The 115,343-nt window shown below is 45.6% G+C and carries 103 protein-coding genes, 3 pseudogenes and 3 riboswitches (1 of these 109 only partly in view); of the genes and pseudogenes, 25 read left to right on the forward strand and 81 right to left on the reverse strand.

Going from position 1 to position 115,343, the window contains the following annotated elements; genetic code table 11:
* Positions 1 to 31: 31 nt before the first annotated feature.
* The 13 genes from J7E78_RS18455 to J7E78_RS18515 form a co-directional block, all read right to left on the reverse strand.
* On the reverse strand, positions 32 to 550 hold the full coding sequence (locus tag J7E78_RS18455; RefSeq protein ID WP_215077649.1) for a (2Fe-2S)-binding protein: 519 nt from the start codon (positions 548 to 550) through the stop codon (positions 32 to 34).
* Entirely contained in the window at positions 547 to 2,931 is a 2,385-nt protein-coding gene (pucD, locus tag J7E78_RS18460) for a xanthine dehydrogenase subunit D (protein WP_215077650.1), read from the reverse strand. Before pucD ends, J7E78_RS18455 begins: the two co-directional genes overlap by 4 nt.
* 33 nt (positions 2,932 to 2,964) lie before the next feature.
* Positions 2,965 to 3,879, reverse strand: coding sequence for an FAD binding domain-containing protein (locus J7E78_RS18465; RefSeq protein ID WP_215077651.1), 915 nt, complete (start codon positions 3,877 to 3,879; stop codon positions 2,965 to 2,967).
* Positions 3,880 to 4,166: 287 nt separating this feature from the next.
* On the reverse strand, positions 4,167 to 4,817 hold the full coding sequence (locus J7E78_RS18470) for a nucleotidyltransferase family protein (RefSeq protein WP_215077652.1): 651 nt from the start codon (positions 4,815 to 4,817) through the stop codon (positions 4,167 to 4,169).
* Positions 4,783 to 5,979: an XdhC family protein gene (locus J7E78_RS18475; protein WP_215077653.1), complete on the reverse strand. Its 1,197-nt coding sequence runs from the start codon at positions 5,977 to 5,979 to the stop codon at positions 4,783 to 4,785. The genes J7E78_RS18470 and J7E78_RS18475 overlap by 35 nt, the downstream gene beginning before the upstream one ends.
* 42 nt (positions 5,980 to 6,021) lie before the next feature.
* Positions 6,022 to 7,344, reverse strand: coding sequence for a 5'-deoxyadenosine deaminase (locus tag J7E78_RS18480; RefSeq protein WP_215077654.1), 1,323 nt, complete (start codon positions 7,342 to 7,344; stop codon positions 6,022 to 6,024).
* A 136-nt stretch (positions 7,345 to 7,480) separates the two neighbouring features.
* The gene (ggt, locus tag J7E78_RS18485) at positions 7,481 to 9,076 is read right to left on the reverse strand and encodes a gamma-glutamyltransferase (RefSeq protein ID WP_215077655.1); all 1,596 of its coding nucleotides are present in this window, start codon (positions 9,074 to 9,076) and stop codon (positions 7,481 to 7,483) included.
* A complete protein-coding gene (locus J7E78_RS18490) occupies positions 9,070 to 10,311 on the reverse strand; it encodes a pyridoxal-phosphate-dependent aminotransferase family protein (protein ID WP_215077656.1) in 1,242 nt (413 codons plus the stop codon). Before J7E78_RS18490 ends, ggt begins: the two co-directional genes overlap by 7 nt.
* Before the next feature lie 6 nt (positions 10,312 to 10,317).
* Positions 10,318 to 11,625 (reverse strand): Zn-dependent hydrolase, encoded by a 1,308-nt coding sequence (locus J7E78_RS18495; protein WP_215077657.1) that lies wholly within the window; start codon positions 11,623 to 11,625, stop codon positions 10,318 to 10,320.
* On the reverse strand, positions 11,622 to 13,025 hold the full coding sequence (allB, locus tag J7E78_RS18500) for an allantoinase AllB (RefSeq protein WP_215077658.1): 1,404 nt from the start codon (positions 13,023 to 13,025) through the stop codon (positions 11,622 to 11,624). The genes J7E78_RS18495 and allB overlap by 4 nt, the downstream gene beginning before the upstream one ends.
* A 42-nt stretch (positions 13,026 to 13,067) precedes the next feature.
* Positions 13,068 to 13,445 carry a hydroxyisourate hydrolase gene (gene uraH / locus J7E78_RS18505; RefSeq protein ID WP_215077659.1) on the reverse strand — a complete coding sequence of 126 codons (378 nt, stop codon included), beginning with the start codon at positions 13,443 to 13,445 and terminating at the stop codon, positions 13,068 to 13,070.
* On the reverse strand, positions 13,445 to 14,950 hold the full coding sequence (pucL, locus tag J7E78_RS18510) for a factor-independent urate hydroxylase (RefSeq protein WP_215077660.1): 1,506 nt from the start codon (positions 14,948 to 14,950) through the stop codon (positions 13,445 to 13,447). Before pucL ends, uraH begins: the two co-directional genes overlap by 1 nt.
* Before the next feature lie 239 nt (positions 14,951 to 15,189).
* The gene (locus J7E78_RS18515; RefSeq protein ID WP_215077661.1) at positions 15,190 to 16,812 is read right to left on the reverse strand and encodes a PucR family transcriptional regulator; all 1,623 of its coding nucleotides are present in this window, start codon (positions 16,810 to 16,812) and stop codon (positions 15,190 to 15,192) included.
* A 365-nt stretch (positions 16,813 to 17,177) separates the two neighbouring features.
* Here J7E78_RS18515 and J7E78_RS18520 point away from each other — a divergent pair, with 365 nt between their 5' ends.
* The gene (locus tag J7E78_RS18520) at positions 17,178 to 18,017 is read left to right on the forward strand and encodes a manganese catalase (protein WP_215077662.1); all 840 of its coding nucleotides are present in this window, start codon (positions 17,178 to 17,180) and stop codon (positions 18,015 to 18,017) included.
* A gap of 66 nt (positions 18,018 to 18,083) precedes the next feature.
* On the opposite strand, the gene J7E78_RS18525 is transcribed toward J7E78_RS18520, so the two are convergent.
* From J7E78_RS18525 to J7E78_RS18555, 7 genes are all read right to left on the reverse strand, one after another.
* Positions 18,084 to 19,190: a GerAB/ArcD/ProY family transporter gene (locus J7E78_RS18525; protein WP_215077663.1), complete on the reverse strand. Its 1,107-nt coding sequence runs from the start codon at positions 19,188 to 19,190 to the stop codon at positions 18,084 to 18,086.
* A gap of 20 nt (positions 19,191 to 19,210) precedes the next feature.
* Positions 19,211 to 20,431, reverse strand: coding sequence for a Ger(x)C family spore germination protein (locus J7E78_RS18530; RefSeq protein ID WP_215077664.1), 1,221 nt, complete (start codon positions 20,429 to 20,431; stop codon positions 19,211 to 19,213).
* 13 nt (positions 20,432 to 20,444) lie between these two features.
* Positions 20,445 to 22,052 (reverse strand): spore germination protein, encoded by a 1,608-nt coding sequence (locus J7E78_RS18535; protein ID WP_397330594.1) that lies wholly within the window; start codon positions 22,050 to 22,052, stop codon positions 20,445 to 20,447.
* Positions 22,053 to 22,281: 229 nt separating this feature from the next.
* Complete coding sequence (gene fumC, locus J7E78_RS18540; RefSeq protein WP_074095411.1) at positions 22,282 to 23,670, reverse strand: class II fumarate hydratase; 1,389 nt, start codon at positions 23,668 to 23,670, stop codon at positions 22,282 to 22,284.
* Between the two features lie 132 nt (positions 23,671 to 23,802).
* The gene (locus J7E78_RS18545) at positions 23,803 to 24,813 is read right to left on the reverse strand and encodes an aldose 1-epimerase (RefSeq protein ID WP_215077666.1); all 1,011 of its coding nucleotides are present in this window, start codon (positions 24,811 to 24,813) and stop codon (positions 23,803 to 23,805) included.
* A gap of 180 nt (positions 24,814 to 24,993) precedes the next feature.
* Positions 24,994 to 25,803 carry an MBL fold metallo-hydrolase gene (locus J7E78_RS18550; protein WP_215077667.1) on the reverse strand — a complete coding sequence of 270 codons (810 nt, stop codon included), beginning with the start codon at positions 25,801 to 25,803 and terminating at the stop codon, positions 24,994 to 24,996.
* A 180-nt stretch (positions 25,804 to 25,983) separates the two neighbouring features.
* A complete protein-coding gene (locus J7E78_RS18555; protein ID WP_397330595.1) occupies positions 25,984 to 26,256 on the reverse strand; it encodes a hypothetical protein in 273 nt (90 codons plus the stop codon).
* 234 nt (positions 26,257 to 26,490) lie between these two features.
* On the opposite strand from J7E78_RS18555, the gene J7E78_RS18560 reads away from it, so the two are divergent.
* From J7E78_RS18560 to J7E78_RS18575, 4 genes are all read left to right on the forward strand, one after another.
* On the forward strand, positions 26,491 to 27,723 hold the full coding sequence (locus tag J7E78_RS18560) for an aminopeptidase (RefSeq protein WP_215077669.1): 1,233 nt from the start codon (positions 26,491 to 26,493) through the stop codon (positions 27,721 to 27,723).
* 90 nt (positions 27,724 to 27,813) lie between these two features.
* The gene (locus J7E78_RS18565) at positions 27,814 to 29,046 is read left to right on the forward strand and encodes an aminopeptidase (RefSeq protein WP_215077670.1); all 1,233 of its coding nucleotides are present in this window, start codon (positions 27,814 to 27,816) and stop codon (positions 29,044 to 29,046) included.
* A 247-nt stretch (positions 29,047 to 29,293) separates the two neighbouring features.
* Positions 29,294 to 29,884, forward strand: a complete 591-nt coding sequence (locus tag J7E78_RS18570; protein WP_215077671.1) for an RNA polymerase sigma factor — start codon at positions 29,294 to 29,296, stop codon at positions 29,882 to 29,884.
* Positions 29,862 to 30,815 carry a hypothetical protein gene (locus J7E78_RS18575; protein ID WP_215077672.1) on the forward strand — a complete coding sequence of 318 codons (954 nt, stop codon included), beginning with the start codon at positions 29,862 to 29,864 and terminating at the stop codon, positions 30,813 to 30,815. The genes J7E78_RS18570 and J7E78_RS18575 overlap by 23 nt, the downstream gene beginning before the upstream one ends.
* A 2-nt stretch (positions 30,816 to 30,817) precedes the next feature.
* On the opposite strand, the gene J7E78_RS18580 is transcribed toward J7E78_RS18575, so the two are convergent.
* The 16 genes and pseudogenes from J7E78_RS18580 to J7E78_RS18650 form a co-directional block, all read right to left on the reverse strand.
* Complete coding sequence (locus J7E78_RS18580; protein WP_215077673.1) at positions 30,818 to 31,330, reverse strand: hypothetical protein; 513 nt, start codon at positions 31,328 to 31,330, stop codon at positions 30,818 to 30,820.
* A 328-nt stretch (positions 31,331 to 31,658) separates the two neighbouring features.
* On the reverse strand, positions 31,659 to 32,918 hold the full coding sequence (locus tag J7E78_RS18585) for a hemolysin family protein (RefSeq protein WP_251035138.1): 1,260 nt from the start codon (positions 32,916 to 32,918) through the stop codon (positions 31,659 to 31,661).
* 428 nt (positions 32,919 to 33,346) lie between these two features.
* Positions 33,347 to 34,930: a sigma-70 family RNA polymerase sigma factor gene (locus J7E78_RS18590; RefSeq protein ID WP_215077675.1), complete on the reverse strand. Its 1,584-nt coding sequence runs from the start codon at positions 34,928 to 34,930 to the stop codon at positions 33,347 to 33,349.
* A gap of 224 nt (positions 34,931 to 35,154) precedes the next feature.
* Positions 35,155 to 35,613 carry a spore coat protein GerQ gene (gene gerQ / locus J7E78_RS18595; RefSeq protein WP_397330598.1) on the reverse strand — a complete coding sequence of 153 codons (459 nt, stop codon included), beginning with the start codon at positions 35,611 to 35,613 and terminating at the stop codon, positions 35,155 to 35,157.
* Positions 35,614 to 35,688: 75 nt separating this feature from the next.
* Complete coding sequence (locus tag J7E78_RS18600; RefSeq protein WP_076217086.1) at positions 35,689 to 36,111, reverse strand: cell wall hydrolase; 423 nt, start codon at positions 36,109 to 36,111, stop codon at positions 35,689 to 35,691.
* Positions 36,112 to 36,271: 160 nt separating this feature from the next.
* Complete coding sequence (locus tag J7E78_RS18605; protein ID WP_215077677.1) at positions 36,272 to 37,957, reverse strand: hypothetical protein; 1,686 nt, start codon at positions 37,955 to 37,957, stop codon at positions 36,272 to 36,274.
* Positions 37,958 to 38,161: 204 nt separating this feature from the next.
* Positions 38,162 to 38,911: an SDR family NAD(P)-dependent oxidoreductase gene (locus tag J7E78_RS18610; protein WP_215077678.1), complete on the reverse strand. Its 750-nt coding sequence runs from the start codon at positions 38,909 to 38,911 to the stop codon at positions 38,162 to 38,164.
* A 147-nt stretch (positions 38,912 to 39,058) separates the two neighbouring features.
* Complete coding sequence (locus J7E78_RS18615) at positions 39,059 to 39,454, reverse strand: DUF2500 domain-containing protein (RefSeq protein WP_215077679.1); 396 nt, start codon at positions 39,452 to 39,454, stop codon at positions 39,059 to 39,061.
* Between the two features lie 351 nt (positions 39,455 to 39,805).
* Positions 39,806 to 40,900 carry a collagen-like protein gene (locus tag J7E78_RS18620; RefSeq protein ID WP_215077680.1) on the reverse strand — a complete coding sequence of 365 codons (1,095 nt, stop codon included), beginning with the start codon at positions 40,898 to 40,900 and terminating at the stop codon, positions 39,806 to 39,808.
* Between the two features lie 199 nt (positions 40,901 to 41,099).
* Positions 41,100 to 41,693 carry a C39 family peptidase gene (locus J7E78_RS18625; protein WP_215077681.1) on the reverse strand — a complete coding sequence of 198 codons (594 nt, stop codon included), beginning with the start codon at positions 41,691 to 41,693 and terminating at the stop codon, positions 41,100 to 41,102.
* Positions 41,694 to 41,734: 41 nt separating this feature from the next.
* Positions 41,735 to 42,124 (reverse strand): hypothetical protein, encoded by a 390-nt coding sequence (locus J7E78_RS18630; protein WP_251035133.1) that lies wholly within the window; start codon positions 42,122 to 42,124, stop codon positions 41,735 to 41,737.
* A gap of 74 nt (positions 42,125 to 42,198) precedes the next feature.
* Positions 42,199 to 42,405 (reverse strand): annotated as a pseudogene (locus J7E78_RS29450) (class I SAM-dependent methyltransferase); the annotation flags it as partial.
* A 75-nt stretch (positions 42,406 to 42,480) separates the two neighbouring features.
* Positions 42,481 to 42,696, reverse strand: a complete 216-nt coding sequence (locus tag J7E78_RS30060; RefSeq protein ID WP_215077682.1) for a phosphotransferase — start codon at positions 42,694 to 42,696, stop codon at positions 42,481 to 42,483.
* 1 nt (position 42,697) lies between these two features.
* Positions 42,698 to 43,054: a phosphotransferase gene (locus J7E78_RS18640; protein ID WP_215077683.1), complete on the reverse strand. Its 357-nt coding sequence runs from the start codon at positions 43,052 to 43,054 to the stop codon at positions 42,698 to 42,700.
* A 796-nt stretch (positions 43,055 to 43,850) separates the two neighbouring features.
* Positions 43,851 to 44,295: pseudogene (locus tag J7E78_RS18645) on the reverse strand (class I SAM-dependent methyltransferase); the annotation flags it as partial.
* 544 nt (positions 44,296 to 44,839) lie between these two features.
* Entirely contained in the window at positions 44,840 to 45,358 is a 519-nt protein-coding gene (locus J7E78_RS18650) for a DUF3231 family protein (protein ID WP_215077760.1), read from the reverse strand.
* A 146-nt stretch (positions 45,359 to 45,504) separates the two neighbouring features.
* On the opposite strand from J7E78_RS18650, the gene J7E78_RS18655 reads away from it, so the two are divergent.
* Together J7E78_RS18655 and J7E78_RS18660 are read left to right on the forward strand one after the other, a co-directional pair.
* Positions 45,505 to 45,774: a WGxxGxxG family protein gene (locus tag J7E78_RS18655; protein ID WP_215077684.1), complete on the forward strand. Its 270-nt coding sequence runs from the start codon at positions 45,505 to 45,507 to the stop codon at positions 45,772 to 45,774.
* A 242-nt stretch (positions 45,775 to 46,016) separates the two neighbouring features.
* Positions 46,017 to 46,463 (forward strand): annotated as a pseudogene (locus J7E78_RS18660) (MBL fold metallo-hydrolase); the annotation flags it as partial.
* 427 nt (positions 46,464 to 46,890) lie between these two features.
* Here the strand turns inward: J7E78_RS18660 and J7E78_RS18665 are convergent.
* Both J7E78_RS18665 and J7E78_RS18670 read right to left on the reverse strand, forming a co-directional pair.
* A complete protein-coding gene (locus J7E78_RS18665; protein ID WP_215077685.1) occupies positions 46,891 to 47,100 on the reverse strand; it encodes a hypothetical protein in 210 nt (69 codons plus the stop codon).
* Between the two features lie 148 nt (positions 47,101 to 47,248).
* A complete protein-coding gene (locus J7E78_RS18670) occupies positions 47,249 to 48,526 on the reverse strand; it encodes a WD40/YVTN/BNR-like repeat-containing protein (protein ID WP_215077686.1) in 1,278 nt (425 codons plus the stop codon).
* A gap of 288 nt (positions 48,527 to 48,814) precedes the next feature.
* Between J7E78_RS18670 and J7E78_RS18675 the strand changes: the two genes are divergently transcribed.
* Entirely contained in the window at positions 48,815 to 49,744 is a 930-nt protein-coding gene (locus J7E78_RS18675; RefSeq protein ID WP_397330596.1) for an L-lactate dehydrogenase, read from the forward strand.
* A gap of 270 nt (positions 49,745 to 50,014) precedes the next feature.
* On the opposite strand, the gene J7E78_RS18680 is transcribed toward J7E78_RS18675, so the two are convergent.
* The 4 genes from J7E78_RS18680 to J7E78_RS18695 form a co-directional block, all read right to left on the reverse strand.
* Positions 50,015 to 50,935, reverse strand: a complete 921-nt coding sequence (locus tag J7E78_RS18680; RefSeq protein WP_215077688.1) for a tyrosine-type recombinase/integrase — start codon at positions 50,933 to 50,935, stop codon at positions 50,015 to 50,017.
* A gap of 232 nt (positions 50,936 to 51,167) precedes the next feature.
* The gene (locus J7E78_RS18685; protein WP_215077689.1) at positions 51,168 to 52,247 is read right to left on the reverse strand and encodes a hypothetical protein; all 1,080 of its coding nucleotides are present in this window, start codon (positions 52,245 to 52,247) and stop codon (positions 51,168 to 51,170) included.
* An 805-nt stretch (positions 52,248 to 53,052) separates the two neighbouring features.
* Positions 53,053 to 54,423 (reverse strand): amidohydrolase family protein, encoded by a 1,371-nt coding sequence (locus tag J7E78_RS18690; RefSeq protein WP_397330597.1) that lies wholly within the window; start codon positions 54,421 to 54,423, stop codon positions 53,053 to 53,055.
* Positions 54,424 to 54,543: 120 nt separating this feature from the next.
* The gene (locus J7E78_RS18695; RefSeq protein ID WP_215077691.1) at positions 54,544 to 55,095 is read right to left on the reverse strand and encodes a CGNR zinc finger domain-containing protein; all 552 of its coding nucleotides are present in this window, start codon (positions 55,093 to 55,095) and stop codon (positions 54,544 to 54,546) included.
* A gap of 142 nt (positions 55,096 to 55,237) precedes the next feature.
* Between J7E78_RS18695 and J7E78_RS18700 the strand changes: the two genes are divergently transcribed.
* The 6 genes from J7E78_RS18700 (at position 55,238) to J7E78_RS18725 (ending at position 61,271) form a co-directional block, all read left to right on the forward strand.
* Positions 55,238 to 55,738, forward strand: a complete 501-nt coding sequence (locus J7E78_RS18700; protein WP_215077692.1) for a DinB family protein — start codon at positions 55,238 to 55,240, stop codon at positions 55,736 to 55,738.
* 85 nt (positions 55,739 to 55,823) lie between these two features.
* Positions 55,824 to 55,977: riboswitch (FMN riboswitch) on the forward strand.
* 144 nt (positions 55,978 to 56,121) lie between these two features.
* On the forward strand, positions 56,122 to 57,105 hold the full coding sequence (locus J7E78_RS18705; protein ID WP_215077693.1) for a DMT family transporter: 984 nt from the start codon (positions 56,122 to 56,124) through the stop codon (positions 57,103 to 57,105).
* Between the two features lie 316 nt (positions 57,106 to 57,421).
* Positions 57,422 to 58,918, forward strand: a complete 1,497-nt coding sequence (locus J7E78_RS18710; protein WP_215077694.1) for an amidase — start codon at positions 57,422 to 57,424, stop codon at positions 58,916 to 58,918.
* Between the two features lie 147 nt (positions 58,919 to 59,065).
* On the forward strand, positions 59,066 to 59,683 hold the full coding sequence (locus J7E78_RS18715; protein WP_215077695.1) for a DUF1989 domain-containing protein: 618 nt from the start codon (positions 59,066 to 59,068) through the stop codon (positions 59,681 to 59,683).
* Between the two features lie 117 nt (positions 59,684 to 59,800).
* A complete protein-coding gene (locus J7E78_RS18720) occupies positions 59,801 to 60,427 on the forward strand; it encodes a LysE family translocator (RefSeq protein ID WP_215077696.1) in 627 nt (208 codons plus the stop codon).
* Between the two features lie 82 nt (positions 60,428 to 60,509).
* Positions 60,510 to 61,271 carry a YqcI/YcgG family protein gene (locus tag J7E78_RS18725; protein ID WP_215077697.1) on the forward strand — a complete coding sequence of 254 codons (762 nt, stop codon included), beginning with the start codon at positions 60,510 to 60,512 and terminating at the stop codon, positions 61,269 to 61,271.
* Positions 61,272 to 61,283: 12 nt separating this feature from the next.
* Here J7E78_RS18725 and J7E78_RS18730 read toward each other — a convergent pair whose 3' ends face one another.
* The 4 genes from J7E78_RS18730 to J7E78_RS18745 form a co-directional block, all read right to left on the reverse strand.
* Positions 61,284 to 62,630, reverse strand: coding sequence for an amino acid permease (locus tag J7E78_RS18730; RefSeq protein WP_215077698.1), 1,347 nt, complete (start codon positions 62,628 to 62,630; stop codon positions 61,284 to 61,286).
* 535 nt (positions 62,631 to 63,165) lie between these two features.
* Positions 63,166 to 64,059 (reverse strand): aldo/keto reductase, encoded by an 894-nt coding sequence (locus tag J7E78_RS18735; RefSeq protein WP_215077699.1) that lies wholly within the window; start codon positions 64,057 to 64,059, stop codon positions 63,166 to 63,168.
* 134 nt (positions 64,060 to 64,193) lie between these two features.
* Positions 64,194 to 64,967 (reverse strand): SDR family NAD(P)-dependent oxidoreductase, encoded by a 774-nt coding sequence (locus J7E78_RS18740; RefSeq protein ID WP_215077700.1) that lies wholly within the window; start codon positions 64,965 to 64,967, stop codon positions 64,194 to 64,196.
* Positions 64,968 to 65,047: 80 nt separating this feature from the next.
* Entirely contained in the window at positions 65,048 to 65,536 is a 489-nt protein-coding gene (locus tag J7E78_RS18745; RefSeq protein ID WP_215077701.1) for a GNAT family N-acetyltransferase, read from the reverse strand.
* A 178-nt stretch (positions 65,537 to 65,714) separates the two neighbouring features.
* On the opposite strand from J7E78_RS18745, the gene xerS reads away from it, so the two are divergent.
* Positions 65,715 to 66,821, forward strand: coding sequence for a tyrosine recombinase XerS (xerS, locus tag J7E78_RS18750; RefSeq protein WP_076210138.1), 1,107 nt, complete (start codon positions 65,715 to 65,717; stop codon positions 66,819 to 66,821).
* Positions 66,822 to 67,035: 214 nt separating this feature from the next.
* On the opposite strand, the gene mobB is transcribed toward xerS, so the two are convergent.
* Positions 67,036 to 67,596: a molybdopterin-guanine dinucleotide biosynthesis protein B gene (gene mobB, locus J7E78_RS18755; protein WP_215077702.1), complete on the reverse strand. Its 561-nt coding sequence runs from the start codon at positions 67,594 to 67,596 to the stop codon at positions 67,036 to 67,038.
* Between the two features lie 7 nt (positions 67,597 to 67,603).
* Positions 67,604 to 68,893 (reverse strand): molybdopterin molybdotransferase MoeA, encoded by a 1,290-nt coding sequence (locus J7E78_RS18760; RefSeq protein ID WP_215077761.1) that lies wholly within the window; start codon positions 68,891 to 68,893, stop codon positions 67,604 to 67,606.
* A gap of 200 nt (positions 68,894 to 69,093) precedes the next feature.
* Here J7E78_RS18760 and J7E78_RS18765 point away from each other — a divergent pair, with 200 nt between their 5' ends.
* Positions 69,094 to 69,384, forward strand: a complete 291-nt coding sequence (locus J7E78_RS18765; protein WP_215077703.1) for an HNH endonuclease — start codon at positions 69,094 to 69,096, stop codon at positions 69,382 to 69,384.
* Positions 69,385 to 69,497: 113 nt separating this feature from the next.
* Here J7E78_RS18765 and J7E78_RS18770 read toward each other — a convergent pair whose 3' ends face one another.
* The 5 genes from J7E78_RS18770 to lpdD form a co-directional block, all read right to left on the reverse strand.
* Positions 69,498 to 70,235, reverse strand: coding sequence for a DUF4247 domain-containing protein (locus J7E78_RS18770; protein ID WP_215077704.1), 738 nt, complete (start codon positions 70,233 to 70,235; stop codon positions 69,498 to 69,500).
* 12 nt (positions 70,236 to 70,247) lie between these two features.
* A complete protein-coding gene (locus J7E78_RS18775; RefSeq protein ID WP_215077705.1) occupies positions 70,248 to 70,754 on the reverse strand; it encodes a DUF4178 domain-containing protein in 507 nt (168 codons plus the stop codon).
* A gap of 23 nt (positions 70,755 to 70,777) precedes the next feature.
* Positions 70,778 to 71,179 carry a DUF350 domain-containing protein gene (locus J7E78_RS18780; RefSeq protein ID WP_215077706.1) on the reverse strand — a complete coding sequence of 134 codons (402 nt, stop codon included), beginning with the start codon at positions 71,177 to 71,179 and terminating at the stop codon, positions 70,778 to 70,780.
* A 98-nt stretch (positions 71,180 to 71,277) separates the two neighbouring features.
* Positions 71,278 to 71,949: a PspA/IM30 family protein gene (locus J7E78_RS18785; protein WP_215077707.1), complete on the reverse strand. Its 672-nt coding sequence runs from the start codon at positions 71,947 to 71,949 to the stop codon at positions 71,278 to 71,280.
* Positions 71,950 to 72,060: 111 nt separating this feature from the next.
* A complete protein-coding gene (lpdD, locus tag J7E78_RS18790) occupies positions 72,061 to 72,402 on the reverse strand; it encodes a prenylated flavin chaperone LpdD (protein ID WP_215077708.1) in 342 nt (113 codons plus the stop codon).
* Between the two features lie 153 nt (positions 72,403 to 72,555).
* Here lpdD and J7E78_RS18795 point away from each other — a divergent pair, with 153 nt between their 5' ends.
* Positions 72,556 to 73,347 carry a polysaccharide deacetylase family protein gene (locus J7E78_RS18795; protein ID WP_215077709.1) on the forward strand — a complete coding sequence of 264 codons (792 nt, stop codon included), beginning with the start codon at positions 72,556 to 72,558 and terminating at the stop codon, positions 73,345 to 73,347.
* A 106-nt stretch (positions 73,348 to 73,453) separates the two neighbouring features.
* Here the strand turns inward: J7E78_RS18795 and J7E78_RS18800 are convergent, their stop codons facing one another.
* From J7E78_RS18800 to J7E78_RS18810, 3 genes are all read right to left on the reverse strand, one after another.
* Entirely contained in the window at positions 73,454 to 74,128 is a 675-nt protein-coding gene (locus J7E78_RS18800; protein WP_215077710.1) for a 3D domain-containing protein, read from the reverse strand.
* A gap of 2 nt (positions 74,129 to 74,130) precedes the next feature.
* A riboswitch (cyclic di-AMP (ydaO/yuaA leader) is annotated at positions 74,131 to 74,327 on the reverse strand.
* A gap of 217 nt (positions 74,328 to 74,544) precedes the next feature.
* On the reverse strand, positions 74,545 to 75,267 hold the full coding sequence (locus J7E78_RS18805) for an amino acid ABC transporter ATP-binding protein (protein WP_017688094.1): 723 nt from the start codon (positions 75,265 to 75,267) through the stop codon (positions 74,545 to 74,547).
* A complete protein-coding gene (locus tag J7E78_RS18810; RefSeq protein WP_215077711.1) occupies positions 75,254 to 76,711 on the reverse strand; it encodes an ABC transporter substrate-binding protein/permease in 1,458 nt (485 codons plus the stop codon). The genes J7E78_RS18805 and J7E78_RS18810 overlap by 14 nt, the downstream gene beginning before the upstream one ends.
* A 183-nt stretch (positions 76,712 to 76,894) precedes the next feature.
* Here J7E78_RS18810 and J7E78_RS18815 point away from each other — a divergent pair, with 183 nt between their 5' ends.
* Together J7E78_RS18815 and J7E78_RS18820 are read left to right on the forward strand one after the other, a co-directional pair.
* Positions 76,895 to 78,070 carry a M20 family metallopeptidase gene (locus J7E78_RS18815; RefSeq protein WP_215077712.1) on the forward strand — a complete coding sequence of 392 codons (1,176 nt, stop codon included), beginning with the start codon at positions 76,895 to 76,897 and terminating at the stop codon, positions 78,068 to 78,070.
* A 234-nt stretch (positions 78,071 to 78,304) separates the two neighbouring features.
* Entirely contained in the window at positions 78,305 to 80,071 is a 1,767-nt protein-coding gene (locus tag J7E78_RS18820; RefSeq protein ID WP_215077713.1) for an alpha-glycosidase, read from the forward strand.
* Positions 80,072 to 80,214: 143 nt separating this feature from the next.
* On the opposite strand, the gene glgA is transcribed toward J7E78_RS18820, so the two are convergent.
* Positions 80,215 to 81,657: a glycogen synthase GlgA gene (glgA, locus tag J7E78_RS18825; protein ID WP_215077714.1), complete on the reverse strand. Its 1,443-nt coding sequence runs from the start codon at positions 81,655 to 81,657 to the stop codon at positions 80,215 to 80,217.
* Positions 81,654 to 83,660, reverse strand: a complete 2,007-nt coding sequence (gene glgB, locus J7E78_RS18830) for a 1,4-alpha-glucan branching protein GlgB (RefSeq protein WP_215077715.1) — start codon at positions 83,658 to 83,660, stop codon at positions 81,654 to 81,656. The genes glgA and glgB overlap by 4 nt, the downstream gene beginning before the upstream one ends.
* 193 nt (positions 83,661 to 83,853) lie before the next feature.
* On the opposite strand from glgB, the gene J7E78_RS18835 reads away from it, so the two are divergent.
* Positions 83,854 to 85,080: a glucose-1-phosphate adenylyltransferase gene (locus J7E78_RS18835; protein ID WP_215077716.1), complete on the forward strand. Its 1,227-nt coding sequence runs from the start codon at positions 83,854 to 83,856 to the stop codon at positions 85,078 to 85,080.
* 116 nt (positions 85,081 to 85,196) lie between these two features.
* On the opposite strand, the gene J7E78_RS18840 is transcribed toward J7E78_RS18835, so the two are convergent.
* The 5 genes from J7E78_RS18840 to J7E78_RS18860 all read right to left on the reverse strand — a co-directional run bounded on the left by J7E78_RS18840 (position 85,197) and on the right by J7E78_RS18860 (position 90,725).
* Complete coding sequence (locus J7E78_RS18840) at positions 85,197 to 86,696, reverse strand: sensor histidine kinase (protein ID WP_215077717.1); 1,500 nt, start codon at positions 86,694 to 86,696, stop codon at positions 85,197 to 85,199.
* Positions 86,693 to 87,391: a response regulator transcription factor gene (locus J7E78_RS18845; protein ID WP_017688086.1), complete on the reverse strand. Its 699-nt coding sequence runs from the start codon at positions 87,389 to 87,391 to the stop codon at positions 86,693 to 86,695. Before J7E78_RS18845 ends, J7E78_RS18840 begins: the two co-directional genes overlap by 4 nt.
* The gene (locus J7E78_RS18850; protein WP_215077718.1) at positions 87,384 to 88,703 is read right to left on the reverse strand and encodes a hypothetical protein; all 1,320 of its coding nucleotides are present in this window, start codon (positions 88,701 to 88,703) and stop codon (positions 87,384 to 87,386) included. Before J7E78_RS18850 ends, J7E78_RS18845 begins: the two co-directional genes overlap by 8 nt.
* Positions 88,704 to 88,725: 22 nt before the next feature.
* Positions 88,726 to 89,451: a phosphonate ABC transporter ATP-binding protein gene (locus tag J7E78_RS18855; RefSeq protein WP_215077719.1), complete on the reverse strand. Its 726-nt coding sequence runs from the start codon at positions 89,449 to 89,451 to the stop codon at positions 88,726 to 88,728.
* Between the two features lie 83 nt (positions 89,452 to 89,534).
* Complete coding sequence (locus J7E78_RS18860; protein ID WP_215077720.1) at positions 89,535 to 90,725, reverse strand: MFS transporter; 1,191 nt, start codon at positions 90,723 to 90,725, stop codon at positions 89,535 to 89,537.
* A 391-nt stretch (positions 90,726 to 91,116) separates the two neighbouring features.
* Between J7E78_RS18860 and J7E78_RS18865 the strand changes: the two genes are divergently transcribed.
* Both J7E78_RS18865 and J7E78_RS18870 read left to right on the forward strand, forming a co-directional pair.
* Positions 91,117 to 92,037, forward strand: coding sequence for an ArsR/SmtB family transcription factor (locus J7E78_RS18865; protein WP_215077721.1), 921 nt, complete (start codon positions 91,117 to 91,119; stop codon positions 92,035 to 92,037).
* Between the two features lie 50 nt (positions 92,038 to 92,087).
* On the forward strand, positions 92,088 to 92,852 hold the full coding sequence (locus J7E78_RS18870) for an HAD family hydrolase (RefSeq protein ID WP_215077722.1): 765 nt from the start codon (positions 92,088 to 92,090) through the stop codon (positions 92,850 to 92,852).
* Positions 92,853 to 92,880: 28 nt separating this feature from the next.
* Here J7E78_RS18870 and J7E78_RS18875 read toward each other — a convergent pair whose 3' ends face one another.
* The 9 genes from J7E78_RS18875 to pdhA all read right to left on the reverse strand — a co-directional run bounded on the left by J7E78_RS18875 (position 92,881) and on the right by pdhA (position 104,848).
* A complete protein-coding gene (locus J7E78_RS18875) occupies positions 92,881 to 95,220 on the reverse strand; it encodes a type IA DNA topoisomerase (protein WP_215077723.1) in 2,340 nt (779 codons plus the stop codon).
* Between the two features lie 125 nt (positions 95,221 to 95,345).
* Positions 95,346 to 95,837, reverse strand: coding sequence for a ferric iron uptake transcriptional regulator (gene fur / locus J7E78_RS18880; RefSeq protein WP_251035134.1), 492 nt, complete (start codon positions 95,835 to 95,837; stop codon positions 95,346 to 95,348).
* A 231-nt stretch (positions 95,838 to 96,068) separates the two neighbouring features.
* Entirely contained in the window at positions 96,069 to 97,559 is a 1,491-nt protein-coding gene (locus tag J7E78_RS18885; RefSeq protein ID WP_215077724.1) for a glutamate synthase subunit beta, read from the reverse strand.
* A 616-nt stretch (positions 97,560 to 98,175) separates the two neighbouring features.
* Positions 98,176 to 98,664: a dihydrofolate reductase gene (locus J7E78_RS18890; protein WP_215077725.1), complete on the reverse strand. Its 489-nt coding sequence runs from the start codon at positions 98,662 to 98,664 to the stop codon at positions 98,176 to 98,178.
* A 50-nt stretch (positions 98,665 to 98,714) separates the two neighbouring features.
* A complete protein-coding gene (gene thyA, locus J7E78_RS18895; protein ID WP_215077726.1) occupies positions 98,715 to 99,509 on the reverse strand; it encodes a thymidylate synthase in 795 nt (264 codons plus the stop codon).
* A 274-nt stretch (positions 99,510 to 99,783) separates the two neighbouring features.
* Positions 99,784 to 101,199 (reverse strand): dihydrolipoyl dehydrogenase, encoded by a 1,416-nt coding sequence (lpdA, locus tag J7E78_RS18900; protein ID WP_036613658.1) that lies wholly within the window; start codon positions 101,197 to 101,199, stop codon positions 99,784 to 99,786.
* Positions 101,200 to 101,202: 3 nt separating this feature from the next.
* Complete coding sequence (locus tag J7E78_RS18905) at positions 101,203 to 102,525, reverse strand: dihydrolipoamide acetyltransferase family protein (RefSeq protein ID WP_215077727.1); 1,323 nt, start codon at positions 102,523 to 102,525, stop codon at positions 101,203 to 101,205.
* Positions 102,526 to 102,701: 176 nt separating this feature from the next.
* Positions 102,702 to 103,679, reverse strand: a complete 978-nt coding sequence (locus tag J7E78_RS18910) for an alpha-ketoacid dehydrogenase subunit beta (protein WP_215077728.1) — start codon at positions 103,677 to 103,679, stop codon at positions 102,702 to 102,704.
* A 101-nt stretch (positions 103,680 to 103,780) separates the two neighbouring features.
* Complete coding sequence (pdhA, locus tag J7E78_RS18915; RefSeq protein WP_017688072.1) at positions 103,781 to 104,848, reverse strand: pyruvate dehydrogenase (acetyl-transferring) E1 component subunit alpha; 1,068 nt, start codon at positions 104,846 to 104,848, stop codon at positions 103,781 to 103,783.
* Between the two features lie 255 nt (positions 104,849 to 105,103).
* Between pdhA and J7E78_RS18920 the strand changes: the two genes are divergently transcribed.
* Positions 105,104 to 105,838: an alpha/beta hydrolase gene (locus J7E78_RS18920; protein ID WP_036613651.1), complete on the forward strand. Its 735-nt coding sequence runs from the start codon at positions 105,104 to 105,106 to the stop codon at positions 105,836 to 105,838.
* 165 nt (positions 105,839 to 106,003) lie between these two features.
* Here J7E78_RS18920 and J7E78_RS18925 read toward each other — a convergent pair whose 3' ends face one another.
* A complete protein-coding gene (locus tag J7E78_RS18925; protein WP_215077729.1) occupies positions 106,004 to 106,474 on the reverse strand; it encodes a low molecular weight protein-tyrosine-phosphatase in 471 nt (156 codons plus the stop codon).
* 1 nt (position 106,475) lies between these two features.
* Positions 106,476 to 107,177, reverse strand: coding sequence for a trimeric intracellular cation channel family protein (locus J7E78_RS18930; RefSeq protein ID WP_215077730.1), 702 nt, complete (start codon positions 107,175 to 107,177; stop codon positions 106,476 to 106,478).
* 181 nt (positions 107,178 to 107,358) lie between these two features.
* Between J7E78_RS18930 and J7E78_RS18935 the strand changes: the two genes are divergently transcribed.
* Both J7E78_RS18935 and J7E78_RS18940 read left to right on the forward strand, forming a co-directional pair.
* Positions 107,359 to 108,000, forward strand: a complete 642-nt coding sequence (locus tag J7E78_RS18935; protein ID WP_215077731.1) for a thiamine diphosphokinase — start codon at positions 107,359 to 107,361, stop codon at positions 107,998 to 108,000.
* Between the two features lie 296 nt (positions 108,001 to 108,296).
* A complete protein-coding gene (locus J7E78_RS18940; protein WP_091029367.1) occupies positions 108,297 to 108,797 on the forward strand; it encodes a C40 family peptidase in 501 nt (166 codons plus the stop codon).
* Between the two features lie 110 nt (positions 108,798 to 108,907).
* Here J7E78_RS18940 and J7E78_RS18945 read toward each other — a convergent pair whose 3' ends face one another.
* The 7 genes from J7E78_RS18945 to J7E78_RS18975 form a co-directional block, all read right to left on the reverse strand.
* Positions 108,908 to 109,612 (reverse strand): winged helix-turn-helix domain-containing protein, encoded by a 705-nt coding sequence (locus tag J7E78_RS18945; protein WP_215077732.1) that lies wholly within the window; start codon positions 109,610 to 109,612, stop codon positions 108,908 to 108,910.
* A gap of 119 nt (positions 109,613 to 109,731) precedes the next feature.
* On the reverse strand, positions 109,732 to 110,781 hold the full coding sequence (locus tag J7E78_RS18950) for a ThiF family adenylyltransferase (protein ID WP_215077733.1): 1,050 nt from the start codon (positions 110,779 to 110,781) through the stop codon (positions 109,732 to 109,734).
* Complete coding sequence (locus J7E78_RS18955; protein WP_215077763.1) at positions 110,778 to 111,545, reverse strand: thiazole synthase; 768 nt, start codon at positions 111,543 to 111,545, stop codon at positions 110,778 to 110,780. Before J7E78_RS18955 ends, J7E78_RS18950 begins: the two co-directional genes overlap by 4 nt.
* 2 nt (positions 111,546 to 111,547) lie before the next feature.
* Entirely contained in the window at positions 111,548 to 111,751 is a 204-nt protein-coding gene (gene thiS, locus J7E78_RS18960; protein ID WP_062834883.1) for a sulfur carrier protein ThiS, read from the reverse strand.
* Complete coding sequence (thiO, locus tag J7E78_RS18965) at positions 111,748 to 112,920, reverse strand: glycine oxidase ThiO (RefSeq protein ID WP_215077734.1); 1,173 nt, start codon at positions 112,918 to 112,920, stop codon at positions 111,748 to 111,750. The genes thiS and thiO overlap by 4 nt, the downstream gene beginning before the upstream one ends.
* 17 nt (positions 112,921 to 112,937) lie before the next feature.
* Positions 112,938 to 113,600 (reverse strand): thiamine phosphate synthase, encoded by a 663-nt coding sequence (locus J7E78_RS18970; protein ID WP_215077735.1) that lies wholly within the window; start codon positions 113,598 to 113,600, stop codon positions 112,938 to 112,940.
* Positions 113,601 to 113,825: 225 nt separating this feature from the next.
* A riboswitch (TPP riboswitch) is annotated at positions 113,826 to 113,935 on the reverse strand.
* 75 nt (positions 113,936 to 114,010) lie between these two features.
* A protein-coding gene (locus J7E78_RS18975) for an ABC-F family ATP-binding cassette domain-containing protein (RefSeq protein ID WP_215077736.1) crosses the window boundary here: on the reverse strand, positions 114,011 to 115,343 show its 3' portion. The gene runs 218 nt beyond the window's last position; the window shows 1,333 of its 1,551 coding nt (coding positions 219-1,551); its start codon lies off the right edge, out of view; its stop codon occupies positions 114,011 to 114,013.

The following is a 115,343-nucleotide window of genomic DNA, read 5'->3' on the forward strand; positions in this document are numbered from 1 at the left end:
TGTTTTTTTATGCTACGTCCTGCGTCCCGACTCACCTTACGATTTCCTCGGTAGATGTTACCTTTAGTGAACAGCGCTCCCCTGCCTTGCGTACCGCCCGAATAATGCCCCCGTAGCCGGTACAACGACACAGATTCCCGCACAATCCCGTTTCAATCTGTTCTTGAGAAGGTTCAGGATGTGCATCCAGTAATGCCTTGGTGGAGATCACCATGCCCGGAGTACAGTAACCGCACTGGAAACCACCTTCCTCCACAAAAGCCTGTTGAATCGGATGCAGAGTGCCTTTCTCTTCGCCATGCAGACCTTCAATGGTCGTAATGTCACTGCCTTCACATTGATAAGCCATGAGAAGACAGGAATTCACGGGCTCCCCATCGATCAGCACCATACATGCGCCGCACCGACCGACTTCGCAGGATACTTTGGTACCCGTCAGTTGCAAATGAGTCCGAAGTACATCGACAAGTCGGGTCGTTTGGGCGATCTCCAGATGTTTCTGCTCGCCATTCACAACGGCTGTCCAGTAGTTTTCAAGTGGTTTACTCATGATGGACTCACTCCTTCCTGCAAAGGTACATTTAAAGGTCTGACCAGTTGTTCCCTCGGTACAGGAAGACGGTTAATCCATACGCCTGTTGCCTGATGAATTGCGGCTGTAATGGCCGGCGCAAGCGCTACGGAACCAATCTCACCCATGCCTCTCGGGCCAAATGCATCACCTTCGGGCAAATCTTCAATAGCCTCAACCTCCAGACTCGTATGGATATCCCGAATCGTAGGGATCAGATAGGTGTCGAGGTTGGTCGTTACATAGCGGCTGTCCTGCATGACCGCATCTTCGGTCAACGTAAATCCAAGGGCCATGACACTGCCACCTTCAATCTGTCCGATATATCCCATCGGGTTGATAACCGGGCCAGCCGCCACAACATGGCGGGTATCGAGCAACTTGGTTTCGCCGGTCAAGGTGTTCACTTCCACCTCTGCCGCAACCGCCGCGTACGTATACAAATAATGCCCGCCTACCACGTTGTCCGGCGTAGTTGGGTAATCGAACTTTGTATCGAAAATCCATTCATCGGCTTCGCCCTGCATCGCGAGTTCAGCATACGAAACTATAAAACCTGATGAAACTCCCTCTTTCGCCAGGTATTGAGATGCACCTAAATAACTTTCAGCCTTTTCTGGTGTTTCTACTTCTGAAGTTTCGGCAGGAAGCTGGTCTTTGCGCCATACGCCACCGGGTCCTGTTACCAGTTCATCCACCGGAATGCTCGACATTTCAGACGCAACAGTGAGAACACGGGAACGAAATGGAGTCTGCAACCGCTGCAAAGCCATCCAGGCCATCGTTGTTGAACGTGAAGCAGTGCTTGATCCGCTGTGTGGTACACGATCCGTGTCTCCAATGATGATACTGAGATCCGATGTACTGCATAGGAACAGATCACACAACATAATTTCCAACGTTGCAATGAGCCCTTGACCGAATTCCTCGTAGCTGAACGCCACCTCAATCTTGCCTTCGTTATTCAGGGACAGGCGGCCTCCTGCAGGGTCCGGAATGCCGTAACCCAGCCCTGCACCATGCATGGCGATGGCTGCTCCGACTCCGCGCTTGATCCACGGCGGCAGAGTAGGATCTGCCAGGGGATGCTGATGTTTTTGCCACAGTTCGGAGCGATCCAATGCCTCCCATACTTGAAACAGTCCATCCGTGACCAGAATGCGTTGATTCAGCGGTCCGGGATCATTCTTTTCCCTCATATTGCGTCTGCGGAACTCCCAAGGGTCCATGTTCAGGATTGCTGCAAGCCGATCCATCTGGCCTTCCATGGCAAAAATCGCCTGATTCCCGCCAAATCCGCGAAACTCACCTGACAGCCCGTTATTCGTATATACAGATACACCTTCCACATCCACATTTGGAATGGCGTAGGGTCCAAGGCAATGCTCAGTACAGAAGTTCAGCACAGGTGCGCCAAGTGTGGCGTACGCTCCTGTATCTGCTGTTATACGGACACGATGCGCCTGGATAATACCTTCTCGACTCATACCCGTCTGCATTTCAATCTTCATCGGATGCCGCTTCAGCCCTGCACGCACGGATTCTTTACGTGAATTATGCATTTTCACAGGACGTCCGCATCTCAAAGCCAACAATGCACCATAAGGCTGTACGTTTAGTTCATCTTTTCCGCCAAATGAACCACCAATCGGTGAAGACACCACCCGGATATCTTCTTCAGGACAGCCAATGATGCGCGCAAGCTGCATCCGGTCTTTATAACCATGTTGCGTTGCTGCGTATACATTCAGCCTTCCCTCTTCATCCGGGACAAACAAGCCACCTTCTGTCTCCATGTATGCATGCATCTGACGAGGCGTATAATACGTCTCTGTCACGATATGATCACACGTGGCAAAGGCTTGCTCGGCATCTCCACGTTTGATCTCCGTCCGATGCAGCACATTACCGGGACCATGCTCATGCAACTCTGGTGCGCCGGGAGCCAATGCAGCATCTGTACTATCCAGTGGCGTGAGTTCTTCATACACTACCCGGATCGCGTCCAGTGCGAGGGCCGCACGTTCCGGAGAATCCGCAGCAACCGCTGCAATGGCGTCACCGACATAACGCACGATATCCTCACAGAACACAGGCTGGTCCGGGGTCGCAATGCCAAAACGATTCAGACCAGGCACATCTTTGGACGTCAGAACCGCATAGACACCCTCCAACGCCTCAGCTTCCGAAGTATCTATAGACAATAGGCGAGCATGAGGATATTCGCTTCGCAATACTCTGCCATGAATCATGTCAGGTAGCGTCATATCCGTCAGATATTGAAGCTGGCCAGTTACTTTGGGTGCCCCGTCTGGCCGCAGGTGCCAGCGTTTCCCGCTCTGTTGCCGATTCAGCAGCATGATCCCTCTCCCCCTTTGTTTAATCGAAATCTTCTATTCGTGAAGTGCTTTCCATAGCCCGGCGCCAAGCATGTTGCCCGCGGTCTGCTTGCGATAATATTCTGTTGCAAATGCATCCCCATACGTTGTAAATTCACTAGCAACAGCAGCTGCGAGAGTCGCCGCTTGCATGACAGTGGCTTCGCTATTAAAAAGCTGTCGTTCTGAATTCAGCAGTCTCATTGCCATGCCTGAACCCCCGCCTGCAGCAATCGCAATCTTGGTCCAGCGGTTATCCGAATCAATCTCACCGTGTAACGCAACCGTCACCAGCGAAGCACTGAACGTCTCCCGTCGACCCAACTTGCGGTAAAAGGAAACTTCTCGTGCAGCAGATCTGTGCCCACTGTCCACATCAAACAGAGAGGACGGTCTCATCGGGATATGAATCGAGATTAATACACCCCCTGGATTCCGACTTCCATCCCGTCCACCTCGAAGCCAAGATGACACACTGCGGATCTCAATTCCGTTGTCCGTCAACCAGTGCAGCTCCGCATCATATACAAGCAAAGCAGGCAACGTATCCCCTACTCCGGATACAATATTCCCTCCAAGGGTTGCCACATTGCGAATGGAAGGAGCCGCAATTGTATTCACCGCTTCTTGCAGGATCGGCAGTTGATGCAGCAACGCTTGTGAAGCACATTCCTTTAATCGGGTCATTGCGCCAATGACGATCTCATCTCCCTGAATGGATATACCGTTCATTTCAGGAATATGAGCCAGGCTAATCATGTGTTCAGGTGCAGGAACCAAACCGCCCTCCCACTGGGTTCGCAGCAATGTTCCACCTGCCGTGAAACAACATATTCCCTTGAATCTTCTTCTCAACGTTTGCAGTTCTTGCAGATTCTCAGGCTGCCATACCGATGGCATGGCTCCAGAACCGTATGCCGGTGTTACCATCGCTGCATCCCCTTTCTCTCTCTTCCTTGGGCAGGAAATTCAACCGTCTGATCCAAATAATTCTTCAAATCATATGAGAGTTCAGCAACAACGTCAATTACCTTCACATCGTTTTGGATAAATGTATAAAACCTGCGTTCTATTTGTGCTTGATGCATTATGATCTATCAAAAGCTAACATAGACTCTCTTTCACCACACGTTAAAATAAGACAAACAGGCCAACCAGACTGCCTGGCTGACCTGTTCATGTCATTAAATTAAACATAATTATTCATCTTCTCCTATTCATGAGTCTGTCTTATTCGATTCAAATACATGACTCAAAATGCGTTCCAATTCCGGTTCCGTATCCGCATCCCAGAAACTAGTCTCAGACAGTGATACATGTATACCTGAATAGTTGGCACTGTACATAATCTTGCGCGCCCCCTCATCTCCATGCAAAGACAAGAGAGGTCCGAACATATGGGATCGAAAAGCAACGGGCGGCTTTCCTCCCTCACCGTCGGTAGCTGCGACATAGTCACATAGTTTGTGGGTAGCCAGTGCTGTAGTCACCAGATTGATATCCTGTGCTTGTAATAAAGGCTGATCCGCCAGTAACATGAGAATGCCCTCCGGTTTGTACTCCATGGCCGACAATACGCCAGAATGAAGAGAATTCGCCATGCCGCAAGCATAGTCAGCACAGGCCACAATTCGAAGTCTCGCTGTGGGATGATACGCATACGTGGCAGAATCAATCCATTTTACAGGCAGCCATGCCAACGAATCTTCCGGTTTGACTACACAGACCACTTGATCCAGATCCGAATTCAGCGCAGCTTCCAGTGACCATGCAGCCAGTGACCTCCCGTCTGGCATGACAACCGAGAGTTTATCCCGACCAAGGCGACGGCTCCTACCTGCTGCCAGAACTATGCCCGTCATTCGCATGTGCAACGCTTCCCTTCTGCACCAGATCGGAACTCAAAGAAGAGACCTTATGTTTACATGCAATCAATTCCGCTGCAATGCTGATGGCGATCTGTTCGGGACCGTCTGCTCCGATGCTCAAACCAACGGGAGAGTGCACATATTTCAACGGTGGTAAGCCATCCAGCAGACGGGCTGTTCGTGTTTTGGAACCCATGATGCCAAGATACGTGTACTCACAGTCCACTAACATCTCCAACAGTTCACGTTCACGGGGGAAATTGTGACTCATTAAAATCAAATAATCTCCGTAGTTTATGTTTAACAGAGGCATAATCTCACGTGGGAAACCAAGTACAAATTCAGCTTCAGGGAATCGTTCCGAGGTGCATAAGGACTCTCGCCAGTCCGCTATAACAACACGGAATCCTGCCGATCGGGCGAGTCTGGCAACAGGAATAACATCATTCCCGGCTCCGATGATAATCAGGCGTGGTATAGGCGTGTATAGGCTAGTGAGTTGCTGTGGAACATCCCAGGGATTCGTTGAAACTGTGTTGTTTGTCGCTATTCCAGCATCAGACTCAGCATCAGAGATATGTTGTGAATCACCGGACAGATGGGATGAGCGAGATCCGTTTGACGTAGCAGGTACCCTTTCAGGCACAAGCATAAGGCGAGGTAGATCAGGACGATCATGAGAAGGGACGAGCGAAGGACGCAAGACTGGCTGGCGCCGGGTACCCGTTAGTTCAATCCGTTTCCATCCATATTGAATCCTTGTGTAATCATCTTGGAACGTTCGGGTTAACGCTATTGCAGCGCCGGATCGAAAACACTCATACATCTTCTGTAGCGTATCTCGGAGTTCACCACACACAGGTTCAAGCAGCACAACAACGAGTCCGCCGCAGCCAATCGTCTCCCCCCAGGACAGATCATCCTCGGGACGCATGTCGTACTCCGCGAATTCCATCTGCATTGTATCCAGCACATGGCTCACCCGGGCCTGAAGATCACTCTCCAGGCATCCCGGACTGATACTGCCATACATTCTGCCATCCTCGGTCAACAGCATAGAGACTCCCTGCTTACGGTAAGCATGACCGTCTACCTTGATCGCTGTTGCGAGTACACAGCGCGTGTCACGGGCTGCGATTGCACACAGATCATGCATTTCCATAGCGGTCTCCATCCCTTCTGTAATTGCATAAGTTTCCTTCGTTCAGATACGCTTCATTAATCTCGCAATACTCTTATCTGACTCACGCAGCACAATGCCACGATCAATCGTCTGAATCTTGCGATTTTTGAGAACAATGCTGCCATCGATAATAACGGTGTCCACACAGCTACGTGTTGCGGAATAGACCACGCGGGAATAAACATCCGTCTCATAGGAAGGGTACGTATGAAAATCATCGAGATCCAGCAGCAGCATATCTGCCTTTTTGCCCACTTCGAGACTGCCAATTTCCTTCGACAAGCCTAACACCTCTGCACCGCCCATGGTAGCCATGCGTAATACGGTCCGGGCATCCATCACCGTTGGGCCATGAGGAATCTTCTGCATCAGCGCTGTGAGGCGCATCTCCTGAAACATATCCAGATTGTTGTTGCAAGCGGCGCCATCCGCCCCGATCCCAACAGCAATTTGTCGATTCAGCAGATCTGGAATATCCGCTACCCCGGAGGAAAGTTTCATATTTGATCCAGGACAGTGAGTGACTTTGACACCGCGCTTGCGGATGATCTCCTTCTCTTCCTCACTCAGCCATACACAGTGGGCCAGCACCAATCTTGGGGTAGCCAAACCGATATGATCGAGGTATACGATGTTACGCATCCCGCGTTCGTGTTCTACCAATTCGATCTCTCCACGATTCTCGGAGGCATGGGTATGGACTTTGACATGATATTTATTGGACAGGTCGCGCACCTCTACCAGCAATTCCTCGGTACATGATACAACGAAGCGTGGACAGAAAGCATATTGAATGCGACCTCCGCCAAACCCGTTCCATTTCTCCAACAGATCCACACTCTGTTGCAGCGAAGTTGCTGTATCCTCACGCAGGGGTTCCGGAACCTCGTCCCCATGATCCATCATCACTTTGCCCGAAATGACCCGGATGCCGCTCTGTGCCATCGCCTGAAACGCCGAGTCCGTGTGATGTACCGTCTCCATATCCAGAATGGTCGTGGTTCCGCTGGAGATCAATTCGCCCAATCCGAGCATTGCCGAATAATAGACGGACTCCTCATCATGCGCTGCTTCCAGTGGCCAGATTCGTTGACGGAGCCAATCCATCAGTTCCAGATCGTCCGCACGCCCACGGAACAAGGTCTGACACAGATGAATATGCGTCTGGATGAAACCTGGCAAGAGCACTTTACCGCGAGCATCAATGATTTGGTCAGCCTGAACGTCGATGTGCGCTGCTATCTCCTTGATTTTGTTATCCTCGATCAACAGATCTCCGATGAACACTTCCTCTTCTGCATTCATCGTCACAAGCTGTGCGCCTTTCAGCAGGATCGTTCCCATGCCAATCTCCCCTATCTGTGTCTGTCTATATAGTACAACTCATACCTATCTACACTTGCACTCCAATGACATACCAATCTTCCGATCGCTCTTATCGTGTAAGTATCTAGTTGACTTATAAGTGTTCATGTAGCTGTTACCATCCAATAGCCATACCATCGCCTCTGGGGTCTGCTGCGCCGCTAATCATGCCGTCCTCACGAATGACAATGCCTTGCGACTGTCCCATAATACCGTCCCACGGTGTTCTCGCTTCAACGTTATGTCCCCACTGGGCAAGGGTTGCACATACGTCGTCATGATATCGGTTCTCCACACGCATCGTATCGCCTTCTTCGCCCCAGGTACGTCCGTACACCCAACGCGGCAGGCTGATCGCTTCCTGGATGTTGAGCCCGTAATCAAGCACCCCGGTAAGCACCGATAATTGTGTCTGCGGCTGGCCTTCTCCTCCCTGTGTACCTACGAGCATATAAGGTTTGCCATCTCGTGTAACGAGGCCCGGCATGAGGGTGTGGAATGAGCGTTTATTCGGTTCCAGTACGTTGGGATCCCTCGGATCTAAGGAGAAAAAAGACCCTCGGTTCTGCATGATAACCCCCGTATCCCCTGGAACATAGGCTGCACCAAAGTCAAAATACAGGCTTTGAATGAACGAAACGGCATTGCCTTCGCTATCAACAACCGCTGCATACGCCGTGTCCTGACCTATCGTTTTGGACAAAAACGGCTGTGCCACAGGTGGAGCACACTGAATCTCATTCCACAATTGGTCTCCGTAACCCTTGGATAACAGATGTTCTAGCGGAATGTCCCTGAAATCCGGGTCCGTCAGATAACGGTCACGATCCCGAAACGCCTTTTTCACCACTTCCGCCATCAGATGATAGAATTCCGGTGAGGTACGTGCTACAGAGGACAGATCCGTATGCTCCAGCATATTTAACATCATCAGCATCGAGAATCCTTGCGAGTTGGGCGGCATCTGATGAACTTCATAGCCACGATACTCCGTGCTAACGGGTTTCACCCATTCGCCACGATGGCCTGCAAAGTCTGCTGGTGCAAGCATCCCCCCATCCTCACGAATAGCCGAAGTCAGACGATCCGCGAGTTCTCCTGTATAAAAAGTATCTCGCCCTTCCGTCTGAATCAGACGAATGGAGGCAGCAAGATCAGGCTGGATCAGCAGCTCGCCTTCCTGCAAAAGTGTACCCAAAGGCGCAAATACCGCTTGCAGCGGTGTATGACCCAGTATGAAATCTTCATCCCTTTCCATCCACAGGCGGAGATTCCGGGATACAGAGCATCCTTTTTCCGCATACTGCGCGGCAGGTTCAAGCAACTGCTCCCACGGTAACTTGCCGTATCGGGACCAGACTTCCCACCAGGCATCCACCATTCCCGGAACCGTGATGGCACTAAGTACACCGCGCTGAGGGATGGCACTCATACCCATCGCTTTGAACGTATCCGCATGAATGCCTGCGGCTGAGCGTCCACTTCCGTTATAGGCGGTAATCTCACCGCTGGCTCCGTCATGAATCAGGAAGAAGGCATCGCCTCCAAGTCCGGTCATATGCGGATATACCACACCTAGTGCTGCACTGACCGCAACAGCAGCGTCATAAGCATTCCCGCCCTGCTGGAGGATGGAGCTTCCCACTGCACTCGCCAAATAATGAGGAGTAGTAACCATGACTTCTCTGGAGATTGGCATCTGATTTAACATAAGGCACCCTCCTTCCCTGCATACACATCCATCGCTGCCTGCACCGCTTCACCGGCTGGTAATACGTGACGATGACGTAATAGAACAGCTTCCAGCGCTCCGAGCACATGAAGTACGTTCTTGCGCTGGCAGCTGAATCCCATTGTACCGATCCGCCAGATCTGCCCTTTCAACGGTCCAAATGAACTGGCAATCTCAATGCTGAAATCGTTCAGCAACATGCTGCGCACCGATTCACCATCAATCCCCTCCGGAATTGTGATACAAGTGACCACAGGAAGTTTACTGGACATATCCCCGTACAGTTGCAGTCCCATTCCCTGAATTCCAGCGACCAACGCACGTTCATTCACCCGATGTCTCTGGAACCTGGCCTCCAATCCTTCTTGCAGCAGAATACGTAATCCTTCATGAAGACCGTAGAGCATGGAGGTAGCTTCTGTATGGTGGTTCAGCCGGGCCGAACTCCAGTAATCCTGCAATTGGCTCAGGTCAAAATAATTACTGGCAATGGTGCGGCCTTCTGCCCGCGCACTGGTTGCGTCACGGAGTCCGCGTTCAACTGTTTTACGGCTCATCAGCTTCTGTTCCACACGACTGTTGTACGTGAGAGGTGCCATCCCTGAAGGAACGGACAGGCATTTCTGCGTTCCACCCATTACCGCATCCAGATGCCAAGCATCCGTTTCCACCGGAGTCCCACCAATGGTTGCTACAGCATCCACAACGAGTAAAATATCCAGGTCGCGACAGGCTGTGCCAATCTCCGCAAGGGGCTGCATCTGACCGGTGGAAGTCTCACCATGAACCATCGCAACCAGACTCGGTTTATGGGTATGAATCGCCTTGATCACCTCTTCCGGATCAAATACCGTTCCCCATTCCGTTTCAAAAAAGACAACCTCGGCACCACAGCGTTCCGAGATTTCAACCAGCAGATGTCCGAATCGTCCATAGATTGGGACAAGAACTTTGTCACCAGGCTGGATCAGACTGACCAATACAGCTTCAATGCCTGAACGGGATGTACCGTCTACCGGATAACACCACTCGTTGTCTGTCATATATAACTCACGCAGCATTGCCATTGTCTCGTTCATCAAGGATGTGAACTCCGGGTCAAACTGTCCCAGGATCGGAAAGGATAATGCTCTCAGTACACGTGGATCAACTTCAACCGGTCCCGGGGTCATAATGGTCCGCAAGGACGGAGATAACTCTTTATAGGTGGACATCTTCATTCAACTCCCGTAACCATATTTATAGAGTAGCCGGACCAGAACCCGAAAACCGTGCATGAGGTCTGCTTCAGCTGTATATTCAAGTGGATTATGACTAATACCGTCATGACTCGGCACAAAGATCATGGCTGTTGGGCAAGCCGGCTGAAAAATCTGCGAATCATGTCCCGCGCCGCTTGGCATAAGCCCAAAGGACAACTGCTCCTGCTCACAAGTATCCTGAATGTCTGAGATCATCTCGGCATTCATAGGAATGGGCGTCACCGACAGATGTTCTTCCCAGTCCAATCCGAGCTGCTGCGCGGCTGCGATTTGACTAAAAGCCTGAAGCATATCCTGCCAGCAGCGATCAATACTCTCCTGTCGGATATGGCGGATATCCAATGAAAATACCGCCCGGGCTGCAACCACATTCCCAACACCCGGATCAGCTGTGATTCGCCCAACCGTGGCTACCAGTGGTTCTCCAGCTTTCAATGCGATATTCCTTACCGCAGCAATCATCTCGGCCGCTCCTGCAAGTGCGTCCTTGCGCCAGGACATCGGCGTCGTTCCCGCGTGATTCGCTTCACCGCTTACGGTAATACTGAACCGCTTCTGACCTACAATGTCGGATACAACTCCTATCGAATGTCCGAGACGTTCCAGAACCTGACCTTGCTCAATGTGAAGCTCAATAAAGGCACCATAATTTTTTGCGGCGGGTCTATATGCACTATCGGGTCCAAAACCCGCATCGCGGATCGCTTGTGCAAAGGTAATGCCGTCTTGATCCTTCAAATGCTCTACGTCTTCGAGAACTGTCATTCCTGTTATACTGCGCGAACCCCAATACGCAAAAGGGAATCGGCTTCCTTCTTCCTCACATAGGGATACCACTTGAAGTGTGCGCTTCGGTGCTCCAAATTGCTTCTGTAGATACGCCAATGCAAGGACTCCCGCCACCACACCGTAAGCACCATCATATTTGCCTCCATACACCACAGTATCAATATGCGATCCGGTCACAATCGGTAATTCTTCAGCACCAGTCGCTGATTCCTTACCCTCGCTCTTGAGTGTGCCATACAGATTACCGGACTGGTCAAATTCGGGAAACAGCCCTTTCTCCTGCATCTTGGCTGCGAGGGCATGCTGTGCTTCACACCAAGCCGAGTCATACAACAGTCGTGTGACGCCGCCCTGTGCATCCGCACCATATGTCGACAGCCAGTCAAGCATGGCTTGCAGCTCCACCTGTTCCACATCCGGTAGAGGAAGTGGGGCATTATTTGTACCGGATGACCGGTATACTCCAGACTCCGTCATAGCGTCTCCTCCGTTCCCGCTTTGATGGGACTAGAAGAGTAAGCCTTAATGTGTTGCCCGAGAGGCACAGGAGATAATCCGGATTCCGAGTTGTGAACACGCTGCCCACGGCAAAATACGTCTGCAATCTGACAGTTAAATGTACGTCCCACATAAGGACTCTGTTTATGCGTATAATGAAGATCCTCCGTATTTAGGGTTGTGCTTTTCTCCCAGTCAATCAGGACGAGATCGGCATCCTTACCAATTGCAATCTCTCCTTTGCTCTCCAGACCAAGCCTTCTGGCAGGTTGCAGAGAGAGCACTCTTCCGAGCAACGGGAGGTCGATCTTACGCTGAAGATGTCCATCCTCCAGCATGATTAACAATGTGCTTTGCGCACCGGATATACCGCCCCAGATTTCGAAGAAGTTATCCGATTGTTTCATGGATGGCGGACATGGAGAATGGTCTGAGGCAATAACATCAATCAATCCCGAAGTCAGAGCATCCCATAACTGCTCCTGTTCGGAAGAGCTGCGAAGCGGTGGAGCACATTTCGCTACAGCACCCAAACAGACCACATCCTGATCGGTAAGCGTCAGATAATGAGGGCATGTCTCCGAAGTGACATCCTGCCCACGCCGTTTGGCTTCCGCAATCAGATCGAGTGCTTCCCGAGTGCTAATATGTACAAAATGAAGCGCACACCCGGTCTGTTCACCGTATTTCAATGCTCGCGCAACCGCAACGACTTCCGCTTCAACAGGACGGGACCGGACATAGTCCATCGGTTCAATCTTTCCCTCTGCAATGCTTTTCACGCCGAGTTCGGCAACCATGCCTTCGTCCTCTGCATGAAGTGCCAGCACACGGTTTAATGTTGCAATTTCATGCATCCCGTCCAGCAGTGTACGGTCATCAGCTCTCGCAAAAATATCTACCCCTTCTCCACCCGGCTCGGACATAAATGCCTTGAATCCGGCAGCACCCAACCCTGCCAGTGGAGCGAGTTCATCGCGATTGCCGGGAACCAAACCTCCCCAGAACGCATAATCAACATACGATTGGTCTTCCGCTGCTTTCATTTTCATTTCCCATGCTTCCGGTCTTGTGGTTGGTGGTACACCGTTAAGTGGCATATCGACATAGGTCGTGATTCCCCCTGCGGCAAGGGCTGCCGAACCCGATCGGAATCCCTCCCAACTGGCGAGTCCAGGTTCATTAAAGTGTACATGAATGTCTACAACACCCGGCATCACAGTATGCCCCTCAGCTTCTATGATGCGAGTCGCTTCGCCAGCGGTCAGCCGCGTGGATAATTCTGTTATTTTTTCACCAGTAATGCCAATATCCAGTTGCTCTACCCGATCTCTCAGCACCACCCGGCCCCCCCGGATGATGGTATCAAATGTTGTCATGTGGATGACCCTCCCCTGAATCAGAACCAGATGTGTGCATGTTCAGCTTCCCCGGTATGTACTGTAACCTCCTGGAGCAATCAATAATGGAATATGATAATGGCTTGATGCATCGGATACGGCAAAACGAATCGGAACAATCGTCCATAATGCCTGGCCCAGCTCCTCCAACGAACGCTGTGCGTAATAACTCTCGACATGAAATTGAAGCTCATATATGGCTGACTCCAACTTGCCTCCATCCAGCAGCGGTGCATCCAAACGTCCATCCGTATTGGTCACCGACTCAGCCACTTTTATCTTGCTTTCCTGTTCTCCATCCCTCTTCAGGGTATACAGCTCGATCCGAACACCCGCAGCAGGCACGCCTTTGGATGTATCCAGCACATGTGTTGTAATTCGTCCACCAGATATTGACATCAGACACCACCTTCTTTCCCGGAGTCAAGGCCGTCTGTTCCCAGATCATCCCTTGTCATCGAGAAACCCTGGAATCCGTATGGCGGTCTCGGCTCGGTAAACACTTTGCCTTCTCCCTCTTTCACTTCCTCCATCACCGTCTCCCAAGTCCGATTGTTGGATTCAAATGAAACCTCACTCAGCTGTTCAAATCGAATTAGCAATCTTCGTCCAATCTGGTAGATCAGATGTTGAATGGAAGCGGATCGACACTCATGAAATACCGCAGCAGCCAAATCTCTGACCTGTTCCGCCGCTACATACCGTCCACGCTGATCATCCATGCCATCTTTCGGATCCTCATAACGCCAATTGATGTTCAGGAAAATAAATAACGGTCGATCCCATGTCTCTGGAAGAGTGGTATATTCATCCTGCATAAATCCGGCAAATTCACTGCCCTTGACCTTGATCAATCTCAGATCGGCTACACCACTGAAATGGTTGCTTAGTTCAATCGAGTCTCCTGATCGTTCTGCTTCCACGGCAGCTGTCGCACGATCATTCTGCGAATAACGAAATACGAGCGCACTCGGTCGATAACTTCCTTCTAAACCAATAGGTATATCTTCAAAAGGAATTTGGTCCGCTGTCATCTGAACCTTGCTCATCTGCGGATACGTCTCCAGGAAACGCCGACTTACCAGTGCAAGAAATCCTTCCACCGTTGCCCCTGTGTAATCCGCTGCATGTTTGAGAATAAAATTTTTCATCGAATCGGTTGCGACCACGAGCGAATTATCCCCTTCTGCAAAAGAAGGCAAGAATTCATCACCCTGCACAGCGACCTTAATGTTTAATCCAAACAGAATATTGCTGCGTCCCATGAACGGAGATTCCGGAATGGACTGTATACCCGTTAACGGTTTGGCGTAGGAACGGTACATCCACACATCCCCTTTACCATAATACATAGTCCGCTGCTGCACTGCGGCTGGCTTGCTCACGAACTCATGTTCATGACCGATCTGTGCAAGCCACTGCTCCAAACGAATGCCCGCTATCTTGAATACTTCTTTCATTGCAGTCTCGAATTCTTCTTCCTTGCCTCGGCGATGACGTTGCCTCATGGATTCGAGGATGGAGCTTGCGGTATGGCCTTTAACGGCCAATATGAAAGGAAAGCCAAATTGGCTTGTATATGCTTTGTTTAGTTGTTGAAGTTCGTTGTATTGCTCCTGTGAGAGTGAATCAAGCCCTGCACCAGCTTGCTCCTGAACGGAGTTGCTGCTCATGCTGATTCGCGCTCCAAGATCCGGGTGATTTCGAAGCAACTGCAACTTCACCTGGTCATCCGATGCCTGAACCACGTTTTTCATCACTTTCATCATCTGCTCAAATGAATCGAAAGGTCGTAAAAGCCCGGCCCGCTCAGCCACCCATGGTGATTCCTCAAATAAGCCGCCAAACGTATGGACAAACTGCGTGATAGACCAGTTGTTAACAAGTTTAATTAAGTCGCTCATGTTAGAACCTCCGGTCTGTTGTGGATTATTGTTCTTCATTCTAAGTGTCGTTCGATGTCGCGACAACAATATTTACGCAATTTTGTAATATAACATAACATCAGAGTTGTGATTTGTTTGCTGTGCACGGGAAGATCAGCTTTTGCTGTCCTTAAACATGAAAAAACCGCACTCCATCAAGGGAATGCGGTTCTTAGGGATCTCCCCCCGTAGCATTGTCATCTTGCACAATGTCCGGTTTAGAGTTGGACATTGTGCGGTCTTGCAGTTGCTTTGTCCCGTACAAACTTGCGGAAGGTGAATACCAGCTTTAATTTAAGCAGATCATTCGTTTTCTTAAAGTCCATTTGCAGCAAGCTGCCAACTTTCTCCATCCGATAGGTGACCGTGTTGCGGTGCACAAACAGTTGCTTGGCAGCTTCATTAATGAGTCCGTCATTCTCAATAAAGGACTCCAATGTATTCATCAGCACCTGATTGGGATCGCCATCCCTGGCAAGTAACGGTTCAAGTACTTTATTACAGTAGTTCTCCATAATGTTATCCGGTACATGTTGGAACACATAGGCAAATTCCAGCATCTCAAATTGCAGTGCACGATCTTTCATCCCGAACCGACGAGCCAATTGTCGTGTATCCAGGCACTCCTGGTACGCTTCACGTAGCGATTTGGGCTCATGCTTCATTTTGCTGATCCAGAAACGCGGAGCAGGTGCCCCTTTCTCTTCTTGCGCTGCCAGAACATCACCGAACCGGTTCAAGAGAAAACCTGACAGCTCCTCTCCATAATCTCGCCCTGTTGGACAGGTATAGATGGACAGAATGCCATCTTCAATCTGAAAATGCTGTGAGGCTGTGAATTGCATCAGCGGATTGTACTGCAATTCGCGATGAATCTGTTTAAGCAGCTTTCCCTCGGCAAACAGAGTCGGCTCAAGTGTAATCAATACGCACTGATAAGTTCCCTGGAACAGATGTACACCTTTGTTTTCACTCAAAGTGGTCAATTCCTGGATGGTCATTTTGTTATCCAGATACTGTGAAAGCAGTGTACGCATCTCATCTTGCACAGTCGGATTAATATGCTCGCGATAAGTCATATCCATATAAAATGCCAGTACATCGGCAGCCTGCTGGAACAGCTCTTCCTCTGCTCGAAGGGATAAGGCTGAATCGGTAAACACAAGCAACGATCCATATTCTTCATCATTTTGCTTGATGGGTACGCGATGACAACTACCCTGATTCCATTTCACTCGGTGCATGACGGATTTCCAAGGCCAACCCTGTGTTACCGCATCCCCTGCAATGCCTTCACTGCCATAAAGCACATGCCCCCGAGAACCAATGACGGCAAGCGGATAGTTCAGCACCGTGGCAAGTTCGGCAAACACATTCCGATGTGGCTGCTGTTGCAGTGCAAACTGCATTAATTTTTTCTGTTTTTGCACAACCTCATGCAGCAATCGGTTACTACGTTCATGTTCAGCTTTGAATAAGGCATTCATCTGGTCCGAGAAGGTGAATTGAAAAGGAAGTTCAAGCAGCGGCAAACGAAGTCGATCCGCTTCCTCGACAATTCCTTGGGGAATGGACTGCCAGAAACGTCCCAGCTTGATGCCGAGTCCTGCACAGCCGCGTTCATTCAAGCGCCTCATCAAACGCAGTGCATCTGTCTCACTGTCTTTCATAATAAAAGCAGTAGTGAACAGCATTTCACCGGATTTGATCCAATCCGCGATATCAGGAGCGTCCATGACATTAACGGATTTCATCATCCGTGAAGTCCCTTCTCCACCCGCAACCAGTTTTGCCTCTGATAACGGGTATACCTGTAAAGCCTCTTTAACCGTAAGTTGCATGGACACTACCTCCCATATATATAACACAAAAATATGTTATTCTCGTTACTTCAGACTCCAATCTGGATCATATTTCTTAATATTTTATTATTCATACGTTTAACCTTTATTCGTTGTTAAGTATTATAACATCAAAATTCATATTAAAGCTTACACGACAAAAAATAATACCTATGACCTAATTAACGAGCACACCTTACTGTCAATGAGCAGGAATATTCGAATCATCCCATACCGACCGCAACAGGAATAGTTGTTACTAACAAGGTGCATAGAATCATCAGATGGTGGAAAATATACACCTTTAGATAAGTCACCCAATTAAGTAAGGATCAATGAATTAACTATCACAATGGAGGGTTCATATGTTTCGACATCAAAAAGAGTTGCAATATGAGGTAAAGGTAAATCGCCCCGATCCTACGTTTGCACGCCAGGTGCAAGAGGTATTGGGAGGACAGTTTGGAGAAATGACAGTAATGATGCAATATCTCTTCCAGGGCTTCAACTGTCGAGGCGGAGAGAAATACAAAGATATGCTTATGGATATTGGCACGGAAGAGATTGGCCATGTCGAAATGCTCTGTGCATTGATTAGTCAGCTACTGGATGGCGCTACGCCTGCTGAACAGCAAAAAGCAGCTGAGGATCCTGTTACATCTGCCATTATGGGCGGTATTAACCCTCAACACCTGATTGTAAGCGGGCTGGGTGGTCTACCAACCAACTCTAACGGCGTACCTTGGAATGGTTCATACATTGTGGCAAGTGGCAACCTTCTTGCAGATATGCGGTCTAACCTGCATGCCGAAAGTCAGGGGCGACTTCAAGTGGCTAGATTGTATCATATGACGACCGATGAAGGCGTTCGTGCAACTTTCCGTAAAATGCTGGCACGAGACCGGTATCATCAATATCAATGGATGGCAGCCATCCAGGAGCTGGAGGAAAAAAACGGAGTTGTGGTACCGGCTTCCTTCCCGCCAGAAGCAGAGCAGGAAGCTCAGCCTGAAGCCTATCAGTTCTGGAACCTCTCTGAGGGAACTGAGTCAGGTGAAGGTTTATGGGCCACAGGAAGCGCACCCGATGGTACCGGAGACTACGTGTATATATCCAATCCTGTTCCAAAAGGACAGATTTACGAACCCCTCATCCCGGCCACTGAACTTCACCATGATCTGGATGATAAGTCGAGTGATAAATAAGTATGAATCCATCAAAAAACGACTCAGTTTCTGTTTCTGAACTGAGTCGTTTTTTGATGTTTTTTATTATGGATTATTGTTTTTTTTGGCCATTCTTTTCTTCATAAGAATAACTGCGAACAGTAATAGAGGCAGAATTATTTGGAACACTGGCGAAGAATAAACCAAAGCAACGCCTCGCCCTACCTCAATATGTTCCGTAAAAGTGGGAGATATGAAAGACACCCCCAACAGGACGATCCCCACTGGTAAAATCCACTTCCTGTAGCCTATACTCGTTATTCTTTCCAGTCCGATCACTGCCCCGTGAAAAAATGCGGCCATTTTAATCCCCATCCCCAAAAATAAAAGCAGAGTGAACAAAGCATCCATCCGCTCAAATACCTCGGTCATTTCAATCAATTGCACAGTTTGCAAAAGCGGGAGAGTGCTTAACATTGCGACCTGGGGACCCATGACAAAAATGATGAGTTGATTAATACCTGTTAAAGCGATAGCGGTGATGATATAGGTAATGATCACTGCTTTATGTAGGCCCTTCCCATTTCGTGCATAAGGGTAAAAGACCAAAAATAAGACAACCTGTCCGAATGGAAACGAAACAATATTCGGAAATGCAGCCTTGAAGACCGGATCCCAACCATTCTCCAAAACCGGTAAACTTAGATCTGTATGTAATAATCCAGTAGATGGAATTAAAATACAGATCAATGTATAACCCAGAATCATAACAGGGAACAGTATCATGCACATGAGGAACAATACACGATATCCATAACGTACGGTATTGGAAACGACAAGAAGTGTAATTAGACTGGTAATCATGATTGGAGTTTGATTCAATAGTGTCAATTCGGTGACTTCATTCAGATCCCGCAAATTTCGGGAAGCTTCGTAGGTGAAGTAACCTACAAATGAAAGGTTTAAAGTAGTACCCAGAATTTTCCCCATATAGCGCCGAAACAGAAGGAACAGATCTAATTCAGGGTCTTGATCATGAATCGCCAAATGAAGAAGTAATAACAACAGTCCGGCAAGGGCCCCCGCCAGCATGGCTAACCATGCATCCTGCTTGGCCTCCCCGCCCATAAGAAACAGGGTTGTGCTTCCAACTTCAAACAGGGAGAAACAAACAGCCAATTCGGATACACGAAGAGCTTTGCCTGCATTCATAATTATACATCTCCTTGCTGTTAGTGTTCCCCTTCATTTTCCTTATGAAGCAACCGACCAAAAGAGTTCTGAAGCAAGCCTACTCGTTGTATTGTAAAATCGACATTTATGTGGATGTCCATCTGTGCCAACTCCTGTGGCCATGTATTCTCTATTTTTTTCCAGTATTTCGGATCACGTTGATGTATTTTGTTGGCAATTCCCATCGGATCAACTCGGAGCCTCTGGCTTGCGTTCCAACCAGTCAAGATCTGCGATTTGATCACGCGCGCTCCCTCAAGCTGCATTTTCTGGATGTTATGCGTACTTTCGAGATCTTTTTGGGAAGTACTCTCATCCAGCTCAGCGTTTGCTTTTACATTGACTTGAACACTGTAATGCTGACCCGACTTGATTGGCATAACCTTGACGTTTGCTTTTCGGACCAAAAAATTGTTTACCTCACCGTTCTCACCTGTATAACTCAAGCTTGTCCTGTGTACTTGATCCGTTAGCCATGAAACGCCCATACTTTCACTTTGATTCATTATTCCGATTTCCTTGTCTTTATAAAAGATACTTAATCCCTCAAGCTTCAACTTGGCAGGTGTAGATGTCTGCTTATATATGTTAATGGACTCTAGTTTGCCCGTCTCTTTGCCTTTAACCGTGAGGATGGGGATTCCGGCGGTCCCACTATCTGAAGTGATTTTCAAAGCAATTTCATGAAGGTTCATGACAGCATAATAAGATCCTCTCTCATTGCTTCGTTCTAAAATCTCGGATAGGGCCAGACCAGGCTGTTTCTCTGGTGGAACCAGTTTCTTGAGGTAATTTTTGGCCTCTCCATCTGTAATAATAACCTTTACCGTCTCGCGAGCGTTAACATTACGATAAAAATTGTCCATAATTTCTGCAATTCCATATTTTGCAGCTTCATCCCCGATTAAAATCACGTTGGTATGAGCAAAGTATACTTTTTTCGGATTCTCCAAACTGCTTCTCGTTAAAGCTTCTTTAATGGTCTTCCCGTAAGCTGAAAAGATAGTTACAGGCGTCTGGGATCCCCCCATTGCTCCAGTTGCAGTATTTGCCGGAGGCACAATGATCTGATATGAAATGCACCAATTTCCATTCTTTCTGTCAAATCCTGTGGCAGTCGTAACGCCCAAGTCATTCAATTCTGTGCGATTGCCGCTGCACCCTGAAATAGACACCGCTGAAACAAATAGTATCAATAGCACGAAACCACATCGAATCACAGGATCTCCTCCTTTATTCATTAGTATCAGATTCATTGATACGGTCGATCATATTGTTGGACCCTGAAGGATATTGATTGGCAGCTTGCCTTGTTTTGTTTGATCCCGCTTTCTCATTAGGTCTGGTCTTCATTGCCCACCAAGGCACCCTCAAGATCAGATCTTTCATGTTCGACTTGTAAAATGGACTATATGGCATTAAATAATCAACGCCGAATGACTTTAGTGAAACCAGGTGAGCCAACAGAGGGATTGCTCCTGCCAGTATTCCGTATAAACCAAGGGTACCTGCCAGCACCATGAATGGAAAACGTATTAACCGTACTGCGGTGGCCATGCTAAAATATGGAATAACAAAGTTGGATATCGCCGTGAAGGACACCACAATAACCATCGCTCCCGAGATTAGCCCTGCTTCTACCGCTGCTTGACCGATAACCAATGCACCAACAATAGAAATCGCGGGTCCAATTGCTCGTGGCATACGAACACCGGCCTCCCGAATAACCTCAAATGTAAGTTCCATCAGCAAGGCTTCAAGTAACGCAGGTAAAGGGACACCTTCCCGCTGAGCGGCCAGAGTGACCAGTAAGATGGTGGGAATCATTTCTTGTTGGAAGGTAGTTAAAGCGACATAAAGGGACGGCAGCAATAATGAGACAAAAAAAGACATCATTCGAACAACTCTCAATAAAGTTGAGATATCATATCGCTGGTAATAATCTTCTGTAGTTTGAAAAAAATTAAAAAAAGTTACTGGAGCAATGAGAGCAAACGGCGTTCCATCCACTAAAATGGCTACTTGCCCTTCGAGCAGGCTGCCTGACACAGTATCAGGACGCTCTGTGTTAATCATGGTCGGAAAAGGGCTGAGCGGCGCGTCCTGAATGAATTCTTCAATATAGCCACTTTCAAGTATACTGTCTGTACGGATCGCATTCAGTCTCTTCGTAACTTCTTCTACCACCCCTGGCTTGACAATACCTTGAATATAAGCCACTGCTACTGAGGTTTGAGTGTACTCTCCAATCGTGTGCATTTGAAATTTCAGATCTGGTGTCCGTATTCTGCGCCGAATCAAAGTCATATTGGTAGAAATTTCCTCCGTAAATCCTTCCTTTGGCCCCCTGACCACCGTTTGGGATGTAGGCTCCTCCACTGACCTTCTTGCTCCCCCAAACATGGGCACTGCTAATACACTTTGAACACCGTCAATCAATATAACTACATTGCCGTTTAATATCGCTTGATAGACATGCTGTATGGAATCCACATTTTCAATACTTCCTGCAGGTAGTATTTTTCGTACGGATACATCCGCAGGCTGCTCTTTGAATGGTGGAGATGCATTCACATATTGAATGATATTTCCTATAAAATCCGATATCAAGACAGGATCTGTTAAACCTTCCATGTAACAGATGGCTATTGCTGTCCCTTGTGCAGCAGTTTCAGAGAAATCACGAACTACAAAATCAGGACTGTTTTCAAATGCTTCTTTAATAGAATTAAGATTATTTTGAAGGGAATAATCCAACTTTTCAGAATACTTGGTTTGTTTTTGACCAGCTTCTCCCTCCTTCTGAGGTTGAAATGCCTTTTTAATCCACCGGAACATCACGGAGTCACCTCCATTATTTTCTTTTAATATGGATCATAACGAGTGAAAATATGTGAAAAAATAAAACACGGTTAGTAATTCCGGAATTCCCGCTACACTAACGGTGAGTTATCTCGATGTGACCCCTCAAAAGGACGTTTATTCACACAAAAAAAGACCTGCATATGCAATATGCAAGTCGTCTCTTTCTCGATTTAGGCGGTTTCGTATTCGTAATAACTGAATGAGTTCAGGCCTTTGGAGCGATCATTTTGGCTGGATCGACATATTGATCAAATTGCTCTTCGGTCAGCAGGCCCGTTTGTAACGTTGCCTGTTTCAAAGACAAGCCCTCTTTATGTGCAAGCTTTGCAATTTTGGCTGCATTCTCATAACCAATATGCGGGTTGAGCGCTGTAACCAGCATAAGCGAGTTGTTCAGATTATGTTCAATCTGATCCAGATTAGGCTCAATACCTACGGCACACTTGTCATTAAACGCAATAATGGAGTCCGCCAGCAGTTGCACGGATTGCAAAAAGTTATAGATGATAACCGGTTTGAATACATTCAGTTCAAAATTACCCTGACTTGCTGCGAAACCAATCGCTGCATCATTACCCATGACCTGTGTAACCACCATAGTAATGGCCTCGCTCTGAGTTGGGTTGACTTTACCCGGCATAATGGAGCTGCCTGGCTCATTCTCAGGAATACGGATCTCGCCCAATCCACTACGAGGACCACTGGCCAACCAGCGGACATCATTGGCAATTTTCATCAAATCAGCTGCAAGCGCTTTAACCGCACCGTGCGCATACACAACTTCATCATGACTTGTAAGTGCGTGGAATTTGTTTGGTGCAGATACAAAATCTTTCCCCGTATGTTTGCCAATCTCCTTGGCAGTGAAGTCCCCAAAGTCCGGATGTGCATTAATGCCCGTTCCGACAGCTGTACCTCCGATCGCAAGCTCCTTCAGGTACTGTACACTTTCACGGATCATACGCTCACTCTTGCCCAGCATGGCTTCCCAACCACTGATCTCCTGACCAAGCGTAATTGGTGTTGCATCCTGGAGGTGGGTACGTCCAATCTTGATAATATCCTTGAATGCCTCCGACTTGTCAGCAAAAGTGGCTTTTAATACCGCAATGGCCGGCAAGAGTTGATCCTCAACAGCCAGAACACCTGCGACATGCAGAGCCGTTGGGAATGTATCGTTGGAGCTCTGGGACATGTTCACGTCATCATTCGGATGCAGACGCTCTTCCTTGCCCTTTTGCTCCAGCAGTTGGTTCCCCAGATTCGCAATCACTTCGTTCACGTTCATATTGGATTGTGTTCCGCTTCCCGTCTGCCATACGACCAGTGGGAAATGGTCATCAATTCGGCCTGCAATAATCTCGTCTGCTGCATAAGCGATGGCATCGGACTTAGCCGCAGATAATTTACCTAATTTATGGTTACTGGCCGCAGCACTTTTTTTCAAAATGGCAAGGGCACGGATAACTTCCATCGGCATATGTTCACTGCCAATCGGGAAGTTCTCCTTGCTGCGCTGCGTCTGAGCTCCCCACAGCCTGTCGGCTGGTACTTTCATTTCGCCTAACGTATCTCTCTCAATGCGGTATTCCACTTGCTTGTCCTCCTCCAAAAAGATGGTTTGGGTCTCTACAAAGCTTGTGTATCTCGTCATATTATACATGATTTACGAGCAGGTTTTCACCTTTTCGACAAAATTGTAAGCGTAGCGCAAAACGAGCGTGAATTATTTTTGTGGCGCAATTGGATACAATCGGCTGCTCTGTTCGAATAGTTCACCTGGTTCCAGACCGATCAATCCGATTTCTTCCGCCGGGATGCCTTCAACATTCGGGGCATTAACCAGGTTCATCTGTGGTTCAGGACAGAAGAATTCGCCACCCATGTTATTGTTCCAGATCATCCAGTGTTTGTATGATGTACCCACATCATATACCAGTTTGTCTCCAGTACGGTGATCCGTAAGTTCCATATAGTTACGTCCATTCTGAGGCTCTGCGGTGTAATGATTATCCATCGCAGCAAAGAACGGACTAACCCCGTCTTTCTTCAATTGTTCTTCCTCAGGTGTAAGCGGTTGATATTGTCCTGTTGGCAGAGAACGCTCATTCAATTCCCGTCGTTGTCCAATGGTAACTTTGGCCGTGTAATCCGAGGCTTGACTATCCGGTGCAAATGGTACAGCGATCGCGGTGTGGAATGCAAACAGATTAGGCATGTATTCCTTCCCGTTGTTGCGTACGATCAATTGCTGCTGTAATCCCTGGCTACTCAGAGAGTAACGAAGCGTTACTGTGAACGTAAACGGCAGGTACTGATGGAATGTATGTCCTTCTTTCACGTCCTGGCTAAGCAACACATAGCTCTCCAGCGGATCAGAACCGTATCCCTCGACCTTCCACTCGGCATCATGCAAAAATCCATGCAAATGGTTACCGGTAGCCGGTTCGTTCACAGGCAAATGGTAGACTTTACCATTCCAGGGGAAACGTCCATCCTCATAACGGTTTGGTGGTGAAAGAATCGGAATACCATAGACCGCAGGTGCAGCCATAAATTCATCCATCTGATCCTGGTTCGGCTCTCTCAAGTAACGGAAACCCTTTTCTGTATCACGGAAAGCAACGAGGTTGGCACCCACGCTTGGAATAACTGCCGCTTCAAACTGATTAAAACGAAGCCAAATGGCTGGTATCCCTCCAAATTGTTCTTCGAATGCTGCATTTTGCTGTGTCATTGTTATATGTACCTCCTGCATACTAAGGTTATATTATACGGCTCGACTATATCATGCCCGAGCGCAAAATACCAATCTATGATAGAGAACAAATTCATGATTGAGCCACAAAAAAGACAGGAAAAAGACAGCTGCAATCCACTGCGGCTGTCTCTGCTGCCTTTTCTTATCAGGGTTGAATTAATCCACATATTTACCGTGATCCGGCACAGTGCTCTCTTCAAAGTCCAGATCAAGCCGCTTCAAGGATTCACTCAGCATATCTCCGCTCAAGGCATGCCCATGCCCGGTGATCACAAGTTTCGGCTCGAGATGCCTTATATGCTGCACCGATTGATGAGCAGCCTGCCAATCGGTGGTGAAATAGGACGGTGGGCCATGCAACTGTTTGTCCTGAAGCAACACACTCCACAGCGATTCCTGCTTCACCGTGATGATCGCGTCTCCTGCAATCAGCAAACGATCCGCTTCCCGAAACAGCGACACATGTCCAGGGGTGTGACCTGGCGTGTGCACCCAATTCCATCCCGGAACGCCTGGAATGGAATGATCTTTGGGCAGACTGAATATCCGATCATCCAGATTGATTGCCTCATTGGGATAAGCGAATGACAATCTGGACATTAAACCTCCACCTACAGAAGGGTCCGCTGGCGGGTAATCTTTCAACCCCGTTAAATACGGAATTTCAAGCGGGTGTGCATACACTGGCACACCCCAGAATTGTTCCAGCTCAATAACGGTTCCTACATGGTCGAAGTGACCATGCGTCAATATGATCGCAGACGGTGGACCTTGAAAACGTTCTGCTGCAACCTGAACAATATGATCCGTGAACCTCGCCATTCCGGTGTCCACGAGGACCCAGTTCCTGCTTCCTGGCACTCCGATGAACACGACATTAACAAATAGTGTACGTAGACTGAGAATATCGGGCGCGACTTCTTCAAGTCCCGTCAACCCTTCTGTAATCAGATTGTCAGATGCCATTCACGGTTACCTCCCATTAGGCGGATTGTCTCTCTGGTTCCATTCATCTCGTAGACTTCCCTTTTTCTGGATCATCTATTCAACATTCCAATAAAATAGACGGTATACACCCTGTTTTGGGCATACACCGTCTAGTATAGTCATCGACACGACACAATAGAACAAGAACATCTCGGCCAGTTAAGCCGGATATGCCTCCAAAGCAGCATCGAGCAATTGATTGTACAAGTCATCATCATTCTCAAGCAACTCGTCCATACGCAGTAACTCTTCTTCATCACCGGATTGCTCCGTGAAATGCAAGCTATAGTCCCAATCTTTTCCGTTCTTGCTCATGAAGGTAATCTCATATACGGACTTTTCGCCTTCTGTGCGGTAAACGGTATTTCCCACGTATCCTTTTTCACCTTCACGGCGCATTTCAGCACTTATAATTTCAATATTCACAATCATTCTCTCCTTTAATCTTTCATTTACAGTCGGTCTCCAACATTTCTGGTAAACCTAGTTTGGTAATTGTTATTGGTTAATTGTACAATATATAACGTAGCAACGTATACCTTATTCAATGAAGGAACCCTTCTGAGTCCTTACATCGTTGTAATGGGGATTATATTACGTGTTTGAACAACATCTATATTAGCCAACAAGCTACAATATTATGTTCACATTGGAGGAAAAAATAGCATGAATACTTTTGAAACGAATCTTCAGCAATATGCTGAACTGGCTGTACAAGTCGGTGTCAATGTCCATCCTGGGCAGACACTCGTGGTTAACGCTCCAATCTCGGCAGCCCATTTTGTACGACTGATTGTCAAAGCAGCTTATGGTAAAGGTGCGAAATTGGTCAAAGTAAACTGGAGCGATGAAACCGTAACGCGTCTTCATTACGATCTTGCACCTGATGAAGCCTTCACCATTGAACCAAAATGGTTTGCAGCTGAAATGACTGAACTCGTTGAAGAAGGTGCCGCTATTCTGCACGTCATCGCTGAAAATCCGGATCTGCTGAACGGTGTAGCTCAGGAACGGATTGTTACCAGCCAAAAAGTGCGCGGCAAAGCGCTCGAAAAATATCGTTCTTATCAGATGGCTGACAAATTCAGCTGGTCTATCGTGGCCGTTCCTTCTCCGGAATGGGCAGCTAAAGTGTTCCCGGATCTGCCAGAAGCACAACAAGTGGATCGCCTGTGGGACGTCATTTTCAAAACGGTACGGATCGGTGAGCAGGATGCTGTTGCCGAATGGAAAAACCATTTGCAAAACCTGGATTCCCGCGCTGATCTGCTGAACAACAAAAAATACAAAAAGCTTCACTATACAGCTCCAGGCACAGACTTGACCATCGAACTTCCAGAAGGCCATATCTGGGTATCCGGTGGAAGTGTGAATGAGCAAGGACATGTCTTTATTGCCAATATGCCTACGGAAGAAGTATTCACGGCTCCGCTGAAAACGGGTGTTAACGGCACAGTGCGCAGCACGAAACCACTCAGCTACGGCGGCAACCTGATTGACGGATTCTCACTGACATTTGAGAACGGTCGAATTGTAGATTATACCGCTGAACAAGGTCTCGATGCACTCAAAAATCTGATTGAGATGGATGAAGGTGCACACTATCTGGGTGAAGTTGCTCTCGTTCCACATCAGTCACCAATTTCCGATACCAATATTTTGTTCTACAATACTCTATTTGACGAAAATGCCTCCAACCATTTGGCGATCGGTAATGCCTATGCCTTCTGTCTGGAAGGTGGTAAAACGATGTCCAAAGAAGAATTAATTGAACGTGGCATGAACTCCAGCCTCACTCATGTAGACTTCATGATTGGATCCGGAGAAATGAACATCCATGGCGTAACCTCCGAAGGTACGGAAGAGCCGATCTTCCTGCAAGGAAACTGGGCATTTTAATCCCGTTTGATGTGATTTAGGAGAGAGGAGATTACTCCTCTCTTTTCCTGCGTCAACAGGTCAACAATTCAACAATTGGAGGGAACTCATATGTTAAGCTTTGAACAAAAACTGGATCGTTACGCTGAACTTGCTGTAAAAGTAGGTGCTAACGTGCAACCAGGGCAAGTATTTGTCATCTCTGCGATGATTGATACCGCTGAATTCGTACGTTTGCTGGTTCGCAAAGGATACGAAGCTGGCGCCAAGCAGGTGATTGTAAAATACGGGGATGAAACCGTCAATCGATTGCGGTTTGAGATGGCTCCGGAGGAATCCTTCCAAGAGCCGCCGAAATGGCATGCAGCAGAGCTTGAAGAACTGGCGGCCAATAATGCAGCCTTTCTGACCGTATTGTCATCCAGCCCAGACCTGATGAAAGGTATTGACCCTGAGCGGATCTCGACCCATCAGCGTACATTTGGTCAGGCGATGGCCAAGTACCGTCAGTATCAACAGGCGGATAAAATGAGCTGGACGGGTGTGGCTTGTCCTTCCCCCGATTGGGCAGCCAAAGTATTCCCGGATCTCCCGGCAGCCGAGCAGGTTAACCAGCTGTGGGAAGCCATTTTTGCTGCAGTGAGAGCCGATCTGGAGGACCCTGTAGCGGCTTGGGAACAGCATATTGAACGACTGGAGACCAAAGCCGTTGCCCTGAACAACAAGAAGTATCAAGCATTGCATTTCCTCTCACCAGGGACAGATCTTACTGTCGAGCTTCCAGAAGGTCATATCTGGGCCCAGGCAGGTAGCGTGAATGAACAAGGCACCCCTTTTGTTGCCAATATCCCGACAGAGGAAGTATTCACCGCTCCAGCCAAACATGGCGTTAATGGCAAAGTGTCCAGCACCAAACCACTCAGCTATGGCGGCAGTATCATTGATCGTTTTTCACTCACATTTGAGAACGGACGTATCGTTGATTTTCATGCTGAAGAAGGTCAGGATACGCTGGAAAGACTCATTACCATGGACGAAGGATCTCATTACCTCGGCGAAGTAGCTTTGGTCCCCTTCCATTCACCGATCTCTGAGAGTGGTATCCTGTATTACACTACATTGTATGATGAGAATGCGTCGTGCCATCTTGCAATTGGCAGTTCCTATGCATTTAATATCGAAGGTGGCAAAACGATGTCTCCTGAAGAGCTTGCAGCTCGTGGCATGAACATCAGCATCACCCATGTGGACTTCATGATGGGCTCTCCCGAAACGGACATTTACGGTATTACGGCAAACGGCGAACGCGAAGCCATCTTCCTTAAGGGAGACTGGGCATTCTAACTGATTACAGAGAGTTATCTCCCGTAATGTATTTTCTCTGAACAGTCGAAAAGGCTGTCTTGCAACCATGTTCTCATGGTTGGCGAGACGGCCTTTTATTAATTTTCAACAAACTTTCCCGCATGTTATACACACTTCTCTCATCTGGTTTTTCCCGGACCAACCTCCCATTGTATCCTTTCCATAATATGTTGTAAAATGTAATGATACCAATGTTTGTGGATTGTTCACCAGAAAGGAGAACATCATGGCCAATCGGCTCCAGTTACTACTAGCCTCAGATTTCCATAATTTAGGCTCTGCACTTCAGGAAGAAGTGTATTATGAATATTATAATATGGTACATGGTCTTATCGTTTATATCATCAAGGAGCGTGCTGCAGCAGAAGATATTATTCAGGAAGCTTTTATCAAAATCATTAAAAACAAACCCATTTTCGAAGACGAGGTCAAACTGAAAGCCTGGCTCAAGGTCGTCACGCGGAACACAGCTATTAATTATCTGAGAAAAAATAAAAATAACCGTAACCAAGTGGATACGGATAGTGTTTTTATAGATATGGAGACGATGAATCAGACGGCAGCTTCCGTGGAAAGCATGGTAGAAACGCAGATGATGGAAGAGTCTATTGAATATTATCTCGGACAGCTCAAACCGGAATATCGTGTACTGGTGGAGTTACGGTGGAAAAAAGGTCTCTCTTACCGAGAGATGGCCGAACTGCTGGATACCTCCGAAGACATTGTGAAGCAACGCTTGTTCAGAGCCCGTGGCAGTATCAAGAAGAAATTACATAAGGAATGGGGTGGAAGCATTGAGCAAAGGCAAGTCCGATAAGCACGTGGAGCGATTCGATTCAGAGCTGGAAGACGAATATTTCGACGCTGCGTTTGACCTGGCTTTTGATGAAGCTTTCCATCAGGCCGTCTCTGCCCCTTCCGCCTCCCATACCGAATCCATGCAGCAATCCTGGCAGAAGGTACACAGGGAAATTAACAGAATCGGTTTACGTAAAAAAAGAATACGTACCTTGCGACTTTCAGTTGTCGTAGCCGCTTCCGTGACCATTGGGGCCGTTATTTTCAGCCTGCCGTCCGGTACGCAAGCGGTATCCCCATTTGTGCAATCCATCAAGGATTGGGGCAATGGCATGAAATCCATTATCATCGAGGATCGCACGACCCATCTGGGGGCTGATCCGTCAACAGCCAAAACGCCTCCACCACCAGAAACCAGCTTAGACGACATTCTTAAAGTACAAGAAGAAGAAGCTCTTAATACACCTTCGTATGAGTTATCGAGCCATCTGTTTCGTCCAGTACTTGTTACGGAAGAGATCGCACGCGAAGGGTTCATGGGTGACTTTCTGTTATCCAAGGCCATTCCCGAGCGATTCAACAAGGTCAAATTCGAACTCGTGCTCGATACGGAAAACCCTGTGAATCCAGACGATTATTATGAGTCCAACCAAATGAGAGTCCAATATACCAGTGAAGGCAAGAGCATAGAGGATGAGATCATCCAGTTTGATTATGTCTATGTCATGCCCGGGGAGAAAATTGAAGGGGCCATGCTTCGTGATATGAGCACCGTAAAGCTGGCGGATGGCTCGGAAGCACTGATGTATATCGGCCCACCCTATAACTCCTTTCAGTGGATGATGGGTTCCAATAATATGAGTCTGTTTGGCACCCTTTCGGAAGAAGAAATGACTGCGATTGCCAACGATTTTCAAGAGCAGAAGTTTCCCGGTAGCACCCGTCGATAAGATCAGAATAACACGGTGCCAGAGACATGTTTGCTTGTTTCCGTGCTACTTCCATCATACGCTGTATGAATACTGGTAACGCGATAATAATATCCTGGCATAACGGTCCAATCCGATGCGGCATTCAGTAAGTTTGTATTCGTTGCATTGTTGGAATTGGTTTTGAAAGTTACCCATGCTGTTCCTGTCCAGCGCTCAAGTCGATAATCTACGGAAAGTGTCTTCATTGCTGTATATGTCGTGGTCTTGGTATTGACGATAGCCGATAGTCCACCCCCAGGGATGACTGCACCGACCGCTTGATAGATATGTCCACGTTCGGAAGTGGCAGCAAGTGAATGGATGAATGGTTCTGGCGGTGGCGGAGCTGTAAGGGCACCAGAGGACACGTTGATCATCGGGCTTGCAACGGCTGGTTCGGACGTAGGTATAGCCAGGATTGTTGGCACCATTAACAAGGCAACAAGGGTTACTTTTAGTATAGATGCTGCACTCTTCGTTTTTGTTTTCGGCATATTGATCCATCCTCCGCTTCCATACTTGAATTTGTGTAAGGGTATAAACGGACGGATCGGGTGACAGGTTTCAAAAAAAAAAAATTAGACGCTCCGATGTTTCTGTCGGCAGCGTCTTTTGTCTTTGCATGCATCTCCAGCATGGTCTCGCTCCTGGAGAGAATGTTTACGTCACTTATAAGCGAATTTATATCAAAAATAGCTTGGTCACGGAGAACCGTTACGCTGATATTGTCATTCATGCATCCAAAGAATCATGAGCATGCAAAGAAGCTGTACCATGACATTACGTCACCATACAGCTCCATTCGTTACAATTTCGATCCGGCTACGCGCCTTCTTCTTCAACCAACAGTTCCAGCTTAATCACATTTACTCGGGAAATCCGCTTATGCTCTGTCTCTTGAATGACAAACACATAACCCCCATACTCAACCGATTGACCGACCTCAGGTGGAATGGCATCTACTCTGGAGTATAGCCACCCCCCGATGGTATCGTAATCGGCACGATCCATCTCCAGTCCGAATCGTTCACTGACTTCTTCAATCAGCATCATACCATCAATGGAGTATTCCATCTCATCCACTTTTTCAATCGCAGGACGCTCGTGATCGAATTCATCCTGAATCTCGCCCACGATCTCCTCCATAATATCTTCAAGCGTGACAAGCCCGGAGGTTCCCCCGTATTCATCAATCAGAATCGCAATCTGTGTCTTGCTACGTTGCATACGCTTGAGCAGATCACTGATTAATGTTGTATCTGGCACAGCCAGGATGGGCCGGATTACGGAAATGGTATCCGTTAGTTGGGATCTCATCAGATCCTTAATGTGAATAAAGCCGATGATATGATCCTTGTCTCCGTTATATACCGGATACCTTGTTCGCATACTTTCGCTGGCAATCTCCAGATTCTCCAGCATGGACTCATTGGCGTTCAGACAGATCATTTCCGTCCGCGGAATCATAATTTCACGGGCAGTTGTATCCGTAAAATCAAATATATTATCAACAAGTGCTAATTCAGTGTTATCAATTAAACCGCTCTTATTGCTTTCTTTCATCAGAATGCGTATTTCATCTTCGCTATGTGCCGAGTCCATCTCCGAAGCTGGTGCCATTCGGAACAGTCTCAACAAGCCGTTAGCCATACCGTTCAGTGCCCAAATGAATGGATACATCAACTTGTAGAAGAACGTTAGCAAAGCCGCAGACCACAACGTGATCGTCTCAGACTTTCGAATCGCCATCGTTTTGGGAGCAAGTTCTCCCAGTACAATGTGCAAGATCGTAATAATTACAAATGCAATGGCAATAGAGATTCCATGAACGTAGACTGGTCCCAGTCCAAATGCGGTAAACACGGGCTCTAACAGATGTGCAATTGCGGGTTCTCCCAGCCACCCGAGTCCCAGTGAAGCCAAAGTTATACCTAGCTGGCAAGCTGACAGATATGCATCCAGATTACGTACGATATTGGAAGCATAGATGGCATTTTTGTTGCCTGTTTCCACCAAAGCCTCAATCCGACTTCCACGAACCTTCACCATCGCGAATTCCGCCGACACAAAGAAACCATTCATTAATACAAGTAAACCAATGAATACTAAATTTAAAATACTCGGTAAGGGGTCACTCAAATGTTCATCCTATTCGCCGTCATTCTTCGGCAAATAGGTCCACCTCCTTCGAAAATGTAGGATATTTGCCATTCTGCCGTTCATATGCAGTTTCAACTTCCCAATGCTTCCACCTCCACCTTGTTCTGTCGAATAATTAAGATATGCTTCTTTTATTATATAATTCTACACTACACAGTCAATCCGTGTCCTATGACAACGAAATGGCACAAACGCCTTATTTCTTTAACAAAAGTAACGATTACGCTGTTTTTTTAACATTTCACAAACATTAATCTAAACAAACCAAAGAGAGTATCCTAGCTCATGCTTCCGCATGACTGGATGCCCTCTTTTTTCAATACTGTTATTTTCTTAATTCTATCCGCTAATTACGGTGTCGACTCAACCTCCACTACGGTCTCAGAAACGGTGTTCCAGCGCCACCTGGCTTGTTTCCCGCTTGCGTTATGCAATCCACCGATCCAGAATTCATCCTGCTTCAGCAATGCCCAATCGACTTCTCCATTCAACACCTGAATTCCGAGTTCCGTTAGCGACAGGACTCCGTCACGGAATGTTTCATCATGCTGCTTGAAATTAGGGAAAGTGGTTGCACCGCTCATCTGAAGCAGAGCATGAGGTCCTTCTGTCATCCGCCTCAGATGTGCCCAGTATTCAAGATCACCCATCCCGAGAATATGCAGCTTGTCCCCTACCTCGCGAAATAATGGATATGGACGCTCAAAACCTGCTCTAATGGTCTCTAGTGTTGTCTGCTCAATGACCCCCAGACCGTTCGATACAGATGGCAGACGGGACAAATGTGCCTTAAAGGCAGCTTTCGCAAAGGGTAGCGCAGAAGTGTCTGCCTGCAAGTAATCCAGATGATGCCGGAAATCAGTCGACGTATAGGCTTCCCAGAACTGTGCACCGGCTTGTAACTCGTTTTTCTCAATCACATGCCAACTGCCGGACAGACGTTCAATCTGTGTAGAGGTGAGCTGTCCCAGTCCTCTAAAGTGCTCAATCTCTGGATACGAGTCAATACAGAGCAGATTCAGCTTCGTATTCTGGAGCGCTTGTCCTCTGAAATAATGTAACAGATACGATAACATCGTCTGATCATAGAGATCGTATTCGAACCATAAGACAATTTCCTTATATTTTTGAAACGAATGCAACTTGCGTTCAAGCTCCTCGATCTGCAAGTATTCCGTCTGCGGAATGCCCAACTGCCGCTCTAACACGGATGCCCGATTCTTTCGATTCTCTGCACCTTCCATATCTTTGGCTACCGGGCCGAACGTGTACAACTCTCTCCATACGAGGATGTCTCCCTCAATTCCACTCTCTCTTAAACGATTGGCTGCGTGATCCCCATTCATAATGTGTAACAAGCCTTTTCCCCCTTCATACAAGTCACTGAACACAGAGACCAGATCCCTTACTGGCATAGAACGCTTGAGTTTGGATCGGGCATCGAACAGTCTTTTCTTTAATGCAGGTACCTTGACCCCGAGGAAATCCGATATTTCCTTGAGCGAGTATCCTTCCAAATAAAACAGTTCAACAGCAATCCGCATTGATGATGGCAGTATTACAATAGAATCACGCAGTGTACGATGCATTTCGTTTTGCACCGCTTGTTTTTCCGGATTATGCCCCTGATCCTCTTCATGGAATACATGCTCCAACTCCTGAACTGGAATCATGGTATGCTGCTTACGTCGTAGCCAGCGATAACACTGCCTCTCCACGATCACCTTGAACCACCCGGGAAAAGCCTCCGAGTCCTCCAGCTTGGACAGATTGCCAAAGGCTTCAGTAAATGCCTCCTGTACGACATCTTCAGCCCAAAATGTATCTCCTAAACGATTGTAGGCAACAGCAAGAGCCATCCCGCGATATTGAGACATCAGTTGTGCGTAAGCTTCGGTTTCGCCCTTCATCGCTCCTTCAATCCATGAATTCAATGCTATAGACTCCCTTCATATAAGCATGCTGCTTGTTCTATTCATGTATAAGTGCCATGTTATCACCAAAAGGTTACGTATGACTCTAAACCTATAGTAATCTTCGTATATATGTTTATGTAAAAAGCTGTCCTGTCTGCGGATTACCTCCACATTCAGGACAGCGAAGTAAATCAGTATGTGTTAGACATGTCAGTTATCAATCCAAATGATGAGGCGCCAGATCATCTGCTTGGGGCTTGTGGGTAATTGCCTACCACTCCCGGATATTGATACAACAACGGCTCATCAAATGTAGCATAGTCGAAGTTGACCATCAACAGCATGATCCGTCTTCCTGTCTTCGGGTCACTGATGATAATATGGTCACGGCCGGCTGCTTCAATGACACCTTGGAATATGCGAGCGTTCCATTCTTTGTTGCCTTCATATGTCATGTAGAATGTACCGAATTTACCAAGATTCAGACGTAAAATATTCTCAATGTATGACTGCTCAAACTGTGGAGCCGTTGTTGTAATCACTGCACCTGTTGGTGTCATTGGGCTTCCACTGGATACGAGTGGGGGTACACTTGTGGAGCTTGGTGATACCATCCCTGGCGTTGGTGACATGGCAGGCATTCCGTTGCCTATTTTGTAAGACGTACCTTGAACCTGAGAATTGGCTTGTTGACCCAACACGGAATTCGCTTGCTGACCCAGTGTTTGAGTTGTTGGTTGATAAGGCTGATTAATCATTGTGATTCCTCCCAAAATTTAATATACTTCCGGACAGTCTTCGCCTGAAGGACTGAAGAAACAATGCGCTTTGAAACGTCCTGTATTTTGCTGGTCATACCACGTTGCCGGACACTCGGCCACAGGTCGGAAGAACCACAATGAATTGCTGGCAGGCCAGAAGCGCTCTCCATTGATCACCCGTTGTGCGAGACGAATCTCGGACTGTCTTGCCCGTTGGTAAAAGTACCCCTTCTGTGTTGACTCGTAGCCTCCTGGATTCTGGAATACCATACGATTGATATCGCGAATATCCTTAAAATCCAGACAATCCACCAGCACCCGGTTCACACTTACATTGCCCACAAGCAACATACCCTGTTCGCCGTCACCTTCAGCCTCTGCCCTCATGAGTCTAGCCAGCAGCTTGACGTCCTCTGAGTTGGCTTTAATAACAGCCATAGTCTGTTTCCTCCCTTGTTTCAGCTGTTCATCACCGTACATCCTATTGTGCAGGAGCCCATTCGGTGACACGATTCCATCTTTTTTCCATAAAAAAAAGCCCGGAACCTCACCCAAGGTGAAGTCCCGAAGCAACTCGTTTCTTATAATACTCTCCTGTTTAAGGCTTGGCTTCAATCCAATAATCATAGGCATGAACAATGTTGCCTTGGTAAGCCTGATGTTCGGTCAGCAGATCCGGAAGCTTGGCAAGCTGAAGTTCCATCTCCTCTGCCCCTTTTTCATAAAAAGAAATATGAGGGCCTTCGTGGTTCTGCTTCATTTCTACCGAAATCAATATCCTTTTTCCCAAACGATCCGCGATCTCCATCTCCTGACTCACAACAGCAGCAATCCCATTGGAACCTTCGGCGTTGTTACGGAAAGCCATCAGCGATACATGATCGAGTGTACGGATCATAAATTCAGTCACAGATGTATCCTTTCCTGGCAACGCGAAGCTATCCAGCCATACAGCAAGGTCTGCGCTTGTTTCGAGATCACTGTCCTTCTTCGTTTCTTCCTGGAAAAATGTAATGTTGGCAGCCCATTCCGTCAACAGGGTGTCCCGATTATTCTCCCATTCTGGCAATGTGTAAGGCTCAATATCCAGATGGATGCCTTCAAATCGTTCATCCGGCTCGGATTCAGCATTATAGTTTTTCACATAATCAATCAAACGCTTAATGCGTGGACGATTCTCCTTCTTGCCCCAGATCGGGTGTCCACCCATTGCATGGATCTCAATGCCCTGCGCTTGTGCGCGTTTCACAAAACTGCGGTAACTGGAATAGGGTTGATCCAGATCTAACCGAACATACAACCAGTTAATATTCTGCTCTCTAGCAAACGCTAGTATGTGCTCTCCCCCATCATTCGTCACCTGAGAGGCCTCCCAGATATACGTTCCCCGAATCTCTTGCGGATTGGATGGAATCTCCGGTGATGGCAGTTCTGACGGCTCCAGTTGTCCCCAGTATACAATGTCATGTACAGCAGAACCGGCGTAAGAAGTATGTTCACTGAATGCGGAGGCAACTTCTTCAATAACGCTTTCCAGTTGGGTTGCACCTTTACCAGCAAATGTTGTGAATTCCTCGCCAGGCATTGGTTTGGTGTTCAGCCCAACGGTGACACTCACATTGCTGGCGTCAGCCCAGTTCATTTCCTGTTCAATTAAACGTATAATACCATTGTTCCCTTGCGCGTTATCACGGTAAGCGAGTAAAGTGACATGCTCCACTCGTTCAATGAACCAACGTGACAATGGTTCGTTATCTGCATCCTCCGAAACTCTATTCCCTGTGATGGTATAGGAATCCAGCCAAAATGGCAGGTCAATATTCACGGCAACCGCGCCATCCTGTCTCACTTGCTCAAATAACAGGTTCATATTGGCCACCCAGGATTGTACCAGTGGCTTGGCATCTTCTTGCCAAGCTGGTAACACATAGGGCTTGATATCCAGATGTATGGCATCAAATTGCTCGTTGGGCTCAGCAGCTCGATTGTAGTCACTTACCCACGACGCTAATCTGATCATGGGACCTTCACGGCCACTGAGTGCCCAGTATGGATCGCCTCCCAGCGCTTCAACCGCAATACCCGCACGGCTTGCTTTGGCTATAAACGTCTGGTATACCTCCTTGGACAGCGTTATGTCTACATTCACGTACAGCCTGTTTATCTTATGTTTAGCTGCATTGGCCAACAGCTCATCTCCGTTGCTAACAGACTGTGCCTGCCATACCCAGGCCGCCCGTATATCTGCGCCGTCAGCTTCAGCAGGTGACTCGTTCCCTATCATTATCATCCCTCCGATCAGCAGTAACAGCCAAAATACCTTCCGGGATTGTTTCCCGAACATATACTCCCTCCATTCCTCTACTGTTGTAAAATCACATTTATTATAGCAACCGAGTTATTAAAAACAAATAAGCCCAAGTGCTTAACTTGGGCTTATTACTCTTAAGTTGGGACAGCTTAGGGCTCGCCCGGCTCGATCCCGGTTCTAGTCCTCATATATCATTTTTCGGGTCATGCCTCCATCAATAACGAGGTTGGTCCCTGTGACAAAGGTATTGCTTGGGTCAGATAAATATAGACAAGCACGGGAGATATCCGAAGGAACACCCACACGACCGGAGGGATGCTGTTCATGATCCTCCTTTTTCAATTTATCCACGTCACCCGTCTCAATCCATCCCGGACTGATACAATTGACCCGAATTTGGTCTTTGCCCAGTGAGACTGCCAGCGCATGCGTCAGAGCCACAATTGCCCCTTTGGAGGCAGCATAGGCTTCGGTATCCGGCTCAGACATTAGTGCACGGGTAGAAGCCATGTTGATAATGGCACCCCCGTGTTCATTGCCTTTCATATGTTTGGCTGCTTCACGACTCGCCAAAAAGCAACTTCTTACGTTGGTATTGAGTACATCGTCCCATTCTTCCAGTGTTAACTCATAGGGTGATTTCCATTTGGTGAGTCCTGCATTATTCACCAAAACATCAATTTGCTTGAATTCTTCCACGGTTGTAAGAAAAAGATTCGTAATATCCTGCTCGCTCCGAACATCACATTGAACAAAGATGGCTTCTCCTCCTTCATTACGAATGGAAGCTGCGGCTGCGGCACCCTCGGCTTCCTTATGGTCAGCAAGTACAACTTTGGCTCCAGCGACTGCATAAGCCTCAGCCACACTTCGTCCTATTCCCTGAGCCGCGCCGGTTACAACAACGACCTGATCTGTAAATGACATATTCATTGCCTCCTCTATTGTAATGATCCTTCGATCATAATCTCATTAAGCCTCTTCTTATATAAAAACACGTTAGCCCCATTAAGAAACGCTTGTCCAGCAAATAATCAAAAAAAGCTCACGCCATCCTGGCGCAAGCTGCTCAGTTTAACCACGCAGGCGTTCAGAATATACGCGATTATATCGCTCGAAGCCTACATAACGTGTTCCTTTGAAAGAGAGCCGTCCTTCATCTCCCTCAGCGCACAAACCATACTCTTCGCCATTGACTTTGAATTCAAGCCGATCTCCACTTTCTACTTCAAAGGTGACGTAGTATAACGTTCGTGCTGTACTGCCCGGTTCAGCAGATTGCGACTGACTCATCTTCATCCGTCTGCTGGTGATTCGTGAAGGCACGGTCAATAGTGGCTCCGAGTTGTTGCGTCCCCACCTCCATACCTCTTTTCCCATCGACAGAAGGACTATACCTATAATCAGAACAAATACAACCGGAAAGACGGTTCCAAACAAATCAAACATCCAGGATGATTCAATGCCCATGTCTCTCCCTCCGTTCATACAACTTAGGACAGCCGGAGTCTTGACCCGTCTCCTGTAATGTATATGCGGACGGACACGGAACTTGTTAATTCAATTAAATAATTGAGCAATAAAATCAAAGAATTAGTAAATGAATACGGCAAGCTTCATTGAATGACGCTTGTCCGCTATCGAAACATTGCTGATAATATTTCTGTCATCATATATAACCAAACTATGTACAACATCAGCTCCAACTGAGATAACAGCCCTGAGTAAAGGACTGCTACCTCAGTTCAAGCAAACCCATGTTACCGTTGTGGATGCATATTTAATAAAGCTGAGGAAAATTAGCCTAGCCTGTTAACGGATTCATGCTAATTGTGTGATCACAAGATGTGCCGATACAGGTCTAGTTCCGCCTGCAAGTGGCGTAATTGTTAATGCAGCAGCATTACCAGCCGGGTTCCGTACGGTCAAGATCGAATTAATCACAGTTGTCTGTACCAAAGCTATACCTACAATCTGCGACGTTCCTGTTGCTCGCCCAGCTACTGTGGGAGCCAGATCTGCCCCATTGAGAGTTAGGATTAATTGACCCGCTTCATCGATGCTCACTTGGAACAAAATCTGATACGTACCAATGGCTGCCAGATTGAAGGAACTAGGCCCCGTGCGTGCGATAGTTGTTCCACTTGTTGGCCCATCCTGAGGAAAGCTTACATCTGTACCGGGAGCAACCGTTGCAGCATTATCAGGTGGCATCAGTGCGAAAAAGTCAGCAAATCCCAGTACGCCTCCTGTTGCTCCTGTTGCACCTGTAGTTCCCGTGGCTCCAGCAGGACCAGCTACTCCTGTCGCACCTGTCGGGCCTACTGCTCCAGCAGTGCCTGCCGCTCCTGTTGCACCGGCTGGGCCTGCTGGACCTACTGCTCCAGCGGGGCCTACCGCTCCTGCTTCACCGGCTGGGCCTGCTGGACCTGCCGCTCCAGCTGCTCCTGTCGCACCCGTTGGCCCAACAGCTCCAGCGGGGCCAGGAAAACCTTGAGGTCCAATCGCTCCAGCAGGTCCGGGATTACCCTGAGGGCCTTGTGGCCCTACAGCCCCTGCTTCTCCCGGAATCCCCTGTGCTCCCATGGGTCCAGCAGGTCCGACCGGACCTTGAGCGCCTACCGCTCCAGCAGGACCAGGCTGTCCCTGAGGTCCTTGTGGTCCAGGTGGCCCCCCTGCTGGTCCTTGAGCTCCTGGTGGTCCTTCAACCCCTTGTTTACCTTGAATACCTTGTAAACCTTGTGGTCCTCTTGGGCCAACAACAGTAGGGGTAGATATATTCACTTCTGGAGGCGGACATTTTACTTGAACGAACTTTTTAACCACTTTCACTCGGCGTTCTTTTCTTTTAACTTTACATGGATGTAATGTTGCCTTTTTTCTCTTCATACACTTCTTCACTTCTGAATGACTCACAGTATGAACACCTCCCTATAGACATAGTTTAACGTACGTATGTAGATGAATAGATGCGTGGACGAACAACCATTTTAGTAAAAAACTCAGCTTATCTCCAGGAAAAACAATAAAATTGATATCATACCGCCCATATGGTTGATCTAAATTGTTCATAACCATTAATTGAGTATATTTTGTCCTTTGAAAGAGAGCCGTCTTAAATCTGCATCGGATGGACGACGATATATGAGTTTTGACAAAAGGGCAACCATGACCTCCATAACGAGTTCAGTTCACTTATGCTTATTTTTCGATTGTAATATTCTTCATCGCAATTAATCTTGTGATCTAGCGATTCAGCCAAGTAAAAATGTGTTTCATCATAGCCAACGACAGGAACAAAATGCAAATAACGTTGTTTGGGATGTACTCTAATAAATAAAATAACAGGCACACCCTTGCTGATCTGTTTCTTCAACGTATTCACATTACCACGTAAGTACATTGCCCGATATCCTAGCTTCCTGAAAAAAACAACAACCGCTTTCGGATATACGGTTCCATCCAGTAATTTGCGAGGATAGGTTTCATAAAGCTTTGTTCCGTTGGACTCCAAACCGAAGTGTCTTAAGACAAACGCACTGGAAAATGCAGCGCATTCGTAGTTTTTCTGAATATCCAACCGATTTGAAGATTGAATGTAATATGTGCTTGGCACATTGACTGGGTACATGCGATCTTTCTTAGGAAAACTGAAATAAAGGGAGATCACCCAGAGGATAATCAACCAAAGTAATACATTGAGAAACAATTCGTGACCTCCTTCGTCTCATCAAGATGTCTGTTAGATGTTCATTCCTCGCACCAGTTTTTTAAAACCCATTCTTTAATTTGTTCAGCTACTCCCGCTGCTGCAAGTTCTGTCGTATCAATTGTTTGCATTGGCGGATCAAACGCAGTTTCCGAATTATGGAGTAACCAGTTGGCAAAATTTTTGTGATCTTCAATCAGATTCTTGTCCCACCCACGAGCTCTTAAACGCGTCTCGCGAGTAACATCGTCACAATGCAAATTCATATATAGAATTCGATCAAATCGATCTATGTAATCGGACGATGAAATGTTTTCCGGAACCATCGTTCCACATAAAACGGTTCCTCGTCCACTTAAGGATATGCTATACGCAATCCTCAGCCAATTCTCTTTGGCAATCTGCCAATCCACGTTATCGATGATATCCATATCAAAGACGTCAAATTCGGGAAGCTGTTTCCGAACAAGCGAAGAGATCGTTGTTTTCTCGCTTTAATCACAAAGGTTAATTCACCCTGACAAAAATCAGGAGACACCACATACCACGATTCATCAGAATATGGCTTATTAAAAACAAATCTATCGTTTTCTTCAACAACACATCTATGAATTGGATAAGACCAGCTGAAAATAAAAATGCCATCTTTCTTTAAATAAGAAGCGATTCGGCTGAAAGTACCTTGAAGATCGGTTGTCCAACCTATGGCATATGTTTTGGAGGGCTCATTTACTCGACTCCTTCTAAAGAGATTGGATATGCGTTGAAGAACATGATTTATAGCATATTAAAAGAAGTTATATATCCCGTCTTCATAATAATTGTATCCTTCATCCGTTATTCTTAACTTTCCATATCCGTTATAAAATATTTCTCTATCTTTTTCATTATCAAACGCATTCTGTTTCGGTCTAATGGCTAAAGCTACATCATATCTTGGATCGCCATAAGCGGTACCTGCCCAGTCAATAATTCCAACAATATTACATTCTTTAACTAGCACATTATCTAAAGTTAAAAATCGCTTTTTCTTTACTTTGGAGGTCAGGCATCTTAGAGAGAAATTCTCTTAAACTTATTCCATCAATATAATCCATCAGAAGCCATCTCGATGTGTCCTCCCTATGAAATGAATATACCTTTGGGACAGGGAGTCCCGTATGGTAAAGGTATTGGAGCACCTGATATTCATCGGATAACCATTCATTATAAAGATCGTTTTCTGTTTTCTTGATGATGTACTTTTGGTCGCACGTATCCAGAATAGCCACAGTAGAAGTATGACCTTGCTTAGGAAAAGTGATCTTCTGAACTTTCCCTATATGTTCTTTTATTTCAATTGGGAGATTCTGAATATTCATGGTTTCATCCTTTCTACTATCTCATGCCCTTTCTGATAAAGTTCCCGTTGAAAATATCAGATCATACGCCAATAGCACGTATAATGTGAATAATGGATATGACTACGATTATCTGTCGATAATTCTGCTCTAAAAGTACAAATCCCATCCCATAATAAAAGCAGCAAATAGGAAAGCCAACATGCCCGACATGATGTATACCGCCTTTTGCTTTTTACTACAGCTTCTTTTCAGCAGTTTGTAGATCAACAAGACAAGATACGCCACAGCTAGAATAACATAAAGCAGGTTCAAGATGAGATGTATGCGTAACGAAGAATAAGGGGCAAAGCCTAAGGCGCGCATGAACAATAGGATCGTATTCAAAATTAATGCCAGACTAGCGATATTAATGGCAATATGATACTTATCAAATCCCGTACCTGGTCTTTCCCAGTTTTTTTGTATTTGGATAACCGAATAAAATAGCCAATTATCGCGCTCAAGCTGAGCAGGACGGCTAATGCAAGAGCAATAAAAGATGCTTTGATCCAATTTATCGTTAAATTGGATACGGGCAAAAAGTTATTATAAGGAATGGAAACTTTGATAATATCCTCCACTCTCAGATTCAACGGAATTCGTGCTGAAACAACTTCCAAACACCTTCTGGACAAGACCAACGTTATAAGCCATTTCATTTGACTGGTTTGTCATGACCACTAACCCAAAGCGAGTGACAGAAAACAAGTAATTGCTTTATAAACATAGTAATATGTTCGATTAATCTTCATTGGCTACTCCCCTTATCGTTCTACTATAGTTTTTGTGCATTTATCACAAAAGTTACAGGGACCATTTTTGCTTTATGGCAAAATCATCATTTTGCAGTTGCATCAATTCATCATCAGATTCCTCAATGACAAATCCCGCTTTTGCCAATGCATTTACAAGGTTGATAGTTTACGATCCGATAATGCTAGCTTACTGTCGCCAAGAGTTACTGTGTACCAAGATTCATCAAAGTAACATTTTTGCAGCAACACATTGTCCTTCTTAAGGTAGGAAGCAGTCTCGAGAAAAGTCCCTTTCAGATCGGTTGTCCAGCCGATCGCATATATCGAATAAACGCTGTCAAAATAATCCTTGGGTATATTACATTCTTCTTCCATAGGTGAACAGATTAAAGTTGCAAAAAGACCATAGCATGATAAAATTTGTTTTGTTTTTTCAATTTGATTCTCCGATAGATCCGTCCCCCATTGCACTTATCCATATCGACCGAGATCGCAGCGGCCTGATTACCGCCAATCATATTTGTTCTAACAACAGAACTCTTATCCCTCTCATCGTCCTCCAAACTAAAAAAACCAATAAATCAATTCCACATTTTGAGAAAATCACCTTAATTATTTCTATAATAAACCATGCTGTAATATTTGCGAAGTACATTTAAAAGCGCATACATTTCACTTCAAATCAAAAAGAACCCTCCCGCAGGAGCGTTCTCCGTGAATCGTTAGCTTAAACGTACATCAAGTCCATCTTACTATACTTTTCGCTGACATACGTTTGTAGTTGTACAAGCTTATTTATTGCTTTCCATCTGAGTTTTGATTATAGAAAGTATCATTTATACATTACGTAAACATATTATGCTTCCTCCCGCTGCCCACAGCGGGGAGGAAGCATCGAGCAGTTAGAGAGAGGTGTCCTATAAACAATATGTGGTTACTTATTAATCCAGCACCACAATTTATAAGAATTCCTGCTAACTTTTATTGTCAGCAGGAATTCTTATCATTTTTATGCCTCCACAGCTTCGGGTCTTTTCACTTGAAGAGGCGGGGGAATAAGCCACCCTTTTTCTTTACTCATTTGGAGAATACGAAGGCCTAAAGCGGTTTTAGTAACGTGATATTTCGCAAATAAAGCTCCAATATCTTCTCTAATGGATTGACCCATAACTTGACTACAAGCAACCAATCCCATTGAAGTATCAGAAGCAATACTTGCTGCAATCTCAGGATCTGTAATCCTTGCACCAACAGGAATGTCTTCCAGTTTTACTGGAGGTCTTTCTGGTAAAACTGGCGTTGGTGCAATTCCGTTATCAGTGAGAAGGGTATCACACTCTTTAATCTCAAGTTTAGCTTGATCAATCAGTGCCTCCAATATTTTTTTCAAATCTTTATCTCCTGCATGATTAAAAAATGCTTGGTAAAAGGAAAGAGCCCCCTTCGCAACCGTTGAACATTGCCATACGCTGAAGATTTCACCGTAATGCATTGGTTCATTTTTTGGATTACCACTTAATATTCCCATCATAACAGCTCCTTCATATTTTAATTACCACCAAAGTATAGTTCCAATTTCATGAGAAACATATTCATAAATAATAAAATACCGATGGTATACGGAACTGATTTTTGGAGAAATTAACTTCATCACATATACAGGAGGGAACTTTTATGAATAAACAAATAAACACTTTTGTTGTATCCATTTGTTTATTAGGAGCACTGGCTGTTCCTGCATCTGCTCATGGTGTAAATGAAGCAACCCAAGATGCACGAAGTATTAACACCTACCAAAATAACAGTTCTAATTATCAATCAAACAGTGTAAGAGCAAACGCAACAGATAACGATGATGGAATGGACTGGGGATGGCTGGGCTTACTTGGATTACTAGGTTTAGCGGGAATGCGTAAAAGAGTATCCGATCATTCCAATCGATAACAGACTATATTATTGTCGCTAGACAGACCAGGATTATTAGAGGGAGAAGTTTATCTCCCTCTATTTGATTTAACTATTAGCAATCGTTTCTTTTCGCAACGGTTGCAGTTTTCCATTGTTTCCTCCAGGAAGCTGCTTGTACAGCGACATGAATGCAAGATGCGCTACTCTTGTCCATTGACAGTTTGTTTATATATATCCATCTGCGGAGGCTACGGAAGTCGGATAAGTACAGATTATATTTGGTAGCGAAGATGTCCCCATCTTTTCCCAATGAACCAATTAACCTTGGAAGTCATGTACAAACGTTACCTTCGAACGGAACTGTACCCCATATGCCAGGATTTAGATGGATTCATACCCCAGGGTATTCTCCCGGTCATGTTTCGTTGTTTAGGGAAAGTGACGGAGCATTAATCGCAGGTGATGCCTTCGCTACTGTAAAACAAGAGTATATGTATAAAGTATTTAATCAGGAATTGGAGATAAGTGGCCCCCCCTCGCTATTTGACAACAGATTGGGAAGCTGCAAAGCAATCTGTTGTTAAACTGAAGAGTTTAAAGCCATTGGTTGCTGTAACTGGCCATGGACTACCGATGTCTGGTGAATTACTAACAACAAGCCTAAAAAATTGGTTAATGAATTTGACCGCATTACCGTACCGGATTATGGGAAGTATGTAAACTAATTTTTTTCTTCGAGCATAGTGTTTGGCTGCGGTATTATTGCGTTGTCCAAAACACTTAAGGACCATGTTCTTGTTCATATATGTAAACAACAAAGGGCCTTCCAGATTTATTCAGTAAGGCCCTTTTAGTAGAGATTTGGGAGTAGGTACCGGAGCTAAAAATAGCTCCGTGTTGTGTGTGTTGCATCTGACCATCTATTTAATGATCAAGTTTAAGTTTGTCCTTTACACCTTGTGATTATTCTTGGAGGCACTGCTATAAGTTATTAATCATGAATGAGAACCGCCCGCTAGCGGCTTTAAACCAGCGGGCTAAGTCACCTTTATCTAAGTTTACTTTTGTGCATGGACACCTTGCCATTAAATAAGAAAGCCCCCTGTTGGGGGCAAAACGTTGATATCAGTTTTACTTGATCAGTTTTGATTACTAAGCGTACATCAAGTCCATAAAACTGCGAGTTACATCTCCATCTTCGGCTGGTTCGGGCTGTTCTGCCCGTGCGTGTTCTGCCATGCAAGCCTTCACCGCTTCCTCTGTCGTACAACGATTCGCATCGTCACATGTGTAGCATAATTGAAGCATATATCTGGTTAATTCATCCGCCTGCGTGAATTGAGTCTGACCGTTGGTTCTCATCTTCATCACTCCTTCTCTTGTTGAGTTAAATATATCACCTTCTAGAGGATTTATTTGTGATTTATTTCACAAACTAAGCAAAAAAAGAAAAAGAACCCTTAGGCTCCTCTTCCTTCTCCTATCTATTCAGATCGATAACACCTTACTATTAAAGCACTTTCCAATGTACACCGCCGTCCACCGTTTGCAATAACAATGATCTTTTCGCATCTGTATTTTCAACCAATATCCAGCCAAGCTTGGGGGTAACCATCTGAATCTTCACAATTTCCGGATAGTCTTCGAGAATTTTCTCCAGTACACTGCTTGCAGGAAGAGCACTCCACGTTTTGCCCGCATCCTTGGTGTGGTAGGTTATGCCCTTTTGCATTGCCCAACCTTCCGAAGCGTTCAGAAATACCGGTGAAAGGTTGCGATTCGCACCCGTTTGTTTATTCAAAGTGAAATTCGACAGCTTCCAGCTCTTTCCTCCATCTGAGGTGAAGAATCCATTAAATGTCGTGCTCTCCCCTTGGGAACAGGACATTGACATCCAGGCTGACTTTGCTTCACGTCCAAAAAATTGTGGTGAACTAACACTGAAATTACCACACCCGTTGAATTTGTTTCGATCAAAGAAAGATGGTCCAGTATCCCAGTTCTCTCCACCGTCTGATGTTACATACAACTTCGGTGTACCGAACTCAAGCGCTGTTAAGAAACCATGCTTTGGATCTGAGAAAGTCATACCCGTTGTGTATCCACGTTTGGAAATCTCTTCTGCTTCCTGTTTGCCGTCTTCATCACTGGATGACATGCGGTTCCAGGTAATTCCACCGTCCTCGGTAAAGTAGAGTTTCTTCTCCTGTTTACCGATAGCGGTATCCACCGTGGTAAGAATCCAGCCTTTTTCAGGAGATACAAATGAGATCGCAGTCACTTTATCCGTCTTGGACAGAGAAGACAGACTCCAAGTTACGCCCCCATTGTTGGTGCGAAGCACCATGGTATCTGTTCCACCCATGCCTTCACGAACAATCCAACCGTGCGCACGATCTACAAAATAAATGCTTTGTCCATATTTAGGGTTAGCCGGAAATTGAACATTTTCCGAAGGTGAAATATTGGTCCAGGTCTTTCCCTGATCCTGAGTGTAGTACAGGCGCAGCGCATTCCGCGTCACCCCCCACGCCAATCCTCCGTTGTCATTGAGCAACTGAAAATCGGTCAAACGTGTCTGTATTTGGTACTTGGCCATATCTGCAGATTCTGTACTATTCACAGGGGGAACGACAGTTAATGTCTGCCCTGTATTCCCGGCGTCCTCCTGCTGCTGCGGAGGTTCTGCTTCCGGAGGTTGATCTGAGTCGGTGCAGGCAGTCAGTAAGGCTACTATACCTATAGACAGCAATGCTGTCTGCGCGATTTTAATCCATTGTGAACGCAAGTGGGTTCCACCTCTCTCATCCATTATACAGGCGTACATGCCTGTCCAATGGCATTTTATTTACGATTCATCAGAATCCACTGCTCCTATTCTACCACAAACCATGTGTAAAGGCTCATTACCCACTCATAGCCTGTCCTTCAACCCTTTTCATCCTGAACTGTTTTTCGACGGAATAATTGGTATAAAAACATGAACTGTGATGTATTTTATAGACAACACTCGCTTTATGTGCCCAAATCCCTTAATATGGATGGGAGTGCAACTCAATAAGGAGATGATATGAACGTGACAAGCAATACAACTTTGAAGCCAAGTCGTGTCGTAATTGTAGGCATGGGTGCGGTGGGAACAACAACGGGATACACGCTAATGTTGAGACAGCGTTCGTCCGAGTTGGTATTTGTGGATGTGAATCATGATAAAGCAACCGGCGAAATGCTGGATATGAACCACGGTCTTCCGTTTACCGGTGGTGTGAAAGTATGGGCTGGCGATTACTCCGACTGCAAAGATGCGGATATCATTATTATTACAGCCGGTGCTTCCCAGAAGCCGGGCGAGACCCGGATTGATCTGCTGAAGAAAAATGCAAGCATTTTCAAAGATATTATTGAGCGTATTACTGAAGTGAATTCTCATGGTATTTTACTAATTGCAACCAATCCTGTAGATATTTTGTCCTATACTTCGTGGAAACAAAGCGGATGGCCTGCTTCCCGTGTAATTGGTTCAGGCACATTGCTGGACAGTGCACGTTTCCGTTATCTTATTGGTAAAAACAAAGGTATCGATCCACGCAGTATTCACGCGCATATTATCGGTGAACACGGAGATTCCGAAGTGCCGGTGTGGAGCATCGCAAACGTTGCAGGTACAGACCTGGAGCTGGATGAAGAAACACAGCAGGATATCTTTGAACGGACCAAAAATGCAGCGTATGAGATTATTAATGCCAAAGGCGCAACTTCCTATGCAATTGCCCTAGCTCTGGACCGTATTGTAGCTGCAATTCTCGGCAACGAAGGCTCTGTTCTGAACGTGTCCACGTACCTTGAAGACTACAATGGCGTATCGGATGTTTATTTGGGCGTTCCATGTGTTGTTGATCGCAACGGTGTGCGTGAAATTCTGCCTCTTCCACTGAATGAAACCGAGAAAGTGGCTTTCCAGGCATCTGCTAACAAATTAAAAGAACAAATCGCTGGATTGGAATAATCCGACCACGTAATCATTCATGTCGTGAACGATTAAGCACGTTAACCGCTGTGAATTAACAGATCTGTCTTAGAGCCAAAGGGATCATTTGTGTCTTCCAGAGAGAAGCTCAGATAGGTCCCTTTGTTTTAATTTTGATTGTAACTATTATTACTCAGAATATAAGTTTACATAATATTTATTATGTTTTAAAATTCGCTCCTCAAATGAAAACAAAAAAGCCTGTCCACAGGACAGACTCCTTTTCAATTAATAAGCGTTATCTCATTCTTAATATGTCGGAAGTTTAACGTCCAGCAGAGCCATAGCCTCTTCTTTCTCCCGGCTGGTTACGTGAGTATACACGGTTGTTGTTTGAATTGATGCGTGACCTAGCAGCTCCTGCACCGTACGCAGATCAGCTCCACGCCGTAACATCATGGTCGCGAAGGAGTGACGCAGCTTATGACTGGAGTAGTTTTGACGTTGATTGGCTGGTGATTCCTGCTGGAAGCGTTCAAAGGTTTCCGTAGATATGAGCTGGATGCTGCGAATAGACAGTCTCTTCCCTTTTTGCGAGACAAATAGTGCTTCCTCTTTCGGCCGCCAAGGATCGAGACGCTCAGCCATAGCCTGAGATAACACGTCTGCCACGGTTTCCGGTACAGGAAGCGAGCGCCATTTACGACCTTTACCAAATACATCCAATGTACGCCGCTCCGCGTTATAGTCTTTGCAATCCAGAGCATGCACTTCTCCAACCCGTAATCCCATATATCCCATCAGCAGAAAAACAGCCAGATTACGTGTGCGATACTTCCCATCTACCGACTCCAGAAAACGTGTCAGCCCACTTTCATCTAGGAAAACGGGCGCACGGTTTTTCTCGGTTTTGGATTTTTTGATCCCAAACGCCGGATTATTGGTTAACAATTCAAGTTCAATGAGCGACTTGTAAAAACAGTTCACCGCCGCATGTTTGCGATTTCTCGTGGCATCACTAACCCCACGCTCCCGGGCACGGGACAGAAAAGACAACACATGCAGCTTTTTGACCTGCTCCAGTGACTTCCCTTGAATGGAGACCAGGAATTCCACTACGTCACCCGTGTATGATTTTACCGTATGGCCTGTATATCCGGCATCCTTCATCCATATGTGAAAAGCTTCTAGCTCGTCCGCATATTGCTCCTGAATCTCCTCGGTCATCATCTGTCTACGTCACCTCGATTCGGTTAAAATTGACTAAGATTATTTACACGGGCACTGCGATGACAGAACAACCTTCCAATCGCTGTTATCCCCAGATTTTTTTGATTCCCTTTTCTCAAGGGGAAAATCCGTGGATAAAGGCGAACGCTTCGCTTTTTCAGGTTCTTTCTGTCCTCTCCGTTTTCGTGTAAATGATTAGTTCAATTTATATATTTATTATAAAGCAGAGCCCCTACGCTTCATCCACAATGACAACGTCAATCAGCGGGATGATCGCTTCGGGTTTGCCCTGACTACGGGTGAGTACAAAAGATGGCAATGGATTCTCGTGCAGACCATTCACGGATTCGCAGATCTGAGTATATAAATCCATGTGCAACGTCTCGCCTTCACCCGCCACATCAATGACAGGCCAATCGTTCTGAACGCAGGCAGGCCAGTAAGCCAGCTCATTCGCAGGTACGATACTTAATTGTTGAATGGACGAATCAATACGGTAGATCCCTTGCCGTTCAGGTTTATCGCCCAGCTTGTCCAAGGCAAGTATTCGAGCAGACTGCTCATCTGGTGCAGAATAGAGTGAATAACACCATGGAGTCACGCCCCAGGCGATTGCCATCAGCCCCTCTTCCAGCAACGTATCCGACAGATCTCCTTCGGCAAATTGCTCGATCAGATTATGGTTACCTGGTCCAATCAGTTCCTCCACACGCTTAGCGAGTCGAGGCAAGTCAGCGAGAATAAACCCTCCTCTGCCGTAGGAGTCAAACACATGATGGTTTCTGCTCCACACAGCTTGAGATGGTGAATTCAACGACGCTGCTTCTGCCGGGAAAAGCGATATATATACGGTGATAACTTGCGCATACTTAACCATTGCAAGTTGTTCAGGTTCGAGTGTACCTTCAGCAATACGTGGTGTTTTCAGATGCAGGGAGATTCGAAGTTCATATTCCCCTTCTGTAAATGCTGACCAACCCAGATTAACAAGCTGTTCAACGCCTTCAATAGATGCAATGGAGATCGTGCTATCCGGTTTCAGGTTAACAGCATACTGCACGTATGTGAGCTCCTGACCATAGATGATATTGGCATCTTGACGATTCACGGGTGAAGCCAACGGTTGTGCAATGACCGATACTTTACGTCCATCCTTCAGAAGGCGCTGCGGATCCAGATCTAACTGTAAGGTTTGTGGAGCCTCTGAATGTGAAACAAGCAACTGAGCCTCCGCAAGTACGGTTGAGTCAGCCAAAGCAAATCCAAAGGCTGCATTTTGATGCTCTGAATTCGTATGTAATGGTGTGTTCATGATACATCCCCTCTCTTATGTCTGATGGCATGTCACATCCCCAAATATATTTCATATTTGGCTTGGCCGCAACCCCGCCCTCGTGATTAAGTTCGTTACGCCCCTTATTACTTACCCATATATGAAGAAAATTCCAACCCTCCCCTGCTGTTATCCCCCCCCCCTTTTTATCTTGCTATAAAAAATCCATATATTTATCCTTCGCTCTCATAGCACTGGAGATCCGGCGTGCCAGATTCAGATGACTGTAATGCCGTCCATACGCAAAGCAGATAATCAATCCGATGCTCAACCAAGCAAAAAAACGTTCCGATGTTTGTAAGCTCCGCCAACTGTCCCAACGAGATGACCCCGAGAACAGAGCCACGATAATACCCGCATCTTATCGATCACCTATAAACCCCATCGAATTCTACACGTTATCGCATTGCTTGATTAAATTTATTTTTGAAGATCACTTATTTTGTTCTTTTTTAGCGAAAATGTTCATGATCTGTTGCACGTGGTTGAATAAGAAAATCGATTTAAAACAAAACTGCGTATAATTTATATTATGCGCAGTTTTTATGAGCCTAATTTTGTGTGAATAACAGCTTCAATGTCTTGTTATCCGAAGTCAAGAAAATGAGAGGTCTTTTCGTCTTTTTCCGCTGTATCTTCCTGCCTTATCCTGTCTAATTCGACGATATGCAAGCATGTAAAAGAGCCACATCGCATGATATGGCTCTTCCTTTTCTCTTTATACAGCTAGAGGTGTATATGAAAATACGAAGTAACTATTTCTTGGCTTGTATGAAATAGCGAATTAGGAAAAAGCAATTCTCTCTGCATCTGACATCCGGTATTGGGTTAACAAATAATCTTTGCTCTGCATCGCCGCATGACGAATCGCATCCAGGTCAACATTCAACAGCTTACCCTCTCGCTTCACGAGTCTACCTGCCACAAAGACCGTATCGACATTGGATGGATTGGCGAACTGAACGACAGCGCCGATTGGATCATGGACGGGGAACAGATTCAGATCAGTAGTACGAATCATGATCAGATCTGCTTCCTTTCCTGGGGTCAACGTACCCACCTTCTGCTCCAATCCCAATGCTTGGGCACCAGCCGAAGTTGCAAATCTCAGTACTTGGCTGGACTGCAAGTTCAACTCACCAGGCATCTCACCCTGCTGCAAAAGTTGTTCATTGGCTCTGGAGCGTTCCGCTTGAAGTGCAAACTTCATCTGCGAGAACATATCTCCGCCTGTGGACGTCACCACATCTACACCAAGTGTAGGGGTTCCCCCATGTTCAAGAAAATAGCCGGTGGCCGGATATCCATGACCCATCATCATTTCAATCTCAGGTGTGACCGACAAGGAAGCGCCGCTATCTGCCAGCATTTTGTATTCATCCATGCCCATGGTGTTACCATGAACGATATTCACCCGTGGACTTAACAGTCCCGCTTCGTATAAGTGACTAATCGAGCGATCCACAGATCCCCAACTGCCAAATCCGGCATGCATGGAACAGATCGCATCCAGATCTTGTGCTAGTTCGATCTCTTTTACCGTTGTATTCCAATGACTGAACTCCGGACCACGAATGGCAAGCCCATAAGTAAGCAATTGATCCCGTGATGAAAAATAACTTTCTTTGACTCTTCTCACATCATTATTCGAATACGTGAGTTGACTATCCCGATTCCAGTAGTCCGTCTCACCAGGGACTCCGTGAGCAAATACCGCCCGAATCCCAGCATCCTGAAGTCCACGAATCAGTTCATCCGTATGGTCAGGGGAATACGGCATACTCCAATCCAACACCGTCGTAACTCCTGCATTAAGCGCTTCCAAGGAACCGAGCAGGTTGGCAATATAACTATCTTCTGGACGGAGCTTGCTTCCCATCGCACCATAGTAGAGATTTTGCAAATAGACTGGCAAGGACCAGTTGGTTCCCGCTGTTTTGACAAGTGATTCCCACATATGCCGATGTGTGTCCACCAGCCCAGGCATAATAATCATCGATGAAGCATCAATGATCTCCGCATCCGGAATATCCAGGTCGGGCTGAATAGCCATGATCAGTGAATCCTGAATCAGAACGTCCACCCTCTTATACTGTCCAATTCGAGCATCCATCGACAACACACAGCCATTTTTCAACAGATAACTTGTCTTCACAAGACACATCTCCCATCTAATTTGGTTTGAAAGACGATCATATCCTGCTTATGAATCTGTACTGCTTCTGACTATTTTTTCGCTAGTATATATACATTATATAGTCATTGTTAGTATTTATCAATTTTGGGATTTGCGTTTGGCCCGAAATCTTCTGACCTTCATCAGATTTCCACACATCTTATCATCACAGTACTTCTGTGTTCTGCTTCGGGTATCATCATAAAACATCCAGCGGCAATCTGAATTATCACAGATCCGAATCCTGGCCCCTTCTCCCTCCACCAAAGTTATTGCAAAGTCAGCAGCTACCTCAGCCATAACCTGTTGCCAATGAGCTTCTACAGCTATTAGTTGGAGTTTCAGTCCCTGATCAATTGTAGTCAATGTTCTTCTTACATGCCCTGCTTCCATAACATCATTCAGCCATTGTTTTTCTATATCCGTTAATGATGCTCCAGAAGACAAGCGGGCTCCAAGAGCCAACAATTCATTCCTGAAGTTTCTCATCGACAACTCATCTTCTGGAGATGCAGGGACAGAAGCGTCAAGTTGCCATCGTTCCAGAAAGTCTTGCTGCCAGCTCGCCTTCCCGAGCCTGTCCTCCGATCGATCTCCCCCACGCCAGTCGTGATAATCACTGTTTACAAAATCGGTCCATAACCTGTCCATATATACCTCCGTTCATTGTAACCATCTAAGATAATAAAGAAAGTTACAACTCATCTTTGATGTGTTATATTAAGTGTAACCTCATTAATCAGTTTTAGCTAGTTACATCACAAATCACAATTATACGCAAGGAGGAAAGACAATGACAAAAACAACAGCACTAGATGTGTTACTTATTCAAAAGGATGATACTTGGGATCAATGTAATTGGATTGTACCTTTGTCGAAATCCTTGGAGGGTCTTACAGCAGAACAAGCAGCCTGGATTCCATCCTCAGGGGGATTAAGCATCTGGCAGTTGGTTAACCATATGTATTATTACAACCATCGCTTATTATGTCGCATGCAAGGGAAGGAGCCTACCCTTCCTGCTGTAGACTCCAATGAATACACGTTTGGGAATTCCGGAGATCCGACGGATGCAGCCGGATGGACTACACTGCTACAAGGTACAACTCGATTAGCCCAGCAGTTGCGAGATCAATTAGCTGCACTACAAGAGTCAGATCTTGAAGCCGCATATATGGACTCCGAAGAGAAATGGGCACACGAACTAGCTCGCTGGGTACTCCATGATGCGTATCACGCAGGTCAGATCGTGCTACTTCGCAGACAGCAAGGAAGCTGGAATATCGTTTTCTAAAAAAAAATGCTTGAACTGCTAGCGCTTACAGGAATAAGATGAACTTATTAATGTTACAGCTTGTTCAACAAACTATACAATTGAATAGGATCTTCGGGGTAGGGTGCAATTCCCAACCGGCGGTGATGTTCTTCGGAACCAGCCCGCGACTCGCTAATTGTTCTTAACGAAGGACATTCAGCGACTGACTTGGTGTGAATCCAAGGCCGACGGTACAGTCCGGATGAGAGAAGATCAACACATTGACATGCCGTTCACGGGAAGGCCTCTTTTCTGACGCATGTCCTTGGATGAGCCCCCTTTTATTTGGTGTATACCAAAACGGGGGCTTTTGTCGATTTTGCCAACTGAAGATTCCGTGTTCTGACGAAGGAGTCCTGAATATGGAAAAGACATCAGCAGCAGCATCACCTGTTTACCGCAAGGAACGAAGTAATACCGGATTCTGGCTTGTAGTTCTCGGCGCCGCCCTATGGGGTGTCGACCCACTCTTCCGCATTATTTTGCTAAACACGATGACATCCACGCAGATTGTACTGGTGGAACATATCATCGTCAGTCTGATTGCCATTCCCGTGCTGTGGAAATTCCGGTCTGACCTGAAAAACCTGCGCGCTCGCCACTGGATTGCCGTGATTTTTATCTCATGGGGAGGATCAGCACTCGCAACGGTATTGTTCACCATGGCACTAACACATAACGATCCGAACACGGTTCTTTTATTGCAAAAGATGCAACCACTCTTCGCTATCGTGCTGGCTAAACTGTTATTAAAAGAAACGTTACCACGTCGCTTCGGTGGATTGTTCTTCATTGCATTAGCAGGAACGTACCTGCTTACATTTGGCTTCACGTTGCCATTAGGTAACTGGGACAACTGGATTCATGCTGGAAGCTTGTTATCTCTTGGGGCTGCTGCCTTATGGGGAGGTTCAACCGTTATGGGCCGATTAATGCTGGGACAGGCGCGTTATGAAACGGTCACCTCCCTTCGCTTTGTCGTTGCTCTCCCGCTCCTGATCTTTATGACGTGGAATGAAGGTGCGGCATGGACGTTTCCGTCCGGAACGGGTGAACAGACTGCTGTCATCCTCAATATTCTCGGTCAGGCATTGTTACCAGGTTTGCTCAGTCTTCTCTTGTATTACAAAGGTCTGTCGTCAACCAAAGCATCTGTTGCAACACTCGCAGAACTTAGCTTCCCAATGGCGGGTGTGTTGGTGAACTGGATTGCTTTCCGTACACTGATTACATGGGAGCAGCTGCTTGGTTTTATCCTGATCTGGGTGGCCCTCTTCGCCATTTCCAGACAGCAGGAAAGATCATCAACTGCGGCTGATGCGGCACCGAAGCTGCGTACAGAGTAAGTGGATATATCTGAGGTTCACATATAAACAAATAGTAAATACAAAATAAAACCATTGCACATCAAATTCGATGAGCAGTGGTTTTTTATTTCCATTACTCGATATTATTCAATCATTTTCTCAATTAGCAATATGAGCTATTAACCCTGTGTTTTATTTCTATATCGCAAATCCTCCTCTTTTTTCCCTCCAACCTCATAACGAATATCCATATCATCGCACTACGTCTCTTCTATGTTTTGTCTTTTACCTAATCCGGTGGTACGATGACATATGGAATAAACAGATGAATTATATTCAGAGAGGAACGATCATAATGTCTTCATTCTCATATACCTCCTACGACGCCGTAGGTTTGGCTGAACTGATCCGATCCCGGGAGGTATCCCCGGTTGAATTGCTAGAAGCGGCGTTTGCACGCCTTGAAGAAGTGAATCCGCAGCTTAATGCGGTCATTCGTACATATGAAACCCGTGCACGGGAGGAAGCCGGTTTGGTTCGCCCTGGAGAACAACCTTTTGCCGGTGTTCCCCTGCTGCTGAAAGATATCTCGCAATCCTTGGAAGGTGAATTTCTGACTTCTGGTTCACGTTTATTCAGCGAGCATCGGGCATTACGCAATTCCAATTTTGTCACTCGGCTCCGTGATGCAGGCTTTATCTTCATAGGACATACCAATACGCCAGAGTTTGGCTTGAAAAATATTACCGAGCCCGGTCTTCATGGTCCAACTCGCAATCCATGGAATATCAATCACTCCCCAGGTGGTTCAAGTGGTGGTGCCGCTGCCGCTGTAGCTTCCGGTATCGTTCCTCTTGCCGGAGCCAGTGACGGAGGGGGTTCGATTCGTATCCCGGCTTCCTTTAGCGGTTTGTTTGGATTGAAGCCAACCCGCGGGCGCACACCTGTAGGACCGGGAGTTGGTCGTCAATGGCAAGGCGCATCGATTGATTTTGCCCTTTCTCGCTCTGTTCGGGACAGTGCTGCATTGCTAGATACGTTACAAGTCATTCAGCCCGAAGCTGCGTTCCATGCTCCACTCTTTCCAGGCAGTTACTTGGCTGATATGAGCTATCCACATCAACGCAAACTGAAAGTTGCGTACACAACGAATTCGCCCGTGGGTACACCCGTCAGCGCAGAAGCCAAAGAGTCTGTATACAAGCTCGTTCGCTGGTTGGGAGATCAAGGTCATCATGTTGAAGAAAAACTGAGTCCAGTCAATGGAGTCAGGCTGATGGAGAACTATTACATGATGAACAGTGGTGAGATGGCCGCGATGATCTCTGCCATGGAACGATCCATGGGCCGAGCTCTGACTTCCGATGATATGGAGATTGAATCCTGGGTTCTGGCTGAAGCTGGCAAGAAGGTTTCCGCTGCGGAATTTGTACATAGCTTAGCTGAATGGGATGTAGCTGCAGCTCAGATGTCCACCTTGTTTGAGCGTTATGACTTCTACGTCACACCCGTTAATGCTTTTCCTGCGCCTAAGATTGGTGAACTAACACCTCATGACGAACAGATCCGTAATCTGATGCGAATTAGTGAATTGGACAAGATCCAGCAGCAACAATTGATCTATGAGATGTTTGAACCAAGCCTCACCTATACTCCGTTCACACAGCTCGCCAATCTGACGGGTCAACCCGCAATCAGTGTGCCTGTACATCTGACTCCGGAAGGCTTACCTATGGGTGTACAGGTTATGGCTACCAAAGGCCGTGAAGACTGGTTGCTGCATCTCGCTGGTCAGCTGGAAGCATCAGACCTCTGGATCGGGATGAAAGGTAATCCGCTGTTCCCAGCATAACCGCAATATTTCACACGTTTCTGATGAGTAATCTTTCATGCACCCTATTTTTATTCTTCATATTCACCCGCTACATTACTTGCTATAGTGCATGAAAGTAATGTCATCTCCGCATACTGAAGTAAAAAGACCTTGGAGGAGATAGGGATGAATTCAGCGGAATCTCATAAGCAGTCTATTTACATTCCTGCCAAGACAGGCTACGCTCTTAAAGTGAAAAAAGGCTCACTGATCCGGATCACGGATCTGGAAGGGCAGCAAGTGGTTGATTTTGTCGCTTATGATGCACAGAATATTAATAATCGGCTTGATCCTGGAGTAACCCTCGATGTCCTGCGCAATTACAGGATTAAACCGGGACAATGCCTGTATTCCAACCGTTATAAACCTCTCATTACCATTGTCAGTGAAACTGTAGGCATTCATGATTTTTTCAATTCGGCCTGTCGTCCAGAAATGTATGAGTTCTTGTATGATAAAATAGACCATCCCAGCTGTTATCATAATCTGAACACGGCCCTTGAACCTTTCGGAATCTCTCCCCCGGATCAGCATTATCCTTTTAATCTGTTTATGAATTCTGTACTAGATGGTGAAGGCAAAATTGATGTTATCGCTCCAGAATCATGTGCAGGTGATTATGTTGAAATGGAAGCCTTGATGGATCTGATCATCGGTTTATCGGCTTGTCCGTGCGAGGAAAGTTCTTGCAATGGTTACCATTGTACACCTGTTCAACTCGATGTGGAGTCGCCTGCCGTTTAAAGTGCTATATCCTCACAGTTTGTTCTAATTCACTCCTTGCGGGAATACGATGACTTGTACCCATTTTCTGTGACGACGGGTACAAGTCATCGAACCCGTTAAGGAGTGAACGTGTTTATGTCTGTACTGTTCAGTTATATCATTCTGGGAATATCATTGTCCGCTCCAATTGGTCCGATTAACGCCGCCCAACTCGACCGTGGAGCCCGCCACGGATTCATGCATGCCTGGATTCTAGGACTCGGAGCTATGTTTGCAGATTTGGTGTATATGCTGCTGATTTATTTTGGAGTAGCCCATTTTCTGGACACGCCGTTCATGCGCTCTTTTCTCTGGTCATTTGGCAGTTTTATTCTGATTTACACGGGAGTGGAAACGCTCTCGAAGCTGAAGCAAGGCATTCAAGGTACATCAACTGCGGAAGCAACTATTCGGAAATCGTTTATATCCGGATTTTTGATGGCCCTGTCCAATCCACTGAATATTTTATTTTGGCTTGGGATCTATGGCTCCATTCTCGCGACAACTGTGAAACATACGGATACCGCTCATTTGCTGCTCTACAGTTCAGGCATATTCATTGGTATCCTGGTGTGGGATGTCATTATGGCTGGCATGGCCAGTCGATTCCACAAACATAGCAGTGAGAATGTATTGCGCTGGATCTCTATCATTTCGGGAATCTGCCTGATCGGATTTGGTTTGTATTTCGGGTACGAAGCTGTACGTTCCATTTTTTTTTGACAACAAAATCAGGCTGGACAGTCACCCAACTTCCCCCACATTAATACTGTAACGGTATCATGTGGAATGGAGTTGGGAATCAATGGCGGAGCTGTATAGTGCCGACGAAATAAACACCTTGTTTGAGCGTCTTCCATCTTGGCAGCAGGACGCTTATTCGCAATTTGGTAAAATGATCGCCGACGAAGATAATACGTATCCATGTGTACCTGGACGAATGGGGTTTCTGTCAGGACATTTGAGGTACGGCTTTACGTGTGACCCCCGATCGGAACATGCTGCCGAAGATATGGCCGATCTGCTTAGACAATATGGTCCTGTCTCCAGAGACACCGGTCATTACGCTTCCATGGTAGTGATCTGTGAGACACCAAGTGATCTGAAAGATCATACAACGGTGGAGCAATATCAGACCTTATTCTGGCAAATGCTTAATCGGGTAAGTTCACACGATACCGAGCCGTGGCCGGAACATATTTCACCCGATCCTCATGATTCATCATGGGAGTTTTGCTTTGGCGGAGAGCCTTACTTTTGTTTCTGTGCAACTCCTGCCCATGAACTTCGAGCCAGCCGGCATTTTCCTTATCTCATGTTTGCTTTTCAACCGCGGTGGGTATTCGAATCCATTAATGACAACACCCCTCTTGGCCGTAAAATGAAAACCTTGATTCGCAAACGTCTCGCTGCATATGATGCTGTACCTGCGCACCCTTCGCTGATGTGGTATGGTCAGCAGGATAATCTGGAATGGAAACAGTATTTCCTGCCTGATGATGAGCAGACCCCTTCCAAATGTCCATTCATGCGGATGAAGCAAGCCCTAGGTAAGTTGACGAAATAATCTTAAAGTTGCTTATGTTTTGGATGGTGCTGACTGTGGTGGTTTCGAGCCACGCACCTTATGAACAATATATGTGATGATCCCAAGGAACACCACAAGTCCCACACTTGCCAGCAGACCTGTTCTGCTGGCTTTTTCCATCGCTGTCCCAGCCACAGCAGCCACAATTAAAACTATGGCAATCCATACTTTGATGCGATTCCACTTCACGGGCTTCATTTTCTTAATGTAAGTGATGCAGATGAGCAGCCATGTATACATTAATACCAGACTACCTGCTGTCGTCACATATTCAAAAAGGCTTTTGGGCATCCATAATGCCATCAACGTAGACAGGACTAATCCGGCAGCTGTGCAACATAATGCCTGAAGTGGCATGTCCTTTTTTCCCCAGGTCTTCGTGAACAGCTTTGGTGCGTCTCCATCTTCTGCGAGTTTCACCAACATGGACGTAATGGCATATAACGAAGCCACCATCGTCGAGAATCCGGCTATAATCAGAATCCCGTTGAGAATATGGACCACAACAGTGAATCCAATGGTTGACATGGCTTTGACAAGCGGACTTTCATCTGGAGTTAACTGAGCTGAAGGCACAAGCAACAGGATCAACGCAATTGAAATCACATAGAGTGTACTCACCGATAATAACATGACTCGACCTGATTTCACTGCATCTTTTGGTTCTTTCAAGTTAGCTGCCATCAAGCCCATAACCTCGATCCCGGCAAAAGCAAAGAATGCATAGATGAAACCGGTCCATACCCCTTTAACTCCATGCGGGAACCATTCATTCTTCAGTTGCTCTGGTGTTACTTTTACAGGTAACCAACCCAGACAAGCCGCTCCTGTTATAGCTATAAATGCAACCGTTGCAGCAAGTTTGATTACAGCAAGAATATTCTCCGTTTTGGTTAATCCCTTCGCTCCCAGTGCAGCAATGAACAGACCTATAGCGGCATAGATCGCAACAAATGCCCAAAGCGGAAACTTCGGAAACCAGAATTGAGAGAACAGCCCAAGTGCCGTTAATGAGCTGCCCATGATGAGCATTTCAGAGAACCAGTACATCCATCCACTACCAAAACCAGCCCAAGGTCCGAATGCTTCGCCCGCATACGTTCGAAAAGCACCTTCCTTTGGATCATCTGCCGTCATCTGTGCCAGCGCACCAAACACAAAGTAAGTACCTGCTGCGGCCAGCACCAACAATATAAGTACGGATATGCCGGCCCAATGAATCGCAAGACTGGTTCCCAGAAAAAATCCCGTTCCCAGTGTGCAACCCGCGCCAAACAAGGATAGGCTGACCCAACTTAGTTTATCATCTTCCTTTTTACTGTGCAGCTGACTTTTCATGAAGCTCCTCCTTCTGCCTTATCCCCTTACGATTTACAGGTCATGGAGGTTTTATGTCTGTTTTTCCAAAAGAATATTTTCAATTCTATTTAAATCCGCAAAGAAGTGGTTGACTTTAATCGCTTAGAATGGTTTTCTTTTTTAAACTTGGTGGTGCGTCAATGTGGCTATATGAGAGATGGTAACTAAGGTGAGAAAATGATCTTACTTTTGTGAATTTTTCATATGTTGAAATATTATAATAAAAGTCGTTATTTCTTTTATATTGAACACAGATTTCCTATTTTTCGTATTATCTCAATAGCTTCGTCGTTTTTTATAAATTTAGTCGTTTATAAGAAGGGCTGCTTCCTGGGATTTTTCCTCCTTTCTTTGTCACCCATTTTCGACTAGATTGACGTATAGGCATTATTCTCTAGAATTCTTTTGTAGTCTCATTTCCGATCCTTGTTATGAATTTTTCATATGTTGAAAATATTTTATGTTGGTCATAAAAAAAAGCCGCCATGACGGCGACTTCGCTAATATCTCCAAATTAAGTCCGGCCATTCCAATCTGCTCCGGCGATTTCTTTCCATCGTGCTCTAATCTCATCATACAGTTCCTGCGGGAGTGCGCCTTTAGCCACAAGGTCGGCATTTTGCTGCCAGCGATTGGGCTTGGCTGTTCCTACAATAGCCGTATCTACACCTTCGGTACTTAGCGTAAAACGCAGTGCAGTTTCTACCGCTGCCTGGGCATCTTCACCCAGAAAACTATAGTTAAGTTCGCTTAAGCGCTTCCAGTATATAAATGGATAAGCCTCTTCCGAAAGTGTATCATACGTCCAGGCCGCATTGGCAATTGGTCTTTTCGCGATTACCCCCATGTTTCTTCTTCTTGCCTCAGGCAACGTAAGATCAATTGCTTCCTGATCTGCGATATTTAATGAAGTCTCCAGGCTGTCAAATACTCCGGTCTGAATCGCATATAGCGCATCTGTTGTATCCCCGCTATATCCGATGAACCTGGTCTTTCCTGCTTCCTTGGCACGCTGTAGCACTTCGATTACCGCTCCTTGGCGGAGTACTTCTTCAGAGCAGCTATGCAAATGGATAACATCCACATAGTCCGTTTTCAACCTTTTCAGACTGCGGTCAATTGTTTGCTCCAGTACTTTGGCATCCCAATCCGGACCTTCGATCCCGGCAGCATGTCCACATTTGGTGAACAAATAGTAGTCATCACGCCGATGTGACAGCACCTCACCGATTAATTCCTCGCTGTCCCCGTAACATTCAGCCGTGTCAATTACGTTTAATCCTGCATCGAGGGCACTATTCAGCAATGTCGCTACATCCGTTTTGGATACATTTTTGCCTATTTCCGCACCGCCAAATCCAAGTGTACTTACATTCATGCCAGTATTACCGTACTTGCGCGTTTCCATGGTTATCTTCCTCCAAGTTCAGTGAATTGGGTATAGATAAATAAAAATACAGATTAACTTCAACGTCCCTTATGTTATTACCCATGAGTTGGTTATGCCACCCACTTTTCCAAACTGCAACCAACTTCATTTATTTAGAAACCATAAATGGACATTCCACCGTCAACCAACAACGTTTGACCCGTTATGTATCCGGCTGCATCCGATGCCAGAAACACGACCGGTCCTACCACTTCCTCCAGTTCTCCCACTCGCTGTAGCGGTGTACGACTTACAATTTCCTGCAAATACTGGGGATCATCCAGCAGTTTTTCAGTCAGAGGTGTTCGGAAATACCATGGTCCTACTGAATTGACACGGATTCCATACTTGCCCCATTCCAGTGCGAGAACTTTGGTCATATGAATTAATGCAGCTTTGGTCGCACCATATACAACCCCTGTTCGAAGAGCCGTATGGCCACCTACCGAAGAGATGTTAATGATCTTCCCATTCCCACGTTCTTTCATATGCTGACCCGCCAACTGCGATGCAAAGAAAGCCGATTTTAGGTTTGTTTGCATGATGGTCTCCCATTGCTCGTCCGTTACTTCAAGTGCTGGTGTCCGTATGTTCGTACCTGCGTTATTCACCAGAATGTCCAGACTACCCATCTCCGAGATTGCCTCTTGAAACGTCTCTTCCATTTGCTCTCTTGATGTCACATCCGCAGTCAGAGCAAGCGCTTTACGCCCTGTTTGTTCATAAATGTAAGCGGCTGTCTCCTCAATTTCTTTCATCGTTCGGGATATAAGTACAACGTCACTGCCTGATTGGGCAAGTCCAATCGCAATTGCCTTTCCGATCCCTCTCCCTGCACCTGTCACCAGTGCTGTCTGTCCATCGAGATGGAATGTGGGTACGCTCATGTTACTCACTCCTTCATCAGTTTTTTTTACTTCAGCAATCATGCAGAATACTTTATATGTAAGTGAAGCCCCGATTGGAATCAGGTTACGAAATACTGGCTTGGATTACCCAGCTCCGGATGGAACTTCTCTCGAAAACGACCTCCGGTATAATCCCCTATAATTTTTCGCCAGAACGCCTGCGCAATGACATTGTTACGAACCTGGGTCACTTTCCATCTTCCTGGAAAACGTTTGAACAGCTCATATGCTGCTCGAGTGCCCACTCCACTGCGCCGATATTTTTGCATCACAAAAAACTCAGTCAAATAGTAGTCATTATCCTTACTGCCAGGCTCCAATTTCTCCAACAGAGCAAACCCTGCAGGTGCCCCATCACTTGTAATCAAAAAAGGAAACTTGCGGTCCTCTTCTGCCCAGAATGCCTCCAGACCGGGATATTCCGGAAAAATGCCGTTACTGTCTACATCAATATTCAGATATTTGGTAAAATCATATAGATAAAATTGCATTAAATGCCGAATCACCTGACTGCGTTCCCGGGGAACCAGTTCTATTTTCATATTCATCCGGTTCACCTCCTCTGCTTTACGTATACTAATTACTTTAAAGGTTTACGCGCCGAAGGGCAAGGAAGCATACTCTACTTACTGCCTGCTTTGGTGAACAAGCTGTGAGCATGTAAATTATGGTACACTAGAGCATAGAATACTAACAAAATGAATATTAAATTTATATGTTTTTCACATGGAGGTGTCGAATTTGACCAACGTGCAAAAAGAGATTGATCGACGCAAGCTGGATGACAAACTACCTTCCATGCCTTGGTTCGTTCAGCAATTCATGGACTACAAGCTACCTGACCTCTCCCCCTCTACCCTGCTCGAATATCTCAGAGATTACGAAGCTTTCTTCGGATGGTTGCGAGCAGAAGGGCTGTCCGAGGCAAGCTCTAATAAAGAAGTTACGTTGACTGAACTGGAAGTCCTTCGCATGGATTCGGTTACCGCCTATCGGTTATTTCTCACAACCAAACGGGAAGGAACCAATTCCAGAATTACCGTCTCTCGCAAACTCTCTTCCCTTCGCTCCCTTTTTCATTACCTGAGCCAGATTGCGGAAGATGAAGACTTTTATCCTTTGCTGAAGCGGAACATTATGGCCAAAATCGAGATCAAGCGTACCCATAAACCCAAGGATACCGCTGCCAAACTCAAAGGTAAAATTCTGGAGGAAGAGGAACTGCTGGAATTTATCGGCTATATCCTTGAAGGTTACGCTGTTGATATGGAGAAGAACAAACAGGCACTGTATTCCCATGAGCTCAACAAAGAACGAGACGCCTGCATTGCCAGCCTGATTCTCAATTCAGGTTTACGGGTGTCGGAAGTTGTGAACCTGAACGTTGATGACCTCGATCTGAACAACAAACTACTGTATGTTTATCGCAAAGGTAATAATGATGAGACGTACAAAACACCCGTTTATTTCAGGGAACAGGCCAAGGACGAACTCGCAACTTATATGAACCTGCGGCAATCACGTTACCGTACGCCCAAGCGGGAGAAAGGTCTGTTCATTGCTTTGCGTAACGGAGATTCAGAAGGAAGCCGAATGACCAAAAGAGCGATCCAGGCCATGATCATGAAATACGCCAAGCGCTTTGGCAAACCATACTTGACCGTGCACAAATTACGCCATTCATTCGCAACCGACTATTATTTGCAAAATGATATTTACAAAACGAAAGAGCAGCTTGGACACGCTTCTACGGAAACGACCGAGATCTATGCTCACCTTACCGACAAAACGATGTCCGAAGCCATCGAACGTCGCACAGACGATGGGATGTAACATTCCGATCATAATAAAAGCAGCAAGCCACATCAAGGATTTCGATCCGAGAAAGGTCTGCTGCTTTTTTGTTTTTTACACCTTTCAAGGAGAGCAAAAGCAGAAAAATTTTAGTTTACATAATAAATATTACGTTATATTTGAAAGGGGTCAATCACGCTCTCTGTACATTCAATCATGTTTATCGACCATAATATCCCACTTCTTGACGTTTCTACGATTCGAATTCACTATTCTGCCTACACTCGCTCTCAACCATCGCCAACAACGCTTTGGCTATACCCTCCGTTTCATGAACCGAGTACCATGTTATATCTCTGCTTACGGTGCTCCGCTCTACAAACTGCTCTGAAGGTAGCCATGAGATCATACCCACTACCCCTTCAAGCTGATCAACCAAGGTCAGATCTTTCTCTTCTCGAACCATCACGAATTTGGGATAAGAAGCATCCTTGAATCCTTCAACAACAATCCAATCATAAACGGACAGATAGCTCAGCATATCCTCCAGCTTGGTTGCCTGTCGCTCCATAATCGCAGTACGTTTCTCCGACATGACAACCACCGCCGAGGCCCCCGCCTCCCCAAATTGATATGAATCCGTTCCTTCTTGATCCATCTCAAAATGGTCATGTCCATCATGCTTAATTGCTGCTACTTTAAGTCCAATAGAAGAAAAGTGCCCGATCAACGCGGCTGTCAGGGTTGTCTTGCCCGTGTTTTTGTATCCAACAATCTGTATAATATGTGGTTTTGTATCACTCATTGTAGTCATCTACCAACTACCTCGCATGTCCTGAGGGCAGTTTGAGAATACGTACCTGCTCACCCGCAGGAATTCCTTTTTTCTCAGGTGGAACAACAATCAGGCAATCACTGTCTTTAATGGTGATCATCACGCTGGATTCATCTACACGGGCAGCAGCCGGTATCGCGTACACCATGCCGTTGCGGATTTCTGTGCGTCCACGCACGAACCGTGTAAAATTATTCACTCTGGTGTACTCTTCCTCCAAGATCGCAGTCCATTCTTCCAAATAAGGATGCTCATCCGCTTGCATGGAACGAATGGTTGGACGAACAAAGAGACCAAAACCCACAAAACAAGCCCCCGGGTTGCCAGAAAGTGCAAAAAGCAATTTGTCTTTGTATACAGCAGCTGTGGTTACACTGCCTGGTCGCATCGTCACTTTGTTAAACAACATCTCCATATGTTCTTCCAGCACAAGTTCGCCCATAATATCATAATCCCCGACGGATACACCACCTGTGGTCACCACGATATCATTCTCTTGAATGGCTTCTTCCAGTTTGGCCCTGGCCGTATTCACATCATCTGCAATAGAACCGTACATCACAGGCTCTCCACCTGCTTCAACAACCAGAGAGCGCAGCATGTAACTGTTGCTGTTCCGAATCCGACCTGGTTGTAATGGCTCATCTACATCAAGCAATTCCGTGCCGGTTGCGAATATCGCCACCTTTGGACGTTGAAATACGGGAACTTCTGCTATGCCAAAAGTCGCTAACACAGACTGCTCTCCTGCCCTGATGATCGTTCCTGCTTCGAGCAGTTGCTGTCCCTCTTGGACTTCCAGTCCGATTGGGGTGATGTTAGCACCCGATAATATGTGCCGTTTCAATGCAATCCACTGTTCTCCGTCCTCTACCTTGCTCTCGGTCATTTCCATCATGACTACCGCATCCGCACCTTCCGGAACCTGTGCACCCGTCATGATGCGAGCCGTCGTACCTGAAACAATGGTGTGGTCCGAGGTGTAGCCGCAAGGAATTTCATCAATTACTCGAAACCAAACTTGATGATCACTCGATGCATCTATGGTATCTGTACTTATAATCGCGAATCCATCCATACCCGATCTCCGGAAGAATGGATACGGATGAGGTGCCTGAATCGTCTTTGCAAGTGTGCGGCCATGAGCAGATTCAAGATGAACTTTCTCTGTGGAGCCTACAGTAACTCTTGCTGCTATTTTGGCCTGAGCATCCGGTACCTGTACAGCTGTACGATTGAATTTGGCAGTTGTCATATCGTGTAAGTGTGAGTTCATTTTCAAAAGCGTTCTTACCTCCTAGAGACATTCATCTTTTAAGAAAGTGTAGCCCGAATACTGTAAGATAACAAGTACATCACTTATTGAATCCTGTGACAAAATCTTATTTCTTACAGGTGTAACGCTCCTTGACCTATATTCAACATGAAAGGCATCTTGTCTGCCCATAATATAATTGACAAAGGGAGGCGATGATCATGAGTAAACGATGTGAATTATGCGGAAGGGAACCTGTGAACACGACCGTTCATCATCTGACACCCAAAGAAATGGGAGGAACATTTCTGCCAACGGCCAACCTGTGCATCCCCTGTCACAAACAGATTCATTCGTTATACACTAATCGCGACATTGTAACCCTTGGACTCACGGATCTGCAATCCTTGAGACAGGATGAACGAATGGTTCCATTTATCCGCTGGATTCGTAAACAGCCTGCTTCAACGATTCCCCGCGTACGCAAATCCAATCATGTTCGCAAATCGTAAACCAAAAAAGAACAGCTCCAAGGTCATGTGCCGGCGAGGTGTATCCGCCTTCCCTTTTCACTGTTCTTAATTGAATTATGTGATTGGCAGCCATCCTGATGATTAGATGTTTATTATCTTCGCCTCTTAATTCGGCCGCCGCCCACTCTGGTTTTCGGTTTTTTGTAGGATTTCTTAGGTGAATCAAACAACCCACCACTGCTCTTGTTGCGATCAATGGTTCCCTTGCTCTGATCCCTGTTGCGGTTGAATAATCCTCCGCCAGATCCCACGCTTGAATCTTTATCGCTTCCGCGCCTTGTAATCGTACCTTTCCGATCAACAGTAATAGGTGGAGCAAGCTTCTTGTCATTACTTGTTGGTGCACGATAAGATCCTGCACTCGGTTTATACGTATCTTTATTGGTATATCCTCGATAGTTGCCATAACCTCGCCCGCCAAAAGAATCGAACAGATTACCAATTAATGTAGCGGTGAGGTAACCTTGTAAAAAAGATGAATCGTAGTTCTGCCGAACATATTCCTTGGAGTCCACCTCAACCAAGGTATCCTCCGGCTTGTTCGGGTCTTGTTGCAGGTGATAATACTCGTCCTGATACACGAGGAACATACGCTCTGTGTTCTCTGCCGAGATCTGATCCGGTTGCCTTTGGTCAGACAATTCCCGAGCCACTTCCGGGACGGTCCGGTCCGAAGCCCGGTACACATAGGACGTTGAGTTACCACTGCCGTTAACCGATTCAAGCGGATATGTGTCCTGAACAGAAGGTGCTCCGCACGCGGACAACAGAGACATCACAAGGCTGAGGACCAGCATTAATTTTAATCCATGTGCCAAGCGTTTTTTCATTGGGAACCTCTCCTAGCTCGAACGAATCACTTTGATATCCGCAGGAAGAATGGACTCACCCTCATACAGTGTAAATCTTCTGTCTTGCCACTCCACACGAAGAAGCATATTATCATCCGACTGATACTGCCACACCAATTGTTCTCCAGCCTGACCATACGGAGTTCTGCCTGCCGTTAATACCATGCCTCCATACTCTTCCTCCAGATGATATGCGCGCCCATCCAGGTCCAGCAATGTGGGCACTTCATCAGGTGAATCAAGCCTGCCATCAATTGGTGTATATAGGGCGTAACGTGTGAGTTCCCGTTCTTCGATATGCAAATATCGAAATGCGGTACCATCCTGCAGCGTGAGGACAACTGCATTTCGAGCACGATTTTGTACCCGACCAACGACTTCATAAGTGACCAGAGAAACCTCACAGATATCACCAGGTGCAAGCTGAAGCATCGTTTTCTGTGCCTGCGGTGGTTCAGGTTTCGTTAGTATTCCTTTAATTCGTTTCCATACACTCATGAGAATTACTCCTGTTCCTTGTCTTATAAACAAGCTGCAATAATCAGTGCGCCCACGATATGTAAAGCGCCAGAGAACAAACCGTATCCTGTCTTCCCTTGCTGAATTCCCGTATCCAGATCCAGATTGGCCCATTTGCGAATCATAAAGTGTACAACACTCTCCAGAATCAACAAAATGATAAAGGATACAATGGAGACCAGCAGTGCTTCTCCCAGGTGACCAGCCGTAGAAATGGACGTAGCAAGTACATATCCTTGTGCAAATAATTTCATAACCATACGTGTAGTAACGGCCATATTGCCAGCCTTAACTTCAGCAAAATCCTTATATTTCGTGAACAGTGAATCAACATACATCAGGACAAACAGCAAAACCGAACCAGATCCGGTCCAGACTAGCATCGCCAAAATGTTCAAATCCATTTACACAGCCCCCACATATCAACATGAACCGCATTTAAAAGCGAAGGAGAAACACTCTTCTCCTCCGCTGGTTAACCCTGCTGACAACCAAGGTAGTATTAGTTCTTATTATCGTACTGTTTCATCAATGCTGCGAGTTCGTCTTCAACAGCCTGATCTTTACCCAACTTCTCGAACTCTTCATCCAAAGACTTGCCTTTGGAAGACATTTCGTTGCTTGCTTCTGCCTGTGCTTCCATCTGCATCATTTTCTCTTCCATACGCTTCATACCAGCACTTGCCGTATCAGAGCCAAACCCATTCAACGCTTTGTTGATTTCCGTTTGGGCTTTTGCTGCATTGTAACGAGCTACCAGTGTTTCGCGTTTGTTCTTCATTTGAGTCAGCTGCTTACGCATCTCGTCGAGCTTGCCACGCAGGTTATCTGCAGAAGCCTTGTTTTGGTTATAGCTGGTTTTGTACTCAGCCATCTTCTCTTCAGCAGCCTTTTTCTCTTCCAGGGTACGCCGAGCCAAATCCAGATTCTGAGCACGTGCCGCCGTATGCGCCTGCTCTTCACGTTTCTTCACAAGAGCTTCCTGCTCTTCGAATAACTGCTTGAATTTCTTCTCAATGGCGATCTGTTGAGCTACTGCTTTCTCCGCATCTTCCAGATCCTCTTGCATGTCACGGATATATTGGTCCGTCATCTTGATTGGATCTTCCGCCTTGTCAATAATGGCGTTGATGTTAGACATGGTTAGATCACGCAAACGTTTGAAAATGGACATTATGTTATTCCTCCTAGTCGATATTACATCGTATATAAACATACATACGTAACAATCTACAACTCGTTTCAATTTTAGCAAATAAAATCAAAACATTCGATGGCTCTTATGTCAGGAAGATCGTTTATCTTTGTTCAGATGATCCTCCATCAACCTCTCTGCAGTCTGCACGATTTCGTCGATCTGCATCCGCGTGATGGAATCAAAATGAATACCCATGATCACCGTAACGGTTACTTTCAACTGCAAGGCAGCCTTTCGGGCGAGCCGCTCACACAGCACTTGTTCTTTATGCCCAGGAATATGTACCGTCAACCCGCTTACGCGCTCATGATCCACGTAGAACGTGGCTACGGCACCAATATGCGCCTTGCCTCCGGTAACGAGAAAAACCTTATCCTCTCCTGCTTCAATCACCTGTAACCGTATCGATTTCAAATCATATGTACTCATAACCATCCACCTATCCTTCTCTATATGTTATATATGGAGGAATTATGGCTTTCAATGAGATAAATCGGCAATGAATATTCTCACACTACGCATATTTTATGGACACCCCGGGCATACCAAGGAGAACGTTATTTTGAAAAGGAGGCCGTTATTATGCGCGTACGCCTCATTATGCTATTGGTTATCTTTATTTTTCTAGGAGGAGATCCTGCTCCAGTTTCATCATGGGATGCTTCCACTCCGTCAAGTGAAGCAGTATCGGGTTCAGATTCTGCGGAAGAAGAACAACTGACATTGGGACAGTTACGTCAAAAATATGCCGATACGTTCAAAACTAATGGTCCTTCAACAAAGAAGGTTGCACTGACTTTTGATGATGTACCTGATCCAAGGTATACTCCACAAGTACTGGATGTATTGAGCAAATACAATGTCAGAGCTACCTTCTTCATCGTGGGTAGTCGTGCTGAGAAACATCCGGATCTGGTGAAACGCATCGTTAAGGAAGGGCATATGGTTGGTAATCACAGCTACAATCATCCTGAATTCAGTAAGCTGTCGATGAATGCCTTTCGCAAACAAATTTTACATACCGGGGATATTATTCGACGTTTGGCAGGATATACGCCCAAGATGATTCGGCCACCTTATGGAGACATTAATGAAGAGCAGCTGAGATGGGCTGCCAAACAGCACTATAGCATTGTGAACTGGAACGTAGACTCCCTGGACTGGAAAGGCCTCTCAAAGGAACAGGTGAAAGATAACATCCTGTCTGCCGTAAAACCTGGCTCCATCGTTCTGCAACATGCTGGAGGCGGTGTAGGATCAAACCTGAACGGCACGATTGAGGCTTTGCCAGAAATTATTGAAGAACTGCATAACCGGGGATATGAACTGGTCACCTTGGACGAGATGTTGGGATTGCCAAAGGCTAAAGATTAAGGATATTCATTATAAAAAATTGACGATGTTAAAAGGGTGCCTGTTCAATCGCAAGTAGCGATTGGCAGACACCCTGTTTGAATTCATTTTAAATGTAATTTACTCTCTACTTCAGAATGTACAGCTCGATATCCTGAAAACCAAATGTGCTTACAGATTGTTTGCTACCCGGGATGAAGATATCAATCCGGTGACCCTTGATTGCACCGCCCACATCACGCGCTGTGGCTACAAAAGCCTGTTTTGGCAATCCTGGATGGCTGTGACCGGTTACCAGTACTTTGGTTCCGAGTGGAATCACACTTGGATCAACTGCGATCGTACCCAGTTCAAGGTCATTGCCGAAGTAATCCACAGCACCCCATCCTCCATTTTCAGACGGATCTGCAGAGTATGCCGTTGCTTTCACGTTCACTGCTTTACTGTAATCAAACGTTTTTCCCCAGGCTTGAACCACTTTGTTATCTGCGTTAACGTCTAAGCTTGCTGTAGTAACCGTTTTGGCTTGGGTCTTATTTCCCTTCGCCGCAGCAGCTGTTACATGGTTTGCCTTACCGGGAATCTTAATTTTCAAACCACCATAAATGTTGTAAGGTGAAATGTCGTTGTTTGCTTTAACCAACGTGTTGAGTGCTACTCCATATTGTTTTGATAAGGTGTAGAAGGTATCCCCTTCTTTGGCCACATGAACTGAATCGGCGTGAGCCGGAACGGCTTGAATGAGCATTGCTGTTGTCAATAATGCTACTGCTGTTTTGGCTATACGTTTCTTGTTAATCATGGTCTTCCTCCCTCATTGTGCCTGCGAAGTTAGTTGTCGGATTCGGATGAGGAGCCCACCCTATAGGTTCTTCATTACATTTGAAACGTTATGTACCCCTAATTCACCCCAAGCAGTGTGCTGTATATCTTCCCCCTGCCCAATCTGCATCGTTACATCCCCCGCACTCCCTGTCCGGAAGTTTCGGCAGAGTTCAATATATCACAATTTTGTAACCTGAACTTGTAGTAATTCTTACCAAATGGTATTTAGCATCTCATCATATATATGAATACTGGTTAATTTAGAATTGTTGGACGACCTGATTCCTTTACATTCGGTAACAGAATAGTTACTTTTCCGAATCCATACGTGATTATTATCCATAAAAAATAGCGTTACTGACTCGAAGTCAGTAACGCTATTTGATCACTCATTTAGAGTACTTTGGCAAGAAAATCACGTGTACGTGAATTTTTCGGTGCTCCAAACACCTCATCTGGTGTTCCCTCTTCTACAATAACCCCGCCATCCATGAACAGGATCCGGTCTCCCACTTCACGTGCAAAACCCATCTCATGTGTTACGATGACCATCGTCATCCCGCCTTCTGCAAGACGTTTCATGACATCCAGCACTTCGCCGACCATCTCGGGGTCCAGTGCCGACGTAGGCTCGTCAAACAGCATCACATGCGGCTGCATAGCCAAGGCTCTTGCAATGGCGATCCGCTGCTTCTGTCCACCGGACAGCTGATTCGGGAATGTATCTTTTTTATCGTACAAGCCCACGGTGTTAAGCAGATCAGCAGCAATTTTCTCCGCTTCCTGAGTGGATTGTTTCTTCACTTTAATCGGAGCAATCGTGATGTTTTGCTGTACCGTTTTGTGTGGGAACAGGTTGAAATGCTGGAACACCATGCCCATTTTTTCCCGAGTTGCATTAATGTTGTGCTTGGGATCAGTGATTGACACGCCTTCAAAATCAATCTCTCCTGAGGTCGGCTGTTCCAACAGGTTCAGACAACGTAAGAAAGTACTTTTACCTGACCCGGAAGGGCCGATGACTACGACAACCTCACCTTTGCCAATCGTCACGTTAATGCCCTTAAGCACATCGTTATTTCCATAAGATTTGTGTAATTGTCTAACGTCTATCACTTGCACTCAACTTCCTTTCCAGTCGTCCCAGCAGCTTGGACAAAATGAACGTTAATACAAAGTAAATGGCTGCCGCAATCAAAAATGGATTCAACCCTTGATACGTAATGTTTTTGACCACACTTGCCTGGTACATAATGTCCACCATACCGATAACCGAGATAATGGAGGATTCCTTAATTATGGTTATGAATTCATTACCAATTGCTGGTAATACAGCTTTAAAGGCTTGTGGCAAAATAATGTAACGCATTGCTGCACCTCTTCCCATGCCCAAGGAACGAGCTGCCTCCAACTGACCGCGATCCACTCCTTGAATACCTGCACGGAAAATCTCTGCCAGATAGGCACCACTATTAATCGAAAGTGTAATGATACCTGCCTGAAGTGCAGTGAAGTTAATGCCAAAGCTCAGGGAAAAACCATAATAGATAATCATCAGCTGTACCAGCATTGGTGTACCACGGATAACCTCAACGTAAGCCGTACCGATCCAACGCAAAATTGCAACGTCATGCAAACGAAACAAACAGATGATCAATCCAATAATTACCCCGAAGATAACCCCAAGTGCAGACAACAGAAGTGTGTATCCTACACCTGTTGCATAGAAACTTTTGTACTCCCAGAATATTTCGAAAATATTTTTGTCCACTTTACCAGCCATCAGGAGACTGGCATCCGTCACCATCTGGTTGATTTTATCTTCACTTTTCAACCGCTCCAGTGTTCCATTTACTGCACTCAGCAGCTCTGTATTGCCTTTGCGAATCCCCACGGCAGCTTCAGCTTGTTCTTCGTCTGGTACTGCTGCAGCAAGTCCAATGATATCATCCAGATAACCTGCAGCTACGGTATCTTCAACGATTGCCGCGTCAATGCGTTTTGTTTGCAGTTGGAGCACGATATCCGAGATTTTATCCAGCGCAGTAAGCTTCGCGCCTGGAATCTTCTGTCCGATCGTTTCCTGAATGGAGCCTTTCTGCACACCAATCTTTGCATTTTCGAGTTCTGCCATGGTTGGATACTTGTCCTTATCCACATTGCGAACCATAATGACTTGTTTTGATTTATAATAGGTGTCAGAAAAATCAATACTTTGCTTCCGTTCATCGGTCGGTGTCATGCCCGAAATAACCAGATCGACACGACCGCTCTGCAATGCAGGCAGGAGTCCGTCAAAACCCATGTCCTCAATAACAAGCTCTGCCCCGAGGTCTTTAGCAATTTCTTTGGCAATCTCAATATCAAAACCAACAATCTCATCTTTGCCATCAATGACTTTATGGAATTCATAAGGTGCAAAATCGGCACTTGTACCGAGCACCAGCTTTTTACTGCTTGAATTGTCTGTAGTTCCACTTGCAAGTGCCACAGGAACGGCAGTTGTGAGCAAAACGACAAAGGTCAACAGCATCATGGTGTAACGACTTATCAATTTCAACCTTTTTCTCTCCCCTTACAATACATTGTATGCTTCTCATGTTGATGACTGAGTCATTATAAAGTACAATGCATGATTATGCAATGCATTTTGACATTACAAATCTTGACTTGTTTCTGAAAAAATGAAGCAAACATGATATAATCAATGGATTATTTTCATTTTTGCATAAGGAGTTTACTAATGACAGCTAACAAATCACAAATTCTGACGGTTATTGATCAATATGCTTCCCGTTTTAAAGCCATTTCATCATATATCGGTGCCAACCCCGAATTGGGAAATGAAGAGTATCTCGCCTCTGCCCGTTTGAAAGAAGAACTGGTCTACCACGGTTTTACTGTAGAGGCTCCAATCCTGGGACTGGAGACAGCTTTTATCGGAACCTACTCAGCCGCCAAACCCGGCCCTACCATTGCATTATTGTGTGAATATGACGCCTTGCCGGAGATCGGTCATGCTTGTGGACACCATCTGATCTGTATGATGAGTCTTGGAGCTGCTGTTGGGCTGAAATCCATTCTGGATGAGGTAGGTGGAACGATTAAAGTGTTTGGCACACCCGCTGAAGAGACTCGTGGTGCCAAAGTACCGATGGCGGAAGCAGGTTTGTTCGATGACTGTGATGTCGCTCTCATGGCGCATCCATATTATGCCTACGAAAAGTCAGGCAGCTCGCTGGCTATTGATGCTGTGCAGTTTGAATTCCATGGCCGATCTTCACATGCCGCTGCAAGTCCGCACGAAGGTATTAATGCTCTTGATGCCGTCATTCAAACGTTCAACGGAATCAATGCATTCCGGCAACAAGTGAAAAGCACCGTTCGCATTCATGGTGTGATCAACAACGGTGGTCAAGCAGCAAACATCATACCTGACTATGCTTCTGCGCAATTTTATGTACGGGCAGCAACTCGCAAAGAACTGAATATTCTCACAGAACGTGTGATTCAGATCGCTGAAGGTTCTGCTCTCCAGACAGGTTGCAAGCTGGTTACATCCAACTATGAAACGTCCTATGATGAGATGGTTACCAATGAAGCATTCTCAGCTGCGTTTAGTCAAAATCTGATGGAACTTGGTATCGCGCAAGAAGAAATTGTGAGTGGTAATGATCACGGCTCTATGGACATCGGTAATGTTTCCCTGAAATGCCCTGCAATCCATCCCTACATTCGTGTTGTAGACGAGGTGCATACCCTGCACTCCATAGCCTTCCGTGACCTTGCACTTCAGGAGCGAGCGCTGGATGGCATGATTTTGGGAGCAAAGGCACTTGCTACAACAGCCTATGACGTACTGAGTCAGCCAGAATTGCTTCAAACCATCCGCACGGAGTTTGAGCACGCTATTCGCTAAAATCCATTTTCAACATGTTATATAGGGGTGCCCTAAACCTTGAATTCCAAGCTGTTCAGGGTGCCCTTTTTCTAAATTAGCTGTAAGTATATTCAGCAAGAAGCTGGAGATGCTGTGAAAGAAACCTTTGAAAACGATGAAAATAATACATTTTATTACAGTAAATGCGATTCATTTGCTGGCTAACTTGGTTAATTATAACTATAACTTATCCTATATTCAGGAGGTGCTGTCATGCTGCTCGAAGCCATGTATCATGTTCCTCGTGACAAGTGGGCTTATGCCTATAATTCGTCTACCATACATCTGCGCGTACGAACCAAACGTAATGATGTGCAATACGTGACTGCACTGACCGGAGATAAGTACGATTGGAATGGAACGTACAAGGAAATCCAGTTGGAGAAGGCTGCTTCTGATAACATGTTTGATTATTGGGAGGCTGCCGTCAAGCCACAATTCAAACGTCTCACCTATATATTTCGGATAACTGCCGGTTCAGAAGATGTTTTTCTAGCGGATAATGGAATTCATTATGAGACCCCCTATCCAACTGGAGGATATTATGAATTCTCGTATATACATGAAATTGATGTGTTTAAGGTGCCCGAGTGGGCCAAAGAAGCCGTCTTTTATCAGATCATGACTGAACGGTTTGCTAATGGAGATCCCAAACTGAATCCAAAAGAAACCCATGTCTGGGGTGGCAAACCTGAGTTGGACAATTATTTTGGTGGAGATCTGCAAGGTGTGCTGGATCATCTGTATGACTTAACTCAACTTGGTGTAAACGCCATTTACTTTACCCCGTTATTCCAGGCCAATTCCTACCACAAATACGACACGATTGATTATAAAAAAGTTGACCCCCATTTCGGTGATAATGCCCTGCTCAAACAATTGACAGAAGAATGTCATCGCCTGGGTATACGTGTCATGCTTGACGCGGTGTTTAACCATTGCAGCGAAGACTTCCCTCCTTTTCAAGACGTTCTCCAGAATGGAAAAAACTCTAAGTATACCGATTGGTTCCACATCAATGAATATCCGGTTCAGATCAAGGATGGTATACCAACCTACGATACATTTGGGTTCTATGGCAACATGCCCAAGTTCAATACAGCCAACCCTGAGGTTAAGACATATCTACTCGATGTAGCAGAATACTGGATTAAGGAAATCAAGCTGGATGGCTGGCGTCTGGATGTAGCGAATGAAGTGGACAACCATTTTTGGCGTGATTTTCGCAAGGTTGTTAAGGCAGCGAATCCTGAAGCCTACATTGTTGGCGAAGTATGGAGCGATTCCTTAACCTGGCTCATGGGAGATCAATTCGATTCCGTCATGAATTATCCATTTGCCGACAAAGTGCTTCAGTTCTTCTGCGGTTCAATGGATGGTTATAGCTTTGCCAACGAGATGGGTTCACTGATTATGCGCTATCCGCAACAAACCAACGAAGTGATCTTTAATATGCTGTGCAGCCACGATACCCCACGACTGCTCACCCGGTTAGGAGAAGACAAACGACGATTAAAATTGTCTGTTGTATTTCTTTTCACCTATATCGGTACACCTTGTATCTTCTACGGCGATGAGGTGGGAATTAGTGGTGATGCTGACCCGGATTGTCGAAAATGTATGGAATGGGACCCCGCCAAACAAGACAGAGAACTGTATGATTTCTATCGTCTGATGATCGATTTACGAAAAAGCAATGAAGCCCTGCGCAAAGGACGCTTCCGATTCCTTAAGGCTGATCACAATGATCCCTGTATCGTGTACGAGCGTGTGGATGACAACCTACACTTTACCGTATGGATGAACAATACACCTCAAGATCGAACGCTCTCTCATCCTATGGAAACAAAAGACTGGAAAGACGCATTAACTGAAGAGCCTGTGTTTCCAACCGATGGAATGATGAATATTAAGCTTGACCCCTATGGGTACCGCATTTTGTACAGACAGCTTGATCCGACAACTATCCAACACTACTGAGGTTTAAACTCTCAACAGTCTATAAAAAAGAAAAACACTTCCCCGTCTCAGATGATGACTTTCATTCTGAACTTTGGGGAGTGTTTTGTTTTTTGGATTGAAAAAAGCCACAGTAGGAATGCTGTGACTCATTCAGGATTGCATCAGTTTACAGGATCAAGTGTGATCCGGCGATAAATGTCCATATATTCTTCAGCTGAGACGTTCCAGCTGTAATCCCCGCTCATTGCATTTTTCACAATTTTCTTCCAGTGTTCTGGCTGTTTGTAGATCTCCTCGGCACGCCGAATGGTATTCATCATGTCATGTGCATTAAAGCTTGTGAATGAGAAACCATTCCCTTCTCCAGTAAACTCATTGTATGCCTGCACAGTGTCGTTCAGACCGCCTGTTTCCCTTACGAGAGGCACACTACCGTACCGCAGAGCCAGTAGCTGACTAATACCACATGGCTCAAACCTCGATGGCATCAGGAAGATATCACTGCCTGCATAGAAGCGGCGGGATAACCCATCGTTAAACGTTATCTGTGCAGACATTTTGAGCGGATAACGATTCGCGGCTTCCCGGAACCAGTGTTCATAAGCCTGCTCTCCTGTTCCCAGTACTGCGAATTGAATGTCATCATAGTACAGCAATTCATCCAGGATTCGGCAGACCAGATCAAGTCCCTTAGAGTCCACGAGCCTTGTCACCATCACCATGAGTGGTACATCAGGACGAACAGGAAGTCCAAGTTCCTTTTGCAGCTCAATTTTGTTCTCCGTTTTCTTGGACAGACTTGTTCTGTATTTCACAGGGATTTTGGTGTCCGTTGCCGGGTTATAACTCTTGGTATCAATCCCGTTCACAATCCCGCTGAAACGATCTCCAAGTGAACTGAGTAGTCCGTCCAAGCCGTATCCATAATAAGAGGTTTGCACCTCCTGTGCGTATGTCGGGCTTACGGTTGTCACATGGTCGGCATACACAATTCCTGCTTTCAAGAAATTGACATTACCGTAATATTCGGCTCCATCCACGGTGAAATATCGATCGTCCAGTTCAAGGATTTCACTGAATAACTCATGCGGGAATACCCCTTGGTACAATAAGTTATGTATGGTGAATACCGTTCGCATCTCACTATAGAATGAATCGTGTCTGTAATGGGCTTCAAGCAGCAAAGGAATCATCCCCGCATGCCAGTCATGACTGTGCAGCACGTCTGGCTTGAACTCAATCTGTGGCAACACTTCGAGAACCGCACGGTTAAAAAAGGCGAAGCGCTCGCCATCATCCATATATCCGTACACCCCAACACGCCCAAAATAATACTCATTATCCACAAAATATACTGGAATTCCATCATGAACCAGCATTTCTATTCCACAATAGGATCTGCGCCAGCCAAGAGGCACTTCCGTTGCAACGACGGGCTGTAACGCGTCTTTATACTCATCGGGAATCCCCTTGTATTTAGGCATAATCACTCGCACATCTGCCCCGCTCTTCTTCAAAGCAAGCGGGAGAGCACCGATTACGTCAGCAAGGCCTCCTGTTTTGATAAATGGATGTACTTCAGCAGCAGCAAATAGAATATTCATGCCTTTGTCCTCCTCTTCGGTTTGAGCGTATTACTTTCATTCTTATTCTTCGTTTTTGAACTGACGGAAGATATACTCGCAGGCGATTCATCCGTTTTCCGACGTGTGTTCTTTTTTAGAATCACGATGCTCAGCGGAGGCAAAACCAATTCGAGACTATGCGGATGCCCATGAAAAGGAATCTTTTCGGTAGGCAGCTGCATATCATTAGTAATGCCTGAACCGCCGTAGACGGAATGGTCACTGTTCAGAACTTCGGTATACATACCGGGACGCATGACACCAATCCGGTAACGCTCCCGCTTGACCGGCTGAAAGTTAATAAGCACAAGGAGTGTATCCGCAGGTTTTTTTCCTTTGCGTACATATGAAATGACACTCTGGTCCTGATCATCCGGAGTGATCCATTCATAACCGTCCAAGGAATGATCAAGCTCCCACAAAGCTTTTTCACTCAAGTACAGGTTAGACAGTTCACGCTCAAACCTATGCAAATTGCGGTGACTGTCATAATCCAGCAAGAACCAGTCCAGTTGATCCTCGTCTTTCCATTCGATGAACTGGCCAAAGTCTTGACCCATAAACAACAGTTTTTTCCCTGGGAAAGTCATAAAATAGCCCAGAAAAGCACGCATGCCTGCAAATTTCTGCTCATAGGTTCCTGGCATCTTGTTGAGGAGCGACTTTTTGCCATGAACAACCTCGTCATGAGACAGAGGAAGCACGTAATTTTCAGCAAAGGAGTATACGACCGGGAAAGTCAGCAAATGATGTTTGGAAGGACGCGCATGAAAATCAGATTCCATGTAATCAAGCGTATCGTTCATCCAGCCCATGTTCCATTTGTAGTTGAAGCCCAGACCACCTTCATCTACAGGTAAAGTCACCATTGGCCATGCACTAGATTCTTCAGCCATCATCAAAGCATAAGGGAAATACTTGAACACCGTCTCATTCAGCTGCTGCAAAAAGGCTACAGCTTCCTTGTTCTCAAGACCCCCTTCATCATTGGTACGGTATTGTCCTGGCTGCTTCTCAAAATCAAGCCGAAGCATACTCGTAACCGCATCAACACGGAGTCCGTCAAAATGATACATCTCCATCCAATATAATGCATTGGAGATCAGAAATGAACGAATCTCAGGTTTCGAGTAGTCAAAGCTAAGCGTACCCCATCCCGGCTTCTCTGCTAACATCGGATCTGCATACTCATACAAAGGCGTACCATCAAACATACGCAACCCATGAGCGTCTTTGGCAAAATGTGCAGGTACCCAATCCAGCAATACGCCAATCCCAACCTGATGTAGTGTATCCACTAGATACATCAGATCTTTTGGATGCCCATAACGACTGGTTGGCGCATAAAACCCAGTGTTTTGGTAGCCCCACGAAAGGTCATATGGATGCTCACTGAGGGGCATCATTTCAACATGTGTATATTTCATTTCTAATAAGTAAGGAACAAGCAAATCAGCCATCTCGCGATAACTATAGATGCTTCCGTCTTCTTTGCGCTTCCAGGTTCCCATGTGCATTTCGTAAATATGTAGAGGTTTGTTATATATGGCACGTTGTTTGCGTCTCCAGGCTCCATCATTCCATTTGTACCCTTCGATTGAACTGGTGACAGAGGCTGTCTGAGGTCGAACCTCTGCTTGAAACGCATATGGGTCCGCTTTGAGCAATTCTGTTCCATCTTCCGTTAATATACGGAACTTGTATAAAGTTCCTTCGCTGATTTCCGGAAAAAAACGACTCCAAAATCCTGATTCGGGTATCTTATATAAAGGTTCCTTTTCGCCTTTCCATTCATTACGGTCCAGAGCCAGCCCTACTTCTGCGGCATTGGGTGCCCATACGGTAAAGCGATACCCCTGACGGCCATCGCAGATCTCAGGCTGCGCGCCCATCATTCGATAACTGTGATGAAGGTTACCTTCATGAAATAAATAAATATGCTCCGGCAATATGTCCGGGTGTGGTAACGGTTGAATGGCCAAGAAATCACCTTCTTCTCAAGAAAATAGATATAACAGTAATCATTACCCCATTCTAGCCAAGTTGAAAAGAAAAATGCGGTGCATTAGAAAATGTTGTACTTTTTCTGAATTTTTACAGTAACAACAGTTTCATTGGCTCTACTTTGCGTTAATGATGAACTACAATGCACAATATTTTGGGAGGGAAACGATTATGTTTAATAAAGATTGCATCGCTATGCTGTTGGCGGGAGGAGAAGGGAAGCGATTAGCCCCTTTAACCTCGAGTGTCGCAAAACCCGCTGTACCGTTTGGCGGGCACTACCGGATCATCGATTTTCCTCTCAGTAACTGCGTAAACTCAGGGATCGATACTGTAGGCGTATTGACGCAGTACCAAGCGGAATCATTGCATGATCATATCGGTGGAGGAGAACCATGGGGACATGGTAACTCAAGTGAGGCCGGAATCTCCTTGCTTCCATCTTATCATACAGGAAATGACGAATACATGGGAACGGCGGATGCTATTTATAAAAATATCGACTATATTGATCAACAAAACCCCGAAAATGTTCTAATTTTGTCGGGTGACCATATTTATCATATGAATTATCGTGATATGTTGGAGGCTCATCAGGCTAATAATGCCGCAGCCACAATTTCCGTTATGGAGGTTCCATGGGATGAAGCACATCGCTTTGGAATCATGGCTGCCGATGCAAATCTGCGTGTAACCGAGTTTGCTGAGAAACCATCTGAACCAAAAAGTAATCTGGCTTCAATGGGTATTTACATGTTCAAATGGGAGTATCTGAAACGCCATCTCTTGGAAGATGCAGCTAATCCTGAATCCAGCCATGACTTCGGTAAAGATGTTATTCCGCAGATGTTGAACGAGAATAATCCCCTTTTTGTCTATAACTTTAATGGTTATTGGAAAGATGTAGGTACGGTTAAAAGTCTGTGGGATGCACATATGGATCTGCTGCATAATGATGAAGACTGGAGTCTACACAAAGAAAATTGGCCCATGTTTACTCGCGACTGGCGTTCCAAGCCAAGTGCTTACAAAGCAAAACATACAAAGATCGAACATGTTACTTCCATGATTCACGAGTCTTGTGCAATCGAAGGTCGTTCAGAACGTTCCGTTATCTTCTGCGGTGCAGAAGTGGGTAAAGGCTCTGAGGTCAAAGACAGTGTCGTTATGCCTAACGCACGCATAGGCCGTGGGGTTCACATCGAACGCGCCATCATTGGGGAAGGTGCAATAATTAAGGACGGTGCAATCGTTAAAGGTACGGCGGATGAAATTGTGGTCGTTGGACCTAACGAGATCGTCTCTGCCAAACCGGCTGTCCGTACGCAACCTGTTCGTATGTTGAAAGAAGTATATGAGAAAAGTGGGCGCCTGCGTGCTGGTGAACTTTCTTCATAATAATATGCAAAAAAAGGTGAGCCTTGGATGGCTCACCTTTTTTTGGTGTTAATATGGATGTTATAAAGCGTACATGCTCGATCGTCAGGTAGAAAAATCTCTTATCTTTTTAAACCTTAAGACTTTTCTATATCCGATTTTGCATCGCTTGCTGTTCGTTCATCTGTGACTTCAGTATCACCAGACGCGGTTACAGATTCTTCTGTACCCGTCTCCTCAGCCACTGCCGGTAACGTGACCGTAACTAATGTACCCGATCCAAGTTCACTCTGCATCGTGATCGTTCCCTCATGCAGTTCTACCAGTTCTTGCGTAATCGCAAGACCCAGTCCCGTTCCCCCATTTTGATGATTAACCTGGAAGAAGCGGTCCCGTACTTTGATTAGGTGTTCTTCACTGATTCCGATGCCGGTGTCCTGAACAGCTGTAATGATCTGACCATTCTCCTCTTTGACGGACAAGAATATCCAGGAATTCTCATGTGAAAATTTGATCGCATTATCCACAACGTTTAAGAAGACTTGTTTCAGTCTGTTACCGTCTCCATGCACATTATAAGCACGCGTCTCGTCCGTTTCCAACTTGAGATGGACCTGTCTTTGTTCCGCTTTGGCCCAGACATTCAACATCGTTTCCTGTACAATTTCACGAATGTTGACCGTTCCTTTAACCAGCTTCATCTGATTCTGCTGCAATTTGGAGAAATCCAGCATCTCTTCAACAAGTCCAATCAGTCGTTCGGTTTCCTTGGAAATGATGCCCATACCGATACGGGTCTCTTCCGGATCATAACCGCCTGAGTCCAGTGTCTCGCTCCAGCCCTTAATGCTGGTCAGAGGTGTTCTTAATTCATGTGAGATCGAAGAGATAAAATCATCTTTGATCTGATTACTGCGCACAATCTCATGTGCCATAAAGTTAAGTGTTGATGCCAATTCGCCCAGTTCGTGCTTATAATTCCCTTTAACCCTGACATCCAGCCGTCCTCTGGCCATTTGGGCAGATACTGCGGTGATGTTGTTGATTGGACGTACAATGGAATTTGCCATACCAATACTGATGATCAACACTATTGCAAGCACGCCAACACCGACCGCAGCGGCAAGTAGTCCCATATTCAACAGCTTTGAATTCACATCTTCGAGTGATGTCAGATATCGAATAACATACGTATTTTCGCCGCCCAGATCAAACTTGTGTGAAACGGCCATGACGGATTCTCCAGTACCTGGTTGTCTTCCAATCCAGCGTCCCATATCTCCATTCAGAGCCTGCATAATATCACTGGTTTGCAGCACAGCACGATCAGATTCAAAAGCAGTCGAACTCGCCAATACGCGCCCGTTCAGATCCAAAATTTCCAATTCAGTATTGGACAGTGCCAAGTTCACAATGAGTCTGGACAGATTGTTGCCATCCTCCGTGGTATTTTCACGAGCAATCGGCTCGAAAAAGTCCTTTGAATTGGAAATGTGGGTACTAATCGTATTGTAGATACTTTCATAATAATACCTTTGCACTGCCAACATAAATACGAATTCGACCAACAGCAGAGCGAGAAAAACTACAAAGAAATAATGTAGTACGATCTGCCGAGTAATGCCTTTTTTAATCATTGCTCCCGGCCCTTCCATTTGTACCCGTGACCCCATACAGTTTGCAGGTATTCGGGCTCGGAAGGATTGTTCTCAATTTTCTGACGTAGACGACGAATGTTAACATCCACAATTTTTGGATCACCCATGTACTCTTTGCCCCATACATGATCTAACAACACATCGCGGCTGAGTGGTGTATTTTCTTTTTCAAGGAAGAACTGAATCAGGGAAAATTCCGTTGGCGTTAATTCAATCGCTTCATTCTGTTTTTTGAATTGTTTCGAGATCAGATCTAGTGAAAATGGCCCAGACTGGAACGTAACCTTCGCCGCAGTTTCCCGATGCACGTTCACACGGCGTAACAATGACTGAATACGTGCAATCAACTCTGTTGGGCTAAAAGGCTTGCTAACGTGATCATCTGCACCAACGGAGAGTGCGTATACTTTATCTTGTTCCTGAACTTTCGCGGTCAAAAAGATGATGCCCAGACGTTCATTGGTTTCACGGATCCGTCGACACACCTCGAATCCATCAATACCTGGTACCATAACATCCAGCAGAGCCAGATCAATATCCGGTACCGTCTGCAGTATGCGAAGCGCTTCATGACCGTCACCCGCTTCAAGCACTTCGAATCCGTTTCTCTTTAAATTGATTACTATAAAACTGCGGATGGATTCTTCATCCTCAAGAATAAGTACTTTACTCATTAAGTTCTCCCTTTCTATTCAGCTGGGAAGTATTGCTCAGTGCATCTTTACCCGCCTCTGATTGTGCTACTCGTGAAGCAATAACCCGATCTTTGGTACGCGTAATTTCCTTCCAGCTTTTACCCTTCTCCTGTTCCCACTTGGAAAGGGTGAAATACTTGATCTCTGCCACGGTTTCATCCGTATCAATCATTTTAAATCGAATATATTTTTCCTTTTCCGATTTGGTGTCAATAGTGATCTTACCGTACCACTCGGGCTTAAGATTTAGATGAAATAAATCAGCATCATCCCGGAATTGGAACGAGACAAATTTCTTGCCTTCTTTGCCATCCCACTGGTAATAGGTATAGAACCACAACCTGGAGTCAAAAACGTAATGCTCCCAACCTTTTGGAGTCTCTTTAAGTCCAAACTCAATAATACCATCATTATCGACATCAACGCTTAAAATTTTGTCATCTCTATACGTTTGATCCGGTGATTTGAAGGCATTCACTAACTTGTTATCCGTCACATACATAATTTGCGAGAAGGAGCTTCGATCATCCAACTCGGCATCCAGTACAATGCCCATCTTTCCTTTGGCGATCTCTCCGCCCAGAGCATTATAAACTTCTTTAACGGTATAATCGGTCTGCACCCGATCAACTTCCTTGAAGCTGCCATCTTCGTACTGGTACAACGCAATCGATGCAAAACCGCTGTTGTTCAGCGAAATGATAACAAAATCACTTTTACCATCTCCGCTCAAATCCAACGTGTTCCCCTGCGCATCGTCAATGATATATTGATTATACGGAACTCCACCCAGGACCTGCTCCAGTGCCCCGCCCTTGTAGGAATATGCAGTCAGGGCCTTCTGCTCCTGCAGACTTACACCAAGAATAATATCCGGATTTCCGTCATTTGTAATATCCAATACTTTAAAGGATTGCAACTCACTTCCCGGCACATCAAATGTAAGCTTTTTAACCCATGTGCCTCCCTGCTCTTCCAAAATCATGCCATGGATTCGCACATTCTCATTTGGTGTCTCATAAAAGACAATCGCTTCCCGAGTTCCATCCCCGTTCAGGTCTTCCACTCGAATCATACTGGTATTATTCATATCCTTGGGCCGGATTAACTTGCTCTCCGATGGTTGTTCCTTCTGTACAATCGTATATAATTTCTCCTTGTCCATGGACATCGTAGGTTGCTTCATCAGAAGCTTGGGATCACTTATGACTGTGCATCCGCTTAGAACAGAACCAAGCATGATCGCCATTGTTCCTGCTGCAATGAAGCGTCCCCACCGTGAATTAAACAATCTCATCACTCTTTTCAATAGTTTAAATCTGGTTTTTTTCTTGCTGTGTCAGTCTTCGTCCACGAATATCAAAAGCAATCTTGCCGTCTGCCAATCCCCAGATCCGTGTGGCATGTTTCTCAGCAAGTTCAATAGGCAGTACTGCAATGACTGTTGCACGTTCTTCTTCACATAATTTGCGCAGCGTTTCCAGCACCGAATCTGCTGTGTGCGGGTCAAGACCAATCACAGGTTCGTCGGCCAAAACCACTTTGGCACCATGAGCAAGTGCTCTTGCAATAGCAACCCGCTGCTTCTCTCCACCACTGAGCTTCTCTGCTAATTGATGTGCTTTATCGAGTAATCCCAATCCTTCGAGATAATCCATAGCTCCCATATAATCATCGGAACGTACCATACCAGTTACCATTCTCCATACGGGAGTCTGACCCGATCGTCCGATTAATACATTTTTAAGAGCTGTACGTCTGGGAAATAATTCTGGATTCTGTTCCAAGTATGCCCATTCCCGTTTGATTTTCCGTTTTCCGGACCAGCCTTCTTTCAAAATCTCGGCACCATCCACTGTAAACCGCCCGGAATCCCATTTTTCCATCATGGCCAAACATTTAAGCAACATGCTTTTACCGCTGCCGCTTGAGCCGACTACAGCTATCATCTCACCCTGTTGCATATCAAATCGAATATCCCGCAGAACGGGAACGCGGTCCACGCCAACGGATTTACTCAAGTTCTCTACTCTGATCATCGCGATGTCTCCTCTTGTCCATGTTTTTCCCTACCACTAGTGTACTCGGAAATGGACATCAATTTCCATGCGAACACCAGCTTCTATTTTAACACAGATTCGAACTCAGGTTTACGACGAAATAATATACCTGCCACGCCGAAAAGAAAGTACATGATTCCGAGCAAGGTGAACATGCTTCCGGGTGAAATCCAGTTGATCATCTGACCACCCAGATTCGGTCCAATAATACTCCCAATCGTGAAATGGAAGGATGCCACAACGTTGGCTGCAGGCAGCAACACTTTAGGCAAAATGTCTGCGGCATAGGCCAGGCCTAGTGAGAAAAAGGAACCGACCAGGCCACCTGCGATTGTTAACAATACAAGCGTCCACCAGAAATGCGTACCTGCGACTGGAACCAGCATGAAGATGATTCCCCCGCTGATACCTGCAAACATCAATATCTTCTTACGCCCATATCGGTCACTCAACATTCCAAGAGGCAATTGAAGGAACAAACCTCCAATCCCGATAAAAGGAAGCAATGATGAAATCTGATTGGTATCGAATCCAATACGCAACCCATACACGGGGAAGTTACTATTCATACCTGCTTCCATATATCCGTATAGGAGTGCTGGTAACAGTGCATACCAGGCCCATGCCAGACTACGACGGAAGCGACGTTCTGGCAGTTGGCCATGCTCTGCTTTTTCCGGTTTTGTATCCGGAAGCTTCATTAATACCAGTATAAGCACTGCTGTAATACAGATGAACAAGACCCAGAAAGGGACAGCATCGCCATAGCCAAGCAGCTTAATTCCCAGCGGTCCAATACTGAATCCCAGCCCGTAGGACATGCCATATAGTGATATGTAGCGTCCACGCTTTTCAGGAGCGGTAACAAGCAGTACCCAGAGCTGGGCCGCATAATGAAGTGCGCTGTCTCCTATTCCAACGATCAGACGCAAAATGAACCATATTTTAATATCTGGTAAATACGGAAATAGTATCAAAGGGACCATGACTAATATCAGGCCGCCTACAATCAGCTTTTTGAACCCGAATGCACCCAGTAGTCGCTCCGCAACGAGAGTCATGGCAAATGAGCCAATGTACAACGCGGCGGCGTTTAATCCGTTTAAACCTGGTGAAACCCCTTTTTGCTCCAAAAAAATCGAAAGCACAGGCAGCAAAAGCCCCTGAATTATTCCCGCCACCACAATAACCGTAATCAAAATGAGATAGTTGGCTGTCGAGTGTGATAGTTTGGGACGAGTAATCGATGACACGAATTCATTCCTCCTGCGAGCACACAAAGAAAAATCGTCATCGCTGACGACTTTTGTATGTTATAGATATGGTTTTTAACTGCTATTCAAAGATCGGGGCTTTGCCCCGGACTTGAACATTATAGTGGACAACGCCCTGCAAAACAAGCCATAATAGAGGTTGTTCAAAAAGTTCACTTTTGATTACGAATCATGCCTAGTGGCATCATCAGCTTCGAAGATGAAATTCAGCCGAAATGTCCGTTGCTCACGTAGTTTGCCTACGCTCCGCTACTCCATTTCTAGCTTCATTCCATCTTCTTGGTACTGAAAACCAGACTTTTTGAACACGCACTAATAGTACTTAAGTCGCTGCGTACACTTAGATGTGACGGGAGGATTCTGCAACATTATGGCTTATCATGTGAAAATTGATGTTTCACCGATATATGAAATGCTTAACAGCTTTCTGGTTTATGTCACGAAAAAATGGATTCAGCATCTGGATATTGGTCCTGAATGGATTCTGGAAGTGGAAGGCAAACTAAGTTCCAATGTACGAGCTGCGCTCGCACCTGCTGCCACTTGGCCTTTTGATGATTTTGATGTTTTGTTTGCATGGGCAGCATATCAAAATGATACATCGGAGAATCGTGATTTCCTGGACATGCTTGCGGGAATGACAGCGGAAGAACTGTATGCACGTGTGTCTCCTCTTCTGCCCGCTCTTACAATAGAAGAATCTACTCGCATTCGGAACAGTTATGTCCCATTATTGCGACTATGGGATGAACACTACTGTCAGAATATGAGCGAAGATCAGCGTGTGTGGCTGGAAGAAGATGCCGAAGAAAAACGCATTTTGCTTGATAAAATGGGTTCTGAACTGCTTATTGAATATGCTACAGCAGGAGTTCTTGTTGAACCAATGCCTGGATTGAACGAAGTCATCCTGTTTCCAACGGTGCACAATCGCCCTATTAATATGTACTGCTTCTATGAGGGGATGATGATTATGCAGTATCCCGTAGATGCACCTGAAGAGAACGAAGACCAGCCGCCAACATGTCTTTTACGTTTCACCCATGCACTAGCTGATCCCGAAAGACTTCGCCTGCTTCGTTACGTATCGGATGAACCCAAATCCCTCGCTGAGATGTGTGAAGAATTGGGTAAAGACGAAGACACCGTCAAAGATCAGGTGATGGCGCTACGCATCGCAGGTCTGCTACGGACCCATCTGCTCGGAAGTAACCGTAAAGAGAAATACAGTATTCGGCCGGATGGCGTATCTGAATTGAATATGTTCCTGGAATCCTACATTCGCATTTAATTTTAGTTGAACCATTGTGGAGTTACTGGCTACAAGGAGTGAGTTAGATCATGAAAATAATGAAACAACATATTTTGTTTGACCTTGATGATACACTCGTATATTGCAACAAATATTTCAACCTGATTTTGGGAGAATTCTTTGAGAATATGCAAGAGTGGTTTGATGGACATTCTCTGACAACACAAGAGATTCGGGAAAAACAGCTGGAGATCGATGTAACCGGAGTGAACAAGCTTGGTTTTGCAAGTCATCATTTCCCGCAATCCCTCATTGATACCTATCGTTACTTCTCCGGAAAGTTCAACAGATTAACTTCTCCCAGAGAAGAGTCCTATCTGAGCAAGTTGGGCATGAGTGTGTACGATCAGGAGGTTGAACCCTACCCTCATATGGTTGAAACGCTTGAGAACCTCAAAGGTGCGGGACATTCCCTCTACTTATATACCGGCGGCGAAACCGTGATTCAGCAGCGCAAGATTGATCAGATGAAACTCTCGGCTTATTTTGATGATCGAATCTATATCCGACAACACAAAAACGTCGAGGCACTGGAAGGCATTCTGTCTAACGGTCCGTTTGATCGTCGTGCAACATGGATGATCGGTAACTCACTGCGAACAGATATTATGCCCGCGGTAAAAGCCGGAATTCACAGCATATATATCAAACAGCCAAATGAATGGCAATACAACATCGTAGAACTTCAGCCTAATCCGGAAACGTCGATGTATACCATCACTGCACTGGAAGAGGTACCAAAAGTCATACACGAAAATATACAACAGCAGCAACAGAAAAGGACCCTTCGATAAGGGTCCTTTTACTTTATGATGACTAAGATCAAGCATCCTGTTTCTCACCAGATAACTTGCCTGTTACCACGTCTTGCAAAATAATACGTGCTTTCACCGTACTCCCGTCTTTTCGTTTGAACGACAGTACCTGGGTACTCCCCTTCTCAATCAGCGATTTTAACATCGTACTGGTGATTTTCTTGCCCGCATACTCTTTCCAAATTACAAATGAACAGCCTTCCTTGAAACGTGAGCATCCATAACCTTTCTTGCCCTCTATAATCTGACCTGTGCATCCTGGAGAAGGACAGGGGGCCAGTAACTCTCTCACTCCGGATGAGCTCGCAGTTGAAGATGGCGCCTTCGTGGTCGTGCTTTTCCCACTGCCTGCTCTGGACGAAGATGCCGAAGTCTGACGGGACGTTTTTACAGCGGAACCGCCACTAGCTGTCTTGGCAGATGGCCTTGTATTGCCGGCCTGGGTCTTGGCTCTTTTACCTTTCCCCCTGCCTGCCCGTGAATCCTCTCCAAAAGCATCTGCTGGGGCTGGGGCTTGTACACGCACTTTCTCAATGATGGACAAGGTGAATTTCTTGACGTTCTCCATGAACTTATCCTGACCCGCCTCACCTTTGGAAATCTGATATAACCTTCTTTCCCATTGCCCGGTCATCTCAGGTGAAGTTAAAAGATCCACACCCGCACGGCGAATCAACTCAATAGCTGTTCTGCCTTTGAGCGTTAACTGCATTTTTTTCCCTTGCAGCGTAATGTAACCTACGTTTTTGAGGCGTTCAATTGTAGCCGCACGTGTAGCCGGAGTACCCAAACCACTATCTTTCATCGCGTCTCGCAGCTCTTCATTCTCGATCTGCTTGCCTGCACTCTCCATCGCTTTCAGCAATGTTCCCTCGGTATAACTTTTGGGAGGCTGGGTCGCCTTCTCCTTGAACTCACTCTTCGTACATTGAACAGGCAATTCAGGTTGTACAGCAAAAGCCTTGTCCGTCCACTCTTCAGCTTCCTCTTCCTCATTGCCGTTTTTCTTGGTCTTCTTCTTGCCTGCACCGCCCTGTTCCTGATCTCCAGAACCGAGAACCACTTTCCATCCGAGGGACAACAGCTCTTTGACAGATGTCTTAAACTGATATTTCTCCACTTCGGTGAGCACGGTATGTTGCTTATACTCCGCCGGAGGATAAAAGTGAGACAAGAAACGTCTTACAATCAAATCATAGATATTCTGCTCATCCTTGGATAAGGTACCTGGTCGCTTCAAAGTAGGTAAGATCGCATGGTGATCCTCAACCCTGCTCGGATTACATACCCCTTTATTATTCTTATGAACAAGCTCTGGCTTGGCCCCTTGCGCAAGCTCACTATAGGTACCATTTTTAAGCAGGTTTAGCGTTTTGTGCATACCTTCGATATTCTGTTCTGTAACATAGTTGGAGTTCGTCCGCGGATACGAAATTACCTTGTGTTTTTCATACAAGGCCTGCGCGATATCCAGTGTTTTTTTGGCACCATATCCAAACTTGGCATTGGCTTCACGCTGTAAAAGGGTCAGGTCATACAAACGATACGGATACTCCTTCGTCTGCTTTGCTTCGTATTTGGTAATCTGCCCTGTCTTTCCCTTCACACTGGCTGCAATGGCCTCTGCTGCCTCCGCATCGGTCAACTTATCTCCCTGACGCAGTCCCCGGTACTCGACACCTTCCTGCCGAAACCAGGCGGCTACTTCATAAAAGGTCTGTGACTGGAACGCTTCAATCTCGATTTCCCGATCGTAGATTAGCGCGAGTACCGGCGTCTGCACACGGCCTACAGACAACAATGCATTATGGCGGGTTGTAAACGCCCGTGAGGCATTCATGCCGATCAGCCAATCGGCTTCACTTCTGGCGCGAGCAGCATGGGTCAAATTTTCAAATTCAGATGCATCCTTCAGACCATCAAAACCACGTCTAATGCTCTCTGCCGTCAAATCCGATATCCATAAACGCTTTACAGGCTGACGCAGCTTCAATTGCTGTTGTATGAGGGCGAAGATGTACTGACCTTCTCTCCCTGCATCGCAAGCATTAACGATCGCTGAAGCCCGTTTTGCCAATTCTCCAATTATTTTGAGCTGATCTTTTGTTCTCGGATTGGGTACAATCTTGAACTGATCGGGTATGATCGGCAGGTCCGCTATATTCCAGCGCTTGTACTTCGTATCATAGGCATCCGGTTCAGCCAGTCCAAGCAAATGCCCAATCGCCCAAGTGATGATGTAATGCTCACCCTCCAGATACGTGCGATTGTTCTTGGCCTTTGGTTCTATGACGGCGGCAATGGTTCGACCCATGTCGGGTTTTTCCGCTATAACCAGTGTCTTCATCCGTCCATCTCTCCTCCTTCACCGTCCGCATGACGGCAAAAAGGGGCATTCCGCCGACGGAAGCCCCTTGCTTCTGAAACTCATTATATCAGATTTTGAATTCGGGAGCACCTTCCCGAAATGAATTATCCTGCTGCCTGTTCTTTTAATACATGCTTTTTTCTGCACTCTTTGCATACACCCTGGAAATCCAGACGATGATCCGTAACAGCAAAGCCATACTGACGCTCGATTTGTTGTTCCAAACGTAGCAGACCATCTTCCATAATCTCTTCCACTTTACCACATTCTGTACAGATCAAATGATGGTGATGATGGGAACCGTCTGTACTTCGCAGATCAAAACGCGCAGCACCGTCCCCAAAGTTAATTTTTTCAACGACCTGAAGGTCACTCAGCAGTTCGAGAGTCCGGTATACGGTAGCCAATCCAATCTCAGGGAACTGCTCCTTAACCAGCAGAAAAACTTCCTCTGCGCTAAAATGATCCTTTTCATGTTCAAGCAATACACGTACAGTTACTTCCCGTTGTTGTGTTAACTTATATCCTTTTTCAACCAATTGATTTTTAATGTGAAAGATCTGTTCTGAAATAGACTTGTCCCGGTTACTTGCCATAGCAGGTCGCACCTCCGGTTTATATTCATTAGATTTTACTTTTGTCGTTCTGATTGTTGGTTTCAGTGAATCCTTATTTATAATCATTATAATATAATAATAAATCTTTATCGCTTAAAAAGCAATGATATTGCTCACACTTAAATGAAATATGTAGTCAAATTAGTTGAAATAACAACAAACAACCCTCGCTGATCGCGAAGGTTGTCATTGATATCTTGTTCTATACTTTTACACCAGAACCGAAGCACCCATCAAGTATTTGTCCACTTCACGAGCAGCCTCACGGCCTTCATTAATCGCCCATACAACCAAGCTTTGACCACGACGCATGTCACCTGCTGCAAATACTTTATCCACATTGGTGTTGTATTTGCCGTAACGTGCCTTAACGTTTGTGCGACGATCTGTTGCAAGTCCCAGTTGCTCTACCAACGTTTGTTCCGGTCCATCAAAACCAATGGCAATCATAGCCATCTGAGCCGGGAATACACGCTCTGTACCTGGGATAGGCTGATAAATTTTGCGTCCCGTCTCCTCATCCACAATACGTTCGATTTGCACCGTGTGTAATTCTTTGAGGTTTCCTTCTTCGTCACCTACAAATTTCGTTGTCATAATGGAGAACTCACGCGGATCTTGACCAAACAACGCTTTGGCTTCCTCTTGTGCATAATCAAGTGTGTATACGTTCGGGAATTGAGGCCAAGGGTTGTTAATGCGATCACGCTCCATAGGCGCTTGTGTATGCGTACCGAATTGAGTGATGGTACGACAACCATGCCGCAGCGATGTAGCTACACAGTCAGATCCTGTATCGCCGCCACCAATAACGATAATATCTTTATCTTTAGCGGACAGGTATTGACCATCTTCCAGATTGGAGTCCAGATAACTCTTAATACTGCCATTCAGGAAATCCATGGCATAATGAACGCCTTTCAAGTCGCTGCCTTCAATATTAAATTCACGCGGCTTCGTTGCACCACCGCACAATACAACAGCGTCATATTCATCCACCAGTTGTTGTGCTGCAATATCTTTACCAATCTCGGTGTTCGTGATGAACTGAATGCCTTCTGCTTCGAGCAGATCAACACGACGTTGAACTACCTTTTTATCCAATTTCATCGTCGGGATACCGTACATCAGCAATCCGCCGACACGGTCCGAACGCTCATATACCGTTACCAAGTGTCCTGCTTTATTCAACTGAGCCGCAGTAGCTAATCCCGCTGGACCTGAACCTACCACAGCTACACGTTTACCCGTACGTTTTTCAGGAGGTTGGGGAACCACCCATCCTTCTTCGAAACCTTTTTCAATAATTGCTTCTTCAATCGTTTTGATGGTTACAGGCTGACCGATTAAGCCAACTGTACATGATCCTTCGCAAGGAGCTGGACAGACGCGACCTGTAAACTCTGGGAAATTATTCGTTTTGTGAAGGCGCTCAAGTGCTTCTCTCCACAGTCCGCGATATACAAGATTATTCCATTCTGGAATCAGGTTATGCACGGGGCAACCTGACGTGCCGCCAATCATATCTATACCTGTATGGCAATACGGGGTACCACAATCCATGCATCGTGCACCTTGTGTTCTGAGCTCTTCTTCAGCCATATGTTTATGAAACTCTTCCCAATCCTTAATCCGCTCCGCTGGCTCACGATCTGCTGGCAGTTGACGTTTGTATTCCATAAATCCAGTAGGTGTAGACATCTTACGTTTTCCCCCATCCGTTCTTGTCTTAATCCCTTCATGTGCATGGTTCTATATGAAATGGATTACTCATTACTTGAGTTTTTGTCTATTGTATCACAAAATCTTCTCGAAGATATTTCAATTATAGTAGCATTTACTGCGCTGAATATTAAATGGATTATCCGCATAATTATTTGTATTTTATACATCATATCTTTCAAGTCTACCCATGGTCAATACCCTTATTTTGGTGTTAAATGTGGTTTTGAACTGCGAAATCTGGTGTGTGTTAAAGAAACAAAAGGTCGAAACGTTAAGTAAGTGTCAGATAATTTGTCATAAAATCCAACATTTTTTGCTATAAATCGTTCTCATTTCCGAATATCAGACCTGTTTTAGGGCTTCACAACGTTAAAACCTCAAAACTTTTACACTTTTTTACTGTTTAATGTTTGGTCGTATGTATAATATACATAAATACCAATTACTCATGTTATATTAATGTTATATGTATTCCAGTTTAAACAAGTGACTTATTTTTTTTATAAAGTAAAGACGCTGTTCACGAATATTTCGCAATCAGCGCCTCTCATCATACAAGTTCGACCGAAGTCAAGATTTTCTTATGCCATGTTTACCGTTTACGTTCGTAAAATTCGAATGTATACGCATGAACATTTTTTTCATCCTGTTCGCCTTCAATCTGTTCAATCAGTTCCCATTCGGACCAATCCACTTCAGGGAAAAACGTATCTCCCTCAAAATTTTCATGAATTTTGGTCACCACAAGACGATCAGCAAGGGGCAAGAACTCACGATACACTTGGGACCCCCCAATTACGCACAGTTCCTCACCTTTGGTTACACTCAGACCCTCCTCAATCGTATGCACGATTTCAGCCTGTTCCACCTTGTAGTTCAGATCTCTTGTCACTACGATATTACGGCGCTTAGGAAGCGGCTTACCACCAAAAGATTCCCACGTGTTACGCCCCATAATAATCGTTTTGTTTAACGTACGTTGTTTGAAAAAAGCCATATCCTTGGGTAAACGCCATGGAATCGAATTATTCAATCCGATCACACCGTTCTCCCCCATCGCCCATACCAATTCAATACTCAAGGGTAATACACTCCTTCAATCCAAGTCTCTTATCGAGATTGAACACATAATTAGACTGCAATTGGAGCTTTAATGCCCGGATGATGCTGATAGTTCTCGAATTCGAAATCTTCAAACTTATAATCAAAAATAGAATCCGGCTTACGCTTGATTACCAGTTTAGGTAAAGCATAAGGTTCACGCTCCAGCTGAATTTTAACTTGATCAACATGGTTGGAGTAAATATGGACATCCCCTCCAGACCAGATGAAATCACCCACCTCAAGATCACATTGCTGGGCGATCATATGAGTCAAGAGCGCATAACTCGCGATGTTGAACGGTAACCCGAGGAACGTATCCACGGAACGCATCGTAAGCATACATGATAATTTACCCTCTGCAACGTAAAACTGAAACGCAAAATGGCAAGGTGGAAGCTTCATATTATTGATCTCAGCCACATTCCATGCGCTGACAAGGTGACGACGTGAATCCGGATTATTTTTGATCGAATCAATGACTGCGGCGATCTGATCAATTTTTTCTCCGTTTGGTGCTTCCCATGTGCGCCACTGCGATCCATATACCGGTCCGAGATCCCCATTTTCGTCCGCCCAGTCGTCCCAAATCTTCACACCGTTTTCTTTCAAATAAGATATATTGGTATCGCCACTCAAAAACCACAACAGTTCATGAATAACCGATTTGAGATGAATTCGTTTGGTTGTTACCAGCGGAAATCCTTCGGAGAGATCATAACGGAGCTGTCTGCCAAATACAGATTGTGTTCCTGTTCCCGTACGGTCTCCTTTATGCACACCGTTGTTCAGAATATCCTGTAATAAATCGAGATAGTTTTTCATGTTGATATCCCCTCGCACTTTTTTCTAAATACATAGACGTGATTGGCTTAGAGCCACATCATGACTGATCATTACTACAGTGTACCACAATTGAGTTGTTGGATAAAATCAATTCACTGAAACTTATGAGCGTGTAACTTTTCATCATATCACATACACGAGTACCTTAAATTTCTCGGCTTTTGCTCAGAAAAAAGAGACGAATAACGCGTTAACGTCATTCGTCTCTTCTGATATACGTATAATGCCGGACGGATCCGAAACTTAGATGATCTTAACGGGAGATGATGTGGATCGGGTGACCCATAACCAATTCCGCAGCTTCCATCACGATTTCGCCCAAAGTTGGGTGAGCGTGAATTGTGAGAGCCAGATCTTCCAAAGTTGCGCCCATCTCAATTGCCAAACCAAGCTCAGCAATCAAGTTGGAAGCTTCCAGACCTACGATTTGGCAACCCAATACAAGGCCGCTTTCTTCGTCAGCTACAATTTTCACGAAGCCTTCAGCGTGGTTCAAAGATACAGCACGGCCGTTACCCGCATAAGGGAACTTGCCTGCTTTTACTTTGTAACCTTTTTCTTTAGCTTCTTTTTCAGTGTAACCTACGCTGGAACACTCTGGATCTGTGAACACAACAGCTGGCATACATTTGTAGTCAACTACAGATGGTTGTCCTGCGATTGCTTCAGCGGCCACTTTACCTTCATAAGAAGCTTTGTGTGCCAGAGCCAGACCAGATACGATATCACCGATAGCAAAGATGTGAGGAATGCTGGTACGACCTTGGTGGTCAACTTTGACAAATCCACGCTCGTCAACGTCAACACCGATCATGTCGAGACCAAGTTCTCCATCCGTGTTTGGACGACGTCCAACAGTTACCAGCAGGTAATCTGCAGTTACTTCTTTGGACTCACCATTTACAGAGTACTTAACAGTTACATCTTTATCCGTTTGCTCAGCACTTTCAGCTTTTGCACCCGTTACGATTTCGATGCCTGTTTTCTTCATGTTTTTAGCCACAAGGCTAGTCATGTCTTTATCGAAACCTGGCAGTACTGTATCCAAACCTTCGATGATTGTTACTTTTGCACCGAATTTGGAGTACATTTGACCAAGCTCAGCACCGATATAACCGCCACCGATAACGATCATGCTTTTTGGTACTTCAGGCAAGTTCAGAGCTTCTGTCGAAGACAGAATGCGTCCGCCAAACGGGAAAGGTTTCAGTTCGATTGGACGGGAACCTGTTGCAATAATTGCATTTTTAAATTTGTAACGTGGAGACTCGTGATCATTGAATACACGAGCTTCGTTTTCGTTGATGAACATGCACTCACCGTTGAAAACTTCAACTTTGTTGCCTTTGAGCAAACCAGCTACGCCGCCAGTCATTTTCTTAACAACGCCGTTTTTGAACTCTTGAGTTTTGCTGAAGTCCACTTTTACGTTCTCAGCAGAGATACCAAAAGCTTCACCGTGAAGTGCAGACTCATATTGGTGTGCAGCAGAGATCAGGGCTTTGGATGGAATACATCCACGGTTCAAACAAACACCGCCCAGTTCGGATTTGTCTACGATCAATACGCTTTGGCCCAGTTGAGCAGCGCGGATGGCAGCTACATAGCCGCCAGGACCCGCACCAATTACTAATGTGTCGATATTGAGAGAAGCGTCGCCTACTACCATATCTTACACCTCCATAACAAGCAGCTCAGGGTTAGCGAGCAGCTGTTTAATGTAATTCATAAAGTTTTGTGCTGTTGCGCCATCGATGATACGGTGGTCAAAGCTCAGGGAAAGAGCCATTACAGGTGCTGCAACTACTTCGCCGTTTTTGATCACTGCTTTTTCGCTGATGCGTCCTGTTCCGAGAATAGCAACTTCAGGGAAGTTGATGATTGGAGTGAAGAACATACCGCCAGCAGAACCGATGTTACTGATGGAGATTGTGCTTCCTCTCATTTCATTCGCGCTCAATTTGCCCTCACGACCACGAGCAGCTAGATCACGGATAGAATCAGCAATCATCCAGATGGATTTACGATCAGCATCTTTGATAACAGGAACGATCAAGCCGTTGTCTGTATCTGTAGCAATACCGATGTTGTAGTATTTTTTGTAAACAATTTCGTTAGCTTCTTCATCAATCATAGCGTTCAGAGCCGGGAATTGGCGGGAAGCCGCAACCAGTGCTTTAACGATGAATGGCAGATAAGTAACTTTTGTTCCTTTTTTCTCTGCAATTGGTTTCATGCGTGTACGGAAAGCAACCAATTCAGTTACGTCCACTTCGTCCATGATTGTAACGTGAGGTGCTGTGTAAGCCGATTTAACCATTGCATTAGAGATCGCTTTACGGATACCTTTGAATGGTACGCGCTCTTCTTCAAGGTATTGATCAGTTGCAGCCGCTGCTGGTGCTGCGGATTTTTTCTCTTCTTGAGCCGGAGCTTCGGAAGATGCCGCTGCGGAAGAACCGCCACCGTTTTTGAAGGATTCAACATCTTCTTTGGTTACTTTACCGTTGTTGCCAGTGCCGTTAACCTGTGCGATGTCTACACCTTGTTCGCGAGCAAATTTACGCACGCTTGGTGTTGCCAGAACGTCTTTGGCAGGTACTGCCGGAACGCTGTTGTTGCCGCCTTCTTTAGCTGCATCCGTGCTGGAAGCTGCTGCAGAAGAACCGCTAGTATCAGCTCCGCCTTGAGCTGCATCTTTCTCTTGATCGCCTTGATCGCCAGCAGGAGCGTCGTCTTGCTCAGGAAGTTCGCCTTCTGCATCGATGATCGCTACAACTTCACCAACGTGGCAGATTTGACCGTCTTTAGCGAATACTTCTGTAACTGTTCCGTTAACCGGACAAGGTACTTCTACAACCGCTTTGTCGTTCTGTACTTCCATGATGATGTCGTCGTCAGTTACTTTGTCACCGACTTTGATGTGCATCTTGATGATTTCGCCTTCGTGCAGGCCTTCGCCCAATTCAGGGAATTTATATTCAAATTTAGCCAACTGAAAAACCTCCTTGATTATGTGCTCAATCCTGAAAACAACCCTTAACTCCAAGAAACAACTGTTACTGCTAATGCAAATAACTGTTACTCAAGGGGCTAATGGCTGTTTACAGTGCAGCTTGCGCTGCGGTGTGAATCACCATACTGCGCCTTGCGGCATGTCAGATGATTAAATTAGAAATTCACGACTTTGTTAACCGCAGCAACGATACGCGCCGGGTTAGGCAGCCATGTATCTTCGATTTGTGCAAATGGATATACAGTGTCCGGACCAGCTACACGCAGAACCGGTGCTTCCAAGTGCAGGATTGCTTTTTCATTGATTTGTGCAATGACTTCAGCTGCAACACCTGCGCTCTTTTGAGCTTCCTGTACAACAATTGCACGGTTTGTTTTCTTAATAGAAGCAACGATGGTATCGATGTCGATCGGGCTAACCGTACGAAGGTCGATAACTTCAACTTTGATTCCTTGTTTTTCGAGTTCATCTGCTGCTTTCACAGAAGTGTGAACCATCATACCGTAAGTAATGATCGTTACATCGGAACCTTCACGAACAACGTTCGCTTTACCCAACTCAACAACGTAATCTTCTTCAGGCACTTCTGCACGGAAAGCATGGTACAAGTTCAAGTGCTCCATGAAGAATACAGGGTCGTTATCGCGAATCGAAGCGATCATTAGACCTTTTGCATCATAAGGGTTAGAAGGAACAACGACTTTGATACCTGGTGTTTGCGTGAGCAGACCTTCCAGGGAATCTGTATGCAATTCTGCCGCTTTTACGCCGCCACCGAATGGTGTACGGAATACGATTGGAGAATTGTATTTTCCACCGGAGCGGAAACGCATACGAGCAGCTTGCACTACCATTTGGTCAAGGGCTTCGAAGATAAAACCAACGAATTGGATCTCAGCAACCGGACGGAAGCCTTGTACACCCAGACCTACAGCCAGACCACCAATAGCGGACTCAGCCAGTGGTGTATCAAATACACGCTCTTCGCCAAACTCTTTTTGCAGACCTTCCGTTACACGGAAAACGCCGCCTACATTACCTACGTCTTCACCGAAAAGCAGAACGTTAGGATCACGTTTCAACTCCACGCGAAGCGCATCACGGATTGCTTCTTTCATGTTCATTTGTGCCATTTGCTTCATTTCCTCCTTAAACATTGACAGTTCACATTTGAATTATTACATGTATACCGGGACATTAAAGTCGCGGATGTTTATGCTTTATCGGAAAAAACTTATTGGAAATCAGCTTTTTGCTCTTCCAAGTGCTTAGGCGTTTGTTCGAACATGCTGTCGATCAAGCCTGAAATCGTCATTTTCTCGGTTTTTTCCGCTTTTTTGATCTCTTCATTTACTTTAGCTTTTGCTTCTTCTTTCACACGTGCTGTATCTTCTTCAGTCCAAAGACCTTTTTTCTCCAGATATTTAGCGAAACGTGCAATAGGATCTTTAGCAGACCATTCTGCCTCTTCTTCTTTTGTACGATACTTGGAAGCATCATCCGAAAGGGAGTGAGGACGGAAACGGTAAGTTACTGCTTCAATCAATGTTGCGCCTTCTCCGTTACGTCCGCGCTCAGCAGCTTCCTGAACAGCTTTGATAACAGCGAAGATGTCCATACCGTCAACTTTAACACCTTTGATTCCTGCTGCTACCGCTTTGTGAGCGATGGAAAGAGCTGCAGTTTGTTTAGCAAAAGGAGTTGTGATAGCATAGCCATTGTTTTGTACAAAGAAGATAACAGGCAGTTTGTATACACCAGCGTAGTTCAGGCCTTCATAGAAGTCACCTTCAGAAGAACCGCCATCACCTGTGTACGTGATAACAACTTGTTTTTGTTTCTTCAATTTGTAACCCATAGCGATACCCATTGCGTGCAAAATTTGTGCACCAATGATGATTTGTGGCATCAATACATTAACGCCATCTGGAATTTGTCCACCATGTTGGTGTCCACGGGAGTACAAGAATGCTTGATAAAGAGGAAGTCCATGCCATACGAGTTGCGGAATGTCACGATAGCCAGGACATACAAAGTCTTCTTTTTCAATTGCAAATTCACTACCAACCATTGTAGCTTCTTGACCAGATACTGGAGCGTAGAAACCAAGACGACCTTGACGGCCCAGGTTTACTGCACGGTCATCCCAAGTACGGGTAAATACCATGCGGTACATAATTTCTTTTAATTGATCATCGGAAAGTGTAGGCATCATGTCTTTGTTAACAATTTCGCCGTCAGGAGACAGCACGGACAGAGCTTCTACATCCTCTGTATACACTTCATAAGGAACCTTGCTCATTTTTTTCTTCACCTCAACAAAAAATTTGAATATCAAGTTCCGCTGTTATAATATTATTATACACCTGTTTCACTCCATACGTCAAAGAAATCCGTAATTTTTTTATGTTTCCTGCCGGATTGTATGTATAACAGGGGCTTAATATTGGTATAACAGCATAATACATGATTGCGTGTTTGACCTAACCCCGCACAAGGGTAATCTTACCGTATTGCGCGGTCGAATGCAAAAATTAACCGAGAAAGGTGACATTTTATGACGGATTCCCGCTATTTGAAACGCACGATTGTGAAGGAAGAGATTGAAAGTCGCTATCTCGGAGAGAAGCGAACGCTCCGTATTTACCTTCCTCCGGGTTATAACGAATTGCTTAGCTACCCTGTCGTTTATTGTCAGGATGGCGAAGAATTTTTTAATTTCGGACGAATTGCTACAACAGCTAACCAAATTATTCTGGACGAAGGAGCCGAACCTTTTATTATTGTAGGGGTTCAGGTCGATGTGTCTGTGAGAACGCAGGAATATGCCCCATTTGGAGATCGGTTCAAGGCATATACCACTTGCTTCGCTGAAGAGATTATTCCCTATATAGAAGAGAAATATCCTGTGCGCCGTTCTCCGCAGGAACGCATTCTTGCCGGAGACTCGCTCGGTGGCAGTGTTTCGCTTCATCTTGCTCTGTTATATCCGGATCTGTTCACACGTGTGATCAGCATGTCAGGCGCCTTCTACTCTGCTTCACAGGAAATCTATGCTGCAGCTGAAGATCTGTCTTGGCTCTCGATCTGGATGATCGTTGGTTTGCAGGAGACTGATTTCGAGGCAGACACCGGTACGTATGATTTTGTTCAATTAAACCGGGATACTCGAGAATTGCTGGAAAAACGTGGTGCCCTCGTCTCCTACCAGGAGAAAGACGGAAAACACCAATGGGGTTTTTGGCAGAAGGAATTGCCCGAAGCATTACTTTATTTTCTCCAAGAAAGATAAAAGGACCACATTAACAGGCGGCTGAAATGCCGCTATTGTTCTTCACTTTAATGATACCGCTTACAATTGTAACCTGAAAAAGAAGCAAGATATCCTGCTTGCTTTAAGTGCTCTAATCCTGCTTCTTTTTCGAATTACAAGTTAAGCATGAATTTCGTTTACTTTTTAGGCTAAGGAATGTTCCGCTTCAATCTTACTCAACAGAACATCGCAGCCTGCGTTAACCAGCTCGTACACCTCTTCAAAATTGCCTGTGTGATATGGGTCAGGTACTTCTCTGAGTTTTTCCTCGGGAAGCATGTCCATGAACTTGATGATGTCCGCCTCAGCTCCGCCTGGAACGTTGCGCACATGATCTGCATTGGAATTGTCCATACACACAATGTAATGAAATTGAGTAAAGTCTTCGCTGGCGAATTGTCTCGCTGCCATGTTGGCATAAGAAATCTGGTACGAATCCAGCAATTTCCGAGTCCCTTCATGCGGAGGTTTACCAACATGCCAGTTCCCTGTACCCGCAGAGTCCACACGAATCTGGTGTTCAAGCCCCTTCTCCAGGACTTTGTGACGCAGAACAGCTTCAGCCATTGGTGATCTACATATATTGCCCAGACATACAAACAAAACATTAATCATATTAATCCCCCTTACTTAACGTACCTTGAAGTACCGACGATATTGGCTGTGTCACAATGCTCTCCGGCTGAGGACTGACGTTCCCGGTCTCAGATGGCACCAACGAACGACGTGGCAGTTTCCATTTATAATGTACAGAACACATCCGGAAGAACACAACGGCCGCGAAACAAAATAATAATCCAGCATTCGTTGTTAACCAACCCATACCTATAACAAAACCGGCTGTCATTGCCCATACAGCATAGATTTCGTCACGCAATACAAGCGGTTTACGTCCAGCAAGCACATCACGAATAACGCCTCCTCCAATACCGGTCATTACTGCTGCAACGATAACTGCGCTAATGGGATGTCCCATGTTCGCCGCGTACAGCGCCCCTTGAATTGCAAATGCTGCGAGTCCGATTGCATCAAACAACGCCTCTGTTCGCTTCCAGTGACTAATCCACTTGAGAGGTAATATAAACGCAATCGCTACAGATACTAACGCTAACATAATAAGTGATCCCTGACTCCACAGTGTCGTTACAGGTATTCCTATAAGTACATTCCGGATAATCCCGCCTCCGAATGCCGTGACAAGTCCAAGCACCAGTACACCCAGAATGTCATACTCCTCTTCCATTGCCACGAAGGCACCGGACATTGCAAATGCGATAGTGCCTATAATACTGAATACTTCAAAAATGTGTAAGTCCAACCTGTTCAAACCTCACTTTTCAAGTCATCTCCATGTCGCTCTACCCATTGTATCCGCGAGCACTGAAATTGTGCAACCACATTTTGTGGATTATACTGGTTTGGTGAATATATTTGTACATGTTCCAACACCATATTTGGACTAGAGCTATTTTTCTCTGAATTAGGAAGGATGAAATAAAATGACGGCGAAACGGATTGTTATTGTTACAGGCGGAAACTTATCTGTAGAATTACTTCAGGAAATACGAGAAGATGATATGATCATCGCGGCCGATCGCGGTGCATTATTTTTAATTGAACACGGCATACAACCTCACATTGCAGTTGGAGACTTCGACTCCATTACTGAAGAGGAACGTACTATTGTAAGCAACAATAGCATTCGGTTCATTACGTGTGACCCTGTTCATAAGGATCTTACTGATACAGAAATGGCTTTTGAGACAGCGCTAGATTACGAACCATCTCACATCTTAATGTTAGGTGCTACAGGTACACGTATGGATCACACACTCGCCAATGTACATATCATGGTTCGCGCGATGCAGCATCATATCTCCTGTGCCATTCAGGACAAGCACAATTACATGACACTGACCACATCCAAAGCTGTGGTTGAGCACCGGGACTATAAATATGTTTCTCTGCTCCCCTTGACTCATGAAGTTGCAGGAATAACTCTGGATGGTTTTATGTATCCGCTAGATCAAGCCACCATCCGCATGGGACAATCCTTGGGTGTAAGCAACCAGCTCTTAGGCTCCTCCGGTACAGTCACTATCGATAGCGGCTTATTACTGATTATTCAGAGCAAAGATTGAATCTATTTGATTGCTTTATAGTTATTTATTACGTTTTTGTAACCAGTGATTTCGATAAGAAAATAGGTTCACACATCATAAAGACCCTTGAATATCAAGGGTCTTTTCTATTTCATTTTAGTTTATCATTCGTCAATGATTAATTTTTTGACATTTTTAATCATATTTTAATAAACATACCCAAACCGCTGTGGCGCAAGGGGTTACACTTCCCTATCCAATTTCTAGGCTGTTACAAAGCTGTTATACTCGCTCTAGCAACTTAACGAAAACGAATTTTGGAGGTACTAACTAACATGAAAACAAACATCTTTGTCCAAAAGGCCGTAACCGTCGGGTTGTGCGCTACACTAGGTTTTGGAGCTGTATTAATGACTAACGCACCTGTTGCACAGGCAGCAACTGCTTCTGTATCCACAGGTCAACAGATTGTTAACTATGGTAAACAATTTACTGGAACTCCATATAAATTTGGTGCTTCAACATCAACAACCAAAGTTTTTGACTGCTCTTCTTTTATGAAATATATTTTCAAAAAGTATGGTGTAGATTTGCCGCGCACTTCCGTGAAACAATCCAAAGAAGGTAAAGCTGTGTCTAAAGCTAATCTGCGTGTCGGAGATCTGGTATTCTTCTCCAGTGGTAGCCGTTCTACCGGTTCCAATGTCACTCACGTAGGCGTTTATGCGGGAAATGGTAAGATTCTGCATACGTATGGATCTCCAGGCGTAACCCTCTCTGATCTGGACTCTGGTACTTGGAAGAGAACGTATGTTAAAGCTCGTCGTGTACTGTAGATTCACATCATAGCTAATCAGTAAAGACCGGAGGTTATTATCCGGTCTTTTATTTTTACCCTCTTTTTGCCACACTCTAAACTGGTGATTCATGGAACTAACTTCGTAATCTAATTTTTATCATGAAGCATATAACCGATCCCACGTACAGTATGAATCAGTTTCACACTTCTTCCCTTATCCACCTTAACCCTCAGATGTTTGATATAAACATCGACAACGTTGGTATCCATCGCATACTCATATCCCCATACTTCCCGCAAAATATCACTCCGGGTACATGCTTCATTCACATGTAGGGCCAGGAATTCCAGCAATTCATACTCTTTTGGCGTTAATGTCAGGTATTCACCCGCACGATTTACCCGTCTTGAACGCAAATTCACTTTAAGATCATGAACTACAATTACTTCCTCACCCTCTGGTGTTGCATTCGCAAAAACACGCAATAAATTTCGTATTCTGGCAAGCATCACGGTCAAGTGGATAGGTTCCTCCATCACGTCATTAGCTCCATAATCCAGCCATTCCACGATGAACTGAGGAGATGCATCTGAAGTAATAACCAGTAGAGGTATAACTTTATATTTATTTATCCATCGTTTTAACGCTAATTTCTGATCCTGGCCACAATGTTTCGTTCCCTCTTCCCGGTCTACCAGGATGATCAGGTTAATATGCAGCAACGAAGGCTCGATGGATTGGTTTAGTTCGGACCACTCCATTCGTTGTACCTCGTATCCTTCGTTACATAAAATATCCTGAATAAGGCTGACCTGCTCTCCTGCTCCAATCAGCAAAATGGCTGTTCTCATTCTTCTTCACCCGGCCTGTCTCTATCCCCACTGCTCGCAGCAATGGTTGATACAGATAGCATGCCGTAAAATGAAAAAGTCCATTCCCTCAAGGGAACAGACTTTGCTTCTTTCTTGCTTTAACCAAAGTAGCGATGGACGAGCGTACGTGCTTCAGCTGTGTCTTTTGTTCCATGTACGAGGACACGGCCATCTTGGAAAATGACCATTCTATGGACTCCTGTTGTAAAAGAAACCAGAAACGGATTGGATTCCACTTTCCCTTCTTGAAGTCTATCCAGACGTTCCGCTGTATGTTGAAGATCCAGATTCATGCGCCTTGCAGGTCGGATCTGAACGGTGTCCCTGCCACACAACACATCGGTTTTCTCCAGATTGGACGCAGAAAGATATGGATACGTTGCCGAAGTGCCGCAGGAAGGACAGTCTTGCTTTTTCGCACCATCCACATTGATGGATATGTATTCGTTCCTCCACACGTCAAATGACAATAACTTACGTCTCAATGCATTTGCATTACCACTAAGTAACTTCATCGCTTCTGCTGTCTGATTTGCCGTTACCATCTGTACGGCTTGAGGTATGATGCCAGATGTATCACAGGTATCTCCACCCAGTGGGACTTCACCCAGCAAACAATTTAAGCATGGCGTATCTCCAGGTATAAACGTATAGGTAATGCCGTAACTACCCACGCATCCACCATAAATCCAGGGAATACGGTGTTTCTGTGCCATATCATTCATAAGTAGTCGGGTATCAAAGTTATCCGTTGCATCCATGATCAAGTCTGTATGCTGAACGAGTTCTTCCAACTCTTCTACTCTGACGTCCAACACTTTCCCTTCCACATGAACCGTGGAATTAATAGCAGATAAACGTTTTTCCGCTGCCATCGCCTTCGGCATCCGCTCTATCGCGTCCTGCTCTACATATAATTGCTGTCGCTGCAGGTTACTCCACTCCACATAATCACGATCCACAATCGTTAAGTGTCCGACTCCTGAACGAACTAACGTTTCTGCAATTCCTGTTCCGAGTGCGCCAGCGCCTACAATTAAAACTCTGCTGCCCTTTAATCTGGCCTGGCCTTCCTTGCCCAGTGGCGCATAACGTTCCTGTCTGGAATAACGATCGGCCTGCTCGGAAGATGTTAATTGATCTGTCATGTATGAACCATTCCTTCCACCGGACTACTGGCTGCTGCATAACGCTTTACGGGAATCATGCCTGCCTCATATGCCAACCTACCCGCTTCTACCCCCAATCGCATCGCTTTAGCCATGCTCACTGGATCCCCTGATCCGGATACGGCTGTATTTAACAAAACGCCATCAGCACCAAGTTCCATCGCATAAGCAGCATCTTTTGGGGAGCGCAATCCTGCATCCACAATTACAGGTACAACAGCCTGCTCAATGATGATCTCAAGGTTATAGGGATTGATGATGCCTCTGCCAGCTCCGATGGGAGAAGCGCCAGGCATTACAGCATGTACGCCAAGCAATTGTAGCCTTTTGGCCAGAATGACATCATCCGAAATATAAGGCAATACCGTGAAGCCCTTTTCAAGCAAAATTTCGCAAGCCTTGTACGTTTCAATCGGATCTGGGAGTAACGTAATTCCATCTCCGATGACTTCGACTTTTATCATATCACAAAGTCCTGAAGCCCGCGCAAGCTCGGCAATCCGCACCGCCTCTTCCGCAGTAGAAGCCCCTGCCGTATTCGGAAGAAGTGTGTATTTATCCAGATCCAACATATCCAGGAAATGCTTCTGGTTACGTTCCTCCAGATTCAGACGACGAACAGCAAAGGTTAAAACTTCCGTTTCAGATGCTTCCACAGCCTGACTTTGCGCATCCAGATCCGAAAACTTGCCTGTTCCAAGCAACAATCTGGACTCAAACGTATATTTACCAATATTCAACATCATCAACCGCCTCCTACAAAATGTACAATCTCGATTCGATCGCCTTCTCTTAATGCAGTCGTTTCATGATACTCACGGGTTAAAATATGCCTGTTCAGCTCAACAACTACAGTCTTGACTTGCAGGTCAAAAGATTGGAGCAATTTATCCACACGATTCAATCTGTCTTCAATCTCCATCCGTTGACCATTAACGATGATATTCACTGCACCACTTCCTTTCTGTTCAATCGCTCAGGGCTCAGCGCCTCAATTCCGAGTTCTTCTGAGCTTTTGCCAGCGAGCAACTCAGCGATAAGCCTACCTGTTATCGCACTAAGCAAGATACCGTTGCGGTAATGCCCAAAGGCGGCGAACAGCCCGGGTATACTCTTGCAAGCACCTATATAAGGCAGTCCATCTGGAGTTGCCGGTCTCACGCCTGCCCACGCTCGTACAAATTGCGCTTCTTTCATCCCAGGCACCCAGTGGGTAGCCGCTGTTAGCAGCTTCTGAACACCCTGTACAGAAACGTTCAAATCCGTTCTGCCTGGCAGACTGGTTGCACCGAGCCAAACTTCGCCATTGGCTTTGGGAACAATATAGATATCCTCTGCATACACCGTTCTGTCAGGTCTGTACCCTGCATGTTCATCTGAGAACTGAACAGCGGCTATTTCACCTTTTACAGACCACACAGGCAAGCTCAGATTCACATGTCTCATCAACTCTTCACTCTGTAATCCAGCCGCTATAATGACATGTTTGCATTTCATCTCGCCGATCGATGTGGTAATCCCCTGCACGCCGTGTTCGTTTGCTTGCACACGTATATCCTGTATATCCTCTATAACCCGCGCTCCCAATGCTTGAGCGGATTCGGCGTATGCCTTCGTTAGATGGATTGGAAGAATCTCACTCTCGTAAGGTCTGTAGTAAGCTCCATACGTATCTCTGTTAAGCCATGATGCCTCCTGTTGCACAGTGGAACGATCCCACCATACCTCATCAGCAGAAGTAGACGACGCAGACTTCCGATTGTCCTTATAACTACTTAATTCACTGTATGATCGAAAAGGGGTTAGGAATCCATGGCGTTGCAGGCCAACCTCTACCCCGCTGAGAGTAGCCATTAACACTTGTTGCTCGATAAGTAACTGTCTACTCTGCCTGGCAAGCTTAGCCATCAAAGGATGAGCAAAATCCTCACTATCTGCCGCCAGCATTCCAGCCGCCGCGCAAGAAGTGCCTCCAGCAATAGCCAAACGCTCCAGCAACAATACATCCTGTCCACGAGAAGCAAGCTCATATGCAATGGCACAACCAATAACGCCTCCGCCTACAATAATCGTTTCTGCATGAATCTTATCCGGTCTATCAGTAACGATCTCTTTCATCCTCTCATCTCCTTAATTCAGCGGCTCAGACTTTCTGTAGCAACGATAGCCTGCCTTAATGATGCAGCAGCCCGATCCGGGGAATCGCTCGCCCATACATTCGAGATTACGGCGACTCCCTGTGCGCCTGCAGAGCGAATCGCATGAATGTTTTCCGGTTCGATGCCCCCAATCGCCATGACAGGAATGGAGACACCAGAGCACACTTCAGCCAGGGCATATAATCCTCTTGGTTCAAGATCAGGCTTACTGTTGGTTGAATAGACATGTCCGAAGAAAAGGTAATCGGCTCCCCGTTCTTCAGCGATTTTTGCCTCATCGATTGAATGAACAGATACACCCAGACGAAGTCGCTGCGTTTTGCTTATGACAGCAGGGTTGTAGTTGCGTATAGCTTCTTGCCCCCAATGTACACCTCCATAGATGTCATTCTTTGAAGGCAGCTCTGAACTATTGATAACGATGCGACAAGATGGAACGCCAATGCTACGCAGACTTTCAGCCCAACCGATCTTGTCTTGCCATGTGAGTTGTTTTTCTCGTATGTGAATATAGTCCACCCATGGCAAAACGTTCTTTGCAGCTTTTACAAAAGATGCTTGATCCCCTGTACCCGTAGATACAACATGCAGTTCAAATGATCCGTGTACACTTTCATGAGAAATTACCGTACTTTTCATCTCCTTCCATGCGTGAATGCTATGAAAACACAAAAAAGCCACTCCCGTAGGGGAGTGGCTGCGTATTAATTATAGGACCAGATGACTGACTGATACATACAGTTCAATTCGTGCAATACAGCTATAGAACTTGTAGCCATAACTTATACACGGAACTGCATGTTTCAATTCGCTAAGCAGACGGTTGAGATCCTTTTGAGTTGCCGTTTGCTCACGTCATTCACTGAAACGCGCTCGCCACTTCCCTACGCTGGTATGATCCAGATCAGGTGCAAAGGGTCCGGAATCGCATTCTTCCATCTCAGCCGCATCGTGCGGCCCCCCTAGTGTTCATATGAAGTTGTAGCCTATATTACCATAGACGGATTTTTTTGTCACCGTTCATTTCTATTAAGCGTTGCTTGAATTGTCTAGTTTTTCTCAGACCATTCTTCGACATTCCATGTCTTGGTGACCCAACCCTCGTAAAAATCAGGTTCATGAGATACCAGTAACACCGTTCCCTTGAATTCTTGCAAAGCACGCTGCAACTCCGCTTTGGCTGTGACATCGAGATGGTTTGTCGGCTCATCGAATAGAATCCAGTTGCTTTCACGCATCAAGAGCTTGCATAAACGAACCTTGGCTTGCTCTCCACCACTCAGCATGTTAAGCGGACGGGTAATGTGCTCATTTTTCAAACCGCAGCGAGCGAGATGACCCCGGACCTCATTCTGGGTCAAATGTGAAAACTCATTCCAGACATCCTCAATCGGCGTGATATTTCCAGCACGAACTTCCTGCTCAAAATAGGCCGTTTCGAGATAATCTCCCAAAAAGGTCTTTCCACTGAGTGGAGATATTTTGCCCAGAATGGTTTTCAGCAGTGTCGATTTACCCACACCATTACAGCCTACGATGGCAATTTTCTCACCGCGTTCGATCGTCATTGTCATTTTGGGAAGCAAAGGATACGTGTATCCAATTTCAAAATCAATGCCCTCAAAGACCGTTTTGCTACTCGCCCGGGCATCCTTGAATTTGAACGTTGGTTTGGCAGCTTCATCTGGACGGTCAATACGTTCAATCTTGTCCAGTTGTTTCTCCCGGCTCTTCGCACGACCTGAAGTTGAAGCCCGCGCCTTGTTACGCTGAATGAAATCTTCCTGCTTCTTGATGTACTCTTGTTGTTTCTCGTACGCATCAATATGCTGGGCTTTATTCATATCAGCCATCTCCAGGAACTTGTTATAGTTCGCTGCATATCTCGTTAATTTGGCAAATTCCAAATGATAAATGACATTTACGACTTCGTTCATGAATTCCGTGTCATGGGATATTAAAAGGAACGCGTGCGGGTAATCTTTTAGATAACGTGACAACCATTCAATGTGTTCTACATCCAGATAGTTGGTCGGCTCATCTAACAAAAGAGCTGTAGGTTTCTCGAGTAGAAGCTTGGCGAGAAGCACCTTTGTGCGTTGACCACCACTTAGAGATGCGACATCCCGATCAAGACCAATTGCGGACAAACCAAGACCATTGGCCATCTCTTCCACTTTTACGTCAATCAGATAAAAGTCGCCCTGCTCCAGTTGTTCCTGAATATCGCCCATCTCTTCAAGCAACTGCTCCAACTTATCCGGATCTGCATCTGCCATCTGGTCTGTAATATTCATCATTTCTTTTTCCAATTCAAGCAACGGAAGAAATGCATCCTTAAGCACGTCACGAATGGTTTTGCCTGGCGTAAGCTTTGTGTGC

The organism is Paenibacillus polymyxa (genome assembly GCF_018614975.1).
Lineage (GTDB): Bacteria > Bacillota > Bacilli > Paenibacillales > Paenibacillaceae > Paenibacillus > Paenibacillus polymyxa_E.

What these genes read in the sequence shown, in the direction of transcription:
- J7E78_RS18955 (WP_215077763.1), bottom strand. Translation starts at nt 111,545, where the DNA reads ATGTTGAATATTGGTAAATATACGTTTGAGTCCAGATTGTTGCTTGGA.
- J7E78_RS18760 (WP_215077761.1), bottom strand. Translation starts at nt 68,893, where the DNA reads ATGAACTCACACTTACACGATATGACAACTGCCAAATTCAATCGTACA.
- J7E78_RS18455 (WP_215077649.1), bottom strand. Translation starts at nt 550, where the DNA reads ATGAGTAAACCACTTGAAAACTACTGGACAGCCGTTGTGAATGGCGAG.
- J7E78_RS18835 (WP_215077716.1), top strand. Translation starts at nt 83,854, where the DNA reads ATGTTTAATAAAGATTGCATCGCTATGCTGTTGGCGGGAGGAGAAGGG.
- J7E78_RS18765 (WP_215077703.1), top strand. Translation starts at nt 69,094, where the DNA reads ATGAGTAAACGATGTGAATTATGCGGAAGGGAACCTGTGAACACGACC.
- J7E78_RS18550 (WP_215077667.1), bottom strand. Translation starts at nt 25,803, where the DNA reads ATGGCATCTGACAATCTGATTACAGAAGGGTTGACGGGACTTGAAGAA.
- J7E78_RS18580 (WP_215077673.1), bottom strand. Translation starts at nt 31,330, where the DNA reads ATGCCGAAAACAAAAACGAAGAGTGCAGCATCTATACTAAAAGTAACC.
- J7E78_RS18470 (WP_215077652.1), bottom strand. Translation starts at nt 4,817, where the DNA reads ATGCGAATGACGGGCATAGTTCTGGCAGCAGGTAGGAGCCGTCGCCTT.
- J7E78_RS18605 (WP_215077677.1), bottom strand. Translation starts at nt 37,957, where the DNA reads ATGATAGGGAACGAGTCACCTGCTGAAGCTGACGGCGCAGATATACGG.
- J7E78_RS18525 (WP_215077663.1), bottom strand. Translation starts at nt 19,190, where the DNA reads ATGAATGCAGGCAAAGCTCTTCGTGTATCCGAATTGGCTGTTTGTTTC.
- pdhA (WP_017688072.1), bottom strand. Translation starts at nt 104,848, where the DNA reads ATGAGCAAGGTTCCTTATGAAGTGTATACAGAGGATGTAGAAGCTCTG.
- lpdA (WP_036613658.1), bottom strand. Translation starts at nt 101,199, where the DNA reads ATGGTAGTAGGCGACGCTTCTCTCAATATCGACACATTAGTAATTGGT.
- J7E78_RS18565 (WP_215077670.1), top strand. Translation starts at nt 27,814, where the DNA reads ATGTTAAGCTTTGAACAAAAACTGGATCGTTACGCTGAACTTGCTGTA.
- J7E78_RS18700 (WP_215077692.1), top strand. Translation starts at nt 55,238, where the DNA reads ATGACAAAAACAACAGCACTAGATGTGTTACTTATTCAAAAGGATGAT.
- J7E78_RS18600 (WP_076217086.1), bottom strand. Translation starts at nt 36,111, where the DNA reads ATGGCTGTTATTAAAGCCAACTCAGAGGACGTCAAGCTGCTGGCTAGA.
- ggt (WP_215077655.1), bottom strand. Translation starts at nt 9,076, where the DNA reads ATGTTAAATCAGATGCCAATCTCCAGAGAAGTCATGGTTACTACTCCT.
- J7E78_RS18745 (WP_215077701.1), bottom strand. Translation starts at nt 65,536, where the DNA reads ATGAATATGAAAATAGAACTGGTTCCCCGGGAACGCAGTCAGGTGATT.
- J7E78_RS18945 (WP_215077732.1), bottom strand. Translation starts at nt 109,612, where the DNA reads ATGAGAACAGCCATTTTGCTGATTGGAGCAGGAGAGCAGGTCAGCCTT.
- J7E78_RS18935 (WP_215077731.1), top strand. Translation starts at nt 107,359, where the DNA reads ATGACGGCGAAACGGATTGTTATTGTTACAGGCGGAAACTTATCTGTA.
- J7E78_RS18680 (WP_215077688.1), bottom strand. Translation starts at nt 50,935, where the DNA reads ATGATGACCGAGGAGATTCAGGAGCAATATGCGGACGAGCTAGAAGCT.
- thiO (WP_215077734.1), bottom strand. Translation starts at nt 112,920, where the DNA reads ATGAAAGAGATCGTTACTGATAGACCGGATAAGATTCATGCAGAAACG.
- J7E78_RS18775 (WP_215077705.1), bottom strand. Translation starts at nt 70,754, where the DNA reads ATGAGTGTATGGAAACGAATTAAAGGAATACTAACGAAACCTGAACCA.
- lpdD (WP_215077708.1), bottom strand. Translation starts at nt 72,402, where the DNA reads ATGAGTACATATGATTTGAAATCGATACGGTTACAGGTGATTGAAGCA.
- J7E78_RS18845 (WP_017688086.1), bottom strand. Translation starts at nt 87,391, where the DNA reads ATGAGTAAAGTACTTATTCTTGAGGATGAAGAATCCATCCGCAGTTTT.
- J7E78_RS18545 (WP_215077666.1), bottom strand. Translation starts at nt 24,813, where the DNA reads ATGACACAGCAAAATGCAGCATTCGAAGAACAATTTGGAGGGATACCA.
- mobB (WP_215077702.1), bottom strand. Translation starts at nt 67,596, where the DNA reads ATGACTACAATGAGTGATACAAAACCACATATTATACAGATTGTTGGA.
- J7E78_RS18475 (WP_215077653.1), bottom strand. Translation starts at nt 5,979, where the DNA reads ATGGAAATGCATGATCTGTGTGCAATCGCAGCCCGTGACACGCGCTGT.
- J7E78_RS18940 (WP_091029367.1), top strand. Translation starts at nt 108,297, where the DNA reads ATGAAAACAAACATCTTTGTCCAAAAGGCCGTAACCGTCGGGTTGTGC.
- J7E78_RS18730 (WP_215077698.1), bottom strand. Translation starts at nt 62,630, where the DNA reads ATGAAAAGTCAGCTGCACAGTAAAAAGGAAGATGATAAACTAAGTTGG.
- J7E78_RS18800 (WP_215077710.1), bottom strand. Translation starts at nt 74,128, where the DNA reads ATGATTAACAAGAAACGTATAGCCAAAACAGCAGTAGCATTATTGACA.
- J7E78_RS18555 (WP_397330595.1), bottom strand. Translation starts at nt 26,256, where the DNA reads ATGATTGTGAATATTGAAATTATAAGTGCTGAAATGCGCCGTGAAGGT.
- J7E78_RS18840 (WP_215077717.1), bottom strand. Translation starts at nt 86,696, where the DNA reads ATGATTAAAAAAGGCATTACTCGGCAGATCGTACTACATTATTTCTTT.
- J7E78_RS18560 (WP_215077669.1), top strand. Translation starts at nt 26,491, where the DNA reads ATGAATACTTTTGAAACGAATCTTCAGCAATATGCTGAACTGGCTGTA.
- J7E78_RS18875 (WP_215077723.1), bottom strand. Translation starts at nt 95,220, where the DNA reads ATGAAGACACTGGTTATAGCGGAAAAACCCGACATGGGTCGAACCATT.
- J7E78_RS18570 (WP_215077671.1), top strand. Translation starts at nt 29,294, where the DNA reads ATGGCCAATCGGCTCCAGTTACTACTAGCCTCAGATTTCCATAATTTA.
- J7E78_RS18735 (WP_215077699.1), bottom strand. Translation starts at nt 64,059, where the DNA reads ATGGAAACGCGCAAGTACGGTAATACTGGCATGAATGTAAGTACACTT.
- J7E78_RS18920 (WP_036613651.1), top strand. Translation starts at nt 105,104, where the DNA reads ATGACGGATTCCCGCTATTTGAAACGCACGATTGTGAAGGAAGAGATT.
- J7E78_RS18610 (WP_215077678.1), bottom strand. Translation starts at nt 38,911, where the DNA reads ATGTCATTTACAGATCAGGTCGTTGTTGTAACCGGCGCGGCTCAGGGA.
- J7E78_RS18770 (WP_215077704.1), bottom strand. Translation starts at nt 70,235, where the DNA reads ATGAAAAAACGCTTGGCACATGGATTAAAATTAATGCTGGTCCTCAGC.
- fur (WP_251035134.1), bottom strand. Translation starts at nt 95,837, where the DNA reads ATGGCAAGTAACCGGGACAAGTCTATTTCAGAACAGATCTTTCACATT.
- J7E78_RS18815 (WP_215077712.1), top strand. Translation starts at nt 76,895, where the DNA reads ATGACAGCTAACAAATCACAAATTCTGACGGTTATTGATCAATATGCT.
- J7E78_RS18780 (WP_215077706.1), bottom strand. Translation starts at nt 71,179, where the DNA reads ATGGATTTGAACATTTTGGCGATGCTAGTCTGGACCGGATCTGGTTCG.
- J7E78_RS18480 (WP_215077654.1), bottom strand. Translation starts at nt 7,344, where the DNA reads ATGGGAACGATCCTGCTGAAAGGCGCACAGCTTGTGACGATGAATGCA.
- J7E78_RS18785 (WP_215077707.1), bottom strand. Translation starts at nt 71,949, where the DNA reads ATGTCCATTTTCAAACGTTTGCGTGATCTAACCATGTCTAACATCAAC.
- J7E78_RS18515 (WP_215077661.1), bottom strand. Translation starts at nt 16,812, where the DNA reads ATGCAACTTACGGTTAAAGAGGCTTTACAGGTATACCCGTTATCAGAG.
- J7E78_RS18715 (WP_215077695.1), top strand. Translation starts at nt 59,066, where the DNA reads ATGAATTCAGCGGAATCTCATAAGCAGTCTATTTACATTCCTGCCAAG.
- J7E78_RS18465 (WP_215077651.1), bottom strand. Translation starts at nt 3,879, where the DNA reads ATGGTAACACCGGCATACGGTTCTGGAGCCATGCCATCGGTATGGCAG.
- xerS (WP_076210138.1), top strand. Translation starts at nt 65,715, where the DNA reads ATGGAGGTGTCGAATTTGACCAACGTGCAAAAAGAGATTGATCGACGC.
- J7E78_RS18820 (WP_215077713.1), top strand. Translation starts at nt 78,305, where the DNA reads ATGCTGCTCGAAGCCATGTATCATGTTCCTCGTGACAAGTGGGCTTAT.
- pucL (WP_215077660.1), bottom strand. Translation starts at nt 14,950, where the DNA reads ATGAGCGACTTAATTAAACTTGTTAACAACTGGTCTATCACGCAGTTT.
- J7E78_RS18910 (WP_215077728.1), bottom strand. Translation starts at nt 103,679, where the DNA reads ATGGCACAAATGAACATGAAAGAAGCAATCCGTGATGCGCTTCGCGTG.
- J7E78_RS18720 (WP_215077696.1), top strand. Translation starts at nt 59,801, where the DNA reads ATGTCTGTACTGTTCAGTTATATCATTCTGGGAATATCATTGTCCGCT.
- J7E78_RS18685 (WP_215077689.1), bottom strand. Translation starts at nt 52,247, where the DNA reads ATGAACACACCATTACATACGAATTCAGAGCATCAAAATGCAGCCTTT.
- J7E78_RS18640 (WP_215077683.1), bottom strand. Translation starts at nt 43,054, where the DNA reads ATGAATATTCAGAATCTCCCAATTGAAATAAAAGAACATATAGGGAAA.
- J7E78_RS18870 (WP_215077722.1), top strand. Translation starts at nt 92,088, where the DNA reads ATGAAAATAATGAAACAACATATTTTGTTTGACCTTGATGATACACTC.
- J7E78_RS18520 (WP_215077662.1), top strand. Translation starts at nt 17,178, where the DNA reads ATGTTTCGACATCAAAAAGAGTTGCAATATGAGGTAAAGGTAAATCGC.
- J7E78_RS18490 (WP_215077656.1), bottom strand. Translation starts at nt 10,311, where the DNA reads ATGTCCACCTATAAAGAGTTATCTCCGTCCTTGCGGACCATTATGACC.
- J7E78_RS18885 (WP_215077724.1), bottom strand. Translation starts at nt 97,559, where the DNA reads ATGTCTACACCTACTGGATTTATGGAATACAAACGTCAACTGCCAGCA.
- J7E78_RS18705 (WP_215077693.1), top strand. Translation starts at nt 56,122, where the DNA reads ATGGAAAAGACATCAGCAGCAGCATCACCTGTTTACCGCAAGGAACGA.
- thyA (WP_215077726.1), bottom strand. Translation starts at nt 99,509, where the DNA reads ATGAAAAACTATCTCGATTTATTACAGGATATTCTGAACAACGGTGTG.
- J7E78_RS18585 (WP_251035138.1), bottom strand. Translation starts at nt 32,918, where the DNA reads ATGAATGGTTTCTTTGTGTCGGCGGAATTCGCGATGGTGAAGGTTCGT.
- J7E78_RS18925 (WP_215077729.1), bottom strand. Translation starts at nt 106,474, where the DNA reads ATGATTAATGTTTTGTTTGTATGTCTGGGCAATATATGTAGATCACCA.
- J7E78_RS18970 (WP_215077735.1), bottom strand. Translation starts at nt 113,600, where the DNA reads ATGAAAAGTACGGTAATTTCTCATGAAAGTGTACACGGATCATTTGAA.
- J7E78_RS18695 (WP_215077691.1), bottom strand. Translation starts at nt 55,095, where the DNA reads ATGGACAGGTTATGGACCGATTTTGTAAACAGTGATTATCACGACTGG.
- J7E78_RS18950 (WP_215077733.1), bottom strand. Translation starts at nt 110,781, where the DNA reads ATGACAGATCAATTAACATCTTCCGAGCAGGCCGATCGTTATTCCAGA.
- J7E78_RS18615 (WP_215077679.1), bottom strand. Translation starts at nt 39,454, where the DNA reads ATGGGCATTGAATCATCCTGGATGTTTGATTTGTTTGGAACCGTCTTT.
- J7E78_RS18855 (WP_215077719.1), bottom strand. Translation starts at nt 89,451, where the DNA reads ATGATCAGAGTAGAGAACTTGAGTAAATCCGTTGGCGTGGACCGCGTT.
- pucD (WP_215077650.1), bottom strand. Translation starts at nt 2,931, where the DNA reads ATGCTGCTGAATCGGCAACAGAGCGGGAAACGCTGGCACCTGCGGCCA.
- J7E78_RS18655 (WP_215077684.1), top strand. Translation starts at nt 45,505, where the DNA reads ATGAATAAACAAATAAACACTTTTGTTGTATCCATTTGTTTATTAGGA.
- glgA (WP_215077714.1), bottom strand. Translation starts at nt 81,657, where the DNA reads ATGAATATTCTATTTGCTGCTGCTGAAGTACATCCATTTATCAAAACA.
- J7E78_RS18665 (WP_215077685.1), bottom strand. Translation starts at nt 47,100, where the DNA reads ATGAGAACCAACGGTCAGACTCAATTCACGCAGGCGGATGAATTAACC.
- J7E78_RS18740 (WP_215077700.1), bottom strand. Translation starts at nt 64,967, where the DNA reads ATGAGCGTACCCACATTCCATCTCGATGGACAGACAGCACTGGTGACA.
- J7E78_RS18865 (WP_215077721.1), top strand. Translation starts at nt 91,117, where the DNA reads ATGGCTTATCATGTGAAAATTGATGTTTCACCGATATATGAAATGCTT.
- J7E78_RS18795 (WP_215077709.1), top strand. Translation starts at nt 72,556, where the DNA reads ATGCGCGTACGCCTCATTATGCTATTGGTTATCTTTATTTTTCTAGGA.
- J7E78_RS18495 (WP_215077657.1), bottom strand. Translation starts at nt 11,625, where the DNA reads ATGACGGAGTCTGGAGTATACCGGTCATCCGGTACAAATAATGCCCCA.
- uraH (WP_215077659.1), bottom strand. Translation starts at nt 13,445, where the DNA reads ATGTCAATATCTGGTGGACGAATTACAACACATGTGCTGGATACATCC.
- J7E78_RS18650 (WP_215077760.1), bottom strand. Translation starts at nt 45,358, where the DNA reads ATGGGAATATTAAGTGGTAATCCAAAAAATGAACCAATGCATTACGGT.
- allB (WP_215077658.1), bottom strand. Translation starts at nt 13,025, where the DNA reads ATGACAACATTTGATACCATCATCCGGGGGGGCCGGGTGGTGCTGAGA.
- J7E78_RS18725 (WP_215077697.1), top strand. Translation starts at nt 60,510, where the DNA reads ATGGCGGAGCTGTATAGTGCCGACGAAATAAACACCTTGTTTGAGCGT.
- J7E78_RS18710 (WP_215077694.1), top strand. Translation starts at nt 57,422, where the DNA reads ATGTCTTCATTCTCATATACCTCCTACGACGCCGTAGGTTTGGCTGAA.
- J7E78_RS18630 (WP_251035133.1), bottom strand. Translation starts at nt 42,124, where the DNA reads ATGGATATCATCGATAACGTGGATTGGCAGATTGCCAAAGAGAATTGG.